Source organism: Gardnerella sp. KA00718, from assembly GCF_049244285.1.
Lineage (GTDB): Bacteria > Actinomycetota > Actinomycetes > Actinomycetales > Bifidobacteriaceae > Bifidobacterium > Bifidobacterium vaginale.
Genome location: NZ_CP058370.1, coordinates 749,729 through 865,071, shown reverse-complemented (window position 1 = coordinate 865,071; position 115,343 = coordinate 749,729). Strand labels below are relative to the sequence as shown.

The window sequence follows — 115,343 nt, the reverse complement described above, 5'->3', positions numbered from 1 at the left end:
TAACCACTATTGGTTCTCCGCCACTGAACATTCTGCAATAGCATACAGACTAAAATATGGAGTTGCTTTAACTCTAACTGGTCCTTTTGGAGATAAAACAGAATATAAACAAGATTTGAAAGCGTTTATTCAACTTTGCGAACAAAATTCATGGTCTCCAGCATTCTACGCTGTTCACGATGAAGAACGAAAAGCCTTGGAATCTATTGGTTTTTCTTCTATAAAAGTTGGAAGCGATATGCTAGTCTACCCTAAAGAGTGGCAAACTAGGGGTAAAAAGTGGCAGGATATTCGCACTGCCATAAACAAGGCAAAACGTGATGGAATAACAGATGTTCTTAGCACTTACAACGATGCTCCTTGGGAAGTTCAGCAACAAATTATTGAGATTTCGGAAGAATGGGCGGAACTTAAAGCCCTTCCAGAAATGAAGTTTACTCTTGGCGGTTTGGAAGAATTGCATGATCCTAGAGTAAAGATTTTGTATGCGATTGACGAGAACAATCGCGTTCTTGGGGTTACAAGTTGGATGCCGACTTATGACAATAATCGCGTAATCGGGTGGACTCTTGATTTTATGAGACATCGCACGGATAGCCCTAATGGAATTATGGAGTTGCTTATTGCTAGAATGGCGGAACGGTTAAGAGACGAAGGTCTTGAAAATCCAGAATCTGCTGTGGAGTTTATGAGTCTTTCTGCAGCTCCTCTTGCTGGAATAACAGATATTTGTGAAAATTCTACATTAAGCAATGAGGATTCTAGTAAAGATATCCAGGCAAGCCAAAAGCCTACAATTCATGGAGATTCTCAATCTTCAAATCATCATGAATCAAATGATATTATTGTTCATACGCTTGAAATGATGTCCGATATTTTGGAGCCAGCATACGGATTTAAGTCGCTTTATTTCTTTAAAAAGAAGTTCCAGCCTACTAATAGACCTGTATACATATGCTATTTGGATTCTGCAAAACTAGCACAAATATCGTTAGCTGTTACAAGCTCTTATTTGCCAGAGACTAATCCTAAGCAGATTTTAGAAATGCTAAAAACTCTTAAAAAATAGTTCATGTAATGAAAAATCAGCCTAAATTCTAAATCTAGGCTGATTTTTAACTGTAATTAATTAGATTGATTAATGAGTTTGCAATCAATCTACACTCTGATTACAGTCTGGGCATAATCCAAACACTTCCAAAGTGTGATCTATAACCGTATACCCATGAGATTCGGCGATCTTGTGAATCCAACCCTCATCATCAGGAGGCTCTATATCCACGGTTTTACCACACTTTTCACACACAAGATGGTGATGATGAGTATTCTCATCGCAAATGCGAAATAGTTGCTGTCCATTAAAACGAACAGTATCAACATCGCCACTTTGTGCAAGCATATTAAGCTGACGATACACTGTGGCTAAACCAATGATTTCACCATCTTCCACAAGCAGGCGATGCAGATTCTGTGCAGAAACAAAATTACGCGAAGCTCTTAAATGTTCAAGAACAGTTTCTTTTTGCTTAGTGTTTCTGCGTACTGGCTCACCAACCATTATTTAACCTTTTACCTTTCAAACTATTAAAAAATCTAATACTAGTCCAACAAACTATAACTATTTAAATTTTAAGACTAATACTAAATCTTTTAATCAAGCTCGTCATCCCAACAGCCAGTAGCATCTAATTCTGCAGCTTCTTTAACTGTGTCATCACACAAAACAGTAATATGACCCATTTTGCGATTTTTACGAACCTCAGCCTTTCCATAGTCATGAACATGCCATTCTGGATGCTCTAATATAAGAGAACGAGTAGGAGCAACATGTTGACCAAGAACATTAACCATCACTGCAGGAGAAAGCAGCTTAGGCTTTTTTAAAGGCCATCCAACAATACCGCGAATATGTGCTTCAAACTGATCCATATCGCAAGCTTCAATCGTGTAATGCCCAGAATTGTGAGGGCGAGGAGCAAGCTCGTTTACTACTACACGATTATCTTTAGTAATAAATAACTCAATGCCAAGCGTGCCAGCAAGCTCAAAACCTTTAGCCAGTTGAAGCGCTAAATCGTGTGCGGTCTCTTCTACTATAGAATCCACCGCTGCAGGTGCGAGAGTCATATGAAGAATGCTATTGTGATGAACGTTTTTTACAAGAGGATAAGTCACAAAATCATTACCATTGCCGGAAACAAGAATTGAAGCTTCAAAAGCAAAGTCAACGAAACCTTCAAGAATAGACGGAGGGAATTTTCCTCCCCTATCGGAACGGTGGTGAATATTAGCAACATCTTCTTCAGTGCGAAGAACATCCTGACCATGACCATCATAGCCACCACGACGAGTCTTAAGAATAGCAGGCAAACCAATTTCTTCGATTGCTGCGTCTAAATCGTCAAGATTATTGACTTCACGCCATTTAGCTGTTTCAATGCCATGTTTATTAATAAACTCTTTTTCACAAACACGATCTTGTGTAACACGCAATAAATCTGTGCCCTGAGGAATAGCTGTTAAATGACGAACCTTATCTAACGCATCTGCGTTAACATTTTCAAACTCGTATGTAAGAACATCACAACGTTCAGCAAGCTCGCGCAAGCCTTCAGGATCATCATAATTTGCCTCAACCTGCAAATCTGCAACCTGAAATACTGGGCAATCAAGCGTTGGATCTAAAACTCCTATGCGGAATCCCATATGTCTAGCTGCAATAGCCATCATGCGTCCCAATTGACCGCCGCCAATAATTCCAATAGTGGCTCCTGGCATCAAACGCTCTACAGCACCATTAGTGACTTCAGATAAGCTCGGCATTAGATTCCTCAACCTTCTCTTTTAATTCTTGACGGTAATCTTCAAGTTCGTCTGCAAGACGATTATCTGTTGTGCTCAACATGCTTACTGCAAGCAAACCAGCATTTGTAGCTCCCGAGTTGCCCACAGCTGTTGTAGCAACAGGAATACCACCAGGCATTTGCACTATAGAAAGCAAAGAATCCCAGCCCGAAAGAGCATGGGATTTTACAGGAACACCAACAACTGGAAGAGTTGTTTGAGCAGCAATCATACCTGGTAAGTGGGCCGCTCCACCAGCGCCAGCAATAATTACGCGAAAACCATTTTTTCTAGCACTGTGAGCAAAATCTGCCATAAGTTCTGGAGTGCGATGTGCAGAAATAACTTTTTTCATATACGGCACTCTGAATCTTTCTAGGATTTCGCAGGCATGACGCATGGTTTCCCAATCACTTGAAGACCCCATAACAACTGCCACAATAGGCTTAGAATCTGACACTTCAGCCACAACAACCTCCCCGTGTATGCACTGATACGCAACTTCTGCGCAAAGGTTACGCACAGGTTTTACTTTACGCAGAAGCACGGAAAAATTGTTGATAATTAGTCTTTTATATTATTTTTTTGTTAACTGTTTGTTTTTGAGAACATATTTTATGTCTGCAGCAGCCGCCACATCGCTCGAATGTGTTACAACAATTACACATTTTCCGTGTTTATGAGCTGCGTCTTTTAAGATTGATATAACTTCTTGTGTTGTATTTGGATCCAAGCTACCTGTTGGCTCGTCTGCAAGAATAACAGGAGCAGAAGATACAAGCGCTCGCGCAATAGCCACTCGCTGCTGCTGCCCGCCAGAAAGCTTTGTTATATTTCTAGTTGATTCGTCTTCACTAAGTCCCAGTTCTTTAAGAATCTTGGAATCAGCATTTGAATTAACAAGACGCAAGTTTTCTACAGGAGTCAAGTAGTCGATTAGATTGAAATTCTGAAAAACTAAAGACACATGATTCTTGCGATGATTAGAATATCCACCATTCTTTGAAATATCTTGTCCATCAAACAATACTGTTCCTTTTGTTGGAGTATCTAATCCTGCTAGAAGAGATAACATAGTGGATTTTCCAGCTCCAGATTGACCTGTAATACTGTATATTTTCCCTGATTCAAAATCCGCATTAACGTTTTTAAGAACAGGAATATTAGTTGCACCATAAGAATAATCAACGTTGTTAAGTTTTAATAAAGTTGTCATAATAAAACTCCAATATTTTCTAAATTTAATATTTCATACTTAATATTTAATACTTGTAAATTTTTAATTTTCTATCAGAATCCGAATCTTATTCTTAATAAAATCCAGTTAAATCCAATCTTCTAATTGATTCATATTAATTATCTAAGAAAATCACCTCAGCTCATTGAATTCAATACAAAGCGAGGCTTTTTAAACATTATTGGCGCAAGAGCAATGCATAGAGATACAAACGCTATAGCAAATCCTATAAGAATAGCAAAAAATGTTTGTTTATTTGGAATCCAAGAAATGCTTAAGCCAGAAATTGTACTATTTGAGACATTAGCCAATAGCATTGATCCTACACTTGAAGATATTGCAGACCCAATTAGAATTGATGCAACTGAGCAGAATGATGTTATTATAAAAACTTCTATAATCATTTGCAAAGCTATTACAGACTTGTTCATACCAATTGCCATTAGAACTCCAACTTCGTGAATCCTTCCTCGAACCCAAAAAACAAGAACTAAACCAAGCACTATAATTCCGACTAATGCAAGACACATTAAAATCATTGTTACTAGTTGCTTAACTGTTTTTACAGATTGAAGAACAGAGGCAAATCTTTGCGCATTGTTTTCTACAGAAAGCATGCCATCGCCATCGTTTTTAGCGATTTTATTAGCTTCTTCTAAAGCTTTAGTTAGATTATTTGAATTTTGCATAACGCACTTTATAGAACTGCGATTTTTACTTCCAGACAAGTAAAGAGCGGATTCTAAATCAGTTATTACGCGATTTTCGGAAGAATCGGAAGGAAGCGCACCTTTTGTTTGCATCTTGCCAGAAAAAATACCAACAACCTTAAGATTAATGCTTTTGCTGCCTTGTTTTAGCTTTAAAACAGAGCCGAGTTTAAGATTATTTTGCTTAGCAAAAGACTTGTGAATTATTGCAGATTTTGCGCGCTTAAAGTCGCCAGGTGCCGAAGAATCAATATGATTACCTTCCTCAAGCTTATATAATCCTTCTTGAAATCCTTGTGATAACTGTGATCTAGTTGTTCCCGTTATTGAAACAAGCGAAAACATCTCATCATTGTCTAAACGCGGACCATGTATTGGCGCTACAATTTTAACGTTAACAGGATTTGCTAAAACATCTTTTTCTTCTGCAATAGTTTTTATTCCACTAATCTTTTTAAATTTTGCAATAAGATTTTCTGGAATTCCTTCGTTTTTTTGCAAATCTTGAGGAATATCTTGCTGCGATTGATTAGCGGAATCACTAGAAGAATCAGACTCTGGCAAAGTCTCTCCCTGCGTTTTTGCATAAACGCTAAAACCTAAACCAATATTGGAAGTTAATTGATTCTCTAGATTTTTTACAGAAGCAATAACTCCACTCTGGCAAATAAGCGCACTAAGAACAACCGTAATAATCAAAGCTAAAATAGCACTGCGCCTTGGTTTTCTAACTATAGCTAGCCAAGCTCTTTTTATAATTTGAGTCATTTTACCACCTACTTTTGCAGCCACCTACTTTTGCATGCCAAGCAAATCTCTAGGAGACTTTCGCAAAATAGGCAGATAAGATAATGCAACTGCCACAACAATAACCATTAGAACCATTAATGACGATTGAATTAAGCAATCTAAGCTAACATGAACAGCAATCTTATCTAATGTTCTTGTTGCCATGCTCGACTCTAGGTTTCCTCCAGCTTGACCCATCGAACTAAGCTGCTGCGCAGCGGAATTTTTTACTGAACCTAATGCGCAATCACTAATCCAAGGAGATATTGCGCTTGCAAAACCATAACCTATTGCAATGGCTGGAATCGCAAGTAGCACAAGCTCAAAAAGCTGCTGCAACACAAGGGACGCCTTTCCTACACCAATTGAGGTTAGAACACCAATTTCTTTTCTACGCTCATTAATCCAAAGAATAAGAACTAATCCTAAAGCAATTACAGCAAACGCGCTTACTGCAATAACTGTTATGTTCATCATGGATTTTACGCCTTTTGCTGCGCCAATCATGCCTTGCACAAACTGATCATCTCTAGTGATCTGATAGTTTTGCAAATCAATCGGAAGCTTAGACGCTTCTTCAATCACAGAATCTGCGTCCACTCCTTTTTTAACCTTAAAACTTGCATCCTGATATATCTCTTTTCCAGGCTTATATTTGTAAAGCTCTCTGGTTGTTTTCAAATCTGTATACACAGTATTTGCAGTTAATTCCGCACGTGTTGCAACTGGGCGATTATTAGCTCCGCCATAAATTCCAACTATGCGTGTTTTTACTTGCTCCGTAGAATGGTTAAGATTATCGGCGTCAAACGGGTTTGCTTTAAGCGTTAACGAATCGCCTAATTTTAAGCCATTTAGTTTTGCTAAATCTTCGTGGATTAAGGAAGCATGCTCATCTGATTCTTGCAAAGCTCTTCCTTTAACCATGTGAATTGATTTTGTTTTGAAAGCATTTAAGCCCTTAGAAGAGTTTGTTCCCTCTAAGTTTACAGCGTTTCCAAATTGCTTTTCTCTACGAGCATCGTAGTCTTGAACACCTTTGATTCTAGCTGCTTTTGCACCAACTAAATCGGCAGTAACATTTTGACGCAAAACATACGAATCAACATTTTTTAGTGACGCTATTTTTTTAACATCACTTGGTTTAACGGTTCCTGCTCCCCTAGGAGTTCCAGGATTTACTTGCGGATTATTTGCTAAAACAAAACTAGATTCTGCTTGTTCTTCTACTTTTTTGCCTTCTTTTTCTGCAGCAATCACAACTGCAGAAGATGCTAGCAAAAGCGTTGAAATTAATGCTAATATTACAAACACTATTGCTGTTTTTACTCTTTTTCTCAAAACGTAGCGTATTGCGCGAGAAATAAATGTCATCGACTACCTTCCTCATTGAACACTTGTCATTGAAATTGTCTGTTACAAAATAGGTACAATAAGTACAATCTCGTAGCTTATATGATTTACCCTTATAAAAAGCTAAGAAAGAACTGTTGATTTTCTTTAAATATCTTAGAAAATTTTATGAAAATTACTGATTTAATCTAAAAAATATGCGCAATATTGTTATAATCATTTTAAATATTTTTAGTTGTCAAATGATTATAGAAGAAAATTACGCAAACAAACTATAAGTTTTACAAATTAAAACTTACTAGTCAAAAAAATTTATTTTGCATGATTTAACTAGAATTTGCATGATCATTTTGCAGGATTTGCATGGATAAAGGCGTATAAAACAAATAAGGCGCGCACATTGTATTACCAAAGCGCCCGCCTTAATTATTAAAAATAGTTTTTATTTATTTATAAACAAACCTAAATCGACCCAAATCTAACTAAAGCGCGGTACCGTGCTGATCGAGTCGCGGATTTTGCTTAGAGTTGCTAAAGCTAAAGAACAGTCCAAACACGCCCAAAGCAAACAACACTGCAACAGTTATAACAAGCACCATTGGCTGACTTGGCAGCCACATAATTACCAAGAACGCGAATGCAGAAAGCAAGAGAACAGCCCAAGAACACACGCCAATAACTTTGCGAACAGTATTCCAAGTATCATCTCCAGCCTTAGCTCGCTTAATATTACGAGTTAACTGTTCCTCTTGTTCTGTAACGCTAGAAGATGGCTTCCAACCGTCAACGCCGTTTTCTTGGAGCCTTCTTGAATGTTCTTGCAGATTGTATTCGTCAATCATTCCACCGCGACCGCGGCCATTCGTTTGATCGTATTGAGACGGGATTCCCCTACGACTCTGCCTGGCTTTTGCTCTACGCTCTTTGCGGTTTGCCATGATTGATTCCTTTCTGCATTGAATTTTCACACAATACGAATCATTTTAACGCATAACTAAGCCATTTTGGCACGCGTCAACAATTTTTTCGATTAATAAATCGTTTAATAAACGCCCTTTTCGAGTGGCAGCAATACGATTTTTGTTCAACACTGCCAAATCTTCTTTACACACTTCGATTAGCACTTTTTGCAAATAAGAATCGTCAAATTCGCAATTGGCTTTACGCATCTTTGTACACAATTCATCAATACTAAGCCCATCTCTAATGCGCAACCCAAGCATTACCTCTTCTATCAACGCATCCTCACTGTTTATACACTCGTAGTTTTGCCAAGGCACGTTTCCTGCATTAATCGCATGCGCCCAACGTTTTGGATGCAAAATATCCCAAGATCTAAGATTGTAAAACTTGCTTGAATCCGCCAAAAGAGCACAATCATCCATGCTTTGCTTGCTAATGCCGCTAACAGAATTGTAGTGAGAATGAGCCCCTGGGCCAATTCCTGCCCAATCAATGTTCTTCCAATATCCAAGATTATGTTGAGACTCAAAACCAGTGCGCGCCCAGTTAGAAATCTCATACCACTTTAAGCCAGCAGAATTAAAAAGACTATCTGCCAACTCGTATTTTGCAGCTTCATCATCGTCATCTGGCGCGTGAATTGTGCCAGCAGCAATTTGGCGACCCATTTTTGTGCGCGGCTCTACTGTTAGCGCATACGCGGAAACGTGGTTAACGCCCAGGCTCAAAGCCATTTCTACCGACTTTCGCCAATCGTCTAGACTCTCCCCTGGAGCTCCATAAATCAAATCAACGCTTGAGCGCAAACCACAAGCATTCGCTGCTTTAACTCCGCGCTCTACGTTTTCTGGAGTATGCGTGCGGTCAAGCGTTTTTAGCACATGCGGCACAGCCGATTGCATTCCAAAAGATATTCGTGTAAATCCGCCTTCTGCAAGCGTCTCAATATAAGACTCATCTGCAGTGTCTGGATTTGCTTCTGTAGTTATTTCCGCGCCAGGCATAATGCCCCATAAGTTACGTATTTCTTGCAAAATTCGCACTAAATCTTGCGCTTTAAGAACAGTCGGAGTGCCGCCGCCAAAGAAAACAGATTGCGCTTTAGGCTCAAAAATCCCGTGAAATTCCTGCCACTTTTTTACAAGACGCATCTCTAGAATCGCAACATCCGCGTACCCTTCACGACTCGCACCTTCGCCCAAATCACGAGCAGTATACGTATTAAAATCGCAATAACCGCAGCGTCGCAAGCAAAACGGCACGTGCACGTAAACTTCAAAAGGCATGCTTTTAGTTTGCATAGCTGATTTATTTAATTCAGCATCCAACTCTAAACTCATCCTTCAGACTTTTGCGCTGCACGAATCTTATCTTTAGTGTCTCTATCGTTTGCGCCATCATCCGTAGCCAAAGCCGCAACAAACGCTTCTTGAGGAACTTCAACGTGTCCAAGCATCTTCATGCGCTTCTTACCAGCCTTTTGCTTTTCAAGAAGCTTGCGCTTACGAGTAATATCGCCGCCGTAGCATTTAGCGAGCACGTCTTTTCTAAGCGCACTAATCGTTTCGCGCGCAATAATACGCGAGCCAATTGCAGCCTGAATTGGAATCTCAAACTGTTGGCGAGGAATAAGTCCGCGAAGTTTCTTCGTCATCATAACGCCGTAAGAATAAGCCTTATCGCGATGCACGATGGCGCTAAAAGCGTCAACCTTATCTCCCTGAATAAGAATATCTACCTTAACAAGATCTGCAGCTTGCTCGCCATCTTCGTGGTAGTCAAGAGAAGCGTAGCCCTTTGTGCGGCTTTTAAGCTGATCGAAGAAGTCAAAAACGATTTCTGCAAGAGGAATCCTGTAGTGCATTTCCACGCGATCGGCACTAATGTATTCCATTGTGCCCATTTCCCCACGATGATCTTGGCACAAGTCCATAATCGCGCCAATAAAATCTTTTGGAGCAATAATGTCGGCAGCAACCATTGGCTCAATAATGCGCTTGATTTTGCCTTCTGGGAACTCGCTAGGATTAGTCACATGATGCTCGGTGCCGTCTTCGCTAGTAACATCGTAAGTTACGTTTGGAGCAGTTGAAATAAGATCTAATCCAAATTCTCGACTTAAGCGCTCGGAAACAATCTCCATGTGCAACAAACCTAAGAATCCGCAACGGAAACCAAATCCCAACGCAACCGACGTTTCTGGCTCGTAAATAAGAGCAGCATCGTTAAGTTTTAGCTTATCGAGAGCATCTCTTAGCTCTGGGAATTGCGCGTTATCGATTGGGAATAAGCCAGCGTAAACCATAGGCTTAGGGTCTCTGTAGCCTTCCAAAGGCTCGGATGCTGGATTTACGGCGCTAGTAATAGTGTCGCCAACTTTAGATTGGCTCACGTCTTTTGCGCCAGTAATTACGTAGCCGACTTCTCCCGCTCCAAGCGCCTTTGTTGGAGTCATATCTGGGCTAATAACGCCGATTTCAATAGGATCATGCGTCATGCCAATGCCCATCATATGCAATTTTTCACGCGATTTAAGCTCGCCATCAACCATACGAATATATGTGACGATTCCGCGATACGAATCGTAGACTGAATCAAAAATAAGCGCACGAGCAGCGCCATTAGGATTTCCACTAGGAGCTGGCACTTCCAGCACGATTTGGTCGAGAAGATCTTTTACACCTTCGCCAGTTTTCCCAGAAACACGCAAAACTTCATTAGGCTTGCAACCAATTAATCCAGCTATTTCTTCCGCATGCTTGTCTGGCTCCGCACTAGGCAAATCGATTTTGTTTAATACAGGAATAATCGTTAAATCATGTTCGATTGCCATATAAAGGTTGGAAAGCGTCTGCGCTTCAATACCTTGAGTGGCATCCACAAGCAAAACCGCACCCTCGCATGCTGCAAGCGCACGCGAAACTTCGTAAGTAAAATCAACGTGACCAGGAGTATCAATCATGCCAAGCGAGTACTCTTTACCGTCAAAAACCCAAGGAACTCGAACAGCTTGCGATTTAATAGTGATTCCGCGCTCTTGCTCAATATCCATGCGATCCAAGAAACGGTCTCGCATCTCACGTTCTGGCACAATTCCAGAAAGCTGCAAAATGCGATCCGCTACAGTAGACTTGCCGTGATCTATATGCGCAATAATGCAGAAGTTGCGTATCAACGATTGATCCGTAAATCCTGGCTGGTTATGCGGTGTAATCAAAGCAAATATCTCCTTTTAAGACACAATGAATATATAGTATAATGTGCATCAAGCACTGTAACTCATTAATGGTAGCAACTTGACTACCCTAGTCCAAGAAGATAAGAACAGCAAGTTATGCACTTAATTACATTTAATGCATGCAGTAAGCATTATGGTGATTAATATTCGTGAAAATTAGTGGTTTTATCCAAGAATCATGCTATGCTTACCCTTTGTATGTCCTTGATATAGCAAACGTCGTTTGGAGTAATAGTGGCAAACATTAAGTCGCAGAAAAAGCGCGTGCTCACCAATGAGAAGGCACACAAGCGTAACGTGGCAGTGAAGTCTGCTTTGAAGACTGCTATCCGCGCTACTCGTGAAGCCATCGCTGCTGGTGACAAGGCTGCAGCTGAAGCTGCATTCGCAGTGGCTGCTAAGAAGCTTGACAAGGCTGCAGGCCGTGGTGTGATTCATAAGAATCAGGCTGCAAACCGTAAGTCTGGTCTTGCTTTGGCAATCAACGCTCTTTAAAATAGTCGCATTAGATTGCGATCTTAATTAGAGTTTGAAAAATCTCCGTTATCATTTGTTTACATTTGGTAACGGAGATTTTCTGTATACTAGAACATTTTTATATAGAAAAACAAGAATCGTTCAAGAATAAATAAAGTAATATCAAACAGTAATATGCATTTTGAATTGAATATCACAATACTTTGGTGTATAAACAGCAGCACCAAAGGCTATTATTGAACCAAAAGAGTCCTTAACAATGGATTCAACTGCAAGAGATGGAGTTTTATCTTCAACCTGTAAAACTTTTGCCATGGTTCCACATAGTTGCTCAACATGAACAGACAAATCATTTTCACAAAGCTTTACAGCGTAATCGCTTTCTAGAAACTCTGCTAAAGATTTTTTCGTAAAATCATGAGTCAAAACTTTTGGAAATCTTGAAGCTTCAAGATAAACTACACTGTAATTAGACAAAACGTCATCAACGTACTTTAATCGTTTAACACAAATAAGATCAATTGACTCATCTAAACCAAGCTTATAAGCAGCAGATTCATCTTTAACTACATCATTTTGAATAACTTTGATTCGTATATGTTCTTTGCTTTCAGAATAATTCTGGTAAAAGCCTTGAACCTGGTCTGATATAACTTCACGGTTAACACTGTGAATAACATCTCTTGCTCTAAAAGTTCCTTTGCCTTGTATTCTTACAAGCAGACCTTCCAATATCAGATTATCAACTGCATGTCTAAGAGTAATTCGGCTAACGTTGTATTGCTTACACAATTCTACTTCTGGAGGAAGTTGTTCGTCTGGCTCCATTAAGTCAATGCGTTTCCTAAGATTGTCTCGCACGGCAATATATTTAGGTACACCTTCGGTCACAATCCACTCTCCAAATAGTAATTTTCTTTTAAAAGCTATTAAAAAAAAAATCTTAAAAAATGAAGCTTTTAAGAAAATTTTTACAAATTTGCTTTCAAAACACACAACAGTTACATAGTATCAGTATATTATGCCAATATACGATTAAGGCGTGCCTATACTACAAAAGGCTACAATCTTAAATTATTGATTAAAGTTGCTATTTAATCGCAAATTCAAGATCATAACCTTTTAGACTTATCGTTTCTATTTTTAATTGTGATTTAAGTTTAATTTCTACAATAACTCTTCACAATTGTATTAGTTTTCAATTGCATATTTGACTTTACTATTTTCTCTGCGCGTCAACAATATTGAAGACGCGTAGAAAAGAACATAAGATATTACAACTGCAATAATACTTACGATTTTGCCTCCTGCAACATTCGTGTAACCAAGAAAAACTCCAGTTACACCAAAATCAGCGTCTGAATAAGTGGAGTTTGCAGAACCAAGATTACCCAAAACAGGCAAAAGAAGTAACGGCAAGAATGTAATAACAATACCATTAACAAAACCGCCTACAACGCAGCCTCTTCTACCAGCTTGGCCGTTGCTAAATACGCCAGTAACACCACCAGCCATAAAGTGCGCAACAATTCCTGGAATAACAACTGTTGTGCCAGCCAAAGCCATAATAACCATTCCAACAATTCCGCCAGCAAAGCTTGCCAAGAATCCAATAAGAACAGCGTTTGGAGCAAAACCAAAAGTCATAGGAGCATCCAATGCTGGTTTAGCGTTTTTAACGAGTTTTTCGGATATTCCCTTAAATGCTGGAACAATCTCATCTAAAACAACCTGTACGCCTGCAAGAATAATGAAAACGCCTGCAGAGAACATTGCAGCCTTAAGAATAACAAACACAATAAAGTTTTGCCCATTAGATAAATGCGATTCAATATATTGCGGCCCCGCAAAAAGTGCTACAACAGCGTAGATAATTGCCATTGAAAGTGCAATGAGAACAGTTGTATCTTTTAAGAATCCAAGAGCAGCTGGGAACTTAATATCTTCAGTAGACTTAGACGGATGCTTTTTAGAAGCTGTAAGTTTTGCAATCAAAGTTCCAATAAGAACTCCACTACTCGTAGGATGTCCAAGTGCAACATCATCTTTGCCGGAGGCAGTGCGCATAAATGACTGAACCAATGCTGGAGAAATCGTAATAAGTAAACCTTGAGCGAATGATCCGAGAATAATAACGGTTAGAGTATTAAAACCTGCGACATTGAAGATTACTGCGAGCATACTTGCCATATAGAATGCAACGTGACCAGTTAAGTAAATGAACTTAAATCTAGATGTTATTGATAAAACAATGTTAACAATCATTCCAAAGAAGAAGATTAATGCTGCTTCTGATCCATACTTCATAAGAACTGTACCGATTATAGCTTCATTATTTGGTACTACGCCTTGAACATGGAACGCATATTGGAACATGCTCCCAAAAGGATTTAGTGCTTCAGTGACTACTCCAGATCCGGCTGCCAATACTAAGAAACCAATCATTGTACGAATAGAGCCTTGTACTATGTCGGAAATCTTTTTGCCTTGTACTGCAAGACCAATTAGAGAAATCATTGCAACTATTACAGATGGTTGTCTAAAAACATCTAGCAGTATAGACAGAACACCGTTCATAGTTCTCTCCTTATATATTTTTATTAATATGTGAGCTGATTTTGGCATGCATAATTTACAAAATTACAAGAGAGAAAATGTAATTAATGCCAAAAGTCTTTTGCCCAAACTTAACTTAGTGCAAGAAGCCATAATAATGGATAAGCCAAGACATAAATTTGTTATAATGTTATATTCAATTTTTGATGATTTTCGTATATATTTTAAATAAAATGAAAATTATTAAGCATAATTGCGATTTAATAGAAAATAATACAACAAAATCGCAAATAATCTGAAATTTACTAGCATTTCATTGCAGAATAACGTAAAAATATGTGAAAATAATCACAATAATTGCAATAAAAGACACACCCACAATGCAAAAATCACGCAAAAAGCCAGAAAAACACTACTCAATAATCCAAGCTAAACCAATCAAAACAGCCAAGAAAAGAAGATTCACAATTGTGTACATAAGCAAATAGCGACCCTTATTATGAGGATACTTATGCGTAATACTCTTGTATGAAATCAAAGATGCCATAGACGCAATAAGCGTTCCCATACCGCCAAGATTAGTACCAATAATAAGCATCTTCCACTGGTCGCAGAAGCCTGAAAGTAAGATAGTAGTTGGAACATTACTAATCATTTGACTAGAAACAACCGAAACTTCCATAGGATGAGAGCCAACCCACATTTGTGCAATCTCGGTAAATCCTGGGACCCTACGCATGTTTCCAATAAAAATAAAGAACATTATAAATGTAAGAGGCAAAGCCCAGTCTAGAGCGCGGAACACATGCGAATCGCAAATAATAAAGGCAATAACAACTGCCAAAACCATAATCCAGTCTGGAATCCAGCCAGCTACTCCACACAAGCACAAAACAAATAAAAGACTATAAACAATAACTCGCCATTGAGTAAAACCAACACCGTAACCCATAACGCGAATCTCATCTGGTTTAGGTGATTTAGAGTGCGGAGCCAAGACACTTTGTTCAATGTCATCTCCATGCAAGCCCTCAAATTGATCGACTTTTCTAGAGCTAAAGAACACAAACGCAAACGCAATCATAAGAATCGCAGCAGTAAGCGTGTACGGAGCCATAATGGAAAGAAATCCACCAGTAGACATTCTAGTAAGCGCTTTAAGATACAAATTGTGCGCATTGCCAATAGGAGTTAGCATACTTCCAACGTTTGCACCAATCGTCATTAAAGTCACAACAAGAATTGCGTGCTTTTCTGCATTCGCCATCATCAAAACAGAAATCGCAAAAGGAACAAAAGTTACAAGTGCAACATCATTAGTTATAAGCATCGCTGAGAAAAACGTTAGAGACATAAGAACCAGAACTAATCCGCGCTCAGTCCTAACTCTTCTAAGAAGATTCGCGCCAATGCTTCTAAAAACGCCTATTCGTTGGAATCCGCAAACAACCATCATTAAGCAAACAAGTTGAGAAATAGTGTTTACGTGAATGTAGCTAAAATATTGCGCATCTGGTGGAACGAAAAAGCAAGAAATAACAGCTAAAACGGCGGCCACAATAAGGATGGTTTCACACTTGACCAAATTCAGAAGCCAGCGCCTCATCGTTCCTCCGTGACAAAAATACACAACTCGTTCAATTGTATAAGAAACCCAATCCAAAGGGGCAAAAATTCCCGACAAAATCGTTGAAATAACAAGGCATATTGTCTTAAAAGAGCTTTAGTTTTGCCACAAAGCGAATAGGCAAAAATCCGCCCATTTTTATGACACGCGCAAAATGGGCGCATGTCGTAGAAGACTATATTATAAATGGAAAAGAAGTCTTGAAGTTTAAGCTTAAAGGCTGAAACAACTTAAAGCAAAAGCGAGAAGCGCAATTATGGCAAACGAAGAATTGCAGAAAACAAAACAAAACAATCATAAAAGAAACACAGCGGATTTGGTTGTAGAATGCCTTGTAAATGAAGGCGTTGAAGTTGTTTTTGGAATCCCAGGCGAAGAAAATATTCCGCTTTTAGAAGCAATTGAACGAAATGGAAACATACGCTTTGTGCTTACTCGCCACGAGCAAGGTGCAGGTTTTATGGCCGCAACTTATGCTCATATTACGGGAAAGCCAGGCGTGTGCTTAGCAACGCTTGGACCTGGAGCATTAAATCTTACTCTTCCAGTGGCTCAGGCAAACGCAAGCACGACCCCGCTTGTTGCAATATGCGCTCAAGGAAACGTATCTCGTCTTTATAAAGAATCCCACCAAATCATTGATTTGGTGTCATTGTTCCAACCGATTACTCAGTGGTCTTCGATGATGTTAGCTCCAAGCACTGCTCCAGAAATGGTTCGTAAAGCTTTCTCAATCGCTCAAAGAAAGCGTCCAGGAGCAACCTGCCTTGTAATCCCAGAAGACATTAGCGAAATGAGCGTTCCAGAAAACGCAAAGCCACTTCCACTTCCAAGACCTCTGCACATCCTTCCCGCTCCAGATACTATTGACGAAGCTGCTAAAATCATTAGCCAAGCAAAAACGCCGATTATTCTTGCAGGAAACGGAGTTGCACGAAGCCATGCTCAAGATCAGCTACGCGCTTTTGCAGAACAGCTTAATGTTCCAGTTGCAACAACATTTGAAGGCAAAGGCGTGTTCCCAGATAATCACCCTAATGCTCTTGGCGTAGTCGGATTCATGCATAGGGATTATGAGAATTTTGCTTTCGATACAGCAGATTTGATTATTGCTGTTGGATTCTCTATACAACAGTTTGACCCTAAGAAGATTAATCCAAATATTGACAAGACTATTATTCACATAAACACATTTGTTGAAGACACAGACGCACACTACCCTACTGCCCTAAACATTATGGCAGATATTGGTCAGACTCTTAAAACTCTTACAAATGTTCTTAAGGATAGAAACATTACTTTTGATGTAACTCACCCAAAGATTCGTCAAATGATTACAGACGAGCTACGTTCGTTTGAAAACGATAACAGTATTCCTATGAAACCACAGCGTGTTGTATACGACACTAGGCGCGCTGTTCCAGAAGGAACCAAGGTTCTTGTAGATACGGGCGCTTTAAAAATGTGGATGGCAAGGCTTTACCCAACAATGCATCCAAATACGTGCATTATAGACAACAGCCTTTCTACAATGGCTTGGACTTTGCCTGGAGCTGTTGGAGCATCGTTTATTAAAGATAATAGTGGAAAAATCAACACAAAGCCTGTTCTTGCTGTTATGGGCGACGGCAGCTTTATGATGAATGTTCAAGAGATTGAAACCGCTGTTCGCGTGGGTTCTAGAATGGTTGTTCTAGTTTGGGAAGACAACGCTTACGGATTGATTAAGTGGAAGATGGACTTACACGCTGGAGAACACGAATACGTTGATTTTACTAATCCAAATGTTCCAAAATTGGCAGAAAGCTTTGGAGCTAGAGGCCATGTTGTACAAAAGCCAGAAGACTTATACAACATGCTTAAAGAAGCTTTGGAACAAGAAAGCGGCGTTGACGTTATAGCTTGCCCAGTGGATTATAGCGAAAACATGAAGCTTATTGAAAAGCTTGGAGACATTGATTTTGGCAACTAGGTTGATTGTGACAACTAGAGTGCTAATTGCATAAGAAGAATCTCCGCACTTGCATTAATTCAGTTATCATCTGCCAATTTAAAGATAGTTAAAGGTAGTTTTCTGAAGAATAAATGCAATGCGGAGATTTTTATAATACTTTTACGACACGGTTTAAATATTTAATTTTCCTCCTTTGCTTTATCATCGTAGCGTCTGCCAATAAGAGCTGCTCCTAACGCACCAAAGAACACTTCTTGATTTGCAATCACTACACGATCTGGTATTTTTAGTGAGGACAAAAATGACGATTTTTGTTCAAGTCTACAAATGTATTCTTTTACGCCTTGTAATAAAATTGCTCCTGTTTTACTCACTCCTCCACCAATAACAATAATCTCTGGATCAAAAGTAACTGTAATAATCTGTAGTGCACTAACTAAGGTGGAAATGAACTTATTCCATACTTTTTCAGCTTCTTTATTTTTAGCAGAAACATTGCGCAGCAAAGACGCAATAGGATACTCATTCTTTGCTGGCCAAAGTTTAGATAAACCAGTTCCAGAGATTATTGTTTCTACACATCCACGCTGTCCACATGGGCAATCCCTGCCCTGCGTATCAGCAACTATATGACCTATTTCTCCAGCCACACCAGTGGAGCCGTGGAAAATAGAGCCATTAATGATAATTCCCGCAGAAACTCCAGTACCTAAATTCAAAAACACTAAACTACTAGAATCAGAACCATAATAATTATATGCACCGAATGCTGCAGCATTAACATCATTATCTATTACAGAATTCAATCCAAAACGTTTACGTATTTCAGTCTTAAAATCTATACTATGAGATCCCAAATTTACTGATTCAGATACTTGCCCAGTATGTTGATTAACTAAACCAGGCACACCAATTCCTATAGTGAATTTAGTATCATTGCCATATTTTAGGATAATTTGATTAATCACTTCAGAAATAAGCTTGCACACTTCATCGACAATCTCTACTTCACCTTGCTTGGTAGAAACTTGAGAATGCGCAATCAGTTCATTATTAGTATTGAAAGCTGCACATAATACTTTTGTTCCACCTACATCTACCCCTATGCTTATACGCGACGGTGTGCTGTGCGTCATAATAAACTCCTTAGAAAAATACTTCTGCTTTGAAGTTGAACCCTATTAAACCAATTAAGTACAATTATTGCACTAAAAGATAAAAATGCAAGACTATCTAATATATTTAATAAAAACATTGAAAAATAAAGGAATCTATAGCCCTAATATTTCATATATAAAAAATAAAATTAGAAAATATTTTACAAAAACATGTTTTAGTATATATTCCAAACTATATATTTATCTGATAGAATATCATGTATAAAACAATGGGCATTAAAAGTGGAACGACGACATGAGCATAAAAACAATAGCGAAGCCAATGATTAATCAATTAATGACAGTGTCTCAAAAAACCATACCTGCCGACGCAAGAATAAATAACAGAATGCTAATATTCAACTATTTATTCCCAAAACAAATACTTTCTAGAGCTATGCTCGTAAGAAAAACAAAATTATCAAAAGCATCTATTTCAACCGTCGTGTACGAAATGCTTGAAGACCACATATTAGTAGAAAGTGGTCAAGAGTCAAAAATAGAAAGAGGTAAAAAAGGTACACTACTCGAAGTAGACGCAAACTATTGGAACATTATAACTATAGATCTTTCACAACCTTGTCTCATACAAGGCGCTGTTGTTAATCTGTGCGGAGATATATTAAAAAGATCGGAAATATCGTTATATAAAAGCACAGATGCGAACTGTGAAAAAATCATAGAAGTTTGCAAAACTCTAATAAATAATTCAAATAATCACATACTAGGAATAGGAATTGCTGTACCTGGGATCGTAGACGATGAAGGAAGAGTAGTTCGCTCATCGAATCTTCAGTGGGAAAATATAAACATTAAAGAAGAGTTGATTAAGCATTTTAATTGTCCAATTATCGTTGATCATGACACGAATAGCGCATTACTAGCCGAAAGATTCTTCGGCAACGGCGTACCAAATACAATATTTATACAGTTATCGTTAGGTGTTGGCGCATCAATATTAATAAATGATGCTATTATCACTGGAATAAATAATTCTGCAGGAGAAATTGGTCATATTACAGTAGATCCGCAAGGACCAGATTGTTCATGCGGCAAAAAAGGATGTTTAGAAACATATATTTCCGCGGAAACACTGCATAGAAAAATGTTTACATCAAATAGAAAACCAGAAGATATATTAGCAGAGGCAGGTAATTATTTAGGAAAAGCTCTCACAACAACAATTAATCTTTTAGACCTAACAGACGTGGTAATTTATGGACCATCCGACATTGTAAATAAGGTATTTATAAGCTCTACAGAAAAAGCAATACAAGAATATGGTCCATACAGTCCAAAACATCCTTGTACAGTAAGAAGATGCACTTGCAACAATGACATAACTCTTATAGGAGAATGTATATCAGTAATTCAAAATAGAATCATGAATCTCTAAGATATAAAAAGCAAAGAAGCAATCAACAAAAAATTAATGTAAAAACTAGTAGCAAAGAAGCACAAAATGAAAATCGACAATTCAAATACCGAAATAATACCTTCACCACAAAACATATCAATATACGCAAAAGATACTATTACGCTTCCACAATCAAGTCATATTAGTTTCATAAATATTAAACCAGACTTAAGAATAACTACAGCAGCAAAACAGCTATGTGAAGATTTGAAAAACAATCACAATTGCAACTGGAGCATTAGCTACTCAGAAGGATATAAAAGCGCTATATCGGCAGCTATTAACAAAAATCTACGTATTCAAGAATATAAAATTTCATCTAAAATCTCGACCAATCAAACACTTATAAGCATAGAAGCTGGGAGCATAGCGAGTATATGCTTTGCAATACAAACTATAAGACAACTAATTATGCAATATGGTCTAATACTGCCATCATTACAAATTCAAGACTTTCCAGAAATACCTGTAAGAGCATATTCTTATGATGTTTCAAGAGGAAGAGTGCCAAAACTTTCATGGTTAAAAACTTTAGTAGACCAGTTAAGTCTATACAAATATAATCAACTTCAACTATACGTAGAACATGTTATCGATTTAGATGACACAATTGAATCCTGGATTGGACATTCACCATTAACTTGTAGTGAGATTATCGATCTAGATGAATACTGCTATGCAAGAGGAATAGAACTCGTTCCAACACTTGCAACTTTTGGACACATGTATGAAATACTAAGAAGTAACTCATATAAACAGCTTGGTGAATTCCCAGAACAATCAGAAAGACCCTTCAGTTTTGTTGAAAGAATGATGCATCATACTCTAAATCCCACTAATCCTAACACTATACCGTTTATATCTAAAAGGATTAAAGATTATGCATCACTATTTAAATCTAATAAGTTTAATATTGGCGCCGATGAGACCTTTGACCTTGGATGCGGTGAAAGTAAAAATGTTGCTGAAAAAATAGGAGTGGCAAATCTTTATTTGTCCTATATTAAAAAGCTATGTGAAAAATTACACGAATTAGATTTGCAGCCAATAATGTATGCTGATATTGCAATAAAACACCCAGAGTTATTAGCTGATATTCCAAAAAATGTTATTTTTGCAAATTGGGATTACTCGGCAAACGTGAATGAAAACAATATAAAACTAATAAAAAGTCAGAATCGCGATCAATACGTATGCCCTGGCACACAATCTTGGAATAGGCTTATACCAGATTTTGACTCTGCTATAAGTAACATATCCAAAACATGTGAATATGGGCACAAAAATCATGTATTAGGATTTTTGTTAACTGATTGGGGAGATTATGGACATATAAACGATCCAATACTCTCACTTCCGTATGTAATAATATCATCGGAATATGCTTGGAAATCTAATAATATTGCAAAAAAAGATTTAATAAACAAGGTAAGTAATGTATTTGCTAACAGAACAAACTCAAACTTACTTAACATTATTAAACAAGCGTCTCATGCACAAGCATTCAGCTGGTCTGACGCTGTACAATTCAAAGAACTTGAATACAATAACGAAAATATAGCAAACGAGGATGTACTATTTTCATTAGGATATCCAAAAAACACTTCCCTAGAACAAGCAAGAAGACGATTCTTAAATGAAAGAGAAGCACAAATATTAAATGCTAAAGAATATAATCGCACTCTATCAGAATGCTCAAAGAGCATCTACGATATAAATGCTTGCAGCGAAAATATAAACTGTGAAAATATAAACAAAGATTTTATAAGCACTAGCATTTTAAACATTCAAGGTCAACAACTGCTCAACCAATTAGGGTTGTACATACTAAACCAGAGATTTACTCTAGCTGAAGCAAAATCTTTTAAAACAAATTTGAACGAATGGTTCACACAATATCAAAATCGTTGGGAATCAATAGGTAAAACGGCAGACTTGTACAGGATACGAGAAGTATTGGATTGGTATATAAAAATACTAGGGATGTGAGAAAAGTATATATTTAGAAAGAATATTGAAACAATAGTTACTTTACTCTGTAGATTACGAAATTGTTCCAAAATCAACGTGTTGTAGAATTATCTTTTGTACAACAACGTACTGTCTCGCAAAACTAAACGTGGTGTGAGAATCTTTCTATCACCTTTAACATTCTCACCATCTATAACTTTTAACAACAAATTTGCCACTTTTGAACCATATTCGCTAGCATCTCGTTGAACAGAAGTTATAGAAGGATATGAAGATTCGCATATAAAACTATCCTCAAAGCTTACTATAGCAGGCAATTTATATGGATAATATCTATGATCGTACAGAGTGTTCTCTTCATAATCTCGCTTTATTAAATACTCCGTCATAGCTTTCAAACTTGCTATGGCTAAAATCTCAGTCTCATAAATAAACGCAGTAGGAGGATCTTCTTGATTCAATAAATCCATAGTTATCCTAGCAGCATTTTCTGGCTTAAACCCAGTATATTCAACGCATATCTTATCAAGATTTTTTTCTGCAGCAAACATTTGGAACGACTTCTGCCTATCTTTACTGTACATAAGCGAGGAGTCTCCAGATATATAAGCTATACGTTTATGTCCTGACTCTAATAAATTATCGAGAATACACCCCATAACTTGCGAATCATCAATCGAAAGCGACAACAACCAATCACTGTCTACTGGACCTCCAGCAAGCACTGCAAAAAGACCAAGTTCTTTCAATCTAGCTGGACGAGGATCATTATCTTGCAGATTTACAAGAATAACACCATCCACACGTTTTCTAGATGCCCAATCCTCATATGTTGCCAATTCTTCCTTCATAGAAGAGCATGGCTGATACAATAATCCATACCGTCTTTTACTTAATGAGGCTTGTGCCCCTGCCATAAAATGAAGCATAAAAGATTCATCTTTTAACTCATCATAAGATCTAGTCGGAGCAAATCCAATAGTCATTGTGCGAGAAGAACCCAAAGCTTGAGCAGCATAGACTGGTCTCCAACCCAACTTCATTGCAGCTTCATTAACTTTCTTTTTAGTCTCAGCAGACACACCAGGCTTGTCATTAATAGCAAAAGACACAGCCGTCTGCGAAATGCCAAGCTCAGAAGCAATGTCTTTCAAACTAATGCGAAGCTGTTTCTGCTTTGAATGCTCACAACAACAGTTGGAATCAGAGTCCATAACTTATCTCCAATTATTTAACTACAATGATGCAGTAAGACATAAATCACATACACGCAAAGTATACAAAAATAAGCAGAACCGAAATTTTATGGGCTCTAGCCTTATTCTATAGTATTTGCACTAAAGGACAGTAATATACTAGTCAAAATGCAACTGAAATAAATAAAGCTTACAAATTTTCTTCAATAGATGAATCTGATACAGCAGTATAGAATCTACAAGAATATGTTTTATCCTCTTTAAGTAACGTATCTATACCTAGAGCAGACAGCTTATCTTTATCCTCAGAAATCTTTGACGTAATAATCGTTGGTCTTAAACCTTGCATCTGAGATTTCATCCACAAATCGCATATTGAACCTCCTGGACCACAAGAACTACGATTCGTTGGATTACCATCACAATCAACTGGAACAACAATGGCAACATTCTTATTCTTAACATTGTCGATACAAGAATAATTCTTATATTCAGCAGCAAATTCCGAAATTATATTTCCAGCTGGTTTTATCTTCCCGCTTTCATCAAAGAGACCGAGAGAGTGTTCAAACTCAGGAAAATCAGACATACTCTTAGGAACATCATGCGAACACCACCATGTTATTCCCCACATACTTCGGCAATCTAAAGCATATTCTATACTCTTTCTGCAAAAATCAGGTACAGAATCATGGTCTAACACGTTTTCTGGAGCTCCTATTTCTTGCAACCAAACCCTTCTATTCGCGTTCATCGCAAAAGCTTGTGCAAGCTCCGACAAATATAGACCATAAGATGCACATTCTTCGCTAGTAGATCCATAACCCTGCGCCATTCCATTAAAAATCCATGAATGAACAACAGTCATATCTCCCTTATTAGCTAACTGCATAGGAGTAAATGGATGATTATTAATGAACCAAGTACCATCATTAACACTGCATAATGATATTCTTCCATTTTGCTTAGCCGAAAAAAGCAATGTATCAAGCCAAGTATCAATCTGAGCAGAAGTTGCATTCATTTTTGTAGGATGAGGATCATCAGATAACTGATTAACTTCATTGCCAAGCGTCAAACCTTTAAACGCACTCTCCTCTGCAAGCTCATCATTTACTGCGCGAATAAGGTTACATTCAGCATTTACTGCCTCGGGATCTACAAACATATTTCCAGAATGCCAAGTAACTATCCAAGAAGGCAAAAAATCAAAGCTAGATAAATGACCTTGCAAAATATCAACATAAACATCTAAACCATTATCGCCAGCTATATGCACCATTTTGCGTAAATCGTCAAGAGCTTTACGATTAATCCACGTTCGATTAGGCTGCATATATGGCCATATTGGAAAAATTCTCACATGATCTAAGCCGAGAGAACTAATTTGCTTAAAATCACTACTAATAGATTCCCAATTCGGATTAAGCCAAGCATGAAACCAATCATGTGAAGGCGTGTAATTTACTCCAAATCTCATTGCCAATTATCCTTTTTTACTAACAACAACATTGTTGTAAGTCATTACTGACTTAAACTGATGTTATAAATTGATTCAATAACGAACAAATTATCCTTTAATTCCACCCTGTTCAAGACCACGGAAGAAGTACTTCTGGAAGCAGCAGAACATTATTATTATTGGAATAAGTGAAACTAATGCACCAGCTGCAATAAGTCTTGGATCTTGAATAAACATACCTTTTAATCTATTCATTCCCAAAGTAAGTGTGTACTGCTTCTCATCCGAAATCACTATTAACGGCCACAAGAAGTCATTCCAAGATCCAACGAATGCAAAAATACCAATAACTGTCATAGTTCCTTTAACTTGAGGAACACAAATATATAAGAATCTCTGCCACAAATTAGCACCGTCTACCATAGCTGATTCTTCTAATTCTTTAGGAATTGATTTAAATGCATTAGTCATCAACAGAATATTTATTGCACCACACAACCCTGGTAGAGCAACAGCAAGCAACGTATTCTGCAAATTCATATTACGTATAATGATGAACTGCGAAATCATAACACCTTCAAGAGGTATAACCATAGTCCCAATAAATATGGAATATACCAGACTACGCCCTTTCCACTTAAGACGTCCAAGTGCATATCCTGCCATTGTGGAAAAAATTACGTTACCTGCGATAGATATAACAGCAACAATCAAAGTGTTAATAATATACCTAAAAACTGGTACTTGCTTAAACACAGACCGATAATTATCCAATGTTGGTGTCTTTGGTATTAAATACGGAGGAACAGCATAAACGTTATCTCCCCTTCCTTTAAAGGAAAGAGATAATTCCCAAACAAATGGACCAACAAGAAGCAAGAACATCAAAATCAATACGACGTATTGAAACGTTTTAACAATAGTTACCCTTGTAGAATGTCGTTGTTTCATTAACGTTCGCCTCGCTTTTCAATAAACCTTTGAATAATTATGAAGGTACTAACAATTACAAGAACAACTAAAGATATAGCGCTTGCATAACCAGTACGAGCATATATTCCAGTACCTTCGCGCTTAATTAACATGGACATTGTTATATCCATTCCACCAGGACCAGCTGTTCCATTGGTCAACACATAGACTTCATTGAACACGCGAAATGCGGAAATCGTTGAAAGCATAGTAATTAACCACATCGTTCCGCGTACCCCTGGCATAGTAACTGAAATAAATTTACGTATTGCTCCAGCACCATCAAGATCTGCAGCTTCATACAAAGATTTATTAATATTTGCCAGCGCAGTCAAATAAATTACCATGTAATAGCCTAAACCTAACCATATAGTAACAAACATTGAGCTAAATAAAATTCCCCAACGATCAGTCAAAAATGGTATTGAGCTATCTATTATATGTGCTGCTTTCAAAACCGAGTTCACTAATCCACTAGAATCTAAGAGATTCGTCCAAATCATACCAACTACTACGGCAGACATTACAACTGGCATGTAGAATGATGTTCTGAAAAATCCCATAATACGTGAATTTCCTTTTACCAGATTCGCAAGAATCAAAGGAAGAATAACCATAAAAGGAACCACGCATACTACATACAACGATGAGTTAATTAATGCAGTTACGAAATATTCGTCCTTAAATAATCTGACAAAATTATCTAAACCCACAAAATGCCCATCGCTTAATAAAGTAGCATTAGTAAAAGCAAGCTTAAAAGTATGCAACGCCGCAATTATTATGAATACAAAAACAATACAAAATGCTGGGAGAACAAACAAATATGGAGCTAAAATCTTAAAAATACTTCTCTTTCTACCAGCATTGCTAGTTTTATCTATTTTATGACATTGCTTTTTTACCAATTCGCCTAATTTCTGCAATGTCCTAGGTGAGTCAGAGTTGAAATTCGACTCTGACTCACCATTGGCGAAGAGTTTCTTATTACTCAACGCTGTAGCCTTTCGGTAGCAAACTTAGCAGCCTTGTCAAGCGCTTCTTTTGCGGTTTGCTTGCCTTGCATAGCTAAAGCTGCCTGAGCTTGAAGGTTGCCATAACCATTAGCATCTGTAAATTCTGCTGGTCGAGAAGAATATCCTCTCCTAACCTGATCAAGAGTAATCTTAAGAGCTTTACCTTCAAGAGTGTGGTCATCTAAGCTACTGAAGTATGGATCATCAAGCCCGCCCTTTGCAGATGGGAACACAGCAGCCTTCTTATCAAAATCAACCTGATTCTTAACGTTGGTAACGAAACGTGCAAAATCAATAGCCTCATCTGGATACTTAGACTTTGAACTAATTCCAAGGAGTTCGAAAGAAAGCGAAGCAGAAATACCATCGTTAGTGATACGAGGACCAACGTCCAACTTAGGATACAAGTCAGGAGCATTCTTCTTAAATCCATCAGCAGAGTATGCAGAACCACCCATAGTAACTAAGTTACCTCTCTGGAAGAAATCAGCTTGCTGACTCCAAGAAGAGTTCAAAGCCTCAGGCGGGATAGCACCTTCTTTGTACAAATCAACAAAGTTCTGCAATTGCTTTACCCCAGCTTTACTGTTGAAAATATACTTGGTGTGATCTTTATTCAAAATTTGTGCACCAGCAGTGACATAATCTTCAGTATTGCTGCCCATTGTTGTACCAAGGTAAACACCTTTGCAAGTGGCTGCAACTTTCTTTCCTGCAGCAAAGTATTCATCCCAAGTAGTAGGAATCTTCTTAGAATCTAGACCACATTTTTGCATTAACTCAGTATTCCAATATGTTGGACCATCGTTAACGTACCATGGAACTCCGTAAGAACCTTCTTCAATACCATTTCCTTTAAGTACTGAGGATTTCCATGCACCTTCATAATACTTTTTCTTCAATTCAGGTGCTTTCTTGGAAAGATTAATTAAAGCACCAGCTTTTGCTAAGCCATAAAGAATAGAGCTTGGACCATCAACAATATCTGGAAGTTCCCCGGCTGCAGCCTGAGTTGAGAGTTTATCCTCATAACCATCAGATGGCTGATCAGCCCATTTAATCTTTACATTAGGATGGGATTTCTCATACTCGGAAATAAGAGAGGTAAAGTATGGAGTATACTTTTCGTTTTTAAGATTCCATGTTTGGAAAGTAATCTCTTTTACTCCATTGGCATTATTCGCGCTTCCACATGCTGTTGCAGCAAGGGCCATGGAGACACAGCCTACAATGGCAGCGATTTTCTTCATTGAAAACATACATTTTTCCTTTCTATGAATAAACTCAATCTTCAAGTAAAAGACACTAAGATACACCTTAAAAAAGGGATATCCACACCTCAGCTTCGAGATTTTAATTAGAAGTACTCTATTCAAGACTTAGCGTAAATCAAATTATCACCAGCTTAACTAAAGCGCTTTAGTTATTAAAGTAACACACCTCCTTTAACAATTCAATATTTTTATAAAAGATTTATATATTAATCAGAATCATATGATTGTGTGACAAACAGAATCCACCATTTGCCACACAATCATAATCACAAAATAATTACATAGACATGTAATTATCCACCTATACCACCAATCCCAATAAATACGAACTACTATAAGTACTAATCACAATGAATACGAATAGTACACAGCTGGAACGGCTTAAGCGACACATGCCATGAATTGTCCTCAAAATACAAACCATGATTCATGCCATGCATTTTAGGCTCTTCCATAAGGTCAACCTCCTGCAATTGGCAGTTAGAAATATCTTTCGAGAGACTTATATCACCATATGCACATCCACCAGATGCTTCATAAAACCGAGCAATAATATCTCCAGAACAATCATCAGCCAGCTTAATCCAATCGATTACAATAGAGCCACTGACATTCAACAACGAAATAATAGATGAAATATCAGGCAACTCATGTATAACAGGCGAATTAAGTCTAGAAGATTGCTCAAGAACACTATCAACATCAGCATCTGCAACCACAGACCAAGCAAATTCATGTGAACCCTGATCAGTATGCGGATCTGGATACAAAGGAGACGAGAGCAAAGATAGACGAACCATAGTTCCATTGGACGATAGCATATCATCTTTGCAGATTGGACTCACATCAGAACCATAAGTTGACGAATTCACAACAGCCAAAGAATAGGACGAGTCAGAAACACGTACGAAACGGTGAGTGCAACTTTCAAATTTCGCATCATCGCTACGAGTATTTTTTGCTATTGGTCGTTCAACCAAGCCATACTGGCACTCATACTGGGCTTTCATACTACACACAGATAATGGGAGATCAACTTTCAGGAACTGCTCAGACGTACGCCATTCAACATTTGCCTTAAAATCAACATTCTTCGAATCTGGTTGCAAAGTAATAGCGGTATGAATCACAACAGAACCATGACGAGCAACAGTTTGTACAATAGCTCCACCAGTTTCCAGATGACTTACAGATTCAATTGACGAGTCATCAATAGGAGAACTAGTCAAAAATGCATCACGCTGAATATCCCACGCATCCCAATGGAATGGTTGATCCTTCAAAAGCTCATAACGCCCCATTCTAGAGCCGCTAGGAATAAGTTCGCGGTTTAACGCAATATCCTTAATAGAAGTTATAGTCCCATCAGTCTGAACAGTAATATGCAATCTGTTATTAACTAATTCTACAATCCCATCATCACCCTGATGAATTTCCGTCTCTTTCGCTTTTAATTGTTCATGCGATTCAGCACTAGAAAGTGACCATAAACCTTTTCTAGAACTATCATACGTAAGTATTTTCGCATTTCGAAGCAACTTCATCGTAGGGTTAACATCATGTATTGCATTGACTAAACCATCTATAAGCTCATGTAACCTAGCAATATCTCTCTGATATTCCTCTCTAGCTTGACGACAAACCCATGCAATAGCAGAACCTGGAAGAATATCATGGAACTGGTTCAATAATAAAGTCTTCCAAATTCTAGTAAGCTCATCGTTATTGAAACGATATTCTGGCGCATACACTCGAGCTAAAACAACAAGATATTCAGCCACACGCAACAATGATTCCTCCATGCGGCAATAACGCTTCATATCTTGCTGAGAAGTAAGAGTTTTCCTGTGCAACTCTAAATACAGCTCACCCTTGAATACTGGTGTATCACCATTTGAATCATCAACAATATCTTCGCGTATTTTTTCAAACAACTCATCAGGAGTGCCGAAATCAATTCTAGGAGCACCCTCTAGATTACGATCGCGCCTAATACGAGCAGTCATTTCACGAGTAGGTCCGCCACCACCGTCACCAAAACCGTACAACAATATTGCATGATCAGATAAATCTTTATCCAAGAAATTGCGCTGAGAATAAATCAACTCATGCATGCTCACAGGAGAACAATATGTATCAGATGGCGGGAAATGAGTTAAAATCCTAGACCCGTCCACTCCCTCCCAAAGGAAGGAATGATGAGGGAATTTAGTGGTATCATTCCAGGAAATCTTTTGAGTTAAAAACCAATCAAAACCAGCGCGACGAGCGAGTTGAGGCCATGCACCAGTATAACCAAAACTGTCTGGAAGCCAAATTCCATGCGGCTCAACACCAAGATGCTCTTTAAAATAACGCTTACCAAAAGTCATTTGGCGAATCAAAGATTCACCGCACGGCATCATACCATCGGACTCAACCCACATACCTCCAACAGGTATAAAACGTCCTTCCTTAATCCTATTTTTCATACTCTCAAACAAATCAGGATGTTCGTTTTCCAGCCACTCATATTGTTGAGCAGAACTCATAGCATAAGTGAAATCAGGATCCTCATCCATAAGAGCTAAAACGTTAGATACTGTGCGTGCAACTTTCCTGTGCGTCTCGCGCACAGGCCACAACCATGCTGAGTCAATATGAGCATGTCCAACAGCAATATGCCTTAGAGAACTTGCCGCCGCGGGCTGACTTAATACATTAGACAACATATTACGAGCATTTTGAACAGTAGAAGAATCATGTTCATCATATGCATTTAAGGAGCGCTGTAAAGCTTTAGCTAGTTTCCAGTAACGCGGATTATCATCATTCAATTCTCGCATCAAAGAACTTACAGTCTCAAGATCCATATAATAATCAAAAATATTACGATTAAAAACGGTAACGTCAACATATTTCAACATATATTGGCATTCTGTATTTCCAGTCGCACACTCACCTAAATCAGTAGGAGAAAATGGAGTAGGTCCTTCAACATATGGATTTGATGCCGCTTCCATGTATAGAATAAAATTACCATCGTCATCCAGATCGATATTACTAGTCCCATCTGAATCAATTAATGGAATCCAAGAATTACGAGGATTAGCAGTCTTTATAGCGGTACCGTCTGCACGATACACCAATCCTTCTGATTGAAAACCAGGGCCACGCGAAGAAAGCCATCCAAGATCAACATTTAGCTCAACTTTGCGACCCTTTACCTTTGAAAGATCAATCGACCCTGATATCTCAAACCACGTTGTGCCCCAAGTTGTTCCCCAAACACCAGGAACGTTAAATGGAGTAAAATCGATCAATCCAGACTTCACTTGTTTAATAAAAGAGTCAGCAGGAATAGGCTCTCCTGGAATATCATAAGAACGCAAATTACAATGCGATACAACAGAATGAATGTATGGCTTTACTCGCTGCTGCATTACACGATTACAACGATCCAGCTGCTGCTTTGGCAATAAGAACATTGGCAACCTCTCCTTCGAAGTTTACGACAATTAGTGCGTTTATTGATTATTATGTTTTATTTATAAATCATAATAATCTAAAGCGCTTTAGTTTGTTCACATTGCATCATTGTACACCTTTGGACTTATCGGCGTGTCTTCAAACATACCAATGAATTTTAGAAATTAACTACTATTTTCTTTTCTATTTTCCAACAATGAACTAAACTGGTTTAGTACACCAATGAAGGTAGACATAATTGAAGAGATAATACAAAGAAAATAAGCATATGTAATTACAAAAAATACAGGTTACATCTCGATTTTTAAACTGAAGGGCTGAACATGGAACTTATTCAAAACAGCTGCACACCTAAGAACATGCTTCCCATATCAATAAAAGGATTGATAGGCAAAATATACGAATGCTGTGGGATTAAAAATAAAAAATGGGCGGAAACATTTGAATGTGCAATAACTAATACATGGATTCGCACATTGAACACTCACGAAAACAACACCACATTTGTTATAACAGGAGATATACCAGCAATGTGGCTACGTGATTCAAGCGCACAAATACGCCCCTACCTTCTTTTAGCGAAAAACGACCCCAACATTGCAAACACAATAGCAGGCGTTTTAAAACAACAATTCATTTATATAAACATAGACCCATATGCCAATGCTTTCAACGAAGAACCGAACGGCGCACATTGGGACACTAGCGACAAATCCAACTTTTCATCAGCATGGGTTTGGGAAAGAAAATTTGAGTTGGACTCTTTATGCTACCCAATACAATTAGCATGGCTTTTTTACCTTAATACAAACCGTACAGATCATTTTGATTCATCATTCATTCAAGCAGCAAAAACGATCTTGAACACACTTCAAACTGAACAAGACCACGCAAATTCGCAATATTTCTTTACACGAAATTGCGACATACCTACAGAATCCTTAATCAACAATGGACGCGGAACAGCAATAAAAAATACTGGAATGGTGTGGTCTGGATTCCGTCCAAGCGATGATGCATGCACATACCACTATCTAGTACCAGCAAACATGTTTGCAACAGTAATACTCGACTATTTACAAAAGATTTTTACCTATGTAATACCAAGTAAAGATCTCAAGCAGAAGGCAGAAAAATTATGTAACGATATTCAAAAAGGATTAATAGAATACGGAAAATGCACCAATATAGAAGGGAAAGAAATCTGGGCCTACGAAGTAGACGGACTAGGAAATAGATTAATAATGGATGATAGCAATGTTCCTAGTTTATTATCGGCGCCATATCTTGGATATTGTGCTATTGACGATCCAACCTATTTGGCTACTCGAGAAACAATTCTAAGCGAAGAAAATCCATACTACTACCGAGGATCTTTAGCACAAGGAATAGGATCCAACCATACACCTAAAAACTACATATGGCCAATCGCATTATGTATACAGGGATTAACAACAAACAACAAACAAGAAAAAGAACAAATCCTCAATACGCTTGTAAACATAGATGCTGGCACTCATATGATGCATGAGGGAATAAATGTGGACGATTCTACACAATTCACAAGACCATGGTTCTCTTGGGCAAATATGATGTTCTGCGAGCTTCTGCTTAATTATTACGGATTCAACATAAAAATCTAAAAATTTTAAACTCTCGTCAACAGATTTAAATAACAAATGACTCTGTTGATTCAATTTTAAAATTACAATCTACGAAAGGACAATAATGCAAGATTTTGAAACAACTAAATATACGTTTGGCACACAAGCCAACAGAATATTCATGGCAGAACAAACAAAACAATTACTTGATTTCGCAAAAAACTTCCCAGCACCAATAGGAGGGTCAGGATGGCTCAACACAGACGGAACACTAGATAAAACACGCGGAGTACAAACATGGATTACAGCACGAATGACTCATGTTTACTCAATAGGAGAAATGTTAGGATACAAAAAAGCGAATCAACTTGTTGAACGAGGACTCGACGGACTATTAGGTCCTTTACACGATAACGAACACGGAGGATGGTATCCACAAGTAAGTTGGAACAAAGAACCTGAAAAAGACAAAATTTGTTACACTCACGCATTCGTCATACTAGCCGCATCAAGCGCACTACTAGCAGGACATGAACGAGCAAAACAACTATTAGAAGATGCATTAAAAGTATTCGATAAGTACTTCTGGAATAATGAAATAGGTTTAACAGTAGACACATGGGATACAAGCTTCAATAAGCTTGATTCTTATCGCGGGCTTAATGCAAACATGCATACAACAGAAGCATTTCTTGCAGTAGCTGATAGCACAGGAGATGAAAAATATAGAGAACGCGCAAAGCGCATAATCAGCCACGTAATCAATTGGGCATCTAACAACAATTGGCGAATACCAGAACATTTCAACGATCAATGGCAAGCAGACTTAGAATATAATAAAGACAAAAAAGATGACCAATTTAAACCATACGGTGCAACACCAGGTCATGGAATCGAATGGTCAAGATTAATACTCCAATGGGCATACAGTTACTATAAGGAAGATTGCAAACAGCGAAGAGAAGCATTAAACGCTGCAGAAAATTTGTTTAACCAAGCATTAAAAGATGGATGGAATGCCGATGGGCAACCAGGTATCGTATACACAACAGATTGGAATGGAAAGCCTATAGTCCACGACCGTATGCATTGGACACTAGCAGAAGCCATTAATACATCATCAACGCTTTACAGAATCACTAAAAATAAGCAATATGCTACTTGGTATAAAGAATTCTGCAAATATCTAGACTACTCAGTCATTGATCATTCTAACGGTTCGTGGTTCCATCAACTCGATGATAAAAACAATGTTTTAAATACTGTATGGCCAGGAAAATCAGACGCTTATCATGCTTTCCAATCCACTCTGATTCCATTTATAGATCCGACGTGTTCTATAGCAAGTGCTATATACAGAGAGCAACTTGATTAATAATAAAATATTGTTAATTTATTAATTTAATAATCCACATTGCAATTAAATCTGCAGTGTGGATTATTTCATCACATACACTCCAAATATTCCACAAATACGTATGAAAATATGAAAATAAGAAACGTTAAAAAGTAAAGTAAACAGCATTAGGACGTAAATACAATATTGATACACATTATAGAATTTGCGACTGAAGGTCTTTTCGAGCGCTTTCCATTTTAGTGATTTGACCTAAAAGAGTAAGCTTTTCTTGACAATCAGGAAGCTTACTCATACGAACTTTAAAAGCTCCGATTTTTCGCATAAAACCAACGTCTAAAAGCTTAATAAGCAACTCGTTTGCGTACTTTTGCTCTTCTTCACTAGGAACGCGCAAAAGATCAGATGGTCCGCCTTTAGTGCCTTCGCCGCCATAGTCGTAAGCAACCGACGAGTTAAGCGAAGAAGCGCTACTTAAGCCCTTGCTTAAAGACAATGGAAGAGGCATTACAGAAAGCTCGTTAATAACACCTTCTAACATAGGGCCAGCAGCTTTAGTTATAATATGAAGCCATAATCCTTGACTTACATTTGAAGTAGGCAATCCCCCAGCTGCCACAAAAGCCTGAAAAAGCGTTCTAAAAACTGGCGTAATAAAATTATTCAAAGTAAGCTGCGCAAAAAGCTGACTGTTAAACGCTAAAGGAGATTGCATAAGAACAGCCATAAATTGCTGCTCACACATAAACACGGAATCGTCAACCTTATAGTAACTTTGATTTTTGTACGCGCTTCTAAGCATAGCTGTTTTTATAGCAGCTTCATTCATGCTTTGAGAACGCTGATCAAATACGCGAGAATCCGCGGAAACGATAGAAGAATAGCTTTTAGAATAAGCGTCATCGTCTATAACATGCAATCGCCTTCTATTAGACTCCACTTCCCTACGCATAACGTCTAAATCAACACCAATATTTCTAACAGCTTTCCTAGTGTACAAGTCCAACAAAGACCTATCTCGAATTTGCGCAACAAGAGGAGCAACCGCCTTAACAGCACCCATCTGCCCTGTTGCAAAAGACGTGTCAAACTTACGAATAACAGTGTCGATTACAAAATCGTAAAGAGGATTAGCGCGCGCAATCAAAGATCGAACAGCCTCATCTCCCCTTTGAATACGCAAATCACAAGGGTCTAAATTGTTATCTGCAACAGCAACAAAAGTCTGTGTTAAAAACGCTGAATCTAAGCCAAAAGCATGTAACGCAGCTTTCTGACCTGCAGCATCTCCATCGAAAGTAAAAACAATACGCGAACTAACTTTTTGACCTTCTACTTTTACAGGCCCCACAAGCTGAATCGCTCCCAAAGAATCGTCTGCAATAAGACGGCGAATAATCTTCGCATGCTCCGCACCAAAAGCCGTTCCACAAGTTGCAACAGCAGTATCTACACCAGCTAAATGGCAAGCCATAACATCCGTATAGCCTTCCACAATCACAACTTGACGCTTTTTAACAATATTCGACTTAGCAATATCAATTCCATAAAGAACCTGCGTTTTTCTATACAACACAGTATCTGGAGTGTTAATGTACTTTGCACTAATAGAATCGTCGTCATAAAGCTTTCTAGCACCAAAACCCAAAGTTCTGCCTGTAGAATCGCGAATAGGCCACGTTAATCTGCCTCGAAAATAATCGTAAATTCCGCGCTGACCTTGGCGCGCTAAACCTGCGTCCAATAATTCTTGACGAGTAAAACCCTTATTAGACAAATATCTAACTAGAGTATCCCAACTATTCGGCGCATATCCGCAACCAAAACGTTCACATTGCGCTTGAGTAAAATTACGGCCAGCAAGCAAACTACGAGCTGGAGCTGCTTCTTTAGAGTTGATTTGGGACACGAAAAAACGCTGAGCTTCCTCATTTGCTTCTATAAGACGAGCACGCTTAGAACCTGCGTGAGCACTATCTTTACCAGCTTGCGATTGGTCATAATGAACTTCAACGTGGTATCGATCTGCCAACAGTTCTACTGCCTCGCGAAAATCAATGTTTTCTTTTTGCTCAACATACTTAAAAACATCTCCACCAGCACCGCAACCAAAGCAATGCCAGACACCTAAGCCTGGACGAACGCTAAAACTAGGCGTTTTTTCATCGTGAAACGGGCAAAGCCCCACAAAAGTACCCGTCCCAGAAGGCTTAAGCGTAACAGTTGCAGATACAATATCGTACAAATCTGCAGCAGCGCGCACACGCTCAACGTCTTCTTTTACAATCATTCCAGCCATAATCTCTAGCTTATCGCAAGCCGAAGGCTATAGACACTCTATTCATAAAAGCGTAAAAGCGTTGATTTAGCACAAAGCGGCATGAAGAGCTGTAGCCGATCCATCTGTAAGACTTGCAACTTGATCAATCGCAACTCTTAAACGCTCGCCTTCGCTAGAGCAAGTATTCCAATCACTTATAAACACAGCTTCCATAGCATCGTGCGCTCTTGGAGACTTGCTCATAAAAACTTCAACCAAATCTGTTAGAATCTTTTGCTCACGCTTATAAAACTCGCGCTCTCTAGGTTGGATTATAAAATGCACAGCCAAGCTTTTAAGAACGATTATCTCGTAAGATGTTTCTGGCGGAATAACAACATTTGCGCGGTAGCGAATCAAAGCACCGCTCCCATATTTTTCTCGAGTTGCTCTCTCAACTGAGCTTGCAAACCTGCCGATTAAAGCACTAGTAATATTCTTTAAGTGAGCGAGAGACCTTCTAGAACCGTCATAAGAATCGGGGAACATGTTAAGAGCGCGCAAACGCTTAAAAGCCGCCAAAAGACTATCCGCATCCCACTGGCTGCCATACCAATTATGAGCTTCTTGAACAACTTGATCCGCAACGCTTGAATCCCAAACAAGCTCCGTATTAAAAGCGCCAGTCACAATCGCGTCTTCAATATCGTGAACACTGTACGCAATATCATCGGAAAGATCCATAATCTGGCATTCCATAGGTTTTAATTCGCGAGGAGAGCCAGACTTTAGCCAATCAAAAACTTCCCTATCGTCTGGGTAAACGCAGAATTTTAGGTCACGCTCGCCTTTATCGTGCGCTTTTGCTTCATCAAAACCCCAAGGATATTTAACAGCAGCATCCAAGCTTGCACGCGTAAGATTTACTCCTGCACTAGCGCCATTTTCTCTAAAAACTTTAGGCTCTAAACGCGTTAAAAGTCTAAGAGTTTGAGCATTTCCTTCAAAACCACCAATATTGCTGGCGATTTGAGCAAGCGCGCGCTCGCCATTGTGACCAAAAGGCGGATGACCTAAGTCATGAGCTAAGCAAGCACAATCTACAACATCTGGATCCGCGCCAAGCATCGAAGCAATCTGGCGACCAATTTGCGCAACTTCCAACGTGTGCGTTAAGCGCGTTCGAGCAAAATCGTCGGAACCTGCTACAAGCACTTGGCTTTTAGCGCCGAGTCTTCTAAGCGCTGAAGAGTGGATTATTCTGGCTCTGTCTCGTTCAAACGGAGTGCGAGCGCGCGTGTGGTGAGGCTCGCTAGCCCATCTCTCAGTATCGTGCAAGCTGTATTCGCCAACAACTTCGTTATCGGAAGTAATCACATCGTTACACATTAAAAACCTCTTCAACTAATCGCAAGCCGCAAATCGAAAAATACTTAGATTAAGCTTTTTTCATCCAACATTTTTATGTCTTTTTTAGGCAAAACTTCGTAAGCATTCTTATACAATCGAGGAACTCTAGGGCCAATCCCAGTCATAATCTCGTAGCTTATTGTTCCTGCAGCAGACGCCCAATCGTCTGCCGTCGGCTCCGCATATTCTAAGCCTCTTCCTGGCCCAAAAAGCCTGACTGTATCTCCTTCTTTAATCCCAAGCTCTTTAGCACTGCCTTTTAAGTCAACAATAAATTGATCCATGCAAACGCGCCCCGAAACATGCAAAATCCTAGCACCGTTATTAGTTTCTACGCGCACTGGTCCTCCAGGCTTATTAACATGCCGAGATCCTTGCATATCGTATCCGCTAGCGGCGCGCAAAATGCCATCCGCATAGCCGAGTGGAACGATTGCCGTGCTTGTATTGTCTGGCGTTAAATACGTGCGGCCGTACGAAATGCCGTGACCTGCTTCTACAGATTTAACTGTTCCTAATTGCGCTTGTAAAGTCATAGCTGGACGCAAGTCGTAAGTTTGAGGCGCTCCCATAACAGGGTCTGGCTCGTATCCGTACAATCCAATTCCTGGGCGAACAAGCTCAAATCGTATCTCTGGTCTGTTAAGAGTTGCAGCCGTATTAGCTAAATGTCGGATTTTAGGCTCCAACCCAGCTTCGCGCATTCTGCGAGTAAAATCGTGGAATTGCTCAATTTGCCTATCTGTAGATGCCACAAACTCTGGAACGTCTGGGCAATCAGCAACAGCCAAGTGACTCCATTGCCCAATAACTTCGATTAATCCCTGGCTAGAATATTCACTAAGTTTTTCTAAAGCATCACTAAAGCCTGCAGGCGTAAAACCGTTTCTGCCAAATCCTGTATCTACCTTAACGTGTACGCGCGCGGTAGTGCAAACCGATTTAGCAGCGAGCGCAACAGCATCAATTGAATCAAGCGAGCCAACAGAAATATCAATATCCGCGTTTATTAAATCAGCAAAAAGAGACGTTGGAGCGCTGGTGAGCCACGTAAGAATACGGCATCTGCTTGAATCAATTCCACACGCGCGAAGTCGCAAAGCCTCGTAAGGCTGAGCTGTGCCAAGCCAAGTTGCTCCTCCTGCTAGAGCTGCAAGCGCACTAGGAATAAGCCCGTGACCATAAGCGTCTGCTTTAACAACTCCCATAACTGCTGGCGACTTTTGCCCAGGCTGCAAATCTTTAGAAACACGCTCAATCAGCGTTCGCATATTATCCCTGAGCGCTTTTAAATCAACGATTACCTGACCCGGGTATGTACTTAAGGCGCGAGCGTAGTTTTCTTGCAAAATCGCTTGTATACTCGAATTTTTACACATATCTCACGCCTTTACTTTTAGTTTTTAGCTTTATGTTTAATTTTTACTTTTATATTTATTTTTTGTCTACTATATCTGCAACTAATTTTGACTTACATTTTAATACTGCAAATACAGCAAATACCGCTAATACCGTATTACATGATTATGCGAGCGCAACCATTGATACGCGATTCTAGTTGCACTATGCGCGCGATCTGGAATCACAACAAGACCACACTTGCTAAAGCCTTCTCGCAAAATAACTTTTTGCATAATCAAGTTGTCGGGATGAGTGTCGATTCTAACATTAGAGTAGTTGAGCTTAGCCCATTTTAAACACTCTCTTGCCATTTTTGGCTTGACTCCCGAAGATGCAAGTCGATGGATTGTAACGTATGGCAAAACGTCATCTAGCCACGCTCCGTCAATCTTTGCGTAGACTTCATCAAGGCCCTCGCACAGTGCAAATTGCGCCAAAATGCGCTCATTGCCAAAATCTGGGTCCGTGTCTACAAGAAGATTAAAACGGTTCAAACGAATATCTTCTATAACACTAGATGTTAGAGGAAAACGATCTCCCCATTGATGAGGATTGCCATTATTTGCCATAAATACTCTTGCTCTCTCATAAATATTTTCAATATCTTTTAGATCGCTAAGAGATGCTTTCCTCAATCTTATTTCACACATACACCCCCCTATGCTTAGAATATGGCGATTCTACAGTATTACACAAACGAACGCAACAAGTCACACAATCTTACGCTCAAAAGGATCGGAGCTAATGCCCTTGTCTAAAATATCTTTGCACCATTGACGCGCTCCAAACAAACTATGATCGCGGTAGTTTCCGCAAGACTCAATAGTTGTAGCTGGAACATCTTCCCAAGTAGCTTTGTACGCAATAAATTCAAGCGATTCCTTCAACGCGCGCGCAACATCTTCCGTGCTATGAGTGCCCCAAGTTAAAAGGTGGAATCCTGTACGGCAACCAAATGGAGAGCAATCAATGTAACCTTCAATGCGCTGACGCAAAAGAACAGCAATCGTATGCTCAATCGTATGCAAAGCGCCCGTAGGAATAGCCTCTTGGTTAGGCTGAGTTAAGCGAATATCGTAATTAGAAATAACGTCTCCATTCGGGCCTTTTTGCGTGTCAATATAGCGAACATATGGAGCTTTAACTTTAGTGTGATCAAGCTCAAAGCTTTCTGGACGAGGAGTCGGCTGATTGTTTTGATTTTCGCTCATTTTATCTTTCCTAACTTGTAATACATGCGCAAAATGTATGCGTAAATATGCATAAATAACGATTACTAAATAATATTAGACGCTATTCTTGCCAAACACACATAAACGCGAATTTAAAAAATATTTTTTATTGACTTACAAAGCTTATTACTTACAAACTTGCAAGACTTACAGATACAGACTTACAAAGTAGCAGCATCAATAAGTTCACGCGTGTAGCTATGTTTTGGATTAGTTAAAATTTGACTTACATTCCCAGATTCAACAACAACGCCATCTTTTAGAACAACAACACTAGACGCCAAATGCTGAATCATACCAAGATCGTGGCTAACGAATATGCACGCCATATTAGGGCGATTTGCACGAATCACATTAAAAGCATCTAAAATTCTTGTGCGCTCAGCAACATCGATTGCGCTCATTGGCTCATCTGCAACCAAAACTCTAGGATTATTGATTAGCGCGCGCGCAATCGCAACGCATTGAGCTTGTCCGCCAGAAAGCTCGCAAGGGTATCTTTTGCTAAAAACATTAGGATTTAATCCAACTAAATTCAAAACATCATCTACTTTAGAATCAATAACATGTGAATCAATAACATGTGAATCAACAGTATTTGAATCAACAGTATTTGAATCAGAACTCATGTTTTTACGCCATATTTCAAGCGGCTCAGAAACACTTTTTCTAACTGTCCAACGCGGGTCTAAAGCTGCAAAAGGATGCTGAAATACAAGCGAACATTGTCTTCTCATATTTACGTAAGCAGAATCTTTTAAACTTGATTTTTTAGCATTTTTAGCAGTTTCAACAACTTTGCCGCAATACTCTATTCTTCCTTCGCTTATTTCTTGCAATCCAAGCAAAGAACGAATCAAAGTTGTTTTACCACTTCCAGATCCGCCAATTAGCGCTAAAGATTCGCCAACTCTAAGATTAAAATCAACTCCTTTTAATGCTTCAACGCGCGTCTTTGAACTTCCTAAAACAACGTGAACGTTTTTAGCTTTAAAAATGCAATCATCTTTAGAAGAATCATTCTTATTTAAATCGCTTTTACAGTCAAGGCTTAGATCATTATTATCTAAACTTAAATCATTTTTACTAAGACTTAAAGCGCGCGCCGCAAGAACAAGCTGTTTAGTAGAGCGCACCTTAGGATTTTCTAGCAATTCACCAACACGCGCACTATCGACTAATCGCCCAGAATCCAAAACATAGCAACGAGTAGCAGCGCGAGAAAGTACCGAAAAATCGTGAGTAACAAAAAGCATTGAAGCGCCCATATTATCAACTAAAGAAGTGAGCATATTTACAACATCTTTTTGCGTAACAGAATCAAGAGCAGTAGTCGGCTCGTCTGCAAGAATCAACTTAGGGCAAGTTATAAGCGCTGTAGCAATTCCAACTCGTTGCATTTGCCCGCCCGAAAGCTCAAAAGTGCGCTTATTCAAAATATTCGCGCCTAAACCAACTTTTTCAAGCATAACTTTAACGCGATTTTGAATATCGTCTTCGTCTAAATTGTAATGAAGCCTAAGAGGTAATGCGATTTGCTCGCTAACACTCATAACGGGGTTAAGAGCACGATCCGCCTGCTGAAAAACAACGCCAACATACTTGCCACGAATGTTTGCAAGCGCAGAATCGTTAGCGCCAACAGTTTGGGCATTGCCAACATGGCAAGAGCCAGTGATTTTGCAATTAGACGGAACTAGGCCAATCGCAGCTCTTAAAAGCATTGATTTACCAGAGCCAGAAGATCCAACTAACCCAACGCGCTCACCATCTTTAACGTTAAGTGAAACATCACTTAAAATGCGCGAAGATCCAATGCTAAGAGATAATCCTTTTATATCAAGACTCATTCTTAGACTCCCTATTTGCTGGATTTGTAACACTTCTTAAAACATCGCCAAAAAGATTAAGAGCCAAAACTGTTAAAGTAACAACAAGACCAGGCCAGAGAGCCGCAAGCGGATAAACGTGAATCAAAGTAACCGAAGTAGAAAGAACACGACCCCAGCTCGGCACTCCCGAAGGAACACCAACACCTAGATAAGTCAATCCGCTTTCCGCTAAAATAACAGTTCCTGCAGAAAGCGAAAGCTGAACGGAAGCAATTGGCAAAATATTAGGAAGAACATGCTTTAGTAGAACGTAACTTCTGCTAGCGCCATTAGAAATCGCGCAATCAACATAGTTAGACTTAAGAACAAGAACAGCACTTGGACGTAAAATACGCGCGAGATTTAAGCCGTAGCCGAATCCGCATGCAAGCATGATTACAAGAACGGACGCTCCAAGAGGCACAGCAAGCATAAGCGCAATCAAAACCGTTGGAATAGAAATTAAAGCATCTACTGCCATAATGCTTACGGAACGAATTTTTTGAACACGGCAAATCGTAAAGCTTAAAATCACAAACCCAACAACGCTTGCAATCACAATTGTTGAAATAACAAGCAAAATCTCTACTCTAGAACCAGCCATAAGCCAACTAAGCATATCTGCACCCGTGCCATCTGTGCCAAGCCAATGCTTTAGCGAAGGCTTTTGCCATACCTGGTATCCGTTTGTTTCTAGAAGAGAATAAGGCGTCCACACAAAAGAAAGCGCAGCTACAAAAATCCACAAGCACAAAACAATACAAACAAATTTTCCAATAATTCCGCACCAAATGCGGCTTAAAAACTTAATCATTGCTTGAATCACTCCCCACTTGAATCTTGGCTAAGTCTTGAATCCAACAAACGATGCAACACGTCAATCGCAAACCCAACAAGCAAGAACAATGCAGAAAGCATAAAAAGATTGCCTTGAACAGATATAAGATCTCGCAAACCAACATCGCGCACAAGACCCATACCCATTCCAGGAAGCGAAAACAGATTTTCAATAACCATTACGCCCATAATCATGTGCGCAAAAGTCAAGCCGATTACAGACACAAGCTGCGGCAACGCTAATCGCAAGCCGACTCTCCAAATCATTTGCTTTTTAGTCATTCCACAAGCCATAGTCTGCAAAGCAATATCGCTATTAGAAATCTGTTCTAATGATGCTGCAGTGTAACGCATAAAACCAGATCCAACAATAATGCCAACTGTTAGCGCTGGAAGAATCAAAGACAAAAACGCACTACCAAAATCACGCCAACCATCTGTTGGAAAACCTTGAGTAGGGAAAAGCTCCACCAAACCAATACCCTTGCCAAAAATCATGATTAAAATCATTCCACCCCAAAGAGCTGGAACAGCTCCTGCTGTAATAGCACAAAACCTTGCGACTACTTGCGAAGCCTTGCCAGAATGCAAAACTTGCAAACATCCAAGAGGAATACCAATTGCGAGCGCAATTAAAAGTCCAAGGAAAATAAGTGGAAAAGTTATACTAGCACGCATAGCAATAGTGGATGCAACGGAGCGACCAGTGAGCATTGAAACACCAAAGTCGCCTCTAAAAACGCCAAAAATCCACTCTAAATATTGAACAAAAAGGGGCTTGTTTAATCCTAAATCGCGTCTTAATTGCTCAACTTTTCCATCTGGCGCGTTTAAGCCAGCCATAACTTGAGCAACGTCTCCAGGTAAAACTCTAAGAGCAAGAAATACGATTGCAGAAATAAATAGCAGCGCTACAAAAAACAACGTGATGCGTCGAAGAATCATGCGCTTCATACAAACCCCTTACTTAATCTAGTGTTCCGAGAATTTCCGCATTAACTCCGCTTTTTGTAGCTCTATGCACCATCTTGAGCTACAAAACCCGTCAACTATCTCCGCACTTTGTAGTCCAACACGCCGTAAATCAGCAACATTCTCGGGAGAATTTAGAGCAAATCAGCTAAGTCGCAAGTTGTATAGCGGCAAAAGAACTTGATTAATATCAAAAGGCATGCCTTCAAGATTCTTTACCTTAGCTGTAACAACCTTATAATTAAGCAACCAATCTGCAGGAGCATCCTTGCTAACAATTCTCGCAGCCTTGGCAAGAAGCTTATTAGACTCCTTAGTATTCGCGCAAAGCATTGCCTTAGCATACAAATCCTGAACCTGCTTATTGTTGTAACCGTAGTAATATTTAGGATCTGCCCACTGGCCAAAATCATGGCTTTCATTGTGATCTACCATAGACAAATCGTAGTTTTTATTGTTATAAACGTCGTGAAGCCAAGTAGTAAATTCTACAATGTTTACCTTCAGATCAATGCCAATCTTCTTTAGCTGAGATCTCAACTGATCACCAAGTTGCGTTCCATAAATATTCGGGTACGTAAGTGAAAGATGCAAAGGATTTGATTCACTAAAACCAGCTTCCTTCATCAATGACTTAGCGCGCTTAACATCATGAGTGTAAATATTAGTCAAATCCTCATATCCCGGGTCAAGAGAAGGAATTGGACCACCCAACAAAGCATCCGTGCCTCCGCGTGAAGCAATAATTTGCTTATGGTCAATCGCATATCGAATCGCTTGGCGCACGCGCTTATCTTTAGTTCGTTCACCATTCATGTTCATAGCAAGCACAAATTTATCGGTACTGTTTCCAGCTTTAACAACATAGCGCTTTGTATCTGCTTTAAAAGTCTTAGCAAGCTGACCTGAAATAGGAGCCAAAGCTTGAACAGCTCCAGAAGAAAGCGCATCTACAGCAGCAACATCATCCACAAAATAGCGAACAACAACTTTTGATGTTCTAGGCTTATTAATACCCTTGTAGCATGGATTTGCCTTTAACACAACACGGTCATTCGGCACAAACTTTTCTACCAAATACGGGCCAGATCCAACAGCTTGAGTTTTAGCATCATAATTCGCAAGCTTATCGAAGACTAAGCCAGCTCTAGAGCACAATGCCCACAAAAGTTTTGCGTTTGGCTCTTTAAGCTTGATTTCAAACGTGTAATCATCTTTAGCTTTAGCGGATTCAACTTTTCCAACCATGTTTGATCCGCGATATTTCTTTGCAACAAGCTCGTTAAAAGACCACTCAGCATCTTTAGCAGTAAGCCTGTGCTTGTTAGAAAACACGACTCCCTTACGCATGTGGAACGTGTACTTTAAGCCATCTTTGCTTATTTCCCAACTCTTTGCAAGGGATGGAACAACCTGATTTTTAGTATTTCTAGCTACAAGACCTTCATACACGTTTCCAATCAATAACTGTTCCAAGGAAGAGCCAGATTGATTGCGAATATCGAGATTTGTAGGAGCAAGTTTTAATCCAATTGACACAGTTTTATTTGACACTTGTGTAGAGGATGTTTGACTTGCAGGATTTTTTTGCGGACCTGTAAACGTTGCAATAATAGCGCTAACCACTGCAATTACTACGATTGCTACAGAAACAAGCCAGAATTTTCCTAAACCACGCTTATTAGTTTTATATCCCCTTTTAGACGCAGCATTAAGCGAAGCATCTGTACTAGAACTAAATTGCGATTGTTCTGCGTTTTCTTGCCCATAGAATTTATCGGTCGCGTCGTTATTGTACGCGCCATCTTTGGGTTCTTTGTTATCCATTCAACAAACCTTTCTGGATTGTAATTAGATACATTATTTATATTTAATTTATATTTATTCTGTTTTACAGCTCGTCGCTTTATCTAGCTGCAACTTTCGCAACCATAAAGTCAACGGCAAACACAATCGTATCCGATTCACAAGTCAAACGAAGATGCGGTGAGTCTAAACAACACATTGCATATTTGCATGATTTTTCATATATTTTAAGCCTATTTTATTACCATATATCCTACGAATGTGGTTAAATGCCAACAGACGTAAACTTGCAAACGTGCGCAAAATCCTAAAAAGATTAGAATCACGCTAGCTTGCATATTAACAAAATACATACGTTTAATAGATGCATGAAAATGTGTAGTATAACAATGTACAACATAAAAATGCGTTTAATAGGTTTAGTAAAAAGCGAGGAATAATGGCAGAGAACTTGAATACTACGGTAACAGTAAACGAATCCTCGGATCCGCAAAATAACGGCAGCCAAGACCGCACTGCTCTAAATCGCCAGCTTGCACAAATGCTTAAGGGCGGCGTGATTATGGATGTTACTACTCCGGAGCAGGCGCGAATTGCTGAAGATTCTGGAGCTTGCGCTGTAATGGCGTTGGAGCGTATTCCTGCCGATATTCGCGCGGCTGGCGGAGTTTCTAGAATGAGCGACCCAGCTATGATTCACGGCATTCAAGAAGCTGTGTCTATTCCTGTTATGGCAAAATGCCGTATTGGTCACTTTGTTGAAGCGCAGGTGCTTGAGGCTATTGAGATTGATTACATTGACGAAAGCGAAGTGCTTAGCCCAGCAGACGACGTTTACCACATTAACAAGCGCGATTTTGCAGTTCCATTTGTTTGCGGTGCAAAAGATTTGGGAGAAGCTTTGCGCAGGATTAACGAGGGTGCTTCCATGATTCGCACAAAGGGCGAGCCTGGAACTGGAGATGTTATTCAAGCTGTGCGCCACATGCGCATGATGAATTCCGCAATACGCAAGCTTACAAGCATGCGCGAAGATGAGCTTTTTGAGGAAGCTAAGACTTTGCGCGTGCCTTTCGATCTTGTAAAGTACGTTGCACAAAACGGCAAACTTCCTGTTGTAAACTTTGCAGCTGGCGGTGTTGCAACCCCTGCAGACGCTGCTTTAATGATGCAGCTTGGTGCAGAAGGCGTGTTTGTCGGCTCTGGCATCTTTAAGTCTGGCGACCCAGCAAAGCGCGCTGCTGCAATAGTTAAGGCCGTGACTAACTACAAGGACGCTAAGATGATTGCTAAGCTTTCCGAGAATTTGGGCGAAGCAATGGTTGGTATTAACGAGCAAGAAATCAAGCTTTTAATGGCAAATCGCGGCGAGTAATTGAGGCGAATTATTTTGGCAAACTCACCTATCAATACAAATAATTGCTCGCATACTGTAGCTGTCTTAGCTGTTCAAGGTGCTTTTCTTGAACATCGCTTAATGCTTGAAAAATTAGGCGCACACGTTATCGAGCTTCGTCAAGCGCGCGACTTGGAGCAGTCTTTTGACCGCTTAGTACTTCCGGGCGGCGAAAGCACTGTGCAATCGAAGCTTCTCAAAGAGCAAAATATGCTCGAGCCTTTGCGCGAGAGGATTGCAAGCGGAATGCCAGTTCTTGGCACTTGTGCAGGCTTGATTTTGCTTGCAAAAAACGTGGAAGGTAACGAAGTTAGCGGATTTGGCACGCTAGACGTTACAGTTAAGCGCAACGCTTACGGCCGCCAGCTTGGAAGCTTCCACTACGAATCTGAGTTTGGAAATCTTGGCAAAGTGCCGATGACATTTATTCGCGCGCCTTATATTGTGCAAGTCGGGTCGAATGCCGAAACTCTTGCAACTGTAGATGGCAACGTTGTTGCCGCGCGCCAAGGAAATCAAATCGGAACAGCTTTCCACCCAGAGCTTGATGAAGACACTAGAATACACCAGCTTTTCTTAAACTTATAGATATCTTGCGTTTGTAAATTAAAGTGGCACTTAAATAACTTGATTAAGTGCCACTTTTATTGATTAAATCGCCAGTAAAATCGCTAATAAATCGCTATTTTACTTCAAAAATCGCGTATCCAAAAGCTCCAAGAGATTGATTTTGAGCATCATAATTGTAGCTAATAATCGGCTTACAATCAGGCAAAGCACTAAACGAATCGTTAGATTCATTAAACGCATTTAAAGCCACTACAACACGCTTAGAGTCAGTTTCTCGCGCAAACACAAACTTTCCTCGCTCATCATAGTCAAGAACTCTAAAATTGCCATGAATAAAGCAATCGTTATTTTTACGCAATTTTATAAGTTCGCGGAACAAATCACGATTATCTTTTACAGGATTTTCCCAAGGCATAGGCGCTCGATAATCACACTCTTCAAAACCAATTACACCAAGCTCATCACCATAGAACACGCTTGGGGCTCCAACAGATGTAAGCAAACAAAGCTCAGCCAAGCGGAATCGCTTATCTGCCGTAGAAAAGTCGCAAGCTTCCGAAGAGCTTTGAGTACACAAGCTTCTAAAGCGACTAACGTCATGGCTATCAAGCAAATTCAATTGACCTTGAACAATCGGGAATGGGTATCTTAAAAGCATATCTACAAATCGACTATTAAACTCGCGTGCATTAATCTTGCCAAAAGCAAAGAAATCGCGGCAAACTTTGCGGAATTCGTAGTTCATAGTGGAGTCAAACATGTCTCCTTGCAGCCAACGCTCAGAATTCTCCCAAATTTCCGCAATTAGCACACTATCTTTTTTAGTCTTTTTAGCAACAGCGCGGAAGGCACGCCAAAAGTCTTTATCAACTTCATTCGCAACATCCAAACGCCAACCGTCAACATCAAAATCTTCAAGCCAATAGCGGCAAACGTCCATAAAATAGTCGCGAACTTCGGGATTAGAAGTATTGAGCTTTGGCATTTTACGCTCATACGCAAAACACGTGTAGCTTGGGCGCTTACCATCTTCGGGGCGCTTAACAGGGAACTTTAATCCATAGAACCAATCCTTGTATCTCGAATTTTCGCCATTTTTAACAACATCGTCAAACGCGAAGAAATACCAACTAGAATGATTAAAAACGCCGTCAATAATTATGTGCATGCCGCGATTATGAACCTCGCTAACAAGCTCCCTAAAATCGTCGTCCGTTCCTAAATTAGGGCAAACATGGTAATAGTCAAGAAGATCGTAACGATGGTATTCTGCAGCTTTAAAAATAGGATTTAAATACAAGCAATTAAAGCCCAAATCCTCAATATAATCAAGATTTTCGATTATTCCTCTAATTGTTCCACCCAAACGAGTGTGTAAAGTTTGGCCAGTTTTTTCATCAAAATAATCTTTTGCCTCGCAACTTATGCCACGTTTAGAATCTGCAAAACTATCTGGGAAAATGTTATAAACAACAGCCTCTTTAAGCCAATTAGGAACGTCGCTAATCTCCTCGCGGCGAATAAATGGGAACTGGTAGACTTCTGTACGATCTTCTGGAAAATCAGTCGCAATAGTATCGGCGTACAAATACAAGCGCTCATCCGCATCTTGCATCTCAAAGTAATAACAAACTCTATCTAAATCGCTGTTTATGTTTGCTTCATAGTAGTCAAAGTAATCGTCGCTTGCAATCTTTTCCATTTTCAACGTGCGGAATTTATCTAACGGAGTCAAATCAACGCGATTTCCGTAATGCAAAACGCATGAACAAAGATTATTCTTTGCTGCACGCAAGCGAATTGTTAAACAATATTCTGCCGTAGAATACGCATATTGTGAAAGTGGTCGGTGCAATATTGCTTGACGATTTATCATTTACATTTCCTTTCTAGCCTCGCTGCCATTGTTTTCGACTTTATCACCTACTCTTCTACACCGCTACACTTTTATGCGATTTTCTAAAGCAGCAAGCACAAACAATCAAATTGAACGCAACGGACTTAGCATTAATGTAGTATTGCTCTAAAGATGCGCATACTTAAGTTTGGCAACACACAACAAACACAACGGAGGCGAATATGCTTTTAGCAGTAGACATTGGCAACACGAATATTGTGCTTGGATTCTTGGAGAACGGCAAGATTGTTGGCACGTATAGAATGACTACAAAAGCAAATCACACTTCCGACGAATACGGCATTATGATTACGCAATTCTTAAATCTTAGCGGTTTTAGCGTAAACGATGTTGAAGATGTTATTGTTGCTTCGGTTGTCCCAAAAGTTATGCACTCGTTCCGCGCAAGCATTGTTAAGTTTTTGCAAATCGACCCTATGATTGTAGGCCCTGGAGTAAAAACTGGCGTAAATATTCGCATTGACGAGCCACGCTCTTTGGGAGCAGACTGCTTAGCGGATTGTGTTGGCGCGTTTTACGAATACGGTGGCCCCGTATTAGTTATAGATTTTGGCACAGCTACCACTTATAACTACGTTGATAAAAGCGGAGCAATTACTTGCGGACTTATTTGCACGGGAATTAGTGCGGCGGCTGCAGCTCTATGGGATAATACTGCTCAGCTTCCAGAAGTTGAGATTTCGCGCCCTAAATCCGTTCTTGCAAAATCAACTCGTCCTGCTATGCAAGCTGGATTGTATTACAGCTTCTTGGGTGGAATTGAGCGCACGATTGAGCAATTCAAAATAGAAATAAATGAGCCTTTTAAGGTTGTTGCTACAGGCGGCTTGGGACGACTTTTTGAAAAAGACGTTGAAACTATTGATTATTACGATCCAAATTTGATTTTTAAAGGAATGTACGAGATTTATAGACGAACGATCGGCTGCTAGCGACTTTTCCTTTGGATTACAGACCTAAAGTGCATAAGTCTAGCGCACAACAAAACCCTGATTATACCCGTATTCTTTCAAGTCTTTTTTCCAAAGATTAATACCATCTTTAAGACTAATTTTAGGACCAGGGTCGTCTGGAAGTTGAAAATCCTTACCATCGTCTTGTTTAATGCCTGCATCAATCATCGACTGCACTGTTAAACGTGCTCTTGATTTTCTGTTCCAATCATAGGCCAAACCGACTGTGAAACGAAAATCGCTACGAGAATATACTTCAAACGGCAAATATTTGTAGCCTGTATCTACATGATTTGCTGCATCTGCAAAAATACGGTTGAATTGTTGTCCTCCGAAATATGGCACATCGATTCCGCGAGAATCACGAACCATTGTTTTGTTTAGGAACGCTTTGTCTCTAAGAGTCACAACGTCTGCTGGGAATGCTCCAGATAAAACTCTTTCTTTAATACCAGTCTGATCATGGCATACAAAATTCACAAAACGCATCGCGGCTTCAGGCTTGCGACTAGACTGAAGGACGCTTAGAGCAGATCCTCCCATTTGCGCATTGTCATTGTTTCCATTCATAGTCGGAACTCTCGCTACACGCCACAACCCTGCTCCGCCTGGAATATCATGCATTAAAAGCGATGTCATCCATGCTCCAGCAAAAACAGATGCAACACTGCCAGAACCGACTGCACTTTTCCAAGCTGGAGTCCAAGTTGCAAGTCTTGTATCAACCAAATCTTCGTCAATCATGGACTGCCAAAATTTAGTAAAGTCTTTTGTTCCTTTGTCTTTACTTAAGCGAACTGTAACGGTTTTACCATCGTGAGAAGTTATAAAAGGTCTTCCTCCTGCAAGCCAAATCATAGCGTTGTAAAAACTTGCATCTCCAGAATCTGCAGCAATATAAACGCCAATATTTTTTAATTTTCTTGCAGCATGTAGATAATCCTTCCAGGTGTGAATTTGCGTAACATCCACACCTGCTTGGTTGAATACGTCTTGATTATAAAACCATGCTAAAGGACCTGAATCCATTGGCAATCCATAAACTCGTCCTCCTAATTGAACAGAAGACCATGTGCCTGGCGTATAGAATGTTTGAGTTCCTTGAACGCGATTTGTAATATCCAAAAGTTGTCCGCTAACCGCGTATTGTGGCAAAGCGTGGTATTCAAGCTGAGCAACATCTGGCATACCGTAACCGTCTTGAATAGCACTGTTAAGATTGTTGTATCCGCTTGTATCTTTAACGCTAACTCGAATATCTGGATTTTGTTTCTCAAAATCTGCCGCAATCCGCTTCATGCTTGGTTCCCAAGACCATACTGTTATTTTTGTTCTAGAATCAACAGATCCGCATGACGCACAAAAAGCAACAATAAAAACGCATGTAATCGCAGAAATTACGCGCTTTATATTACGAACAAAAACGCGGTTTATATGACGATTTATATTACGCATAACAAAACAACCAAAATTCTGCTTGCGACTTTTCTGCGGGCTTCTTGCACACATAATATTCACTGCTATTCTACAGTTACAGATTTTGCAAGATTCCTAGGCTTGTCAACATCGTAGCCCTTAAGCTTTGCCATATTCATAGCAAAAAGTTGTAATGCTACGACATCTACAAGTGGGCTTAGCAACGTTGGGCATTTAGGGCGCCAGAACACAATATCTGCGTAACGCTCAGCGTCTGGATCACCATCTTCTGCAACCGCAATCGTAAACGCTCCGCGAGCCTTAACTTCTTCAATTCCCGAGATTACTTTAGCGTGTAAAACGTCTCTGCCTCTAGAAGATGGCACTATAACAACAACTGGCTCGCCTTTGTCTACTAGAGCTATCGGGCCATGTTTAAGCTCTCCTGCCGCAAAACCTTCTGTAAACGTGTACGCAATCTCTTTTAGCTTTAATGCGCCTTCTAAAGCAACTGGGTAGCCAACATGCCTGCCAAGGAACAAGAACGATTTTGCATCTATTGTTTTCTTTGCGGCTTGCATAATCGAATCAGCTTGCGTATCTAAAACGTTTTGTATTTTATCTGGCATTTCTTTAAGCTGGGACACGATTTGCTGTATTTCATCTCTGTACATTGTTCCCTTGACTTGAGCCAAATAAAGCCCAAGCATGTATGCTGCTACGATTTGCGCAACAAATGCTTTTGTAGAAGCAACTGCGATTTCTGGGCCAGCATGAGTGTAAAGTACAGCATCCGATTCTCGCGGAATACTCGAGCCTTGAGTGTTGCATATTGCAAGCACGCGGCTGCCCTGCTCGCGCGCGTGCCTTAACGCCATTAACGTGTCCATTGTTTCGCCAGATTGAGATATTGCAACAACAAGCGTTCTATGCGTTAAAATTGGGTCTCTGTACCTAAATTCGTGAGCCAACTCCACTTCTACTGGCACGCGCACCCAATGTTCAATCGCATATTTTGCAACTAATCCAGCGTAGCTTGCTGTTCCACAAGCTACAACTATTATCTTGTCGATTGATCGCAAAATATCTTGACTAATCCTAACTTCGTCAAGAATAATATTCCCTTTTGCGTCGAATCGTCCTCGTAAAGTATCAGCTACGGCATGCGGATCTTCGTGGATTTCCTTATCCATAAAGGAATCCCATCCGCCTTTTTCTACTGCAGAAGCATCCCAGTCTACTGTAAAACAACTAGGGTTTTCAATCTCGTTGCCGTCAAAATCAGTAAGACGAAGCTGTGCTTTTTTGTTTCCTTCTATATCTCCGATTAAAACAGCTTGATCTTGACCAACTTCAAGCACTTTATCTGTGTATTGAACAAAAGCAGCAACATCGGAGCCTAGAAAATACTCGTTATTTGAAACACCTACTACAAGCGGCGAATCGTGACGAACAGCAGCAACAATATTAGGCTGTCTAACGTCTACTGCAAGTAGAGTAAAAGCTCCTTTAAGAATTTTTGCAACTCGTCTTATTGCTTCAAAAAGATCTGGCTTACCAGTTTCTTCAATTATTTGATTCGCGATTTTTCCAAGCGCTTTTGCTGCAACTTCCGTATCTGTTTGAGACGAAAACTCTATGCCTTCTTTTTGCATTTGTTCTTTAAGACTAATAGCATTTTCAATAATACCGTTGTGAATAAGTGCGATTTTTCCGTCGGCACTAACATGCGGATGCGCATTTAAATCACAAGGAGCGCCATTCGTAGCCCATCGAGTGTGACCTATTGCCACACTCGCTTCTGGCATTGGATCAGCTTCTATATCTTTTCTTAAAACAGCTAAGCGACCAGCTTTTTTACGTACGCATATAGAATCCATTCCTGGAGCAGCAAGAGCTACTCCAGATGAATCATATCCGCGATACTCTAAGCGTTCTAACCCATTTAAGCAAACTTCTAGAGGCTTTGAGCAAACTGTGCCAAAACCTGCATATCCTACAATGCCACACATAATTTTCTATTGTACGTTATAAAGCGTGCGTGTTTCTACACATGTCGAAAATATGCAAAAATCTTATTAAAATACGCGAAAAACACTTGCAAAATACTTGCAAAACACTTATAAAACGTGATGTAGAAAATCTTTAAATCTTTCTGTTTGTGGGCAATCTATGATTCCTGAAGTACCACATTCAACAACTTTCCCGCCATCCATGAACACAACTTGATCTGCAACTTCTCGTGCAAAGCCAATCTCGTGAGTTACAACAATCATTGTCATTCCATCATTAGCTAAATCACGCATAACGTTAAGCACTTCACCAACTAGTTCTGGGTCTAATGCAGACGTAGGCTCGTCAAAAAGCATTATTTCTGGTTTCATCGCAAGCGCACGCGCAATGGCAACTCGCTGCTGCTGACCACCCGAAAGCTGAGAAGGATAATGGTCTACGCGGTCTGCCATTCCAACACGTTCAAGTTCTTTAATTGCTAAATCGCGTGCAGCGGTTTTGTCCATGTGTAAAACATGAACTGGCGCTTCCATAACGTTTTCAATAGCCGTCATATGTGGGAACAAATTAAAACGTTGGAACACCATTCCAAGCTTTGCGCGTTGCGCTGCAATTTCTTTGTCGTTTAACGCTTGCAATGCTTCTTTACCTTTATGTATAACGGTTTTTACGCCAATGCGCTCGCCATAAATTGTGATTTTACCAGACGTAATTTTTTCTAGTTGATTTATCAATCGCAATAGGGTTGATTTTCCACTTCCAGAAGGACCGAGTATGACTGTTACACTTCCTGGATTAACAGTCATGTCAACTCCCTTAAGGACTTGAAGATTACCGAAGGACTTGTGTAAATCCTTTATGACTACTGCTGGAGTATCACTTTTAGTAACATTTTGGCTTTGTGTATCAACCGTTAAAATATCAGTCATTTTTCCTCAAATCTAATTACGATTATATAAAATTTGTAATTTTGACGCGGTTTATGCGTTATATGTTTATGCGTTAAAACCTAACATTGTTGCATTATTGCGACCCTTTACAGCGTCACTATTCGCTTTAATCGCATTATCTCCACGTTTTGCAGCATTAGAGTTAATTTGAGCATTGTTTACAATGTCTTTTGCTTCGAATCCTTTACCAAAATGCTTTTCTAACATAACTTGAAAAACCATCAAAATAGACGTAATAATTAAATACCAAATGCTAGCAACTATAAGCAACGGAATCGGCTTATAAATACGATTTGCTACAGCATTTGTTGCAAACTGAAGTTCTAAGGTAAAAGGCACAGCTAAAACCAGAGACGTAGTTTTAAGCATACCGATAGTCTCATTGCCCAAAGGTGGAACGATAATACGCATAGCCTGAGGCAAAACAACCCTGCGCATAGTCAAAGACCTGCCCATGCCAAGAGCTTGAGCTGCCTCAACCTGACCAGCATCCACAGCTTCTAAACCAGCACGAACAATCTCCGACAAATACGCAGCCTCATTAAGGGACAATCCAATAACTGCAGCGTTTAAAGAGGTCATAACAACGTTGGAATCAATGGAGAAAAACTCAACGGATGTAAATGGAATGCCCATACTCAACTTAGGAACAAGTACAGCAAACATTCCCCAAAATACTAGCTGCGTATAAACTGGAGTACCCCTAAAGAACCAAATAAAGAACCAGCTTACGGCTCGAAGAACAGGGTTTACAGACTTACGCATCATTGCTAATCCTATAGCAAGAACGATTGCAATAATCATAGACAAGAATGTGAGTATTAGAGTCCAAGCAATGCCTGTAAGAACATTGTCGCTTATTAGATATATGCCTACAACATTCCACTCAAATCGCGGATTTGTAACTATAGAATAAAGCAGCGAGCACGCAATTATAGCTACGATTATGCCAGCTATGATTGGTCCAGGTTTTTTGACTGGTAGAATTCGATCACCATCAGAATTTTGCGAAAGCTTCTTACTCGCATTGTTAAACATATTTTCTCCATTAACATTTTAAATTGTCACATATGTGAATAATAACTAGCGGATTATTAACTAGTAATTAACGCACTTGCGATGTACAAATATATTAAATACAAATAAAGCGTGCGGTTTTCACTATACTAATAGCTACAAACGCACGCCAAATTTAAGATCAGACTTCTGGATTTACTTGTGCTTCCTTAATGGCAACGTTTTCAACACCCCACTTCTTTAGAATGTCGTTATAAACGCCATTCTTCATAAGCTTATCGATTGCAGCCTTAATGAGCTTTAGCATCTTAGCATCGCCCTTCTTAACGGCTGCACCCATTGGCTCCGCGTCGTTGCTGCTTTCTAGAATCTCTAGCTTTCCATTGTTCTTTATTGCAGCATAACCAGCTACAGGAGTGTCAGCATACATAACGTCTGCACGACCAGAAAGCAATGCTGTAGTGGCGTCGGTCTGCTCCTTAAAGCTCATGATTTCTAGTGGCTTATCGTTATTTGCCTTGCACTGCTTTTTAGCTTCTTCCATGATTGGCTCGCCAACAGTGCCAGTTTCTAATGTAACTTTTTTGCCGCAAAGATTCTTTGGATCTACTTTAGTTGGGTTTCCTTTACGAACTTCAAAAGATAAGCCAGCGTTTGCGTACGTTACAAAATCAACGGACTTCATACGTTCAGCGTTTACAGTAAAGCCCGAGATTCCAACGTTATATTTGCTTCCGATTGCTGGAATAATGGAATCAAACTGAGCATGCATAATCTTCGCTTTTAAGCCCATCAATTTTGCTAAAGCTTTAGAAAAGTCGATTTCGTAGCCGACTGGTGTTTTGCCATCTGCAGCGAAGAACTCTGCTGGAGCATAGCTAACGTTTACACCAACTGTTAATTCGCCAGTTTTTGCAACGCTTTCTGGAACAAGCTTTGCAATCTCATCGTCTTTTTGAACTTTGCTTACATCGTAGCTGCGTGCCACATCTGGATCTGCTGCCTTAGAATCAGCTGGACCGCACGCGCAAGTGCATCCAATCAATGCAAGAGTTGCAATTGCTGCAATAGGCTTAATTGACTTAAAAATCTTATCCGACTTAAGCATTTCCTTCTCCTATTCAATATTTAAAGAATAAATAACTTATAATTTACAATGATATGCATAACTATACACGATATCGCTACTAAATTGCGATTATTAAAATGCAAAAACTGAATATTCATAAATTGCCATACATGAATATGCTAAAAATCAGCAAAAAATAGCGAATTACAAAATCGAAAGCCGCATATTATTCACAAAAATGAATAATATACGGCGTGTCGCAATACAATCACAAACAGCAAATCACCTAGATTGCATATTCTTGTATCGCATAGCGCGCAATGCTTCGCGCTTATCTTGTTCTTCGCGCAACGCTTGACGCTTATCGTACTCTTTTTTGCCTCGCGCCAAAGCAATCTCAACTTTAGCGTAGCTGCCTTTAAAATAAATCCTCAAAGGCACAATGGTATAACCTTTAGCTTCAATCTGCCTAGAAAGCTTAGCAATTTGAATCGCATGAAGAAGCAACTTGCGCTTGCGCTTAGGAGCATGATTATTCCAAGTGCCATTTAAGTACTCTGGAATATTTGCGCCTTCTAGCCAAATCTCACCACGTCTATCAATATTCACAAACGCTTCAGCTAAAGAAGCTCTGCCTTCGCGCAAAGACTTAACCTCTGTGCCAGTAAGAGCAATACCTGCTTCATAGCAATCTTCAATCGCATAGTCGTGATTTGCTTTTTTATTTCTTGCAACAGTTAAAGTACCATCTGAACCAGGTTTTTTATCCAAATTACACCAGCCTAAATCGAATCATAAAAATTAATAGTGAACATACTCATAATTGCCAGCATTACGAATAGTCCTATAAGACGGGAACGTAGCAAATCCAACGCCACCTTCAGAAATCAGTACCGAACCGTCCGAATTAACGCGTTCAACAACAGCAACATGTCCATATGTAGGATCTGATCCAGCAGCTCCTCTAGCAAATACCATAACAGCACCAACATGCGGTGTGCGATTTACAAGATACCCAAGTCTACGCCCAGAATTCGCCCAATCAGCACCGTTGCCCATAAAGGATCCTACTGGAAGACCAAGCTGTGATCTGCGCAAATACGCCCAAAGTGTGCATTGGCGAGCTGGATAGGCAGAACCTCCAGCTGTGTTACCAGTATTATGACCATAGCAATTGCCAGAACCAGCAGGACAATTCCCAGGAACCGCGTAATTCATACCATTTGCAGCACCATTAGAAAGCGGCAGCGAAGGCAAAGAAGGAGTATTCCAACTGCCGCCGCCTCTAAGCTGTTGACGATTACCATTATTAGGATTCATGCGAGCTGCAGCCGTAGCAGCTAAAGCCCTAGCTTGAGCGTCAATTTGTGACTTCAAAGCAATTATTTCCGCAGCTTCGCGAGCATCTTGAGAAGTAAGACTATTCTTTTGACTCTCTAACTGCTTTCTTAGAATAGTTCCCTGATCTCTTAAAGACTGAAGAGAACGCTGCTTTTCACTGGCAGCCTTAGCCGCAGCCTGAGCACTCTGCGCCTCAGAATCAGCTTTTGCTTTTAATTTTTGAATCTCTGTTTCAATAGCAGCTAAGCGCTGACGTCTATTCATAGAATTACTCAAAGTAACAGCAGCATCATTTGCAGCATTTGCTTCGCTACGTGCAACAGCAGCTTCTGACTGAAGTTTTCCAACAAACTGCTCGGTAGTAGTGGAGTTAGTCACCATTGCCATTACGTTAGAGGCATTGGAGCCATGGAAACTTTTTCGAGCAAGTTGAGCTACAGCAGCCTTTGCATCATCAAAATCTTCGCCAGTCTGCTTGATTTTTTCTTCTAAATCGAGTTTGTCTTTTTGCGCAGACTGCAAACGCTGATTTGTTGATTCAACAAGGCTCATAGCTTGTTGCGCTTGCTCCTGAGCTTGCTGAGCAGCACGGACTTGATTAGGGATTTGATGTTCGTTTAAATCATTGAGCTCTAGAATCTTATCAGCAAGCTGTTTATTGACTCCAGCAAGACGCTTTTTAAGAGCAGCATTACTTTGAACTTTCCTGTTGTAATCTTGCATGGTAACTGCATCAGCGCGTAGTGGCTGGCAAGCATATAAGGTAATACCGGCAGAAAGCATAAGAAAGCTGCTTGCAATCACGCTTGCAACAGTGCGCTTACAATATTTTGCATGGCATTTCTTGCTTTCCATATTTACTTCCCTTTCAAGTAGAATAATTCAAACACAACTAATGCGAATTATACATTGAAAATTCTATTATCGATAAAATTTTTTTATTTATGATTTTTTATTTATGATCTATTAATGTTCATAATTTATTGATAATTTAAATTTTTCTTTTATGTTTACGCTTGCAGATATCTTCTGAGTGCAACCGCGGAGGCGACTATTGAAAGTAGCACGGCTCCAAGAACCAGCACTGGAACTGTCATCCAAACAGTTGTTTGATTTACAAATGGCATCCAACGAACGTTTTGTGCAAGCCAATCTGTAATAAACACTTTAACAACAACGCTTAGCGCGCACCCAGATAGCAGAGAGCCCATAAGGGACGCAAAAGCACCTTCTAAAATAAATGGCATGCGAATTGTCCAATTAGACGCGCCCACAAGTCGCATAATCTCCGTCTCTTGTTTTCTAGATGCTGCAGACATACGAATAGTTGTACCGGTTAGCATAATCGCAACAACAACCATAACTGCAGCAAGCACGATTGTAACAGCCGTGGCATGATTCAAAACGCTAAACACTGGGTCAAAAATTTGTCTTTGGTCTACTACTTCCTCAACACCATTTCTGCCAGAAAGAACTTCTGAAACAACCTGGTATTTAGTTGGATTTGTGAGCTTTAGTCGCAAAGAATCTTGCATATCAGCAGCTGTTAAAGTACGCCCCTGATATAAGCCATTAGGATATTGCTTAAGAAAAGTATTCTTGTAAAATTCGCTTCTACTAACATAAGTGATATTCGAAACATCATCACCTAACTCTTGGTTAATAATGTTTTCCAATTTTACAATTTCTTCTTTAGTAGGAGCTTTTCCAGAAGCACAGGATGCTGACTGACTTGTACCGTCTGGGCAAAGCCATGCTACAACTTCTACCTTGTCATACCAATCGCCTTTGGCTTTTGTGATTTGCGCTTGCATAAGAACAGATGCGCCTATAAACAAGAACGATATGAAGGTAACGAGCATTACCGAAACAATCATAGAAACGTTTCTGCGCAAGCTAATCCACGTTTCTGAGAATATGAACTGCAATCGCATTACTCGTCTCCTTCGTTCTTAAGATTTTCGCTTTTACTGGCTTCAGATTTACTTTTTTCATTGGATTCTTTAGATTCAATATAATCGCCAGTTTCGCTTGGATTCTCGCTTGTATTGCCGACGTTTTCGCCAGAATTTTCGCTAGAATTTTCGCTAGAATTTTCAATATCGTTTTCGACAATATTTTCTGTATTATTCTTATCTTTTTGATTCTCACTTAAATCAAGAGAATCGCCAGAATCCGAAGAGTTGCTAGAATCTGCAAAATCTGAATTCTTCATATCTTCAGCATCATTCGACTTTTGCACGGGAGGAGCTGGTGGAATTGAAAGACCACGCCCCCAAGTCATAGTTGTTTCTAAAGGCTGAAAAACTTCACCATATCTACCCGTTCTGCCTGAATGAACAGATTGCGCAAGTCGAGCAATACCCTCATTATCTTCAGAACCATTTTGCAAAGTTTGCGCAACAGCATCCATAGCCTGCTTTGCTTGAGCTGCACGCTTTGCGCGTTTAGACATGAATCTGTAATTTTTAGGATCTTCAGAAGACGAGTTAAAACTAGTGTGATCAGAGCCTGAATCTGCCACAGTACGAACACCTGAATCGCCTTCAACTGCCTGCTGAGCTTTCGACTTTTGCTCAACATCTGCGTCTGGGAAGTAAAGCGCAGAATCATAAGAGCCTTCGCGTTCGTCTCGCACAATTTTTCCAGCATGAAGCTCCACAACTCGCTTGCGCATTGAGTTAACAATTTCTTCATTATGCGTAGCCATAACAATTGTAGTGCCCGTACGATTAATGGCGTCCAAAACTTCCATAATGCCAAGCGAAGTAGTTGGATCCAAATTACCAGTAGGCTCGTCAGCGAGAAGAATTTGCGGATGATTCACGTACGCGCGCGCAATTGCAACACGCTGAGCTTCACCACCCGAAAGCTCATGCGGATAATTATTTTCCTTACCAGTTAAGCCAACCGTTTCAAGCACACGCGGAACAAGCGACTTAATAGTAGAACGACTCGTGCCAATAACTTCTAGTGCAAAAGCCACGTTCTGATACACGGTTTTATTATTCAACAGTTTATAATCCTGGAAAATAAAGCCGAGAGTACGTCTATACTGCGGAACCTGACGATTCACTAAGCGTCGCAAGTCATTACCAGCAACGTGAATCTCGCCCTTAGTGGCCTCCTCTTCGCGCAGCAGCAAGCTTAGAAGAGTTGTTTTACCAGATCCAGACGCTCCAACAAGAAACACGAAGTCGCCACGATTAACGTCTAAAGAAATATCGTCCAAAGCAGGGCGCGTACCCTTAGGATAGATCTTCGACACATGTTCTAGTGAAATCAGAGACATATTCTGCAGTTTCCTTTACGAACTATTGAACGATATACTTTAATTTTGTTTTTAACTATTTTATATTTTATTTTTGATTTTTATTCTGACTTTTATCTTGAATTTTATCTTGAATTTTATCTAATGCAGACTAAGCTTGCGACTTTTCCTCAGCCTCTTTTTTAGCTGCAACTCTCTGTTCGTGACGCCAACGAATTCCAGCTTCAATAAAACCGTCAATATCGCCGTCAAAAACAGCCTGAGTTTGCGAAGTTTCGTAGCCAGTGCGCAAATCCTTCACCATCTGGTATGGGTGAAGCACGTATGAGCGCATTTGGTCTCCCCAACTTGCCTTAATATCTCCAGCAAGCTCCTTCTTTTTCGCTGCTTCCTCAGCATGCTTAAGCACAAGTAAACGCGATTGCAAAACCGCCATTGCAGCAGCTCGGTTCTGAATCTGGCTGCGCTCATCTTGCATTGAAACAACCAAACCAGTTGGCAAATGCGTGATGCGCACAGCGGAATACGTAGTGTTTACGCCTTGTCCGCCAGGGCCAGACGCCTGGAAAGTATCCACACGAATGTCAGAATCTGGAATGTCAATATGATCCGTAGCTTCAACAAGTGGGATTACTTCTACGGCACTAAAGCCAGTTTGACGCCTGCCTTGATTGTCGAATGGAGAAATACGAACCATTCTGTGAGTGCCGCCTTCTACGGAAAGACGACCATACGCATATGGGGCATCAACTTGGAAAGTGGCGGATTTAATACCAGCTTCTTCTGCGTAAGACGTATCCATCATCTTAGTTTTGTAGCCGTTTCGTTCCGCCCAACGCAAGTACATTCTAAGAAGCATTTGCGCAAAATCGGCAGCATCCACACCACCCGCACCAGAGCGTATTGTCACCACCGCTGCACGAGCATCATATTCGCCGTCAAGAAGAGTTTGAACTTCCATATCGTCCAACTCGTGAGCAATAGAGCCAAGCTCCTCTTGAGCCTCGCTCATAGAATCAGCATCCTCTTCTTCCTGACCAAGTTCAATCAAAGTCTTAGTATCTTCAATGCGTTGCTCAACGGCTTGTAAACGCTTTAATTGAGACTGAGCTGCCGAAAGCTTACTCGTAACTTGCTGAGCGTGATCAGAATCATCCCAAAGTCCAGGCTCCGAAGCCTGCTTTTCTAAATCTGCAATAGCAGTCTTCAACGAATTAACGTCTAAAGCCTTAGAAATCAAAGAATACTTTGCTTCAACATCATTTAACGCTTGGGCAAAATCAAATTCCGCCATTTACTTAAAGTACCTCTTTATATTTTATATTATTCGTTTTACGCACTTACTATTCGAAGTTTAGCGTACGGTCAAAATCTCTGGACCATTCTCTGTAATTGCAATCGTATGCTCGCTATGAGCGCCACGCGAACCGTCAGCAGATCGAAGAGTCCAACCGTCTTTTGGATCTTGATAAATCTCGTCAGTAGTCTTTAAGAACCACGGCTCAATAGCAATAACCAAGCCTGGGCGAAGCTTGTAGCCGTGATGCGCAGTGCCATCGTTAGGAACGTGCGGATCGCCATGCATAATATGGCCAACTCCGTGACCGCCAAACTCAAGGTTTACGCTGTAACCATACTCGTGAGCAACGCATCCAACAGCTGCAGAAATGTCTCCAAGGCGGTTTCCAGGCTGAGCCATGTTAATTCCAGCCTCAAGTGCTTCCTCAGTGCACTTAATTAAGCGCAAATCTTCAGGATCCGCATGCTTTCCAACCACGAAACTAATAGCAGAATCTCCAACCCATCCGTCAACGTTAACCGCTAAGTCAAGAGTCAACAAATCGCCGTCTTTAAGGTTGTAATCAAAAGGAACTCCGTGAAGAACAGCATCGTTTACAGAAGTGCAAATGTAGTGCGCAAAAGGACCAGTTCCAAAATCAGGAGCGTAGTCAACATAGCAAGAAGACGCACCTTTACGGCTCATAATGCGTTGACGAACAAAGTCATCAATCTCAAGAAGATTTGTTCCAACTTTTGTCATTGCTTGTAAATCTTTAAGAATACTACCAACGAAGCGACCCGCAGGCTTCATAGCTTCAATCTCGGATGGAGTTTTAAGTTCAATCATGATTTAAGACTAACGCGCAGGCACGAAAATAGCGCAAAATATAGCGAAAATACTAGCTAATGATGTCGCTTAATACTTGTAATCTAGGCACATGCCTAATAACAATGATAATAATAATAAAGAATCGCAGAAGGAAATTTCTGCTGTAAATTTTGACCCAGCTTCCTTCTCATCGGTTACTCGACCACAAGACGATTTATTCCGTTACGTAAACGGTCCTTGGATTGACACTTACACTCTTCCAGAAGACAAGCCAATGTATGGTGCTTTCTACAAGCTCGCAGAAGATGCAGAGACGCAAATTCGAGATATTTTAGAAAGCGAAGATTGCCCAGCCAAAAAGTCGCGAATCTTATACCGCAACTATTTGGATACTGCATCTATTGAAAAAGCTGGAATTACGCCAATTAAGAGCGATTTAGACGCTGTTGATGCGGCAAACAGCAAGGAAGACCTGGTTCGCACTATTGCTTCTCTTACTCCATACGGTGGTCCAAATGCAATGTTTGCTTTTGGCGTCTGCGGAGACCCTAAAGACCCTAAGACGAATATTATGCACATTGAGCAGGCTGGATTGGGCTTGCCAGACGAAGCATACTATCGCGAAGATAATTACGCTCCGATTCGCGCTGAATACGTAAAAATGGTGGCTTCATTGTTGCGCTTAGCTGGATACGGTGATGCCACTACTACAAGAGAGCAATCGGAACGTTTCTTGAAGGTTGAAACACAAATCGCAAGCAACCACTGGGATAACGTAGCAACACGCGATTCTCAAAAAACTTATAATCCTTACGATTATGCGGATTTGGCAAAAACGCTTGAAGCGCTGAATCTTGACGCATTCTTGGATGCTGCTCAAAAATCTTACGACGATTCCGAAGAAGCAAAGAATCAGCCAATAGATTTTCGTAAAGCTTTTAGCAAAGTAGTAGTTCACGAGCCAAGCTTTATAGAAGGATTGAATAAGATTTGGCAAGAAGCCGACTTAGAAGATCTAAAGCTTTGGGCACGCGTGCACGTGATTTTGTGCTGGGCAAGCATGTTAAGCGAGGATTTTGCACAAGCGCGATTCGACTTCTACGGCAAAGTGCTTTCTGGCGCCACCAAGCCGCGCGATCGCTGGAAGCGCGCAATCGGAGTTGTTGACGATGCTTGCGGCGAGGAAGTCGGTAAAGAATACGTGCGCTTGCACTTCCCTGAGTCTTCTAAAAAGTATATGCAAGGCTTAGTTGACAATCTTATTAACGCTTACCGCGAGTCGATTTCTCACAGCAGCTGGCTTGGCGAGGAAACTAAAGCAAAGGCTTTGGAAAAGCTTAGCAAGTTTGAGCCAAATATTGGTTATACTAATCATTGGATTGACTACTCTGCGCTAAATATTAAGGAAGACGCTGGCTTAATTGAGAATATGCGCGAAGTTTCTCGATTTGTGTTTGGTAGGTATACTGCAAAAGCTGGAGAACCTGTGGATCGCGAAGAGTGGCAGATGACTCCGCAAACTGTAAACGCTTACTACGATCCGCTGCTTAACGTAATCGTGTTCCCAGCTGCGATTTTGCAGCCGCCATTCTTTAGCCCGAGTGCTCCAGACGCAGCAAACTACGGCGCTATTGGTGCCGTAATCGGTCACGAAATCGGCCACGGTTTTGACGATCAAGGTTGCGAATATGATGGCGACGGCGTGCTTAACAATTGGTGGACTGAAGAAGACAAAACCAACTTCACTGAGCGCACTAAAACGCTTATTGAGCAATACAATGCTTTTACACCAACGCAGCTTATTGTTAAATACTCTCACTTAAAGAGCAAAGAAGAGCGCGATGCAATGCCTCACGTAAATGGCGCTTTAACAATCGGCGAAAACATTGGTGATTTAAGCGGCGTAACTATTGCTCTTAAAGCCTACGCTTTTGCTTTGCAAAAGAGCAAGGGACAAGAAGTCGACGGAAGTGATGATGCGATTCGCGAAACTTTGCTGAACGCTCCTAAGATTGATGGTTTCACTGCTTTGCAACGATTCTTCTTAAGCTACGCACTTGTGTGGCGTTCAAAGGCTCGTAACGAGATTGCGGAGCAATACCTTCAAATCGACCCACACTCCCCTGCAGAGTGCCGCACTAATGGCATTGCGCGCAACGTTGACTTGTTCTACGATGCTTTCGACGTTAAAGACGGCGACGAGATGTGGCTTGCTCCAAGCGAGCGCGTACACATTTGGTAAGTTGCAAATAAAACACAAATAAAGTAAATAAGTAAACAAAAGCCTGCAAGCGTTTAAAACGTTTGCAGGCTTTTTAAATGATACTAATCAGATTTACTAATCAGATTCACACGCCAAAGGCGTAGGTCTTAACATCCGACAAATTACCATTCTCATCGTAAGCTTCGAAATGAGTCCAGTAAATGCCTGGGCGTGGGCTCCACAAAGCCCAAGGGCCATCGTATCCTTCAACCCACTGCTTAGCATTGTAATCATAAATCTTAATCTTGGTAGAGCCATTAGGATTATTAGTGGATGCACCAAGAAGAACACTATTGCCTTGCCAACCAGCATAAGTTCCAGTAATAACTGTTTGGCTTGGAACTGTGTAGTGGAAAGCAATTGTCTTTTCTAAAATAACTTTCTTAGTAGAAGGATCACGAGCTTCACAATGCAGCCAATAGTCACCTGGCTTTGTAACCCAAGAAGCCCAGTTTCCAGTACCCCAATCAGCAATAGTAGCCCACTGCTGAGTATTCAAATTGTAAGAAAGCCAACGATACTCAAGCTGCTTGTCGGTGTAAGCATTTGCACCAACAGCAATATCGTTATTACGGATAATCCAAGCAAAATCAAGGTGAGGAGCAACACCTAACTTGCCTTGTGGGTAGTCAGTGTCTCCAACCTGAGTTGAAAGAGTTAAAACAGATACTCTTCCGTATGAGGTACCAGCTACTTCACCATATCCGAAGGAAATGTTTTCTGGATTCAAAATCTGGTAAAGATGAGCATTGTAAGTAGTTTCAGCACCATTAGATTGGTGTAACGCAGACTCCTCTCCAGCGGTCCAATCCGACATAGATTCTTCTGAGCTTTCACCCCAAGCAATGTTTTCGCCCCAAGCCTTACGACCATCGTAGTTTGGAAGGCTCACACCATCCGCAGCAAAATGTCCAAGTTTTCCATGCTGAACAGTCTCATTTGCACGACGATAAGCATCCTCTTCATTAGCACGATCGTAGCGAATATCATTAATATACTGTTCTTTTGTAAGACCCTTAGAAGTAACATAATCTGCAAGAGTCATACCGTTCATAAGGGTAACGCCATCGTCATAATACTTTGAACGCACATCACGAATTGCACCTAAAATGTAGCTTGCAGCCGACTGATTCTTAACTTGCCAATTAGTATTAACATTAGCAACACTGTGATTTTGCACTATAACCAAAGCACTAGCAGATACGGCAGTAGATCCAATCATTGCTACGCAAGCAACAGCTGATGCCGCAGCAGCTAAACATTTCTTTGCAGAAAATACGTGCGACTTATGCCACATAAATGTAGACCTCTCTCCACGTGATTAATAACTACTTTTCAGTAATCCCTGATTCAAATAACACAAACAAGTAGGCAAAAAACTCAAGCTTCACCTTCCAATGCTAATGAAAAACAAAAACTACTTTCGCTAAGTATATCAATCTACATATATTTTACACATTTTAGACTCGCCTACTCAATTTTACATATTTTGTCAAGAGTTTTTAAACGATGTGCATAAAGCATAGGCTTTAACCACATTGATAAAAATAACTTGCAAAACTATTTTTGATACTTCATAGTTGATTCTACTGCGGCGAATTTATTGAAAATCACAATAATCAACACGTGTTGCGTGATGAATTTTGAGATTTAAATTAGTCGCAGTCCAAACTTTTGAAAGGTTAAGAATATGGCACAACAACAAGCAACACTAACAATCAGCGGCTATGTAGGTAGTGACCCTGTGAACTTTAGTCGCAACGAAAACTCACCAGCATGCTCACTTAGAATAGGAAGCACAACGTCTTACTACCATAGCGAGGAAAGACAGTGGAAAGATAGACCGACAACTTGGATGACAGTAAAAGCATACAAGTCTTTAGCTGCAAATGTGCTAAAAAGCGTGCATAAGGGAGATGCGATAGTCGTGTGCGGAAATTTAAACACGGAATCCTGGCACAAAGATGGAGAAGACCGGTCTCGAGTTGTACTAGAAGCCACCGCAATTGGACACGACCTAAATCGAGGAATTAGTGCTTTTACTAAATACTCTTATAATCGTGGAAGAACCGATCAGAGTAACAATAGTAAATATCACACTAATCAAATAAACCAAGAAAATCGGGCAAATCAAGATACTTATTCCAATCAAGATTTGAGCTTGGCGATGAAAAACCCTATGGCTAATACTTATTCTATGGATTCTTCGCAAGAAAACGACAGCCAAGAATACCATTATGATGCTGAATCTTCAGCAAAAGAAACAATAGATTTCGGCTCACAAGTCGAAGAAAACCACTATGACGATATTGAAGGAGGTGTAAATGATTTTTAGAAAGTTTTAATAGAATTAAACATTAAAACTCATTAACATTCTATTCTAATAATTTATATAATTTTTTACTATTCATAGCAATATTGCCGCTGAAAATAATGCGTATAATATGCAAAGCATTACACCAACGGCAATATTGCTTAGTCGTTTAATTGTTTAATAGTTTAATTGCTTAATCGCTGATTCGTTGTTAACAGTTATTGCGATTACAACTGTTCGCGAACGCGCTCTACAATTCGAGCAGCAGCCTCATCCACTGGAACTGCCTCAACGTTTGAACCGTTGCGATCGCGGATTTCAATCGTTCCATTGTTCACAGTATCGCGGCCGGCTACAGCAATCAGCGGAACGCCAACGAGCTCAGCATCCTTAAACTTCACACCTGGAGAAACCTTTGGACGGTCGTCGAAGATTACTTCAATTCCCTGCTTACTAAGCTCTTCAACAACTTTTTCAGCAGCATCGAAAGCAACTTGATCCTTGCCTGTAGCAACGACGTGAACTTGAGCTGGAGCAATCGCCATAGGCCATGCAAGACCAGCATCATCGTGATGCGTTTCTGCCAAGCATGCAATCACGCGGCTAACGCCAATACCATAGCAGCCCATCCAAACTGGTACAGCTTTACCGTTTTCGTTAAGAACGCTTAAGCCCAAAGCCTTAGAATACTTTAAACCAAGCTGGAACACCTGACCAATCTCAACACCGCGTTCGAAGCTCAATGGACCGGAACCATCTGGGCTCATATCGCCATCGCGAACCTGGGCTGCTTCAACAACACCATCATCCTCAAAATCGCGGCCGTAAACAGCGTTATAAACATGCTTTCCGTCTTCGTCAGCTCCTGTAATCCAAGCGCTACCCTTTGCAACGTGAGCATCCATCAAGTAGCGGACAGGATTTTCAATTCCACTACCCTCTTTGCGAGCTTGAGGACCTAATACGCTAAAGCCAATGTATCCCTTAACAAACTCAGGATGAGCCTTCAAATCATCCTCAGTTGCTTCTTCAATTTCTGCAGGAGCAAACTGAGCTTCAAGACGCTTCATATCTACCTGGCGATCACCTGGAATACCAATAGCAACGATTTCGCGCCATGGCTCCTCGTGTTCGCCGCCCTCAGCATCAGCCGGGTGCTTAACAGCAATGATCAGATTCTTCAAAGTATCGCTTGCTTGCCATTCGCGGCCGTCTTTGCGTGTATGCAAATCGTTAGAAACCTTAACCAAAGCCTCAATCGTCTTAGCATCTGGAGTATCAAGAGTCTCCATTTTAGGAGTTGCCGAGCAGTCAACATCTTGCATTTCTGGTGTGGTCAAAGCCTCAACATTCCAAGCTTTTCCAGAAGGAGCGAGCGCAAAAGTATCTTCACCAATTGGCATTGGAGCCAAGAATTCCTCAGAATCCGATCCGCCCATAGGGCCAGAAACAGCGTGAACAATCACGTATTTAATGCCCAAACGGTCGAAAATTCGAGCGTAAGCAGCGCGCTCTTCAACATAAGCAGACTTCAAACCATCTTCGTCAATCGAGAACGAGTAAGCGTCTTGCATAATAAACTCGCGTCCGCGAATAAGACCTGCACGAGGACGGAATTCATCGCGATACTTCGTTTGAATCTGATACAAAGTAACTGGCAAATCCTTGTAAGAAGAATACATATCCTTAACAAGCAATGTGAAAACTTCTTCGTGCGTTGGAGCAAGAAGATAGTCAGCCTCATGACGATCCTTAAGGCGGAAAATGTTATCGCCGTATTCTTCCCAACGGTTTGTAGCCTCGTATGGCTCGCGTGGAAGAAGCGCTGGGAAGTGGACCTCCTGCGCACCGATACCGTTGATTTCTTCACGAATAATCGCTTGAACCTTGTTTAAAACCTTGAGTCCAAGCGGCAACCAAGTCCACACACCTGGGGCAGATTTACGAATATAGCCTGCGCGCTGCATAAGTTTTGCGGAAGTTACGTCCGCGTCTGCTGGATCCTCGCGCAGCGTACGAAGGAACAGCTGAGACATACGAAGTACATTGGAATTCATGCGTTCCAATCTATTTGCGCATGAGGACATAAACACTTGTTTACACTATTAAACAATAGCAATAACACTTTCCCGACTTTGTAGCTTAAAACGACGATTAGAGCTACAAAAAGCGGAAGATTTTCCCGACTTTGTAGCTAAAAACAACGATTAAAGCTACAAAAAGCTAGAACTCATCGTCGAAGGAAAATTCGTCATTATACGCGTAATTGACAGCGCCAAAAATGTCAAACTCTTGCTGATTTGCAGAATCATCTTCCGCATTATTTGTTACGAAAGAAGCAGCACCGTCGCTAGCAAGCAACTCACTCGCGCGTTTAGAAGCCTCACGCAAGAATCCGTCTAACAGTACAGCATCCGCCGAAACACTAAACGCGCGATCGTTAATACCTTCCAAATAAAGCCCGCCCAGATTTTCCACGCGAGAAAGCGCCACATATCCCATTCCGGGAGCAAAAGTTCTACGCAAATCCATTACCGCACTGTCAAGCGTCATACCTTGCGATTTATGAATCGTAATTCCCCACGCGCATCTAAGTGGCACTTGATTTACGCTAGCAAGAACAGTCTCACCATCCGTCATTTCCCAAGCAGCCGGCTTAAGAGTGACAATATTGCCGTTTTCAAACTCAACAATCGGCCATCCACCTTTAGATTCAGGTGCGAATCTCAAAACTCGCCCAACCGAGCCGTTCACATACTGCTTATCTTGATCATTTCGCAACGCCATCACTGCAGCTCCAACCTTTAATACAAGCCGTTCTGGAGCGAGCATATTCTTTTTTAAACGCTCGACGAGATTTTTAGGGCCGGCTTCTGTTGCCACGAATTCGTGAGGCTCAGCATCAATTGCCGCAAGCTGCACATTATTTAAACCATCTGCTTGTGAGTTCGTAGGGAAAAGATGAACCGAAACTTCATCGTCTTGCGGATACTCACCAAGGCGACTGGCAAGCACTTGCTTATCTTCGTCGCTTACAAGACCGCCACGAATATCCGTCAAAACTTCAAGCAATTTGCCGTCATCCTGACGATGTTGCTCAGTTAAATAGCACACAACAGGCTTTAAAGCATCCCAGGCGAAAGATTCCGTAATATAGCCTTCTGGATTTTTGCCAGCAGCAGCATACTTTTCGCGCGACTCAATAAACTCTGGACTTGGCTCGAACACATCGCGATTTCGCATAGAAGTACTCACAGGAGGCAGCTGGAAGAAATCTCCCGAAATAACTACTTGAAGTCCGCCGAAGGGAGCAGAGTTTTTGCGCACTTTGCGGCATACTTCATCAACCATGTCGAAAAGCCACGCGTGAATCATTGAAACTTCGTCCAACACGAGCACTTCCGTGGCTTTTATGCGTTTCCCTCGCCTAGCTCTAATGGTTTTAAGAAGCGAATCGCTAAGCGCGTTTGAAACTCCAACTCCACTCCACGAGTGAATGGTTTGACCGTTTAAATGCGTTGCTGCGATTCCTGTAGAAGCCGTTACAGCCACGCTTAAACCGTTTTTTCGCATTTCGCGAATAGCCGCGTTTAATACGTAGGTTTTACCTGCACCCGGAGCGCCGGTAATGAAAACGCTTGCACCAGCGTTGATTATGGTTAGGGCTTCGGATTGCTTCATTGGCAGTACCTTTTATTGCGTTTAATAGTCGCGCTTTATTTAATAATCGCGCTTTTCTGCGGAATTTACGTCTTCTAGCGCGTCTCCGCGGCGCTCGTAGTCGCGAAGCAAGCTCGTGCTCTCAATGTGCTGTGCGCCAGCTTTTGCCTGTGCTTCGCTTGGGCCTGGAGCTGGAACAAACATCATGTCACGGTAATATCTCAACTCGTCAATCGACTCAATAATATCCGCGAGCGCACGGTGACCGCCGTGTTTTGCCGGCTTATTGCGGTAAACGTCTGGGTAAAGTCTGCGCGAAATCTCCTTCAACGTGCTTACGTCTATTACGCGATAGTGCAGATTTGCCATTAAATCTGGCATGTAACGGTCGAGGAACTTTTTATCGGAGCCAACAGAGTTGCCAGCAAGATGTGCTTTTCCGTGCTCTGGCAAAAAGCGCTTTACATACTCAACAACCTGCTTTTGTGCTTCTTCTAGAGGCAAACCGTTTTTATTCCACTCGTCAACAAGACCAGAAGATGTGTGCATATTGCGTACGAAATCGTTCATATGAGCCACAGCAGCATCGCTCGGCTTAATCACTAAATCAATACCGTCGTCTAGAACTTTCAAATTAAAATCAGTTGGAACTACAGATACTTCGCATAATTCGTCGTGGAAAATATCGAGTCCCGTCATCTCGCAATCAATCCAAATTAAGCGCGATTCTTCCGGCGTAAACGTAAGATCTTCCTTAGCTTCAGCCATTTTCGTTCCTTTCCTAATATTTTTTCGAACCCATCAGCCTACATCTTCCCAGCGACGACTAACAGCTAAAATCACATCTCTGGCATATCAGAAAGTGAAATTCTAGAATATGATCCATTTTTCTTATCTTCAGGGTGAGGCTCTAAACCGATAATAGTTATTGACATATGATCTGGACCATAAACCCAATACATTCTCATTGCACTACTTGTTTTATTCTCCAAGTAGGATTGCCAAACTCTAACACCATATCTATTTGTCAATTCTTCAATATCATGAGTATGCAATCCTGGATGCCTTGGATTTTCAGATAAAAGTTTCATAGATTTTCCCCATTTCTTATAAAGAGAAAGATCTTTTTTACTTATACTGCCTTCTAGAAACTCTTTCTTCAATCTCTCCCAAATATTAGACATCTCTGGAATACCCATTCTAATATTGAAGTTCATTCACTTACTCCTAGAAGTCAGAGAGATCAACAGGTTCAGAGACTTTGCCAATCTTAAAATTGCGGATTGCTTCATCCATACTTTTAAGAGTTTTAGAAGAGATACTCTTAGGAATAGTAAGCTCACGTGGCTCTAATAAAATACAACCATTATCACATTCTTTAACATTGTAATAAGGGTATTTAGCTCCGCGCAGAGTTACACGCTTTTTACTATCAAGACGAACGTCATAATCTTTCACTACTTCCACAAAACACCTCATTTTTAGTGGGATATCCCACTAACTATACAATAATTTTATACGAATTGTCAAAACAAAAACGACGAAAAGTTAGAAAGTAGCAAAAAAGACTTAGCTAACTCTTCGCCGTTTAATGCAAAATTACTTGCGATTTATACGCGACTTATACGCGCAACTCACGCAACTTACGATTTAGTTGTGGAAACCGCTGTAGTTTGGCGCTTCTGCAGTCATCACAATATCGTGAGGATGCGATTCGCGAAGACCAGCATCCGTAATGCGAATAAAGCGACCGCGCTCTTGCATTTCCTTAATATTGTGCGCACCAACGTAGAACATAGACTGATGCAATCCGCCAAGCAACTGGTAAAGCACAGCGTTAAGTGGACCGCGATATGGAACTTCGCCTTCCACGCCTTCTGGAACCACCTTGTCGGAGCTAGTAACGTCTGCCTGGAAGTAACGATCCTTAGAATAAGACTTCTTACCGCGAGGAGCCATTGCGCCAAGCGAGCCCATGCCACGATAAAGCTTATACTGCTTGCCGTGAAGCAAAACCTTTTCACCTGGAGCTTCCTCGCAACCAGCCAAAGTGCCGCCGAGCATAACGGTGTCAGCGCCAGCAACCAAAGCCTTAGCAATATCGCCAGAATAGTGAATACCACCATCAGCAATGCATGGAACGCCAGCAGCCTTGCAAGCCTGAGCCGCATCATAAACAGCAGTAAGCTGAGGCACACCAACGCCTGCAACAACGCGCGTAGTGCAAATAGAGCCTGGTCCAACGCCAACCTTTACAGCGTCGACGCCGGCATCAATCATAGCCTGAGCGCCTTGGCGAGTAGCAATATTTCCGCCAATAATTTGTACTCCGTCAAACGCCTTATCTGCCTTAATTCTGCGAATCATATCGAGAGCCAATCGAGCCTCTCCGTTTGCGGTATCAACCACAAGCACGTCAACTCCAGCTTCCATAAGCGCGCACGCACGCTGCCAAGCATCTCCAAGGAAGCCAATTCCAGCAGCCACGCGCAAGCGACCCTGATCATCCTTAGTAGCATCTGGATACTGCTCAGTCTTCACAAAATCCTTAACAGTAATCAAACCAGTAAGCTTGCCTTCTGCATCAACCAAAGGCAATTTTTCAACTTTGTTGTCTGCAAGCAAACGATGCGCGTCTTCTTTAGAAATATTAGAAGGACCAGTGACGAGATTTTCGCGAGTCATCACGTCTTTGACTTTCAAACGATCATAGTCTTCGGAAGCAATGAAACGCATATCGCGATTGGTAATAATACCAACTAGACGATTTTCGCTATCTACCACTGGCAAACCAGAAATATGAAAACGCCCGCACAATTTATCTAAATCTGCGAGCGTTGCATCTGGGTGAACAGTGAGTGGGTCGGTAATCATACCAGACTCGCTGCGCTTAACAATATCGACTTGCGCAGCCTGATCATCTATAGAAAGATTGCGATGAAGAACACCAATTCCACCATTTCGAGCCATTGCAATAGCCATATCGGACTCGGTTACTGTGTCCATTGCTGCAGAAATTGCAGGAACTTTCATAGTGATTTCGCGAGTTAGATGAGTAGTTGTATCCACTTCGGAAGGAATAACATCAGTCTCATTTGGAAGCAACAGCACATCATCATAAGCAAGGCCGAGCTTCTCGAAAATTGGTGGAACAGGAGCATACACGGATTCCGTGTTCATATCAGTTGTAGCCATAGGGTTACTATACGTTTTTGCTATGACGTTTGTAAAAATCGCGTTTCATGAACTATGATTCGCGAGTATTCGAGTATTATTTTACGAATTTCGTAGCTCTGGCAGGCGCCTGCGCAAATATGGCATCATTGTAAGAACTGTAAGCAGCGCTGCCGCAATAATCATGCCAACAAGCACGTAAATTGCTTTAAAGAACAGAATCATTATTGACCCGAAAGATATAAGCGCCGCCCAACCCCATAAAATAAGCACCGCTCCTTGCACAGAATGCCCAATGCGCAACATTCTGTGATGCAAATGCATGCGGTCTGGATGCATTGGCGACTGCCCTTTTGCAAGCCTTCTGCATATTGCTAAACACATGTCTAACACTGGCAAAAACAGCACTAAAATCGGAAGCAAAATCGGCATAAATACTGGCAAATATATGCTTGTGTGCACTGCAGATGGATCTAAGTGACCCGTCATTATAATAGACGCGCAAGTTATTAAATACCCGATTAGCATGGAGCCAGAATCACCCATAAAAAGCTTTGCAGGATGCCAATTGTGCAAAATAAACCCTAAGCACATTCCAACCATTGCAACGTCTATAAGAGTTGCCATTGAAGCGTAGCTTGGAGATGTGCGCGCAAGAATATAAGAGTATGTCGCGAAGGCGATTCCGCCAATTGCCACAATTCCAGAAGCCAGTCCATCTAGTCCGTCTACAAAGTTGACTGCATTAATTGAAGCCACGATTAGTATTGCGGTTATTGCGATTGAAAGACTTGGAGACGCTGTAACTAGAGAGCCGAGCGGCAATGTTACGATTTGAAGCCCTCCCCATGCTACAAAAACAGCTATTAGCAATTGACCTGCAAGTTTTAGCATCCAATCTAAGTCCCAAATGTCGTCACAAACACCCAAAAGGCATACGAGTACAGCTCCAGCTAAAACTACCCACGGCTGGTGTGTTCCTGTAAAAAGCCCTGAAATAAAAGGCATGGAGCTTGCAAACGCCATTGATACAGCAAAGCCGAATAGCATTCCCACTCCACCCATACGTGGCGTAGGTATTGTGTGCACGTCGCGAGCGCGCACTTTTCCTACGGCTCCTATGCGAATCGCAAGATGACGTACAAGCGGCATTATTAGCCAAGTTGCGCCTCCTGCGATTGCTGCTATAAACAGGTATACCCTCATTTCTTGCGACTTTCTGCTCTTATCTGTTCTTCACTTATTACGCCTTCGCGCAAAATCACAATTCCGTCTTTATCGCTTGCATCCGCGCCAACTACTGTGCTTGCTACGTGTGAGCGAGTTGGACCAGCATTTAAATACAGCGGAATTTCGTCTCCAAAAGCTGCTACTGCCTCTTCTACGCTGTCTGCGCTCTCGTTTCCGCTGCGATTTGCGCTAGATGCAGCCAAAGGGCCCGTAACTCTTAAAATTTGCATTAATTCTGGGCAATCTGGAACGCGCACGCCTTGCGTTGCTTCAGCTTGGATTTTGTTTTGCTCACTGCTCTCATCTGCTTTACAAAGCGTAGCAAGCCTTGTAGCTACCGAATCTTTTTTTGCGCGCGCGATTGGTGAGTATCCGCCTGGCAGGAATTTTTCCGCAAGTACGTCTAGTGGGCTTGGCAAGTAAAGCCCAAGTTTTTCTAAGTCACTTACGCTACTCATAAGTATTTGCAAGGCTTTTGTGCGCGGTCTGCGCTTTAGTTGGTAGATTTTCGCTACTGCATCCTCGTTAAATGGGTCGCATGCTACTCCGTAAACTGTGTCTGTTGGCACTACGATTACGCCGCCTGCGTTGATTATTTGCGCTGCAAGTTGCAATGATTCTTCGTTAATCGTGCAAATTTTACTCATTTTTAGCCTCTTTTTTGCATACTACAAATCTTGCTCTGTTTGTTAAGTCGTTTTTGACTTTTGCGCTGCTAAATCCTACGTTTTTTGCATAATCTGCAAGCGCTTCTCCTTGCGTAATATCGTGTTCCATAATCATTATTCCACCCCTACGCAAATATACAAAACTCGCTTTTACAATTTTTTGCGGTATTAGTAGCCCATCTTGAGATCCACCATATAACGCTATTTTTGGGTCGTAGTCACGAGCTTCAATCTGCTCTAATGGCTTGCTTTCTGGCACATACGGCGGATTTGTGATTACTACGTCTACTTTCTCTTTAATCGCAGCTGTTTCAGGCAGATTAACGTTTGTAGCATCGCCTAATATTGCGTGATATCTGTTTAAAATATCATATTTTTCCGCGATTTTGTTGTAGTTTTTTTGCAAATATTCAAAAGCTTCTGGCGACTTTTCCACAGCCCACACTTGCGAATCTGCAACTTCGCTTGCAACCGATAATCCAATCGCTCCCGAGCCTGCACACAAGTCTAAAACAATAGGATTTTTTAGATTATTTGCGCGAATCCAATCTATTCCCTCTTGAACTACCACTTCTGTTTCGGACCTCGGCACAAAAACGCCTTTGCCAACTATTAGGTCTATGTAGCGAAAAGTAGCGCATCCAATAATATGTTGCAATGGCTCGCGCGAAGCACGTCTAGATATAAAATCGCTATATTTGCTAGCGTAATCGTGCGAAAAATTCTTAAAATCGCCAAGTATTAGCGCTTTGTTTAAGTCTGCCAAACTTACGCCACAAGCGTGTGCTAAAAGTACACGCGCATCATATTGTGGAGAATCTACGCCTGCTTTACAAAGACACGCAATAGCATTTTGCAAGAGTTCGCGCATAATACAAGCAATTCCTAGAAGCTAATTCCTACAAGCCAACACAAGCAACGAGTTTAAAGATATTACTACTTACTTGGCTTTAGCTAAGCGATCGGCTTCATCCGCCTGAATATCGCTGTCTATAACAGGCTGCAAGTCTCCGTTAAGCACCTGGTCAAGATTGTATGCCTTGTAGTTTGTGCGATGGTCCACAATACGATTTTCTGGGAAGTTGTATGTGCGGATTCGCTCAGAACGGTCCAACGAGCGCACCTGCGAGTGGCGCATATCTGCCGCCTCCGCTGCCTCCTGCTCGTGCTTCATGGCAAGCAAACGCGACTTTAGCACGCGAAGAGCCGCCGCACGGTTTTGAATCTGCGACTTTTCATCTTGCATGCTAACAACAATTCCCGTTGGAATATGTGTCATACGAACAGCGGAATAAGTAGTGTTCACGGACTGTCCGCCAGGACCAGAGCTCATGAAGATGTCGATTTTCAGGTCTTTTGGATCGATTTCGATTTCGTCGTCGTCTTCGTCTGCTTCTGGGAACACGATTACACCAGCCGCGGAAGTTTGAATACGACCTTGCGATTCAGTTACTGGGATTCGCTGCACGCGATGCACGCCGCCCTCGTATTTCATGCTTGCCCACACGCCGTCTTCTGGAGCAGGCGTACCTTTTGCGCGAATCGCAAGCTGCACGTCTTTTACGCCGCCAAGTTCCGTCGAATTTTCGCTTTGGATTACGGTAGTCCAGCCGCGCTTTTCCGCGTAACGCATATACATGCGCAACAAATCTCCAGCAAACAGAGCCGCTTCTTCGCCGCCCGTACCAGCTTTGATTTCCATAATCATGTCTCGCGCATCGTCTGGATCTCTAGGAATCAGCGCTGTGCGCAACTTTTCTTTTGCTGCTGGAATTTGTTCTTCTAATTGTTTTGCTTCTTTTGCTAAGTCTTCGTCTTCGCTTGCCATTTCGCTAGCTACTTCGTAGTCTTCGCAAAGCTGCTTGTAATTTAGGTACGCGCTTACGATTGACCCGAGTTCTGCGTGTCTACGACCGAGCTTGCGAATTGCGTCTGGATTAGACGCTACCTCTGGCTCTCCCATGCGATTTTCAATATCGCGGTATTCGTTTAGAGCTGTAACCGCTGCTGGGAACTGTTCCTCTACTGACTCAGCCATCATATTCCTTTGTAGTCGCGCATAACGCGGATTTTGAATCGAAAATATTAAATTTAAATATTGTAAGACGCATGTATGTTGCACATAAAACGCCAGCCCCGATTCCGCGAGTTACACGAAAGCAGGGCTGGCGTTTAAAAAGCTACTTAGTCTTCTTACCGTAGCGCTTCTCGAAGCGAGCCACACGGCCGCCGGTATCGAGAATCTTCTGCTTGCCGGTATAGAATGGGTGGCACTTTGAGCACACGTCAACCGTCATATGATCGCCATTTGCGGTGGAACGAGTTACAAAAGTGTCTCCGCAGGAGCAGGTAACCTGCACTGCGTGATAGTCGGGATGAATACCCTGCTTCATAATGTCTCCTATGGAATTCGGGCGACCCGGGTCGCAAAGCCCCAATAGCTGAGCGTGAACCGGAACCTTCGCTATTTTAGTCACCACCCTCGACTCAACAAATCAACTTTCGTTATCTTCGTTCTTACGTCTGCGATGCTTAGCAGCAAATACAGCTAAACCAACAGATGCCAACAAGCTGGCGATTAACGCGGACTGTGTAACGTCACTACCCGTTTGAGGCAGAGCTTCTGACGGCTGTTTTGCAGTATCCTTCACAGCTTCTGGCTCTGTTTTTTGCTTCGGTTCCGTAGCCTGTTCAGGTACGACTTCAGTCAAAGGAGATTCAGGCATTAGAATATACGGATATGATTCTGGCATCGGATATTCTTCTTGTCTTGGCTCTTCTTCTGGCTTTGACGGAGCTGGTGTAGGAGCTGGCAGCACAGGCGTTGGAGCAGGTTTGCTCTCAGAAATCACATCAATTTCAACAGTAATTTCCGCTTCGCGACCATACTTATCGGTAGTAGTAAACGTTAGCTCAACTTTCGGCTTGCCGTCAACAATCTTAGGCGTGCCAGAAATCTTGCATTCAGTACCAGCGCAATTTGCGTTAATGCCGTTTACAGAAGTCAAGCCTTGAGCAACTAACTCGTTAATAGTTAATGTCTTGCCATCTACTGTAACCGTTGTGTTATTAACATCTCCTTCAGTCATGTTTTGCAATCTGAAGTTCGTTAGAATACCCTCGCGAGCAGAACCACTAAACTTAAACTTCATAGGAGCCATCTTCTCGAAGTTTGCAGTAATAATGGTTTCGCTTTCTGGGAATACCATTGCAATATCAGCGTCAGTAATACCAGCTTGTACAAGTAAATTCTTCAAAGCTTCAATAGTTGAGTGTTGTGAATTACGAATTATTTTTGCCGTATATGACTTTCCTAATGTTTCAGCAACAATAGCCAATCTATTACGACTTGCTTCATAACTCATATTCTCGTTATTTATAGCTTCAGCAAGAATATTCTTTATAGCCGCAAATGTAGAATTCTTAGATTTGCGGATTACATTAGCTGTAAACGACATGCCATAGCGTTCAGCAATCTTAGCTAATGTTTCACGCTCAATATCAGTTGATTTGTGGTTATCAGCACTGTTATAGATGGTATCAATATGTTTAGAGTAAGATACTTCATCCCAATTCTTGAATATGTAACCTTTGTTAGCAAGAACGTCTGGAATATAATTATTTATTTCAGATATTCTATCTTTACGCACCCAGTATGTATGTACTCGTGACTGCATAGTTCCGCCATTGCCAGCTACATACGTTACCTTTGTGTAGTTTTCTAAAATAAACTTTCCTGCTTGACTGTTACTTGAAGGTAAATCTCTCTCTGCAATCACATTCGGAAGCACTTGAATAGGTACATTTTCATAACGTACTATCTTTGCACCCTTCTTATTTGGATCAGATGTTTCAACCCTCACTCTAACAGTAGTAATGCCCGGCTTTGCAATACGAACGGAATTGGCACCGGAAGAATAAGCTACACCCGCACCATGCATGCCCGCAATCTCTAGGTTATTAGGATCAACACCAGACACAAGCTCATCAGGAGCAGGAACTTCGTCTCCAACACTCTTAACAAACTGAGATACATTCACAGGCATATCAGCAATCTGATTTGCAACATATACGCGAATTTGTCTATTCTTATTTGTGTCAGTTAACGGAACAGGTTTGTTGCCTGCATCATAAACTTCCCACTTGCTAAAGCCCTTAAGCTGTTGCTTTAACTCATTAGTTTTATTATTAACGTCATTTTCATATGTAGTACTATCGGACTTAAAGTAGATAACTTTCGGTTTGTATGAGCCATCATCCCACTTCCTTCCGAAAGCTGGTAAGAACACATACGGCACGTAGTTATCTGGAATTTTCTCATTACTCTTCGCGTCGATGATGTTCATCACCTTTTCATACACTGCTTGGTATGTAGTATTTTCAGAGTACTTTAATTTGCGAATCTCATCATTCGTTAACAACTTTTCACCATTCGCGTTTTGCACATCAACGCTAGTTGCAGATGCTGGTTCACTTACCATCAAAGTAGTGACAGGAATTTCAGGTTGATTTGCTAAGCTTCTTCTTGCACGCGAACGAGCATCAGAATTATCATTATCAACAAAATTCTCAAGCTTCCTCCAGCCTTTGAACACGTAATGGTATCCATCAGCGTCATAATCCTTGCCAACAGCTTGCGGAGCTTTTACGCCCGTAACATCGTCTTTAAGAACGTAGTACAGCTTAGTAGTATCTTTATCAAGGCTGCCCTGATCTTTATGATCAACTTGATTGGCATTTATAAAGTTGACCTTAACATACTTATCCTTATTGAGAACAAGATCACGCTCTGCAGCAACACCCGTAAGAGGATTAGTATCGCCAGGCTGATGTGAAGGCTGAGTACTATCTGGTTTCGGTAGGCTCTTATCGTACATCAACTGGTAAATCACCTTTAAGCGTCCTACAAGTCTATAAGTCTTGTAATCTGCTGCATCCTTATACTTAACTGTAACTTTCAAAGGAACAGTGTACAAAGCAGGTTTCTTAAGCATCTTCTGCTTTAATGTATTTTGTTCAGCTTCAGTTGGTAAATCATATTCGACTTTTATGTCTTCTACGCCATTATTCGTAGCAGCATCTGCTTTGAGTTGAGGCATATTAGTTATAAAATCGGTTAACTTTGGAAGCGTGTCAGGCTTATCTTGCACAGCGACCAAGTAATCAGTCTGCACTGTTGGTTCTGTCCAAGGGGTTTGATCTGCCACGAACTCTTGGAATGGTTCATTGACTTTCCACTTGTCAGTAGAGTCAGCGACATTTGGAATTGAATCAACCTTCTTACCGTCGTTAAGCATGCTGCTTCGAGACCAAGTTCCCTTAGCGCCAGTTAGCTGATTATTAAGCCAAGCTAATGCGCCACTTCCTTCTTTTGTAATCTTCTCAAGATCAGTACCCTTCTTTACGTAGAACACTTTAGGGCCGCTTGTGCCATCCTTCCACAATCGCCCTGGAGCAGGCTTGAAGATTGCGACTACAGCATCCTTAGGAACTTCACCACCGTCAGAAGTGCTAGAGAAGTATTCAATCTTCTTGTAAACAGCGGTGTAAGTTTTGCCAGAATTATCGTCAACAGTAACATCTTTATAACGACCTTCAGGATCGATATCGTACTTCTGCTCTGGATTTGGATTCTCAGCAGTCGGTTCTACAACCTTCGTCGCCCAGCCCTTGAACACATAGTAGTAATTATCTTGACCGTGATCCTTACCGAAGGCTTGCGGCACGCGGATTCTAACTTCCTTACCCTTATAAACGTACGCAGTAAGAGTAGTTTCTCCGCCAGCAGGATGATTAGCATTATCTCCATCGTGACCAACAATAGTGCCTTCATCATTCTTGCCGGTAAAAGTAATCGGCGCATACTCGTCAATATGCGCTTTGCCGTAGTCGGTAGCTTTGAACTTATCCCAATCGCTTGCGTACACCAAATCTGGCAGCACGCGGTACAGCACTTCAGCTTCAGCACTGTTATCACCAAGCTTCACTTGCACTTTAATCTTGTGCAAGCCTGGAGTGTTGTCAAACTTTTCACCATCAGCAAAGCTGAACTTAGCACCATCTGGATAATCACCAGCATTCGTTATAAGCTTCTTAGCATCATCACTATTTGCAATACTAATATTCTCAGTTGGCTTAAGCACTTGCGGAGCTGCAGCAACAGGAGCTTTTAGCTTGAATTGAGCAGTGTAAATTACCTCAGGACTGTTCTGCTCTTCAGAGCGAATCGGCAAGCGACTTACGCCATCAGCATACTGAAGCTTCGTAGAGCCAGCATCATACGAACCGATTTGCGAAGTCCAGCCATCAAACTCATAGCCTTGCTTTGCTTTCACTGTTGGAAGTGGCATCTGGTATGCCTTCGTGCCCTTAATTGCGTCGTACACAAGAGCAGAGCCGTCAGCTACATTATTATTTTGCCAGTCAACAACGCTACCCATAGAGCCTTGCTTATCATCCACTTTGAACACGTAGCGCGTGTAGTTGGTTGGGCGATACTGATTATCGTCCTGGCGCTTAAGCACGCGAACGTCTTTATACTTGAAGGTGATTGTAGGGATACCGTTAGTCTGCTTATCTTCGCTATCAGTAGTATAAGTAATATTCTGCTGTGTGCTTTCCGGCATAAAGCCTTCAATCGGCTTGTAGAATACTACGTCGTACTTTCTGTTTACAGAGCTGACTTCGCTTTCTGGAAGAAGCTCCTTACCGTTTTGATCAATATACTTTACCTTATACTTGCGCGTATTGTACGTTTGGTAAATGAACTCGCCAGTATTCTCAGATTCAGTACTCGAGGCTTCAAAGCTCGTGAAATGCTTATCTGGGAAGTGTGTTTCATCACTGTAGACTGCTTCAGCATTGTAGCGCAAATGCTCGCGCAAGCCGGAAACCGTTTGAGTAGAAACGTGGTCTACCATCGCGGCTTTTTCTGCGTCTGAAAGACCCTCTTTCTTATAGTCAGCAAACGTGTACCCTGGCTTTAAGAATATGTGCTTAAAAGTACCGTTGTAGCGAGTATCCCTAACCCACACTGCATCAAGCTTTATATCTTCTACTACTTTATTGCCAAAAGCGTACGGCAAAGTTTTGCCGTTCTTAGTAATTTCCCAACCGTAGAAGTCGTAGCCCTTACGCGTTGGAACCTTTATATCATTCTTTTCGTCAATAACATTGTAGCGAGCGAACTCTTTTTTCTTAACTACATCTTGGATAGTATTGCCGTTTTCGTCAGTTCCAGGCATATGGTAGTCAAGCGTCACAGTGTGCTTAATATTAGTTGGCTTACCCCAGGCAGCGTAAAGCTTAATGCCGTTGACTGGCATTGTAATATCTTTGTTTTCGCCATTTATAAACTGAGTACCAGCCTGATCAACAGCCCAGCCTTTAAACACATAGTCTTCTGGCAAATCAGCAGGGCGAACGATGGAGTAAGTCTTGCCGTTAAGTGTGAATGTGTACTTGCCATCGAACTGAGTTGCGGTGTTATCACCACCATCTTTAGTTACAGAAGCATCATAAGATGTATCGTTTCCGTATAAATCTTTGTCTTCGCCCGTCAAATCTTTTTTGCCGCGCTTAGTCAAGCTATATTCAAACGGCAAGCTTTCTGTAGCAGCGCCACTGCCGTCCTTTATAGCCTTGCCATCCGCGTTATAAAACTGCACATCGTACGACTTGCGGTTGTACCTAAATTCAAGTAGTTTGTTAGTTTCAAATTCAGTTACATCACCAGAATAATCTTCTTGTTCATCTACTGGAACGCCCCTATACTTTCGAAATGCTAAATGATACTTTTTAGCAAAAGCATTCTTCTCATCATCACTTAAATCATCCCAATTCCCATGACCATGAGATTCGTTATACCACTCTTCCCGTTTATCTTCAAAGTCGTCTGAATCTAACGAATCACTAACTTTTGTCTTATCATAACCATTAGCAGGATTAAAACCTGCAATAGATGGAGCTGTATATTTATAGCTATCGTTGGAAGTATCATCTTTGCTATATGAATCAGTTGAAAGCTCATAATCATTGTCGTCTATATCATCGCCACCGTTTTTAGCAGACGCAATACTTTGCTTCCTAATAATCACCTGTATAGGCGCACTTGTACTACTGGTATCAGCAGTAAGCAGACGCTGATTATCTTTTAGCTCGTACGCAGTTTGGGTATTACTCTCAGGGTCATCGCTAATTTTAGGCACTGTTCCAGCACCATTCTTAAGAGCAACACGCAAACTAGGGTCAGCAAATTCTTTTATAGTAAAACGATACGGAGGAGTGTCACGATACTCTACTTTCCCTGAATATCCAAGCTGCCATCCTAAAGAGCCTATATCTTCTTTATTAAAATCTAATTCATTTATATCAGGCCAAATATCAGTAAGCTTTTGACCGTAACGAACATTTACGCGGTAACCTTTATGGTTAATTGCATTACCGCTGTCATCTTCGTTTTTGTCATCATACTCATCTGAGCAATTTCCGCCGCCAGCATAGCAATAAATAGTTTTATTTCCATGCTCATCTTCTCTTTTTATAGCAGCATTGTTTAAGCTATCATTTTTTATACCAGCAGGCTTAGCAAAAATAAGCTCGTAAGTATTGCGGTCGTAAACTAAGTTAAGAGTGTTGTTTAAGTCGTCAGCGCAAAGCTGCGATTTACTACGTTTGCCTAAATCTGGGCGACCCGGCACAAAATCATGTTGCTCAGTATTAAGCTTTTTAGTAAGCTCCTTATTCACATGGAAGTAGCGCGTAAATAAATCCTTGCCTTTATTTTCAGCGGCACCAGGATTCGCGGTATTGTACCCATCTAAGCTTGTTACAGGCGTATCGTTCATCCAGTTGAACTTTGAAATTAAGCCAGTCTTATGGTCAGAATCTTTTCCCTGCAGCTCTTCTTTAGTTAAGCCAAGCTCTGGGTTTTCTACATAATTATCTTCGTTTTCACCATTAAGCTTATTAGTATCATTAGCAACGCCGGCATCATCCATTTTATCAAGCGCAACGTCGCTATCTGTCTTCACATTCTTGCGCTCAACAAGACCAACAAAGTCGTAGTTTTTAAGCGAATTTGGATTATCTTTGTCAACTAAATCCGCTTTTTGCACCCACACGTTCACGCGGTAGCTAGTAGTATTGTTCGCTTCCCAATTAGCGCGGAATTGCACATTGTGATCCGGCATCTTGTAGTCATCAAGAGAAACAATAGTATTCTCAGCATAAAGCGGATCACTCTCTTTGCTAGGATCTACTAAAGACCATCCTTTAAAAGTGTAACCGCGCCTAGTTGGGTTCGTAACTTGTGGCACATCTTGCTGGTAATACACTTTTTGAGCAGTAACATCCGTGCCGCCATCAGAATCGTACGTAACTTCATACGCTTTACGGTAGTAGCGAAGGTTCAAAACTAGCTTGTCTTTTTCATCTTCAGAATCCGAAAGCGGCGAGCTAATAAGATTATGCTCCGGTTCGTAGCCTGGGATGTACGTTGAAACAGCTGTTACATCCGAGCCAACTGTGCCAGTAATCTCTGTAACGTGTATTTTCTCAGTAGTGCCATCCTTATGCGTTACAGTAATTACTTTACCTATACCCAAATTAGGAGCATCGATAAACTTATCCTTATTATCGAGATCTTGCACCAAGTGACGCACATAGTACTTAGCTGTTTTAGGAGCGTAGTTGATGTTCAACTCGCCGTAGTACTGAATGCCGTCTTCTGCTGGCATCTGCGTAGAGGATGAAGATTGCGGATTTGTAGTTGTTTGAGATGATGAGGTTTGCGGAGCTTGAGCGACGTTATTTCCCCCAACAGCCTGCCTTTTCTTTACAGCGTATTCTTTAATAAGATTTTTGTCTAGACGCAAGTAGCGAACAGCGTCCGCATTCGTACCGTCGTCAATAACGAACTCGTTTTTATCGTTTTTAATGTAGTACTGGTATGTGCCTGAATGATATACAGATGGGCGGTATCCAGCAGACTTTGGAAGCTCAATATATTCGTACTTGCCATCTTTGCCAAGATTATCGAAGCCGGCTTTGTCAATCGTAAGCTCGTACGGCTGCACAAGCTGCTTATTCGCAGCGCCACCAATCGTATAGCGAATTTGCAAATTGTACGTAGCTTTTGGCTTTTTGTCAGTTTGTACCTGTTCGTTGGCTTGCTCTGTGCTCTTCGCCTCTGGATTATCTGTATTCGGCTTAATTACCTGGCTATTTGGATCAGTTGCTGCGTTATTAGTTGTTGTGCCAGTGTTCTGTGTGCCAGCGGTCGGTGTAGAAGCAGGTGAAGCAGGTGAAGGCGTAGCGCTTTTATCTTTGCCAGTGACGCCTGTACCTGTAACTGCACCTTGCGTATTATCATGCGAACCTTGTGCAGTGCCTTGTACAGTTGGATTTTCTGCACTTTGCCCTTGCGCACCTTGTCCCCCTTGAGCATTGCCATTGCCTTCTGCACTTGGGCTCGCTGTATTTCCAGCACCAGCGCTAGATTCTGTACCTGCTGAAGGTGCAGAAGCAGACGGAGTTTCAGGCGCATTACTTGCAGGAGTTACACTACTCCCCTTGTTAGAACCGTTTGCACTTTCATCAACACTCCTACGAGAACGCACTTTTGGCTTATTTGCATCGTTTACTGTATTCGCATTTTCTTCGTGAGTGCTTGAAGGTTGTGCGTTTGTATTCTGCTCTGTAGCAGGCTGCTGATTTTCAGCGTGTTCAGTCTGCGCTGTATTCTGATTTGGTTCAGCCTTTGCCTCTGGTTCCGTCTTCGCAACAGTCTTTGCACTTGCAGGCTGTGAAGTTTCTGGTTGTGCAGATTGCTTCGCTGCAGGAGCAGCAGCCGGCTTTACAGCATCAGGATTTGTCGCAGCCGGCTTTGTGTATGAAGCCTTTGTATCTGCTGGCTTTACAGAATTTTCAACTTTAGGTTTTGCAGCAGTTGGCTTTTCAGTCGTTTTATGTGCATGTACAGACGCGTTCGACTTTGGCTTCTCCGCAACCTTACCAGTTTCAGCTGGATTGGTTTGCTCAGCATTAGTATGCTTTGCATCAGACTTCTTCGCAGATTTTACATGTTTTGCAATCTCAGAACTTGCTGTATCTTGCTCACTCTTAGTCGCAGTCTTAGTAGCACTATTATCTGCACTACTAGTAGCAGATCTATCCTCAAAATTATTAGTATCAAAAGAACGATTTGAAGGCGAAGACGAATCGCCATTTGTAACAAAATATTCGCCAGAATCCTTAACACCTACGGAAGAATCGCCAGCAACCGTTTCCTGATTCTCAACGCCTTCAGCGATAGAATTAGAATCAGTATTTTTAGCTAAATATTTAACAGAATCAAACATATGGCGCGTAGTGCGATCAGAAGGAGCACCCGTGTTAAGCAATCCATTCTTATATAAGCCGTTTCCATCGCCCTTGCCATTACCAGAGCCTTTGCCGGCGCCATTCCCAGCACCTTTGCCAGAAGTCTTAGCAACACTATTTACATAAGACGGATCAAAAGAATCAGGGTTAAAAGAAGTCCTAGCTAAAGCCGCTGCGCCAGGCAACACCATAGACAATGTAGACGCTAAAGCTACAGCTGCAACGCCAAGGCGATGACCAGAAGCACTAGTAGCAGTAGACGAGGAAGAACGCTTAGCAGTCTTAGCATTTTTCTTAACGCTCTTAACACTCTTAGCGTTACTAGCGTCGCCAGAAACGCTCTTATGCTTAGCGGATTTAATGCTTAAAACGTCACTACCACTATTTTTAGTTCTAGCCAATTCGACTCCCAAACTCCGTTACATCTAGTACATAGAATCAACATGCACGTTTAGTATTTAACAATCAAAATACACAACATACGGCAATGTTTAGCAACCAGTGCACTCCAAAAAAAATACTTAACCTTTATTATTTAAGCACAAGCTATGGATACCCCCCCCCCCATAAGCATTGCAATTTCTGTGTTTTTGGTGTTTCTTGTACTAAGTGAAATACCATGCTTGGTAGAGATTCTCGATTTTTCAAAAAAAAACCGCGCAAACCAAGAAAATCTTGACTATGCGCGGCTTATAAAATCTTAGAAAATCCTAAGCAAAACCTTACTCGGCTGCAGGAGCTTCTGCAGCAGGAGCGGCAGCATCGGCAGCAGGAGCGGCAGCTGTCTCTTCTGTAGCAGCATCTTCTGGAACAGTAACGCTAACAACAGACTCTTCGCCATCCATGTCGAGCACAACGCCCTCAGGAAGCTTAACATCTTTAGCAAACACCTTGGTGCCATCGGTCAAGCCGTCAACATTAACCACCAAGCGCTCTGGCAAGTTGGCAACGTCTGCGCGAACCTTAAGCTCCTGAACGTCTACGAATGCAACAGCAGCACCCTTTGGAGTGCCTTCAACAAACACTGGCACCTCAACGTCAATCTTTTCGCCAGCCTTAACTTCGTAGAAGTCAATGTGCTCAACGATGCGCTTAACAGGGTTGCGCTGAACGTCCTTAACAACTGCGATTCGTGACTCATTGCCGAACTTAATAGTGAACAAAGCGTTTGCGTGACGAAGAGAAAGAGTAGTCTCCCTCATTGGAAGAGTCACGTGTACAGGTTCAGCACCACCAGCGTAAATGCTGGCTGGAATCAAATTGGCAACACGCAAACGGCGAGCAACGCCCTTACCGAATTCATTGCGAACTTCGCCTTCAAGTGTAATCTTTGTAGCCATATCGGTCTCCTTATGGTCTGGATTATGCGGATAATCTTATTTAAATCCAGCTTCAGGCGCACCGACGCGCCGAAAACCACCATAAGTTGGCTATCAGCCCAGTCGATAACGGAACTTACACAACAATCGCAAGCAACCAACGAATCGCAAAGCGCCTATCGCAAGTATCGCAGTGTTATTCCCTCGCCAAAGCAACTTATCTAGTCTATAAAAACACTTAGACAGATAAAGTCTAAAGTCAAATCCAACACCAAAAGGTGACTTGAATCACACCAACGATTATCATGTATATATAGTCAAAGGCGCATAACAAATATGTGCTCGAAACAAGCTGATTTAACCAAAATAAATTAGCAAATTTAAGCATTTAGCAAAATTAAGGAGCAGATGTGTCCGTCCTAAATACACTCCAGCAGCAAGCTTTCAATCTTGCTCGTAAGGCATTGCAAATTGGCAGCAACTTCGCGCACCCAGTAAGCGACGACATCGCAGGAGAACCAGACTATTCTATTCCACAAGATCAGCAAGACGGATCACAGAATAAACAGAATAATCTGCTTCAGCAAAATCAGTATCTTCCACGAGTAGACGAATGGGGTTCTCAACTACAAACCACCACTTTCCTAGACCCACAAACTGGCTTGCTAACCACAAAAACGGACGGAAATCCGCCATTAGACGAAGGCACAAGCATCTACGACTTGTATGCAGACAGGGCAGCAAGAATGGGAGATGATCCACTTTACACATACAAAGAAAACGATGAATGGGTTACAAAAACAGCCAACCAGTTCCTTACAGAAGTTAGAAAAGCCGCAAAAGGCTTGATTCACTATGGATTGCGCAAAGGCGACGCTGTTGCGTTAATGTGCAAAACCTCGTATGAGTGGGATGTTGTTGATGCTGCAGTTATGGCTTGCGGAGGCGTGTTGGCTACAATTTACGATACGGATTCTGCCGAGCAAATTCGCAACATTGTAAACAACTCCGACTCGCGCTTTTTGATTGTTGGCACAACTGAAATGAAAGACAAGGCAGATGGAGCTATTGAAGAATGCCCAAGCCTTGAGCGCATTATTTGCATAGAAACAGGCGGATTGGCGGAACTACAAGCCTTTGAATACTCCGTTAGCGACGAAGAACTAGACGAGCGAATTGACTCGGTTAAAAAAACCGACTTGTGCTCTATTGTGTACACTTCTGGATCTACAGCTGCGCCAAAAGGCGTGGAAATGACGCATGAGCATTACTGCACAACCGCGTTAAACTTGCCAACCTACTTACCAGACTTGCTTAGCGAGCCTAATGGTTCTGTGCTTCTATTCTTACCTCAAGCCCATTCGTTTGCGCGCGCAATCAACTATATTGTTGTTGCTAGCACGCTTAGAATCTACATTGCGCAAGGCATTACAACGCTTATATCCGACCTTCAAGTCGCAAAACCAACAGTTATGATTGTTGTTCCGCGCGTTCTCGAAAAAGTGTATAACGCAGCTTCGCAAAAGGCAGGTCATGGAGCTAAGGGACTTGCTTTCCAGGGGGCTGTTGTTACGGCTCAGCAATACATGAAGGAAGTTCAGGATTCTGGAGATGCTAAGGCGCTAACAAAGGCTCGCCGCGCTGCTTACGACCCACTCGTTTACCGCCCGATTCGCCAAGCGCTTGGTGGGCGTGCGCGCTGGATTGTTGCTGGCGGTGCACCACTGGATCCAGAGCTGCTAGCGTTCTTCCGCGGCGCAGGTGTGCCAGTTTACGAGGGCTATGGTCTTACAGAAACCACCGCCCCATGCGCGTTTACTCCTATTGGCGTTCCATTCCGCGAAGGCTCCGTTGGCATTGCTTTCCCAGCTTTCACTTTGCGAATTGCTAAAGATGGCGAAGTGCAAATTAAGGGCACTTGCGTGTTTAAGAAGTATCACAAGAATGAAGAGGCGACCGAAACTTCGTTTACAGAAGACGGATGGTATGCTACTGGCGATTTGGGCAGAATTGACGACGATGGCATGCTTTACATTACTGGTCGCAAGAAGGACTTGATCATTACTGCTGGCGGCAAGAATGTGGCTCCTGGTCCTATTGAAGAAGTGATTAAGCGTTGCGAGCTTGTGTCTCAAGCTCTTGTTCTTGGAGATAAGAGGCCATTTATATCTGCTCTTGTGACTTTAGACGAGGAGATTTTGCGCAATTGGCTTAAAACCAAGGGCTTGGACGAGACTATGAGCATGGAAGACGCAGCAAATAACGCGGTTGTGCGTGCGGAAGTTCAAAAGTTTGTGGATCTTGCAAACGAGGGCGTATCGCGCGCGGAGTCTGTGCGAAAGTTCATTATTTTGCCAGAAGAGTTTACTCAAGAAAACGGCTTAATGACGGCTTCTATGAAGATTATTCGCCCTCGAGTTATTAACAGATACGCCAATTTGCTTAACACGCAAATGTACACGATTCGCAAGAAGTAGCGCCTAAAGCGTAACTCGCAAATCGCCCAAAACCGCGGTTGACTGGTCTTATAACTGACTAGTCTTCCGCGGTTTTTTGTATCTACACACGATCCCGCTTTTTGTAGCTCTACACACGAAAATCAGCAACAAAATGCGGAAAAAACGACGCTTCATGTAGTGCGTTTGTATGACGACACGCCGTATTTTAGGTACAAACACACTACAAGGCAGGTCCTCGTTCGCACGGATTAGCCGTGCGAACGTCTTCGCTTGCGTTGAAAGCACACCGTGCTTTCAACCTTAAGCAAGCTCAGCGCTCCGAATTGCCTTTTCGCGCTACGCTCTAAGCGAAAAGGCAGGTCGTCGCGCTAGAAACCCAAGCGCTCAAGCTTCTTAGGATCGCTCTGCCACCCCTTTGCAACCTTCACATGCAAATCGAGCACAGCTTTAGCGCCCGTAATACGATTCACTGCAGTGCGCAAACGCTTCTTAACGCGCACAAGATGCTCCGCACCGCGCCCAATAATAATCGGCTTTTGCGAATCGCGCTCAACATACACCGACACAATCACATGCGCTTTATTATCGTCATATTGTGCATAGTCCTCATCTCCTGGTTGCACAATGCTATCTACAACAACCGCAAGCGAATGTGGCAACTCGTCGTCAAGTTCCTCAAGAAAAGCCCCACGAATCAGCTCCGCAATCATGCTAGAAGGACTCTCCTCGCTAAGCTGATCGTCTGGATACATCTTCGGGCCTTCTGGAAGATTGTCAATCAAAACCTTCTTAACTTCGTCAACATTGTCGCGTTCCAAAGCGCTAACTGGCACAATATCAGTAAAATCAGCAAACTGTTGAATCTCAATCAAATGAGACACCAACTCATCGCGGCTTAGCGTATCAATTTTAGTTACGATTCCAATAAGCGGAACCTTCCACACCCAGTTTCCAGACGCGTCTTTTTTGGCAAAGTCGGAGCGAAGTCGGCTCAAGATTCTTCTATCTCCAGGCCCAATCTCTTGATCCGCTGGAAGCAAGAAAGCGATAGCATCCACATCCGCAAGCGACTCGTCTACAATATCGTTCAAACGTTGGCCTAGCAAAGTGCGCGGCCGGTGGATTCCTGGCGTATCAACTAACACCATTTGCGCGTTTGGAGTTGTTAAGATTCCGCGAATCGCCTTGCGCGTTGTTTCTGGGCGAGAAGACGTGATTGCGATTTGCGTTCCGATTAGCGCGTTCATAAGCGTTGATTTTCCAACGTTTGGTCTGCCTACTACAGCAACAAATCCCGATTTATAGCCGTTAAAATCAGGCACTTCTACGCTCGCTTTTAGAGAAGGATCTAAATTAGCAAACATTTCGTCATTCATATCTTCCATATCTTCCATATCGTCACTCATATCATTAACATCTTTCATATCATTCATAATTCAACACTATTTATCGCCATCAACTTGCGATGATTCGCTATCTTTACTACTATCTTTATCGCCATTCTTGCCATTATTCTTGGCATCAGCCTTGCTGTCACTCTTTCCGCCGCTCTTTCCAGCGCTATCGTCTTCTTTAAGACCTTGAATATCTTTAAATCCTTGAATATCTCGCTCAACAAGAATCGTGGAGACTTTCTTGCGTCGCCCAGCAGAATCAACCGCGGTTAGCTTAAGACCTCTCGTCACAGCACTCGACCCAACAATCGGCACGTTTCCAAGCAACTTGGTAAGCAACCCAAACACAGTGTCTACATCGTCTTCGTCTATATGCACTTCAAAAATATCTTCCAAATCGGCGATAGGCGTGCGCGCAGGCATTTTCCACACACCCTTACTCACCTCTTGCGGATCCGCGTGCTGAGTGCGATCGTGCTCGTCTTCTAGCTCTCCAACAATTTGCTCAATCGCGTCTTCAATCGTAACAAGCCCTGCAATTCCGCCATATTCGTCTACAACAACGGCAACATGTTGTCGGATTCGCTGCATTTCGTGGAATAAATCATCCACTGGCTTGGACTCTGGTACAAGCATTGGGCTTCGACTAATCGTAGAAACTGCGCGCTCAGATGCTGCTGGATTAAACACGGTTGCGCGCACAGCATCCTTTAAATACGCGATTCCTTCCAAATCGTCAACCGACTCGCCAATTATAGGCACGCGAGAAAATCCAGATCTTGAGCACAATTTTAGGAAATTTTCCAGCGTTTCGTCGTTTTTAACACAAATCATATCGGTTCGCGGAACCATGATTTCGCGCGTTAACGTGTCGGAAAGCGTAAGCACGTTGCGCATCATCTCTGAAACTTCTGGGTCAAAATCGTTTGCTTCCACAAGCCTATCGATACTCGCTTTAGCTTGATCTAATTGAATATTTTCCAACTCTTCATCGTCGGAAAGAGCAGCATTCTTCTTATGATTTTGGCTTTGATTTTGCGAATCTCCACGACTTGCGATTTTTGCAAACGGATTCATAAAAACAGCAATCGAAATTATTCTAGACAAGCGCATCAGCTTAAAAACTGGCTGAGCCGCTCCCACTGCTCTTGGCCGCACAAGAACAGAAACAATTGCAACAATCATTGCAACTATTAGCCCGATTAATAGCGTTAACCAAAGAGGCGCACCAAGAGTCGCCGCGATTGCAGAAAAAGCCACGCCGTCCAACACGTTACACACGATTCGCACAAATGCGCACGCTCCGCTCGTAGCATACCTATCTGCTATAAGCTTTTTTGCTCTGCGAATTCTAGCAAGCTTCCTCAAGCGAACGACTTGACTTTCGTTATCGTTCGTTTGCTCTTCAATCATAAGATTATTAAGACTAGACCTTGTAACTCTTGGCACAGCCCCTTCCGCCGCCGCCATTGCAAGCGAAAGCCACACAAGCAAAACTGCGACTATTGCAATCGCACACAAGCAAGCCCACATATGTGCAGGCAAACCGGGAATCGGCGGAATTGTAATGTTATTTAGCATGATTTTTCTCGTATTCTTCCAGCTCATTTACGGCACCAGCTGGCAAAGTGGCATCGTAAAGCTCGCCAGATCTAGCCGCAAAGAACGTTAGCAAAAGCTGCCTTTGCAAGCCAAACATTTGCTTTTCTTCTTGAGGCGTAGTGTGATCGTATCCAAGCAAATGCAACATTCCGTGAATCGTGAGCAATAGCATCTCTTCCATTGTGCTATGCCCTGCCGCTGCTGCCTGTTGAGCCGCCACCCACGGGCAAATCACAAGGTCTCCAAGCATTCCTTCACTCACTTTGTCGTCGCTTCCAGGAGTCAGCTCGTCCATTGGAAAGCTCATAACGTCTGTAGGACCTTCTAAGTCCATCCACTTTTCGTGAAGACTAGCGATTGGCTCTGGGTCCACAAAAGTAATTGACAAATCGGATTGAACGCTTACTCGCATTTGTTGCAAAACCCACATTCCAAGGTCGGAGAATATTTTTGGGTCGATTTGCCAAACGGTTTCGTTCATCACTTCAACACTCATTATTACTTGATATTCCTCTCAAGATTTTGCGATTCGTTGGCTGCTTGCGACTCAAGACTTTTCCTATTTCTAGCCTTCTCGCGCCTAAAATCAGCCTCGCGATTTTCCCACGCTTCATACGCTTCTACGATTCGCCCAACAAGCTCGGCCCTAACAACGTCTTGCGCATTTAAGTGAACAAACGCAATACTCTTAACGTCTTTCAGCACGTTCTCAATCGAAGCTAATCCAGATTTTGGAACCGCTAAATCAACTTGCGTTCTATCCCCTGTAATCACCATTGTGGTGTTAAATCCAAGACGCGTCAAAAACATCTTAAGCTGCTGAACAGTAGCATTTTGCGCTTCGTCTAAAATAACAAAAGCGTCATTAAGCGTGCGACCTCTCATGTATGCAAGCGGCGCCACTTCCACAACGTTCTCGTCCATATACCTCTTAAGTTGCGGCGCTCCCAACATGTCGGAAAGCGCGTCATAAAGCGGCCTTAAATATGGGTCTACTTTGTCGTTTAGCGTTCCAGGCAAGAATCCAAGATTTTCCCCAGCTTCTACAGCAGGGCGCGTCAACACTATTCTTCGCACTCGCCCATCTTCTAAAGCTCTAACCGCCTTAGCAACCGCTAAATACGTTTTTCCAGTACCAGCAGGCCCAATTCCAAACGTTACAGTATTTGATTCCATTGCTTGAACATAAGCTGTTTGACCCGCTGTTTTTGCGCGAACAGGATTTCCACCCGCAAACGTTATAACACCTTTAGCCATTCGCGCTTTTCTGCTCATTGCACGCCTTTTAGCATCTTCACTAGATGGCATTAAATCGGCAGAACCGCGCGCAAAATCGCTTTCCATTGCGCCAGTTCCAAAGCCAGATTCAGCTCCAGTACCAAAAGACTTTAATCCGCTAAACGCTCCGCCTAAAACTCCGCCATTGTGCCCAATTCTATCGATTCGCACATTATGCTCGCTACCTTTAAGCACATCTCTTTCTAGCATGCGTTTTACAGCATAAGAATCAACAGGAGCTTCGTAAGCGCAATCAACTATTTTGCGCAACGCGTGTTCGGCTTTGCAAGCGTCTTCTTCACTTCTTGCGCTTCTAGATACGATTCTCACACAATCCGCGTGAACGGAAATATCTATGCTTGGAAAAGCCTTCTCCAACTCTCTTAAGTTTGAATCTGCTGCTCCCAAAACAGCAACTGGGCTTAATTCGCTTGGAATTTGAACAATACGCGTTGTACTATTTGCCACGATTTATAAACTACCTTCTTCAAGTTTTTCGCCTGTTAAAACATGAGCATGAACATGGAACACGGTTTGACCAGCTCCCAAACCAGTGTTGAAAACAAGACGATAATCGCCATTATAAAAGTCGTTTGCAATTTTTTGCGCAACGCATGCAATATGAGCCAAAACATCAGAATCATTTTGAGCAAGATCTGCAACATTCTTGTAATGATTGCGCGGAACAATCAAAACATGCACCTTGGCTTGCGGATTAATATCTTTAAAAGCCACTACTTCATCGTCTTCATACACTTTGCTGCTTGGGATTTGCCCATCAATTATCTTGCAAAAAATGCAATCGTCGTCAGTTTTGTATGTTTTGCATGCTTTATCCATTATTTTGCCCACTTTTCAATAATTCTTATTGCAATTCTTGTTGCAATTCTTATTGCCGAACACCATTTACTATTTTACACAAAACACGCACAAAGCTTGCAAAGATTGCTTACTACTCATACCTGCCAAGTGCTCTAGAAAGCAACGATAAACATACTGGCCCTGCTGTAGATGCGCGTAAAATATTGCTTCCTAAAACGCAACTTTTGGCGCCAGCGTCTATAAAACTTTGCACTTCTTCTTCGCTAATTCCGCCTTCTGGCCCCACAACTACATAAACAGTGCGCGTTTTGCCATCTTTTAAGCATTTTTCCGTTAAGTCGTTTACGTAGTTTTCGATTTGACTAAAAGAATCCGTTGCGTCTTGATGCAAAACAACTACAAGGCTTCCATAAACGCATGCACGCCTACAAATCGCTAGAATCTGCTTGCTTGTAACTGGTTCTAAAAGCTGTGGAATCCACGCTCTGCGCGATTGCTCCGTTGCAGCCTCAAGCACTTGATTCCATCGCTTATCTGTGCGCCCTGGCTTCCATTTTGAAATCGACCTATTTGCGCACCAAGGAATTACTTCGTCTACACCAATTTGGGTAGCCATGTCTATTGCTTGCTCGTCGTGACCCGTTTTTGCGAGAGCCTGAATAAGCGTTAATCGGGTTGTTGGCGCTGGTTCTTTTATGAACGAATCTACTCTAACTAAGCCGTTTTCGCTGTCTGTAATCGTTGCGTGAATTCGCACTCCTTTGCCGTCCGAAAGGTCTAGCGAATCGCCATCCGAAAGTCGCATTGCGCTTATTGCGTGCCTTTTAACGTGTTGAGGCAAGCTAAGAGTCCACCCTTCTTCAATCCCATTTGCAAGAACGGGCGCATCGTCTTTATTCGTATCCAGCAAAAACAAAGCATCTGTCATAATTTAAGCCTAACGTTAGGCGCAGCCAACATTTTTGCTACTTCTGTGATTCGCTCAAGTATTTCTGCTTCTGCATTTTCGCTCAAGTATTTCTGTGCAAGTATTATGGCAAACTAGAATTATATGAATTGGAGGTATGCGCAAATGGTTGACGATTTTAGACGCAACTTTGCGCATTCTAATAATCAAGATTGCACTACAAGCGATGAAGCTTTTGTGACTTTTCGCGTATCTCGTTTTACGCCAAATGACGATTCTTGCGATTCGTCGGTTACTTGCGACTCCGCGGTTGCTGGCGATTCATCCACCGATTCAGCACCAATCGCCTCCACTAACTCCCCTGGTTTAGTTAGAAGGCACAGAGAAAGCCCTTTTGCAAAAAAGCGCAAAAGTAGCCCATTTTCAACGCAAAATTCTGGCGATTTACCAGCTAAACCATTAAGAGGAAAACATTGGATTCAAGATTATACGATTCGCGCGCGCAAAAATGACACGATTTTAGACTGCTTGCTTAAAATTAAGCGCACAATAGACCCCACTTTGGCATTTAGATACTCTTGCGGTCACGGCGTTTGCGGATCTGATGCTGCAAACGTAAACGGCATGCCCACTTTACTTTGCACAGCTACAATCGCCCAAAACGCTAGGCAAAATACACAAACTCAAGGTGTTAGATCAAGCGGTTTTAGAAAAACTGGTAGCGTAAAGTCGCAAGCAACCGCAACACCAACTACAACATCATCAGTCGATGAAAATCACAATCTGCAAGTGAAATCTCAAGAAATATCTTCACTAATCCAAAATGGAAGCTTTGGCATTATTGAGATTGCGCCACTTTCAGGCTTTGCTATTCAAAGAGATCTTATTTGCGATCTTTCCCCAATGATTGCACAGCTTAAAAGACTCGAGCCATATTTGCAAGCGCAAGATGTTCAAACAAGAAACAGCAGCGGAAAACTTGCGATTATTGAGTTTTTGCAGCACCCAGAGCAGCTTGCAAAGTTTGAGCTTTTAAGCAATTGCATAATGTGCGGAGTGTGTGAAGGAATTTGCCCAGTCTATGCAGGCGGAGAAGCGTTTATTGGGCCTGCAGCGCTTATAAATGCTGCGCGATTTATTAACGATTCTAGAGATAACGCCACTAATCGAAGATTAGACTTGGCGGATTCTAGCGACGGCATAAGCGCGTGCCAATCCGTGCGAGCATGCTCCAGGCAATGCCCACGCGGAATCGACGTTGGAGAAGAAATTTGGCAACTTACAACGCTTATAAATGAGCGAAAAATGAAGGAAAACTAGCCAAAACTAATTAATAAACTTGTCTCCAGTTGCGATTCGCACAGCTTCTAGAGGGTCGTCTGTAATCGCAAGCAAACTAGGGTCAAAAGACGATATAAGTCCTCTTTCTTTAACTGTAGTTTCAATCCAATTCATAAGGCCTTTCCAATATTCGCTGCCGAAAAGAACAACAGGAATTTTAGAAACCTTATGCGTTTGAACAAGCGTAAGCGACTCAAAAAGCTCGTCCATTGTGCCAAAACCGCCTGGGCACACAATAATTCCCGAAGAATATTTTAGGAACATTGTTTTGCGAACAAAAAAGTAACGAAATTGCATTCCAAGATTCACCCATTGGTTTAAGCCCTGCTCGTGAGGCAATTCGATTCCTAGCCCCACGCTTGTTCCGCCAGCTTCTGCCGCTCCGCGATTTGCCGCTTCCATAATTCCAGGTCCGCCGCCCGTAATCACCGCAAAACCGCGTTTTACAAGCTCTTTGCCCATTATGCGAGCGCTACTGTATTCTGGCGCATCTGGCTTTATTCGTGCAGAGCCAAACACGCTAACAGCTAATCCAAGTTTTGCCAAAGCGTCGAAACCATCAATAAATTCGGCTTGTATTCTAAGAACTCTCCAAGGGTCAAGTCCTTGCCACGCATGATTATCTTGCAAATCTCCGTTAGGCAAATCGTGTTGCAATAGCGTTTCCGTTGTGCTTTCCTTAGGAATCATTGGTCCGCGCATCATTACGGCGCCGCTGTAATAAGTGTCTTTCCAAGGTGAATTCTGTTCGCTTTGCGCGCGCAAGTCGCAAGCATTATCTGGATTATCAGATTTACCAGAATTATCTAAACTATCTAAATTACCTAAATTATCTAAATTATTATTAGAAACCATAAGTCACCTTTAGAACTTTCTAGTCACTTTCTAGTCGTCTTGTAATCGCGTTAAATAAACGCATTAAAGTCACTCTTCAATATCGTCTAATTCTTCTTCCATATGATTCGATTGCTTTGCAAGCATAAATCCCGAAACAGCAGCCGCAATAATAGACGCCACTAGCACGCCGAATCGCGCTTCTCCCGAAAGATCCGCATCGCTGTATGCAAGCGAAGCGATTAGCAAAGACACAGTAAAACCAATTCCGCACGCGCATGCTGTAGGCAAAAGGTCGCGAACGCGCAAATCGTCTGGAACGCGCAAGCCAATAACTTTCTTAGCAAACCAAGCAGTAATCATAATTCCAAGTGGCTTTCCAACAACTAGCGCAATCGTAATCGCAATTAGTATTGGAGACAAGAACAGCTGCCAAGTCAATGTTTCAAAATGAACTCCAGTTGCAAAAAGCGCAAAAACTGGCAGCGCAAACAAAGAAGACAAAGGCTGAATTTTCTGTCGATACCTTTCGGCTCTAAGCGACTTTTCGCCGTGAACAAGATGCGCAGGAGTTAGCAAACCAACCATTACGCCTGCAAGAGTTGGGTGAACGCCAGCTTGATACATCATAACCCACGCAAGCAAGCCAACAAGAGCCACAACAGGCCATGGAACGCGCTTTAATCGCACAAGCATAGTCCATACTAATCCGCATAAAACAACGCCCACAAACCAATACCATGCGTTAAGCGAAGAGAAGAACAATGCGATTAATGCGATTCCAAGAAGATCGTCTACTGTAGCCAGAGTCATTAAAAATGCGCGCAAGGCTTTAGGAAGCGTTTTAGCAAAAAGCGCAAGAACAGCCAGCGAGAATGCTATATCTGTTGCCGTAGGAATAGCCCAGCCAGCGCGAACCATGTCTAAAGACGGAAGCGCTCCAGAAGTAAGTCGCATAATCTCTTGACCAGCGTGCAACTCCGAGAATATTGTAACAGTTCCCGCAAAAAGAATAGGAGGAACAACCATACCTCCAATCGCGCAAATCATTGGCATTGCTGCCGCGCGAGGGTCTCTAAGCGATCCTGCAATAAGCTCGTGTTTTAAGTCTAAACCAACTGTAAGAAAGAAAATAGTTAACAAGCCGTCTTGAACCCAGTGGCTAATCGACATGTGAATATTTGTGTACGGAATTCCTATTTGAGTGTGAGAAACAGCTTCAAAAATCGGAGACGTAAATGGCAAATTTGCAAGCATTAATCCAGCTAAAGCAAATCCGAGCATAATTAACCCAGATGTACGCTCATTATTGGCTATTTTGCATACTGTTTTCCAAGAGCGTCTTAGCATGATGTAAATCTTCCCTCCGATTTTCTATCTTTTATTTTCTATTTTCTATTTTTGACTTTTAGTTTTTAGTTTCGACTTTTTACTTTCGACTTTTGTTTAACAATTTACGGCATATAAATTTTATGCGATAAAGTTTATGCACCTAGGACTTATAAGTATATAGGATACGTATCGAAATATAACAAAAAACGCCACCTCGCTTAGAAGTGACGTTTCAAATTGTGGAGCTAGGGGGATTCGAACCCCCGACCCCCTCCATGCCATGGAGATGCGCTACCAGCTGCGCCATAGCCCCGTTTTTAATTGTGCGGCTCAAACGAACCTTTGATAGAATACAACAGATTTTGCTACCAACCAAACTCGGCGTGTCGTAAACTCCTCAATTTTTGTTGTAAAAATATGGATTTCTTGCCGCATAAAACTATTATTCGCCACTACCCGATGATTGTTGCGATCCAGATTCTCCCTGCTGTACAGAAGTACCACCATCTGCACCATTAGGTGAAGAATAAGAAGGAGATGAAGGAGACGAAGCCGATCCAGAATCTGTGTTTTGTGAAGAATCACCCTTAGATCCGCTAGATTTTGAGTCAGATCCAGAATTGTTTAATCCATCCGCACCCTTTGAATCACCACTATTCGAAGAGTTTTTATCATCTAAAGAGTTTCCTTCATGATTATTCGCATCTTTTTTATCAGACGGTTTTTTATCCGAACCATTCTCATCATTCTTATTGTCTTCATTAGATTTAGAATAGTTGCCTGAATCTTGATTCTGATTTTGAATACGATTATTCTCACCATTTTCAGGAGTCTGATTTCCCCTATTAGTCTGATTGTTATTTTGCGCAGGATTCTGCGGTAAATTGTTTAAATTATCAGTGCCTTTTCCTTGCGTAAACAACAGAACCATGCCAGCAGTAATAATCACCGCAGCAAGGGCGCTAAGAACAGCAACTAAAATAGTAAGTCGTTTGTACCTTGACTCATCATCCACGTATTTTTTCTGCTTTGCATAGTCATAATCACTATTGTTGCCTAATCTACGCTTTGCGTCGGTTAGCGTAAGCAGAGAATCCGAATCTCCTTCCGAAAGCGAATTATCTTCTTCTTTCATCTTTCTTAATGAAGACAATTCCATAATGCTTGTGTTATCAACGCTATTATCAGTATTTTGCCCAGAGGCAGTAGCCATAACTTTTCTAACTGTTTTTATTCTGCGAGGTTCGTTCGCTTCATGAACCTCATATTCTTCTGGCATATCATCCTCTAATGCAATAAATCGTGCATTATTTACAACTTTAGTGTCATCATCTGCATAATGGCTTGAAACTGATTTTAATGCAGAAGAAGACTGGATCTTTTTTGAAGACGCGTGAATAACATTTTGATAAAGTTGCGATGCTACAGCAGACACAATCGAACCTATTGCAACACCAATTACTGATCCTGCTATACCGATTTTTGACGATAGAAGGAATGCTGTAACAGCTGCTAAAGAACCAGCCAGCACTTGCGTAAACGATATTCCTTTGAAGAAGTTCTTCACAAGTACCACCTTACAAAATTATTATTTACTACTATTCAAATTGACAATTATTGACAACTATTTAAATTGACAACTATTTAAATTGTAGATGCTGCTGCAGATGCAACTTTAGACTCTGTTTCAGAAATTTTCTGCTTATTTTTGATTTTTATAAGCTCAATATGCTCTGCCAAACTTGCAAGCAGAATCGCAGCAAAAATCAATGCAAAGCCAATAAAAGCAACGCTTGTTACGCGCTCGTTGTATAGAATGCTAGAAAATAGCAATGTAAACAAGCATTCTGTGCACATAATCACGGAAGCGTTAGCTGTTGAAAGATAAATCAGAGTATAGTTTTGAATAATTTGCGCAAGAACAGTTACTATCACTATAAGATAGAACATGTTTGTAAACGTAATCCAATTATCTTCAGCATTAAAATTAGGCAAAGGCTCACTTATTGCAGCTCCGCACAAAAATAGAACTCCAGAAACACTAAACTGGCCGAATGTTAAAGCAACGGGATTGTATTGTCTAGAATAATACGCTAAGTATGTTAAGTTAAACGCAAAAACAGCCGCGCAAATAAGAGTTAAAACATCTCCGTGAGAAAGTGTAAGAACAAGAGATCCTGGCTTTAATGCAACGAATCCAACGCCCACAACGCATGTTAAAGCAGCAATAATTCCTAAAAGCGTTGGCTTTTTTCTAATAATCATCCAAGCTGAAAATGGCGCTATAACACAGTAGGCGGCTGTAAGAAAAGCACTTCTACCTGGGTCTATCCACCTTAATCCTTCTGTTTGAGTAACTAAAGATGCGTAGTATGTAACACCTGTTAAAAGCGAAGGAATTATTAGCTTTTTAGTAAAATTTTTGCGGATTGTTTTAAAGAAGACTGCGCCCATTATTATGCACGCTCCAAGCATGCGAACTCCCATAAGCCATTGAGGTGGGAATACCTCTAGAGCGTATTTAGATGAGACGTAGCTTCCGCCCCAAATTGCAGCGCATAAGAGCAACATGATTCGCGCGAAGTTTACGTTAATTCGATTATTCTGTCTTGGTTGAACCGCGCTATTTATTTCACTCATGTCACTCCCCTCAATTTCTTGCAAATCACAAGTCTATAACATTAAATTTTTCTTTAAGGTAGCTAAATTGCCTTATAAACTTTATAGAATAGCCACAAAAACAAGAAAAGTACAACCTATCGGCGTTCCTTCGGAAAATTTCCTAATTGACAACTGAATTGGTTGTACACACTGCGACTTTACCTTAATATTTACGATTAATGATTGATGCGCGACGACCTGCCTTTTCGCTTAAAGCGTAGCGCGTTAGCGATTTTCCGCTTTTTGTACGTGATTTAGGTCAAATATGGTACAAAGTGCGGAAAATTACGTTTGCACTTTGTACAATTGGTGATTTATGTCACAAGTTTAGGCGTTTTTGCAAAAACTTGTCGAATTTTAAGCCTTTATATGCAGGATTGCGCGTAATCTTAGATGTGATTGAATCATAATCATATGATTGCGCGATTGAAAAAATAATCAGTTGAAGAAAGGACTCAACATGGCAACTCTTAGTGAAGATATGAAGACTTTTATTGAGAACAATTTGGCTTGGATTGCAACGATTAGCAAAGATGGAGAGCTTGATCTTGGACCAAAGATGTCAATGTTTGTTCTAGACGATAATCACCTTGCTTACCACGAGCGCACTGCAGGTCAGCATTTTAAGAACTTGCAAGACGGCAGCCAGCTTGTTGTTGCCGTTGCAAATTTGGCCGAAAAGAAGGGATATCGCTTCCGCGGGACCGTTACTCTTCACACAGATGACGCGATTTACGAAGAGCAGGTACGAGTTGCAGAAGAAAAAGGCACAAAGAAGCCTGCTGCCGTTCCTGTTATGGAGATTAATGAGATTCAGGATTTGACTTCTGGAGCTAATGCTGGAAAGACAATTGCTAAAGATTAATCAAAATACTAATTTTTAGCAAAAATCTAACAAAACGCCGAATTTTTAGGTCTCTAATACGAGGCATACAATAGCGAGTGGCGTTCTTCTTCAAAGGCGAAGATGAACACCACTCAATTTTTATTTGATTATTTTATTTACTTAAATTTTTACTTAAATTATTTAATTGTCACTAATTTACTTGCTTTCTTTACGCAATGCTTGCAACCTAGCGTTCATTTCTTCCGCTTTCTTCTTCTCGAAGTAATAAATTATTGCAGCAAGTGCAATCGGGAAAATAACAGTGAATACAATCCATCCGCAAATCACAGCTGGCCCATCTTTGAATGAAATCCACCCAACAATCACAGATACAATAAATTGAATAGCAATTGGTGGAACTAGCGCAAAAACGAATTTTGCGAGATTTGACATACGCTCATTCGACCAAAAAATAGCGAACACTCCATAGCCTATGCCTATAACAAACGATGCTACAGCATAAGATGCAATTCTGTTTCCAACTGCGCTATGCGCTAACAGGCTAGATACAAAACTGATTGCAGTAAAAATAGTGCACCCTATGCCAATGCCTTTAACAATGTTTTTTACCATTGTTTTACCAAAAGTTGTAACTTGCTTTTCCATAATAATCATTTCCTTTTTAAGTATTAAAAAATTAGTATTAAAATTTTTGATAGTTTTATATTTGACTACGCTTAAAACTACATTCCTAAGCGCTTTTTGAACCCAGCTAAGCATCTGCGACTAATCCACTCAACGCTTCCGTCGTCCATTTTTACGCTCATACTTCCGCCGAATCCTGGATCAACTCGAACAATGCGATTCAAGTTCACGATTGCGGATTTAGATATGCGCACAAACGACGCGAATTGCGGATTGTCGAAATCCATTAGGCGCTTGTAAGACACGCACTCGCCTTTATCACTGTGAATAATTACGCGCGAATTTTCTACGCAAATCATAATCACATCTGGCTCATGCATAACAATAATCGAATCGTTAATATAACCGTATATGAATGAATTATTGTTGCTATTTGCCGCACTCGCAGTACTATTTTCGACAATCTCAGTATTATTTTCGGCATTGCTTGATTTTGCATCTTTAGAATCAATGCTTTGCAAGCTGGCTATAATGCGTTTAAGATTATCGTCAATATTGTGAACTGACAATTGAGCGTTCTGCTCTTCTTCTGGCGGCACAATAGCAATTGTTACTTTCATCAAGCCTCCCTTCCGTATACTACCGTTAGCTTTTGCTAGCTTTGCTAACTTTTCTTAGCGTTTGCTAGCTTTTTGTTTTGTAATTTTGACTATACGGCACTGTAAATAGTCTGTCTTTACAAAATCGCTAAACGGTAGTTTTCGAAATATAAGCGGTAAAAAGGAGAGATTACGCAGATTAAGCTGCTCCCCAAATGCGAATAAGACGCTGACTTGTAGGGTCGGCTGCAGGACCTTGATCGTAAGCATCCAAACGCCAATGAATCGAGCCATCTGAGTTTTGGCTTGGAATTAAGCGCGCCCAACGACCGTTTCCCATTCCACCAATCGTCTTATAAGAAGGATCTACCTTGTCTAATCCAAGAAGCTTATGAACAGTTTGAGAAAGGCAAGATCCGTGCGAGAACACTAGTAAATCGCGGTCCGATCCAGTTTTGCGCGCCCAATCTTCAACAGCTTTCGCCGCGCGATTGCCAACTTCTTGCTTAGTTTCTGCACCGTGGTTGAGTTCCCCACCTTTGCCATCAACCCATGACTTAAAATCTTCAGGCCATTTTTCGCTAATTTGCTGGCGATTAAGACCTTCCCACTCGCCAAAAAAGCGCTCACGCACACCATTTTCAACGTGAACATTAAGCTCAATCTTATCTGCAAAAGCATGAGCTGTCTGTTGTGCGCGAATAAGCGGAGAAGCAATTGCAACAAAACTCGCATCTGCTTCTTCTGGAGTAATGCGCACGTGCTCCTCGCTATTTGGATTCTTTGGGTCTTCTAAGTCGGAAGCTCCAAAAAGAACACGCAAAGCCTTACCAGAGCGAGTCACCTGGTCTATTCCAGACTCATCTAAAGCAATATCAATCATGCCTTGAAGTCTAAATTGTGCATTATAAGGCGTCTGGCCATGGCGAACAAGCATTACAGAACGCGCAATACCTTCGTGAGCGCTGTTTTTATTGGCATTATGCGCAATTTGCGTTGCGCTTTCAACAAAATCAACCATTATCTTGCGCTACCTTTCAGACTCTTGATCGCCATTTTGCGCATCATAGACATAATCGCCATCCGCATCGCTCTCATCATGCTCTGGAAGTTGCAAATCAATTGCAGGGCAATCATTCCACAAACGCTCAAGGCGATAAAACTCGCGCGCTTCCTCGTGCATAATATGAATCACAAAGTCGCCAAAATCAAGCAAAATCCACTGTGCTAGTTCTAAACCTTCTCGAGATAAAGCTTTACGCTTATTGTCTTTTAAGTACAAGTCTTTTTCGATTTCTTCGCTAACAGCTAAGACTTGACGCTCGTTAGATGCAGAAACAACCAGCATGGCGTCTGTAATTCCAAGCAGATTGCTAACGTCAAAAGCCTGGATATTAGTGGCTTTTAACCTATCAGCTGCAGCCGCAGCAATCCTAATCGCGTTAACAGAGCTTTCTAAAGCTGCCATTGTTTCTCCTTAACTATTGAACTATCGAACTAGCGCTCCCAAACTGGCTTCCAGCCTTCTACAACATGCTGCGTATTTTCCGAATACACCATGGAATCCGCTGGAACATCGTGACGCACAACAGATCCTGCACCCGTTGTAACTCCATCTCCAACAGTAACGGGAGCTACAAACAGGTTTCCTGCACCAACATGCGCGTTAGAGCCAATAGTCGTGTGATTCTTATGCACACCGTCGTAGTTTGCTGTAATTGTGCCACCGCCGATATTCGTGTGCTCACCCAAATCAGCGTCGCCCATGTAGCTTAAGTGTGGAACCTTAGTGCCGTTTCCAATATGCGCTTTCTTCATCTCCACAAACGCGCCCGCTTTGCTCTCCTCGCCAAGCACATTTCCTGGTCGCAAATACGTCCACGGACCAATGTTTGCAGCGCGGCAAATATGTGATTCTTGCACACGCGAGCGCTCCACAACCGCGTCTTCATCTACTTGCGCATCGATAAGCGTAGTGTATGGTCCTACAACCGCACCGCTTTTAACAATCGTTTGCCCTTGCAAGAAGCACCCTGGAAGTACCGTAACGTCTTCTTGCAAAACAACATCGTCTTCGATCCACGTGTTTTCTGGGTCTAGAATCGTTACGCCTTCAAGCATCCACTTTTCGCAAACGCGCTTGTTGTATGCTTTTGCAAGCGCAGCTAATTGAACGCGTGTATTTACGCCTTCTACTCTCAACGAATCAGCTGCCGCCATTGCTCCAACACGCCCCATTGTGCGAGCGTGCTCTAGCGCATCTGTTAAATAGAATTCGCCTTGAGCGTTCTTGGAATTAAGGTTAGATATTGCGTCTGTAAGCACTTCCGCATCGAACACGTACACAGATGTGTTCACTTCCTTAATTGCAAGCTCTCCTGCATTAGCATCTTTGTGTTCAACAATTCTTAGCACATCACCATTTGCTTCTCGCACAATTCGCCCGTAGCCAGTGGCATTGTCTAAAACAGCGGTTAAAACAGTTGCTACATTGCCTTGATTATTGTGAAAATCAATTAATGATTGCAATGTTTGCGTGTCTAAAAGTGGCATATCACTTGCCGCAATTACCACAGAACCTTTAAGCGCACTACCACATTCTTGTTTTGAAGCTTCATTAAGATCTCGCATTGCGCACTGCACTGCCCTGCCCGTTCCAGGCTTATCATCCTGGTTCACAATCCGCACGGCGTTATTGTAGCTTTGCGCAGCTGCCGACACTCGTTGCGCTTGAGCGTGCACTACAACAGCAAGCTCCTTAGGGTTTACGCCTGCCATTGCGTTCATTACGCGATTTAAGAACGTTTTTCCAGCGAACGGATGCAATACTTTCGGCGTTGTTGAACGCATGCGCGTCCCATCACCTGCTGCCAGAATTATCGCTGCGGCTACATTATCATTATGCTTTTCCACGCGCGCTCCTTGTTTTTATGAGATATTGTCGAAATGCTTTCGAAATAATACAAGAGCAGAAAATCAAACAAGTGCCCCCGACGCGATTCGAACGCGCAACCAACGGATTAGAAGGCCGTTGCTCTATCCATTGAGCTACAGAGGCGCAAGTTGCAATTATACCAAAATTCTTACATCAACACACCCAGTCTTAAATAATTTGCAAATTAATATTTCTGTTTTGACTCTGTTTTGATTTATATTTATTTATTTTGATTTTACTTTGGGTTTTTAGTGCTCGGTTGCTAGCGACTTTTCCGCACGCGCAACACGCGGTATATTTGATTACTCTACAAAATGTGGTATAGTCATCAAGTCGCGTTAAAACGCGGATAATTTAAGATGCCCCTGTATCCCAATTGGTAGAGGAAACAGCCTCAAAATCTGTGCAGTGTGAGTTCGAGTCTCACCGGGGGCACGTGCACAACGCCGCTTACATGCTAAGCGGCGTTTTTGTTATCTTCTCTCTCACGCGATTTTGCACGATACACAAACGACACATCTAATCCTTGTAGTGCGTTTGTATAGCGACACGCCGTAAAACACGTACAAAAACACTACACATTTATGTAGTGCGTTTGTACAAACAAAAACGCGCACCCAAAAGGATGCGCGTTTAAAAAAACTAACGATTAACTAGCAATCAACTAGAGATTAATCGCAAGCACCAACGGTGTGAACGTAAATAGAGTCGGTACGACCAGCCTGGCGCTCACCCTGAGCAGTGCTCAAAACAACAATCTTGTCGCCGTCTTCAACCTTACCAGCTTCACGAAGAACCTTGTCGGTGAAGATCATAAGATCGTGACGGTTCATATCGTGGTAGTCCTCGCTAATCAAGAAGCCTTCAGTGCCCCAGCTCAAAGCCAACCAGTGATAAGTGTGCTCATTGTTGGTCAAGCCGTAGATTGGAGCAGCTGGGCGTTCGCGAGAAATGCGATGAACGGTACGACCAGTTTGAGTGTAAGCAACAATCGCCTTAGCGTTAAGCTTGTCTGCCAAGTCTACAGCTGCAGAAGAAACTGCACCAGTGCTAGACATGTCAAGCTCCACAGATGGAATGCGATCGTAACCGTTTTCAGTCGCGTATTGAGAAATACGAGACATGGTCTGAACGGTAACTGCTGGATACTTGCCGACTGCGGTCTCGTTAGATGTCATAGTTGCATCGGCGCCGTCAAGAACAGCGTTAGCGCAATCAGAAGCCTCTGCACGAGTTGGAACTGGAGAGTTAACCATTGATCCAAGAACTTCGGTAGCAACGATTACTGGCTTTGCGTATTGGCGAGAAAGCTCAATGCAGCGCTTGGTAACGAGTGGAACCTGCTCAAGTGGCATCTCCACTGCCATATCTCCACGAGCAACCATAATGCCATCAAAGGTCTTAACAATCTCTTCCAAGTTTGCAACAGCCTGTGGCTTCTCAATCTTTGCAACGATTGGAATGCGGCGGCCTTCTTCATCCATGATTTCGTGAGCGCGATCAATATCGGTAGCAAAACGCACGAACGACATTGCAATAATGTCTGCACCCGTGCGAATAGCCCAACGAAGATCAGACTCATCCTTTTCGGTCAATGCTGGAAGAGAAACGGCAACGCCTGGAAGGTTAATGCCCTTGTGGCTAGAAACTGGGCCAGCAACAACAACCTTAGTGTGTACGTCGTTGCCTTCTACCTTGGTAACCTCAAGACGAACCTTGCCGTCATCAATCAAAATTGGATCGCCTGCGTGGCAATCTCCTGGCAAACCCTTGAAGGTTGTGGAAGTGCGATGCTCATCACCCTCAATATCGTCTGTGGTAATAACGAACTCTTGGCCCTCTTCCAAATAAACCTTGTCTTCGCCGTCAGCGTTCTTCTTGAACCAGCCGCAACGAATCTTTGGACCTTGCAAATCAACAAGAGCAGCAACATTACGACCAGTGGTCTTTGAAGCTTCGCGCACATTGTTGTAAACGCGCAAATGATCTTCAGGAGTGCCATGCGAACGGTTTAAGCGAGCAACATCCATGCCAGCTTCAACAAGCTTGGTAATACCCTCTAACGATTCGGTAGCTGGTCCAATAGTATCAACAATTTTGGCTTTTCTCATAATGCCTGCCTGTTTCCTTTGTTTATTTTTAAATGGGAAAATACCCACTTTCCGAGTAATAGTGTACCAGCAAATTGTGACCTATAGACAAAACTCGCGCTTATTTATTTATCGCGTCTATTTATTAGGCACACTTATCACTTAGCAACACTCATTTATTAAAGCACGATTACCTTGCGACTAGTCACGATTAATCACTACTAGCTTATTTATACGCGATTAACTCACGATTAATCATACTCACTTATTAGCCTCATCCATTTGACGCAATTCTTTCTTTAGATCGCGTATTTCGTCACGCAATCGCGCTGCAAGCTCGAATTGCAACTGTTCTGCCGCTGTATGCATTTGCTCACTCAGATTCTTAATCAAAGACATAATATCGTCTTGCGGCAACTCAGAAATATTCGCCATACGCTTTTCTTTACTTTGCTGCCCAAGATTTGGCTCTTTTGGCACGCCATAATGCGAGTTCCCAGCCTTATTAGCATTCCTGTAACCGCCTGCTAGCAAAGTTTGAGTATCAACATCCTCTTTAGCAAGCATGTCGTTCACGTCACTAATCTTCTTTCGCAAAGGCTTAGGGTCAATTCCGTGAGCCTTGTTGTACGCGATTTGCTTTTCGCGGCGGCGCTCTGTCTCGCTAATCGCCTTGCTCATAGCATCCGTAACAGAATCCGCATACATAAGCACAGTTCCAGAAACGTTACGAGCAGCGCGGCCAATCGTCTGAATAAGCGAGCGGTAAGATCTTAAGAAGCCTTCTTTATCTGCATCTAAAATCGCAACCAGCGAAACTTCCGGCAAATCCAAACCCTCACGAAGCAAATTAATGCCAACAATCACATCAATTTTTCCTTCGCGAAGCTCGCGCAAAAGCTCCACTCTGCGCAAAGTATCAACATCCGAATGCAAGTACTCAACTTTAATACCAAGCTCCAAAAAGTAATCAGTTAAGTCTTCCGCCATTTTCTTTGTAAGCGTAGTAACAAGCACGCGCTCATCTTTTGCAACACGCGCCTTAATCTCCGCAAGCAAATCATCAACCTGCCCTTCCACAGGTCGAACCTCAATCTTAGGGTCAAGCAAGCCAGTTGGGCGAATAATCTGTTCAACTACGCCATCCGAAAGTCCCAACTCGTAATCTCCAGGTGTTGCCGAAAGATACACAGTTTGACCAACGTGCTCCAAAAATTCCTTCCACTTTAACGGGCGATTATCCATTGCAGAAGGAAGCCTAAAACCATGCTCTACAAGCGTTCTTTTGCGCGAAGCATCTCCCTCATACATGGCTCCGATTTGCGGCACTGTTACATGCGATTCGTCCAAAACTAGCAAAAAATCGTCTGGGAAAAAGTCAAGCAAAGTATGCGGAGGCGTGCCTGCATCGCGTCCGTCAAAATGCCTCGAATAATTTTCCACTCCTGGACACACTCCAACCTGTCGAAGCATTTCCAAATCGTACGTAGTTCGCATTTCCAAACGCTGAGCTTCCAGCAATTTATTCTGCTTTTTAAGCTGCGCAACTCTTTCGTCACGCTCTTTTTCAATCGCCTCAAGCGCGCGCTCCATGCGCTCCGGCCCCGCAATATAGTGAGATGCTGGGAAAATATGAACACTACTCTCTTGGCGAATCACTTCCCCAGTAAGCGGATGCAACATTGTAATTCTGTCGATTTCGTCACCAAAGAACTCAATTCGCACAGCTAATTCTTCGTAAACTGGAATAATCTCAACCGTATCTCCACGCACTCTAAAAGTTCCGCGCGTAAACGCAATGTCATTGCGCTTGTATTGCATGCTAACAAATTGACGTAATAAATCGTCTCGCTCAAGCTGCTCCCCAACGCTTAACATAAGCATTCGCTCGGCATACTCCTCTGGGGTACCGAGTCCATAAATGCAAGAAACAGTAGCTACAACAACGCAATCCCTGCGCGTAAGCAAATTCGCTGTAGCTGCGTGACGAAGACGCTCAACATCGTCGTTAATATTCGAGTCTTTTTCAATATACGTGTCTGTTTGCGGAATATACGCTTCCGGCTGATAGTAGTCGTAGTAAGACACAAAATAGCTCACAGCATTATCTGGCATAAGCTCGCGAAACTCCGCGCAAAGCTGAGCTGCCAAAGTTTTATTCGGCTCAATAATAAGTGTAGGCCTTTGCAAACGCTCAATTAGCCAAGCGGTTGTAGCAGTTTTACCAGTACCAGTTGCGCCCATTAAAACAACGTCGTTTTCGCCGTTTTCAATGCGATTAGCCAGCTCTTCGATTGCTTGCGGCTGGTCGCCCGAAGGCGCATACGGAGCTTTTACTACAAACGGCTTGTTTGTGCGCTGAATTTTATTCGACATTATTTTTTCTCCAAGAGCATCAAGAGCATTTTATTTATTTTATTAAAGCCTAACAATCGCGCGGTTGCTTGCGACTTATCCATGGGTCTCTAATACTCCTTACCCATCCACGTTTTAATTTTTGAATCAACGCTTTTAAGCATAACTTCCATAGGCTTTGTAGAATCAACCACAAAATCCGCGATTTTTTTGCGCTCAATCTCTTCAACTTGATTATTTATGCGCTGCTCCGCCTGATTCTTACTCATTTTGCGCTCGCTTATCATTCGCGCAATGCGAACATCTTTAGGCGCTTCAACCGTAATAATATAGTCAAAACTAAATGGAATGCTGTCAATTACTTGCGCAAGCAGCGGAATATCGTGCACAATAACAGATCTTAAAGATGCGCGTTCACAGCAATCTTCGTTAGTAATTTTCCTATCACACTCGTTTCTATACTCGTTTCTATACTCGCTTCTATAATCGCTTTCTAAAGTCTTTGCGCAATCATAAATAGCAGGATGAATAAGCGACTCAAGCTTCTTACGATTTTCACAACTCTCGTCGGAGTTCCCAAAAACATGCTTTGCAATAAACTCGCGATTTAAAGAGCCATCATTCAAAACAGCATTTTCCCCAAAAATGCTTACGATTTTCTGCAAGACTGCGCTTCCCGGTTCCACTACTTTACGCGCTAAAACATCGTAATCTATAACAAACGCGCCAAGCGAACGCAAATGGTTTACTACTGTAGATTTTCCAGCAGCGATTCCGCCCGTTACAGCAATCCGCATC

Annotated in this window: 87 protein-coding genes and 3 tRNA genes (2 of these 90 running past the window's edge); 16 read left to right on the top strand and 74 right to left on the bottom strand. The window is 41.6% G+C overall.

What is annotated here, in order from left to right:
* On the top strand, positions 1 to 1,069 hold the 3' end of the coding sequence (locus HXT55_RS03455; RefSeq protein WP_421792488.1) for a bifunctional lysylphosphatidylglycerol flippase/synthetase MprF. The gene continues 1,640 nt to the left of window position 1, outside the view; only the last 1,069 of its 2,709 coding nucleotides appear in the window; its start codon lies off the left edge, out of view; it ends in the stop codon at positions 1,067 to 1,069.
* Between the two features lie 84 nt (positions 1,070 to 1,153).
* Here the strand turns inward: HXT55_RS03455 and HXT55_RS03450 are convergent, their stop codons facing one another.
* The 9 genes from HXT55_RS03450 to lepA all read right to left on the bottom strand — a co-directional run bounded on the left by HXT55_RS03450 (position 1,154) and on the right by lepA (position 11,113).
* Positions 1,154 to 1,558 carry a Fur family transcriptional regulator gene (locus HXT55_RS03450; RefSeq protein WP_004113597.1) on the bottom strand — a complete coding sequence of 135 codons (405 nt, stop codon included), beginning with the start codon at positions 1,556 to 1,558 and terminating at the stop codon, positions 1,154 to 1,156.
* 92 nt (positions 1,559 to 1,650) lie between these two features.
* A complete protein-coding gene (gene purK, locus HXT55_RS03445) occupies positions 1,651 to 2,823 on the bottom strand; it encodes a 5-(carboxyamino)imidazole ribonucleotide synthase (RefSeq protein ID WP_075038728.1) in 1,173 nt (390 codons plus the stop codon).
* On the bottom strand, positions 2,807 to 3,271 hold the full coding sequence (gene purE / locus HXT55_RS03440; RefSeq protein ID WP_217430555.1) for a 5-(carboxyamino)imidazole ribonucleotide mutase: 465 nt from the start codon (positions 3,269 to 3,271) through the stop codon (positions 2,807 to 2,809). The genes purK and purE overlap by 17 nt, the downstream gene beginning before the upstream one ends.
* Positions 3,272 to 3,421: 150 nt before the next feature.
* A complete protein-coding gene (locus tag HXT55_RS03435; protein ID WP_004113588.1) occupies positions 3,422 to 4,060 on the bottom strand; it encodes an ABC transporter ATP-binding protein in 639 nt (212 codons plus the stop codon).
* Positions 4,061 to 4,218: 158 nt separating this feature from the next.
* The gene (locus HXT55_RS03430; protein WP_421792485.1) at positions 4,219 to 5,559 is read right to left on the bottom strand and encodes an ABC transporter permease; all 1,341 of its coding nucleotides are present in this window, start codon (positions 5,557 to 5,559) and stop codon (positions 4,219 to 4,221) included.
* Positions 5,560 to 5,583: 24 nt separating this feature from the next.
* Entirely contained in the window at positions 5,584 to 6,954 is a 1,371-nt protein-coding gene (locus tag HXT55_RS03425; protein WP_119675660.1) for an ABC transporter permease, read from the bottom strand.
* 461 nt (positions 6,955 to 7,415) lie between these two features.
* Entirely contained in the window at positions 7,416 to 7,871 is a 456-nt protein-coding gene (locus tag HXT55_RS03420) for a tripartite tricarboxylate transporter TctB family protein (protein WP_004117747.1), read from the bottom strand.
* A 45-nt stretch (positions 7,872 to 7,916) separates the two neighbouring features.
* Entirely contained in the window at positions 7,917 to 9,236 is a 1,320-nt protein-coding gene (hemW, locus tag HXT55_RS03415; protein ID WP_004117745.1) for a radical SAM family heme chaperone HemW, read from the bottom strand.
* Positions 9,233 to 11,113: a translation elongation factor 4 gene (lepA, locus tag HXT55_RS03410; RefSeq protein WP_004120758.1), complete on the bottom strand. Its 1,881-nt coding sequence runs from the start codon at positions 11,111 to 11,113 to the stop codon at positions 9,233 to 9,235. The genes hemW and lepA overlap by 4 nt, the downstream gene beginning before the upstream one ends.
* 255 nt (positions 11,114 to 11,368) lie before the next feature.
* On the opposite strand from lepA, the gene rpsT reads away from it, so the two are divergent.
* Positions 11,369 to 11,629: a 30S ribosomal protein S20 gene (gene rpsT, locus HXT55_RS03405; RefSeq protein ID WP_004113577.1), complete on the top strand. Its 261-nt coding sequence runs from the start codon at positions 11,369 to 11,371 to the stop codon at positions 11,627 to 11,629.
* A 144-nt stretch (positions 11,630 to 11,773) separates the two neighbouring features.
* Here rpsT and HXT55_RS03400 read toward each other — a convergent pair whose 3' ends face one another.
* The 3 genes from HXT55_RS03400 to HXT55_RS03390 form a co-directional block, all read right to left on the bottom strand.
* Positions 11,774 to 12,502 carry a GntR family transcriptional regulator gene (locus tag HXT55_RS03400; RefSeq protein ID WP_004114987.1) on the bottom strand — a complete coding sequence of 243 codons (729 nt, stop codon included), beginning with the start codon at positions 12,500 to 12,502 and terminating at the stop codon, positions 11,774 to 11,776.
* Positions 12,503 to 12,802: 300 nt separating this feature from the next.
* Positions 12,803 to 14,188 (bottom strand): PTS ascorbate transporter subunit IIC, encoded by a 1,386-nt coding sequence (locus HXT55_RS03395; protein ID WP_004113572.1) that lies wholly within the window; start codon positions 14,186 to 14,188, stop codon positions 12,803 to 12,805.
* 391 nt (positions 14,189 to 14,579) lie between these two features.
* Positions 14,580 to 15,773 carry an SLC13 family permease gene (locus HXT55_RS03390; protein WP_004113569.1) on the bottom strand — a complete coding sequence of 398 codons (1,194 nt, stop codon included), beginning with the start codon at positions 15,771 to 15,773 and terminating at the stop codon, positions 14,580 to 14,582.
* Positions 15,774 to 16,050: 277 nt separating this feature from the next.
* Between HXT55_RS03390 and HXT55_RS03385 the strand changes: the two genes are divergently transcribed.
* Entirely contained in the window at positions 16,051 to 17,766 is a 1,716-nt protein-coding gene (locus tag HXT55_RS03385; protein ID WP_004117736.1) for an acetolactate synthase large subunit, read from the top strand.
* Between the two features lie 161 nt (positions 17,767 to 17,927).
* Here the strand turns inward: HXT55_RS03385 and HXT55_RS03380 are convergent, their stop codons facing one another.
* Entirely contained in the window at positions 17,928 to 18,884 is a 957-nt protein-coding gene (locus HXT55_RS03380; RefSeq protein ID WP_004113565.1) for an ROK family protein, read from the bottom strand.
* Between the two features lie 277 nt (positions 18,885 to 19,161).
* On the opposite strand from HXT55_RS03380, the gene HXT55_RS03375 reads away from it, so the two are divergent.
* Both HXT55_RS03375 and HXT55_RS03370 read left to right on the top strand, forming a co-directional pair.
* Positions 19,162 to 20,301: an ROK family protein gene (locus HXT55_RS03375; RefSeq protein WP_004114978.1), complete on the top strand. Its 1,140-nt coding sequence runs from the start codon at positions 19,162 to 19,164 to the stop codon at positions 20,299 to 20,301.
* 66 nt (positions 20,302 to 20,367) lie between these two features.
* The gene (locus HXT55_RS03370; RefSeq protein WP_421792482.1) at positions 20,368 to 22,311 is read left to right on the top strand and encodes a beta-N-acetylhexosaminidase; all 1,944 of its coding nucleotides are present in this window, start codon (positions 20,368 to 20,370) and stop codon (positions 22,309 to 22,311) included.
* 89 nt (positions 22,312 to 22,400) lie between these two features.
* On the opposite strand, the gene HXT55_RS03365 is transcribed toward HXT55_RS03370, so the two are convergent.
* The 6 genes from HXT55_RS03365 to HXT55_RS03340 all read right to left on the bottom strand — a co-directional run bounded on the left by HXT55_RS03365 (position 22,401) and on the right by HXT55_RS03340 (position 31,680).
* Entirely contained in the window at positions 22,401 to 23,507 is a 1,107-nt protein-coding gene (locus HXT55_RS03365; protein ID WP_004138026.1) for a LacI family DNA-binding transcriptional regulator, read from the bottom strand.
* Positions 23,508 to 23,679: 172 nt separating this feature from the next.
* Complete coding sequence (locus HXT55_RS03360; RefSeq protein ID WP_004114973.1) at positions 23,680 to 24,969, bottom strand: glycoside hydrolase 5 family protein; 1,290 nt, start codon at positions 24,967 to 24,969, stop codon at positions 23,680 to 23,682.
* 90 nt (positions 24,970 to 25,059) lie between these two features.
* Positions 25,060 to 25,902, bottom strand: coding sequence for a carbohydrate ABC transporter permease (locus HXT55_RS03355; RefSeq protein ID WP_004114971.1), 843 nt, complete (start codon positions 25,900 to 25,902; stop codon positions 25,060 to 25,062).
* Positions 25,902 to 26,918: a carbohydrate ABC transporter permease gene (locus HXT55_RS03350; protein WP_004114968.1), complete on the bottom strand. Its 1,017-nt coding sequence runs from the start codon at positions 26,916 to 26,918 to the stop codon at positions 25,902 to 25,904. The genes HXT55_RS03355 and HXT55_RS03350 overlap by 1 nt, the downstream gene beginning before the upstream one ends.
* Positions 26,915 to 28,198 (bottom strand): ABC transporter substrate-binding protein, encoded by a 1,284-nt coding sequence (locus tag HXT55_RS03345; protein WP_004120793.1) that lies wholly within the window; start codon positions 28,196 to 28,198, stop codon positions 26,915 to 26,917. The genes HXT55_RS03350 and HXT55_RS03345 overlap by 4 nt, the downstream gene beginning before the upstream one ends.
* 356 nt (positions 28,199 to 28,554) lie before the next feature.
* Positions 28,555 to 31,680 (bottom strand): alpha-mannosidase, encoded by a 3,126-nt coding sequence (locus HXT55_RS03340; RefSeq protein WP_004138074.1) that lies wholly within the window; start codon positions 31,678 to 31,680, stop codon positions 28,555 to 28,557.
* Positions 31,681 to 32,004: 324 nt separating this feature from the next.
* Here HXT55_RS03340 and HXT55_RS03335 point away from each other — a divergent pair, with 324 nt between their 5' ends.
* Entirely contained in the window at positions 32,005 to 33,324 is a 1,320-nt protein-coding gene (locus HXT55_RS03335; protein WP_004137984.1) for a glycoside hydrolase family 125 protein, read from the top strand.
* An 85-nt stretch (positions 33,325 to 33,409) separates the two neighbouring features.
* On the top strand, positions 33,410 to 34,660 hold the full coding sequence (locus tag HXT55_RS03330) for an AGE family epimerase/isomerase (protein WP_004117729.1): 1,251 nt from the start codon (positions 33,410 to 33,412) through the stop codon (positions 34,658 to 34,660).
* A 178-nt stretch (positions 34,661 to 34,838) separates the two neighbouring features.
* On the opposite strand, the gene dnaG is transcribed toward HXT55_RS03330, so the two are convergent.
* From dnaG to HXT55_RS03285, 9 genes are all read right to left on the bottom strand, one after another.
* Positions 34,839 to 36,941, bottom strand: a complete 2,103-nt coding sequence (gene dnaG / locus HXT55_RS03325) for a DNA primase (protein WP_004117727.1) — start codon at positions 36,939 to 36,941, stop codon at positions 34,839 to 34,841.
* Between the two features lie 66 nt (positions 36,942 to 37,007).
* The gene (locus HXT55_RS03320) at positions 37,008 to 38,291 is read right to left on the bottom strand and encodes a deoxyguanosinetriphosphate triphosphohydrolase (protein ID WP_004117726.1); all 1,284 of its coding nucleotides are present in this window, start codon (positions 38,289 to 38,291) and stop codon (positions 37,008 to 37,010) included.
* Between the two features lie 44 nt (positions 38,292 to 38,335).
* Complete coding sequence (alr, locus tag HXT55_RS03315; protein ID WP_004117725.1) at positions 38,336 to 39,691, bottom strand: alanine racemase; 1,356 nt, start codon at positions 39,689 to 39,691, stop codon at positions 38,336 to 38,338.
* Positions 39,692 to 39,817: 126 nt separating this feature from the next.
* Positions 39,818 to 40,363, bottom strand: coding sequence for a histone acetyltransferase (locus HXT55_RS03310; RefSeq protein ID WP_004113529.1), 546 nt, complete (start codon positions 40,361 to 40,363; stop codon positions 39,818 to 39,820).
* Between the two features lie 60 nt (positions 40,364 to 40,423).
* Positions 40,424 to 40,924, bottom strand: coding sequence for an S-ribosylhomocysteine lyase (locus HXT55_RS03305; RefSeq protein WP_004113527.1), 501 nt, complete (start codon positions 40,922 to 40,924; stop codon positions 40,424 to 40,426).
* A 182-nt stretch (positions 40,925 to 41,106) separates the two neighbouring features.
* The gene (locus tag HXT55_RS03300; RefSeq protein WP_004113525.1) at positions 41,107 to 42,795 is read right to left on the bottom strand and encodes an ABC transporter ATP-binding protein; all 1,689 of its coding nucleotides are present in this window, start codon (positions 42,793 to 42,795) and stop codon (positions 41,107 to 41,109) included.
* Positions 42,785 to 43,630 (bottom strand): ABC transporter permease, encoded by an 846-nt coding sequence (locus HXT55_RS03295; protein ID WP_004113523.1) that lies wholly within the window; start codon positions 43,628 to 43,630, stop codon positions 42,785 to 42,787. The genes HXT55_RS03300 and HXT55_RS03295 overlap by 11 nt, the downstream gene beginning before the upstream one ends.
* Positions 43,631 to 43,638: 8 nt before the next feature.
* On the bottom strand, positions 43,639 to 44,607 hold the full coding sequence (locus HXT55_RS03290; protein ID WP_004113522.1) for an ABC transporter permease: 969 nt from the start codon (positions 44,605 to 44,607) through the stop codon (positions 43,639 to 43,641).
* A gap of 162 nt (positions 44,608 to 44,769) precedes the next feature.
* A complete protein-coding gene (locus HXT55_RS03285) occupies positions 44,770 to 46,452 on the bottom strand; it encodes an ABC transporter substrate-binding protein (RefSeq protein WP_004138049.1) in 1,683 nt (560 codons plus the stop codon).
* 418 nt (positions 46,453 to 46,870) lie between these two features.
* Here HXT55_RS03285 and pdxS point away from each other — a divergent pair, with 418 nt between their 5' ends.
* On the top strand, positions 46,871 to 47,806 hold the full coding sequence (pdxS, locus tag HXT55_RS03280) for a pyridoxal 5'-phosphate synthase lyase subunit PdxS (protein WP_004113518.1): 936 nt from the start codon (positions 46,871 to 46,873) through the stop codon (positions 47,804 to 47,806).
* 15 nt (positions 47,807 to 47,821) lie between these two features.
* Positions 47,822 to 48,415, top strand: a complete 594-nt coding sequence (gene pdxT / locus HXT55_RS03275) for a pyridoxal 5'-phosphate synthase glutaminase subunit PdxT (protein WP_004138182.1) — start codon at positions 47,822 to 47,824, stop codon at positions 48,413 to 48,415.
* 94 nt (positions 48,416 to 48,509) lie between these two features.
* Here the strand turns inward: pdxT and HXT55_RS03270 are convergent, their stop codons facing one another.
* Positions 48,510 to 50,273, bottom strand: a complete 1,764-nt coding sequence (locus tag HXT55_RS03270) for a glycoside hydrolase family 13 protein (protein WP_064622899.1) — start codon at positions 50,271 to 50,273, stop codon at positions 48,510 to 48,512.
* A gap of 203 nt (positions 50,274 to 50,476) precedes the next feature.
* Between HXT55_RS03270 and HXT55_RS03265 the strand changes: the two genes are divergently transcribed.
* Positions 50,477 to 51,247, top strand: coding sequence for a type III pantothenate kinase (locus HXT55_RS03265; RefSeq protein ID WP_004114938.1), 771 nt, complete (start codon positions 50,477 to 50,479; stop codon positions 51,245 to 51,247).
* Between the two features lie 39 nt (positions 51,248 to 51,286).
* On the opposite strand, the gene HXT55_RS03260 is transcribed toward HXT55_RS03265, so the two are convergent.
* The 11 genes from HXT55_RS03260 to map all read right to left on the bottom strand — a co-directional run bounded on the left by HXT55_RS03260 (position 51,287) and on the right by map (position 64,473).
* Positions 51,287 to 52,777 (bottom strand): ABC transporter substrate-binding protein, encoded by a 1,491-nt coding sequence (locus tag HXT55_RS03260; protein ID WP_048730195.1) that lies wholly within the window; start codon positions 52,775 to 52,777, stop codon positions 51,287 to 51,289.
* 11 nt (positions 52,778 to 52,788) lie between these two features.
* Positions 52,789 to 54,696, bottom strand: coding sequence for a glutamine--fructose-6-phosphate transaminase (isomerizing) (gene glmS, locus HXT55_RS03255; protein WP_004114934.1), 1,908 nt, complete (start codon positions 54,694 to 54,696; stop codon positions 52,789 to 52,791).
* Positions 54,697 to 54,804: 108 nt separating this feature from the next.
* Positions 54,805 to 55,626, bottom strand: a complete 822-nt coding sequence (locus HXT55_RS03250; RefSeq protein WP_014554542.1) for an amino acid ABC transporter ATP-binding protein — start codon at positions 55,624 to 55,626, stop codon at positions 54,805 to 54,807.
* 66 nt (positions 55,627 to 55,692) lie between these two features.
* Positions 55,693 to 56,685, bottom strand: coding sequence for an amino acid ABC transporter permease (locus HXT55_RS03245; RefSeq protein ID WP_004113501.1), 993 nt, complete (start codon positions 56,683 to 56,685; stop codon positions 55,693 to 55,695).
* Positions 56,686 to 56,845: 160 nt separating this feature from the next.
* Positions 56,846 to 57,772 (bottom strand): ABC transporter substrate-binding protein, encoded by a 927-nt coding sequence (locus HXT55_RS03240; RefSeq protein ID WP_016816805.1) that lies wholly within the window; start codon positions 57,770 to 57,772, stop codon positions 56,846 to 56,848.
* A 243-nt stretch (positions 57,773 to 58,015) separates the two neighbouring features.
* Positions 58,016 to 58,504, bottom strand: coding sequence for an SsrA-binding protein SmpB (gene smpB, locus HXT55_RS03235; protein ID WP_004113499.1), 489 nt, complete (start codon positions 58,502 to 58,504; stop codon positions 58,016 to 58,018).
* Between the two features lie 30 nt (positions 58,505 to 58,534).
* Positions 58,535 to 59,929 carry a CHAP domain-containing protein gene (locus HXT55_RS03230; protein WP_421792474.1) on the bottom strand — a complete coding sequence of 465 codons (1,395 nt, stop codon included), beginning with the start codon at positions 59,927 to 59,929 and terminating at the stop codon, positions 58,535 to 58,537.
* 155 nt (positions 59,930 to 60,084) lie between these two features.
* Positions 60,085 to 61,008: a permease-like cell division protein FtsX gene (gene ftsX, locus HXT55_RS03225; RefSeq protein WP_004114923.1), complete on the bottom strand. Its 924-nt coding sequence runs from the start codon at positions 61,006 to 61,008 to the stop codon at positions 60,085 to 60,087.
* Positions 61,008 to 62,366 (bottom strand): cell division ATP-binding protein FtsE, encoded by a 1,359-nt coding sequence (gene ftsE / locus HXT55_RS03220; protein WP_421792472.1) that lies wholly within the window; start codon positions 62,364 to 62,366, stop codon positions 61,008 to 61,010. The genes ftsX and ftsE overlap by 1 nt, the downstream gene beginning before the upstream one ends.
* A gap of 130 nt (positions 62,367 to 62,496) precedes the next feature.
* Positions 62,497 to 63,639 carry a peptide chain release factor 2 gene (gene prfB / locus HXT55_RS03215; RefSeq protein ID WP_004120869.1) on the bottom strand — a complete coding sequence of 381 codons (1,143 nt, stop codon included), beginning with the start codon at positions 63,637 to 63,639 and terminating at the stop codon, positions 62,497 to 62,499.
* A 60-nt stretch (positions 63,640 to 63,699) separates the two neighbouring features.
* The gene (gene map / locus HXT55_RS03210; protein ID WP_004138346.1) at positions 63,700 to 64,473 is read right to left on the bottom strand and encodes a type I methionyl aminopeptidase; all 774 of its coding nucleotides are present in this window, start codon (positions 64,471 to 64,473) and stop codon (positions 63,700 to 63,702) included.
* A 91-nt stretch (positions 64,474 to 64,564) separates the two neighbouring features.
* Here map and HXT55_RS03205 point away from each other — a divergent pair, with 91 nt between their 5' ends.
* Positions 64,565 to 66,697 carry a M13 family metallopeptidase gene (locus HXT55_RS03205; protein ID WP_421792470.1) on the top strand — a complete coding sequence of 711 codons (2,133 nt, stop codon included), beginning with the start codon at positions 64,565 to 64,567 and terminating at the stop codon, positions 66,695 to 66,697.
* A 106-nt stretch (positions 66,698 to 66,803) separates the two neighbouring features.
* On the opposite strand, the gene HXT55_RS03200 is transcribed toward HXT55_RS03205, so the two are convergent.
* Complete coding sequence (locus tag HXT55_RS03200; protein ID WP_004120048.1) at positions 66,804 to 68,015, bottom strand: hypothetical protein; 1,212 nt, start codon at positions 68,013 to 68,015, stop codon at positions 66,804 to 66,806.
* Between the two features lie 393 nt (positions 68,016 to 68,408).
* Here HXT55_RS03200 and HXT55_RS03195 point away from each other — a divergent pair, with 393 nt between their 5' ends.
* On the top strand, positions 68,409 to 69,053 hold the full coding sequence (locus HXT55_RS03195; protein ID WP_020760050.1) for a single-stranded DNA-binding protein: 645 nt from the start codon (positions 68,409 to 68,411) through the stop codon (positions 69,051 to 69,053).
* Between the two features lie 206 nt (positions 69,054 to 69,259).
* Here HXT55_RS03195 and HXT55_RS03190 read toward each other — a convergent pair whose 3' ends face one another.
* The 13 genes from HXT55_RS03190 to HXT55_RS03130 form a co-directional block, all read right to left on the bottom strand.
* A complete protein-coding gene (locus HXT55_RS03190) occupies positions 69,260 to 71,089 on the bottom strand; it encodes a proline--tRNA ligase (protein ID WP_421792468.1) in 1,830 nt (609 codons plus the stop codon).
* Positions 71,090 to 71,255: 166 nt separating this feature from the next.
* Complete coding sequence (locus tag HXT55_RS03185) at positions 71,256 to 72,713, bottom strand: PIF1 family DEAD/DEAH box helicase (protein ID WP_064622886.1); 1,458 nt, start codon at positions 72,711 to 72,713, stop codon at positions 71,256 to 71,258.
* Between the two features lie 39 nt (positions 72,714 to 72,752).
* Positions 72,753 to 73,460, bottom strand: coding sequence for an oligoribonuclease (gene orn / locus HXT55_RS03180; RefSeq protein ID WP_014554534.1), 708 nt, complete (start codon positions 73,458 to 73,460; stop codon positions 72,753 to 72,755).
* A 71-nt stretch (positions 73,461 to 73,531) separates the two neighbouring features.
* The gene (locus tag HXT55_RS03175; protein WP_004130611.1) at positions 73,532 to 73,783 is read right to left on the bottom strand and encodes a hypothetical protein; all 252 of its coding nucleotides are present in this window, start codon (positions 73,781 to 73,783) and stop codon (positions 73,532 to 73,534) included.
* Positions 73,784 to 73,919: 136 nt separating this feature from the next.
* Complete coding sequence (locus tag HXT55_RS03170; protein WP_004120033.1) at positions 73,920 to 74,159, bottom strand: hypothetical protein; 240 nt, start codon at positions 74,157 to 74,159, stop codon at positions 73,920 to 73,922.
* A gap of 183 nt (positions 74,160 to 74,342) precedes the next feature.
* Complete coding sequence (gene guaB / locus HXT55_RS03165; RefSeq protein ID WP_004114891.1) at positions 74,343 to 75,887, bottom strand: IMP dehydrogenase; 1,545 nt, start codon at positions 75,885 to 75,887, stop codon at positions 74,343 to 74,345.
* Positions 75,888 to 75,968: 81 nt separating this feature from the next.
* Entirely contained in the window at positions 75,969 to 77,072 is a 1,104-nt protein-coding gene (locus HXT55_RS03160; protein WP_004113078.1) for an MraY family glycosyltransferase, read from the bottom strand.
* Complete coding sequence (locus tag HXT55_RS03155) at positions 77,069 to 77,743, bottom strand: L-threonylcarbamoyladenylate synthase (RefSeq protein WP_004113080.1); 675 nt, start codon at positions 77,741 to 77,743, stop codon at positions 77,069 to 77,071. The genes HXT55_RS03160 and HXT55_RS03155 overlap by 4 nt, the downstream gene beginning before the upstream one ends.
* Positions 77,736 to 78,635 (bottom strand): peptide chain release factor N(5)-glutamine methyltransferase, encoded by a 900-nt coding sequence (gene prmC, locus HXT55_RS03150; RefSeq protein WP_421792465.1) that lies wholly within the window; start codon positions 78,633 to 78,635, stop codon positions 77,736 to 77,738. The genes HXT55_RS03155 and prmC overlap by 8 nt, the downstream gene beginning before the upstream one ends.
* Positions 78,636 to 78,704: 69 nt before the next feature.
* Positions 78,705 to 79,802, bottom strand: a complete 1,098-nt coding sequence (gene prfA / locus HXT55_RS03145; RefSeq protein WP_004114886.1) for a peptide chain release factor 1 — start codon at positions 79,800 to 79,802, stop codon at positions 78,705 to 78,707.
* 142 nt (positions 79,803 to 79,944) lie between these two features.
* Positions 79,945 to 80,157, bottom strand: coding sequence for a 50S ribosomal protein L31 (gene rpmE, locus HXT55_RS03140; protein WP_004114884.1), 213 nt, complete (start codon positions 80,155 to 80,157; stop codon positions 79,945 to 79,947).
* A gap of 102 nt (positions 80,158 to 80,259) precedes the next feature.
* Positions 80,260 to 89,547 (bottom strand): InlB B-repeat-containing protein, encoded by a 9,288-nt coding sequence (locus HXT55_RS03135; protein ID WP_421792463.1) that lies wholly within the window; start codon positions 89,545 to 89,547, stop codon positions 80,260 to 80,262.
* A 321-nt stretch (positions 89,548 to 89,868) separates the two neighbouring features.
* Positions 89,869 to 90,486, bottom strand: coding sequence for a 50S ribosomal protein L25/general stress protein Ctc (locus HXT55_RS03130; RefSeq protein WP_004114880.1), 618 nt, complete (start codon positions 90,484 to 90,486; stop codon positions 89,869 to 89,871).
* Between the two features lie 389 nt (positions 90,487 to 90,875).
* On the opposite strand from HXT55_RS03130, the gene HXT55_RS03125 reads away from it, so the two are divergent.
* Complete coding sequence (locus HXT55_RS03125; protein ID WP_285067296.1) at positions 90,876 to 92,942, top strand: AMP-dependent synthetase/ligase; 2,067 nt, start codon at positions 90,876 to 90,878, stop codon at positions 92,940 to 92,942.
* Positions 92,943 to 93,292: 350 nt separating this feature from the next.
* On the opposite strand, the gene era is transcribed toward HXT55_RS03125, so the two are convergent.
* The 6 genes from era to HXT55_RS03095 form a co-directional block, all read right to left on the bottom strand.
* Positions 93,293 to 94,357, bottom strand: coding sequence for a GTPase Era (gene era, locus HXT55_RS03120; RefSeq protein WP_421792460.1), 1,065 nt, complete (start codon positions 94,355 to 94,357; stop codon positions 93,293 to 93,295).
* Positions 94,358 to 94,366: 9 nt separating this feature from the next.
* Complete coding sequence (locus HXT55_RS03115) at positions 94,367 to 95,899, bottom strand: hemolysin family protein (RefSeq protein WP_415705103.1); 1,533 nt, start codon at positions 95,897 to 95,899, stop codon at positions 94,367 to 94,369.
* Entirely contained in the window at positions 95,889 to 96,416 is a 528-nt protein-coding gene (gene ybeY, locus HXT55_RS03110) for an rRNA maturation RNase YbeY (RefSeq protein WP_004114866.1), read from the bottom strand. Before ybeY ends, HXT55_RS03115 begins: the two co-directional genes overlap by 11 nt.
* Positions 96,417 to 96,418: 2 nt before the next feature.
* Complete coding sequence (locus HXT55_RS03105) at positions 96,419 to 97,666, bottom strand: PhoH family protein (protein WP_064622875.1); 1,248 nt, start codon at positions 97,664 to 97,666, stop codon at positions 96,419 to 96,421.
* 3 nt (positions 97,667 to 97,669) lie between these two features.
* Complete coding sequence (locus HXT55_RS03100) at positions 97,670 to 98,038, bottom strand: histidine triad nucleotide-binding protein (protein WP_004114864.1); 369 nt, start codon at positions 98,036 to 98,038, stop codon at positions 97,670 to 97,672.
* 112 nt (positions 98,039 to 98,150) lie between these two features.
* Positions 98,151 to 98,948, bottom strand: coding sequence for a 16S rRNA (uracil(1498)-N(3))-methyltransferase (locus HXT55_RS03095; RefSeq protein ID WP_004114863.1), 798 nt, complete (start codon positions 98,946 to 98,948; stop codon positions 98,151 to 98,153).
* A 144-nt stretch (positions 98,949 to 99,092) separates the two neighbouring features.
* On the opposite strand from HXT55_RS03095, the gene HXT55_RS03090 reads away from it, so the two are divergent.
* A complete protein-coding gene (locus tag HXT55_RS03090) occupies positions 99,093 to 100,247 on the top strand; it encodes a succinate dehydrogenase/fumarate reductase iron-sulfur subunit (protein ID WP_421792794.1) in 1,155 nt (384 codons plus the stop codon).
* 6 nt (positions 100,248 to 100,253) lie between these two features.
* On the opposite strand, the gene HXT55_RS03085 is transcribed toward HXT55_RS03090, so the two are convergent.
* From HXT55_RS03085 to HXT55_RS03065, 5 genes are all read right to left on the bottom strand, one after another.
* Positions 100,254 to 101,123 carry a TIGR00730 family Rossman fold protein gene (locus tag HXT55_RS03085; RefSeq protein ID WP_410311322.1) on the bottom strand — a complete coding sequence of 290 codons (870 nt, stop codon included), beginning with the start codon at positions 101,121 to 101,123 and terminating at the stop codon, positions 100,254 to 100,256.
* A 69-nt stretch (positions 101,124 to 101,192) separates the two neighbouring features.
* Entirely contained in the window at positions 101,193 to 102,452 is a 1,260-nt protein-coding gene (locus HXT55_RS03080; RefSeq protein WP_004114860.1) for a Na+/H+ antiporter NhaA, read from the bottom strand.
* A 222-nt stretch (positions 102,453 to 102,674) separates the two neighbouring features.
* Positions 102,675 to 102,747, bottom strand: a tRNA-Ala gene (locus HXT55_RS03075).
* Between the two features lie 129 nt (positions 102,748 to 102,876).
* On the bottom strand, positions 102,877 to 104,001 hold the full coding sequence (locus tag HXT55_RS03070; RefSeq protein WP_004117655.1) for a hypothetical protein: 1,125 nt from the start codon (positions 103,999 to 104,001) through the stop codon (positions 102,877 to 102,879).
* Positions 104,002 to 104,078: 77 nt separating this feature from the next.
* On the bottom strand, positions 104,079 to 105,074 hold the full coding sequence (locus HXT55_RS03065; RefSeq protein ID WP_004117654.1) for a DMT family transporter: 996 nt from the start codon (positions 105,072 to 105,074) through the stop codon (positions 104,079 to 104,081).
* Between the two features lie 481 nt (positions 105,075 to 105,555).
* On the opposite strand from HXT55_RS03065, the gene HXT55_RS03060 reads away from it, so the two are divergent.
* Positions 105,556 to 105,960: a pyridoxamine 5'-phosphate oxidase family protein gene (locus HXT55_RS03060; protein WP_048653143.1), complete on the top strand. Its 405-nt coding sequence runs from the start codon at positions 105,556 to 105,558 to the stop codon at positions 105,958 to 105,960.
* Between the two features lie 177 nt (positions 105,961 to 106,137).
* On the opposite strand, the gene HXT55_RS03055 is transcribed toward HXT55_RS03060, so the two are convergent.
* From HXT55_RS03055 to HXT55_RS03030, 6 genes are all read right to left on the bottom strand, one after another.
* A complete protein-coding gene (locus tag HXT55_RS03055; RefSeq protein WP_421792457.1) occupies positions 106,138 to 106,587 on the bottom strand; it encodes a DUF3021 family protein in 450 nt (149 codons plus the stop codon).
* A gap of 77 nt (positions 106,588 to 106,664) precedes the next feature.
* Positions 106,665 to 107,186: a LytTR family DNA-binding domain-containing protein gene (locus tag HXT55_RS03050; RefSeq protein ID WP_421792455.1), complete on the bottom strand. Its 522-nt coding sequence runs from the start codon at positions 107,184 to 107,186 to the stop codon at positions 106,665 to 106,667.
* A 178-nt stretch (positions 107,187 to 107,364) separates the two neighbouring features.
* Entirely contained in the window at positions 107,365 to 108,186 is an 822-nt protein-coding gene (locus HXT55_RS03045; RefSeq protein WP_415681898.1) for a histidine phosphatase family protein, read from the bottom strand.
* A 9-nt stretch (positions 108,187 to 108,195) separates the two neighbouring features.
* On the bottom strand, positions 108,196 to 108,633 hold the full coding sequence (rsfS, locus tag HXT55_RS03040) for a ribosome silencing factor (protein WP_009993484.1): 438 nt from the start codon (positions 108,631 to 108,633) through the stop codon (positions 108,196 to 108,198).
* Between the two features lie 29 nt (positions 108,634 to 108,662).
* Positions 108,663 to 110,078 carry a bifunctional UDP-N-acetylglucosamine diphosphorylase/glucosamine-1-phosphate N-acetyltransferase GlmU gene (gene glmU / locus HXT55_RS03035; RefSeq protein ID WP_421792452.1) on the bottom strand — a complete coding sequence of 472 codons (1,416 nt, stop codon included), beginning with the start codon at positions 110,076 to 110,078 and terminating at the stop codon, positions 108,663 to 108,665.
* A gap of 72 nt (positions 110,079 to 110,150) precedes the next feature.
* A tRNA-Arg gene (locus HXT55_RS03030) sits at positions 110,151 to 110,223 on the bottom strand.
* A gap of 238 nt (positions 110,224 to 110,461) precedes the next feature.
* Between HXT55_RS03030 and HXT55_RS03025 the strand changes: the two genes are divergently transcribed.
* A tRNA-Leu gene (locus tag HXT55_RS03025) sits at positions 110,462 to 110,535 on the top strand.
* A 236-nt stretch (positions 110,536 to 110,771) separates the two neighbouring features.
* Here the strand turns inward: HXT55_RS03025 and pyk are convergent.
* From pyk to coaE, 3 genes are all read right to left on the bottom strand, one after another.
* On the bottom strand, positions 110,772 to 112,211 hold the full coding sequence (gene pyk / locus HXT55_RS03020; RefSeq protein WP_004113139.1) for a pyruvate kinase: 1,440 nt from the start codon (positions 112,209 to 112,211) through the stop codon (positions 110,772 to 110,774).
* 240 nt (positions 112,212 to 112,451) lie between these two features.
* A complete protein-coding gene (uvrB, locus tag HXT55_RS03015; RefSeq protein ID WP_248912140.1) occupies positions 112,452 to 114,566 on the bottom strand; it encodes an excinuclease ABC subunit UvrB in 2,115 nt (704 codons plus the stop codon).
* 89 nt (positions 114,567 to 114,655) lie between these two features.
* Positions 114,656 to 115,343 carry the 3' portion of a dephospho-CoA kinase gene (coaE, locus tag HXT55_RS03010; protein ID WP_048729962.1) on the bottom strand. Its footprint extends 8 nt past the window's final position, so only the last 688 of its 696 coding nucleotides appear in the window; the start codon falls outside the window, past its right edge; its stop codon occupies positions 114,656 to 114,658.

Coding starts and splice junctions, on each gene's coding strand:
- uvrB (WP_248912140.1), bottom strand. CDS start 114,566: ATGTCGAATAAAATTCAGCGCACAAACAAGCCGTTTGTAGTAAAAGCT.
- HXT55_RS03390 (WP_004113569.1), bottom strand. CDS start 15,773: ATGAGGCGCTGGCTTCTGAATTTGGTCAAGTGTGAAACCATCCTTATT.
- orn (WP_014554534.1), bottom strand. CDS start 73,460: ATGGCTGAAGCTAAGGAAGATCTTACGTTTACGCCGGAAGAATCGCGC.
- ybeY (WP_004114866.1), bottom strand. CDS start 96,416: ATGAGTGTTGAAGTGATGAACGAAACCGTTTGGCAAATCGACCCAAAA.
- HXT55_RS03245 (WP_004113501.1), bottom strand. CDS start 56,685: ATGTTTAACAATGCGAGTAAGAAGCTTTCGCAAAATTCTGATGGTGAT.
- prfA (WP_004114886.1), bottom strand. CDS start 79,802: ATGGCTGAGTCAGTAGAGGAACAGTTCCCAGCAGCGGTTACAGCTCTA.
- alr (WP_004117725.1), bottom strand. CDS start 39,691: ATGTGTAAAAATTCGAGTATACAAGCGATTTTGCAAGAAAACTACGCT.
- HXT55_RS03450 (WP_004113597.1), bottom strand. CDS start 1,558: ATGGTTGGTGAGCCAGTACGCAGAAACACTAAGCAAAAAGAAACTGTT.
- HXT55_RS03365 (WP_004138026.1), bottom strand. CDS start 23,507: ATGGACTCTGATTCCAACTGTTGTTGTGAGCATTCAAAGCAGAAACAG.
- HXT55_RS03295 (WP_004113523.1), bottom strand. CDS start 43,630: ATGATTAAGTTTTTAAGCCGCATTTGGTGCGGAATTATTGGAAAATTT.
- HXT55_RS03100 (WP_004114864.1), bottom strand. CDS start 98,038: ATGGATAAAGCATGCAAAACATACAAAACTGACGACGATTGCATTTTT.
- HXT55_RS03320 (WP_004117726.1), bottom strand. CDS start 38,291: ATGTGTAACGATGTGATTACTTCCGATAACGAAGTTGTTGGCGAATAC.
- HXT55_RS03185 (WP_064622886.1), bottom strand. CDS start 72,713: ATGAAGCAATCCGAAGCCCTAACCATAATCAACGCTGGTGCAAGCGTT.
- HXT55_RS03300 (WP_004113525.1), bottom strand. CDS start 42,795: ATGAGTCTTGATATAAAAGGATTATCTCTTAGCATTGGATCTTCGCGC.
- HXT55_RS03045 (WP_415681898.1), bottom strand. CDS start 108,186: ATGGTTGATTTTGTTGAAAGCGCAACGCAAATTGCGCATAATGCCAAT.
- HXT55_RS03420 (WP_004117747.1), bottom strand. CDS start 7,871: ATGGCAAACCGCAAAGAGCGTAGAGCAAAAGCCAGGCAGAGTCGTAGG.
- HXT55_RS03435 (WP_004113588.1), bottom strand. CDS start 4,060: ATGACAACTTTATTAAAACTTAACAACGTTGATTATTCTTATGGTGCA.
- HXT55_RS03080 (WP_004114860.1), bottom strand. CDS start 102,452: ATGCTAAGACGCTCTTGGAAAACAGTATGCAAAATAGCCAATAATGAG.
- prmC (WP_421792465.1), bottom strand. CDS start 78,635: ATGCGCGAACTCTTGCAAAATGCTATTGCGTGTCTTTGTAAAGCAGGC.
- HXT55_RS03065 (WP_004117654.1), bottom strand. CDS start 105,074: ATGAGTGAAATAAATAGCGCGGTTCAACCAAGACAGAATAATCGAATT.
- guaB (WP_004114891.1), bottom strand. CDS start 75,887: ATGGCTACAACTGATATGAACACGGAATCCGTGTATGCTCCTGTTCCA.
- pyk (WP_004113139.1), bottom strand. CDS start 112,211: ATGAGAAAAGCCAAAATTGTTGATACTATTGGACCAGCTACCGAATCG.
- HXT55_RS03260 (WP_048730195.1), bottom strand. CDS start 52,777: ATGTGTGCAAGAAGCCCGCAGAAAAGTCGCAAGCAGAATTTTGGTTGT.
- HXT55_RS03310 (WP_004113529.1), bottom strand. CDS start 40,363: ATGTGTGAAATAAGATTGAGGAAAGCATCTCTTAGCGATCTAAAAGAT.
- HXT55_RS03060 (WP_048653143.1), top strand. CDS start 105,556: ATGGCAACTCTTAGTGAAGATATGAAGACTTTTATTGAGAACAATTTG.
- HXT55_RS03130 (WP_004114880.1), bottom strand. CDS start 90,486: ATGGCTACAAAGATTACACTTGAAGGCGAAGTTCGCAATGAATTCGGT.
- HXT55_RS03230 (WP_421792474.1), bottom strand. CDS start 59,929: ATGGAAAGCAAGAAATGCCATGCAAAATATTGTAAGCGCACTGTTGCA.
- ftsX (WP_004114923.1), bottom strand. CDS start 61,008: ATGCGATTGCAGTTCATATTCTCAGAAACGTGGATTAGCTTGCGCAGA.
- HXT55_RS03095 (WP_004114863.1), bottom strand. CDS start 98,948: ATGACAGATGCTTTGTTTTTGCTGGATACGAATAAAGACGATGCGCCC.
- HXT55_RS03200 (WP_004120048.1), bottom strand. CDS start 68,015: ATGTGGCATAAGTCGCACGTATTTTCTGCAAAGAAATGTTTAGCTGCT.
- HXT55_RS03090 (WP_421792794.1), top strand. CDS start 99,093: ATGGTTGACGATTTTAGACGCAACTTTGCGCATTCTAATAATCAAGAT.
- HXT55_RS03085 (WP_410311322.1), bottom strand. CDS start 101,123: ATGGTTTCTAATAATAATTTAGATAATTTAGGTAATTTAGATAGTTTA.
- HXT55_RS03395 (WP_004113572.1), bottom strand. CDS start 14,188: ATGAACGGTGTTCTGTCTATACTGCTAGATGTTTTTAGACAACCATCT.
- HXT55_RS03190 (WP_421792468.1), bottom strand. CDS start 71,089: ATGAATTCCAATGTACTTCGTATGTCTCAGCTGTTCCTTCGTACGCTG.
- HXT55_RS03250 (WP_014554542.1), bottom strand. CDS start 55,626: ATGACTGATATTTTAACGGTTGATACACAAAGCCAAAATGTTACTAAA.
- rsfS (WP_009993484.1), bottom strand. CDS start 108,633: ATGGCAGCTTTAGAAAGCTCTGTTAACGCGATTAGGATTGCTGCGGCT.
- HXT55_RS03360 (WP_004114973.1), bottom strand. CDS start 24,969: ATGAGATTTGGAGTAAATTACACGCCTTCACATGATTGGTTTCATGCT.
- HXT55_RS03205 (WP_421792470.1), top strand. CDS start 64,565: ATGCCTAATAACAATGATAATAATAATAAAGAATCGCAGAAGGAAATT.
- HXT55_RS03355 (WP_004114971.1), bottom strand. CDS start 25,902: ATGAAACAACGACATTCTACAAGGGTAACTATTGTTAAAACGTTTCAA.
- dnaG (WP_004117727.1), bottom strand. CDS start 36,941: ATGGCTGGAATGATTGTAAAAGAAGACGTTGAGCGTGTGCGCGCTGCT.
- HXT55_RS03195 (WP_020760050.1), top strand. CDS start 68,409: ATGGCACAACAACAAGCAACACTAACAATCAGCGGCTATGTAGGTAGT.
- HXT55_RS03265 (WP_004114938.1), top strand. CDS start 50,477: ATGCTTTTAGCAGTAGACATTGGCAACACGAATATTGTGCTTGGATTC.
- HXT55_RS03050 (WP_421792455.1), bottom strand. CDS start 107,186: ATGAAAGTAACAATTGCTATTGTGCCGCCAGAAGAAGAGCAGAACGCT.
- HXT55_RS03385 (WP_004117736.1), top strand. CDS start 16,051: ATGGCAAACGAAGAATTGCAGAAAACAAAACAAAACAATCATAAAAGA.
- HXT55_RS03285 (WP_004138049.1), bottom strand. CDS start 46,452: ATGGATAACAAAGAACCCAAAGATGGCGCGTACAATAACGACGCGACC.
- purK (WP_075038728.1), bottom strand. CDS start 2,823: ATGCCGAGCTTATCTGAAGTCACTAATGGTGCTGTAGAGCGTTTGATG.
- HXT55_RS03290 (WP_004113522.1), bottom strand. CDS start 44,607: ATGAAGCGCATGATTCTTCGACGCATCACGTTGTTTTTTGTAGCGCTG.
- prfB (WP_004120869.1), bottom strand. CDS start 63,639: ATGGCGGAATTTGATTTTGCCCAAGCGTTAAATGATGTTGAAGCAAAG.
- hemW (WP_004117745.1), bottom strand. CDS start 9,236: ATGAGTTTAGAGTTGGATGCTGAATTAAATAAATCAGCTATGCAAACT.
- glmS (WP_004114934.1), bottom strand. CDS start 54,696: ATGTGTGGCATTGTAGGATATGCAGGTTTTGGCACAGTTTGCTCAAAG.
- map (WP_004138346.1), bottom strand. CDS start 64,473: ATGATTGAACTTAAAACTCCATCCGAGATTGAAGCTATGAAGCCTGCG.
- HXT55_RS03335 (WP_004137984.1), top strand. CDS start 32,005: ATGGAACTTATTCAAAACAGCTGCACACCTAAGAACATGCTTCCCATA.
- HXT55_RS03330 (WP_004117729.1), top strand. CDS start 33,410: ATGCAAGATTTTGAAACAACTAAATATACGTTTGGCACACAAGCCAAC.
- HXT55_RS03240 (WP_016816805.1), bottom strand. CDS start 57,772: ATGCTTAAGTCGGATAAGATTTTTAAGTCAATTAAGCCTATTGCAGCA.
- HXT55_RS03160 (WP_004113078.1), bottom strand. CDS start 77,072: ATGAGGGTATACCTGTTTATAGCAGCAATCGCAGGAGGCGCAACTTGG.
- HXT55_RS03155 (WP_004113080.1), bottom strand. CDS start 77,743: ATGAGTAAAATTTGCACGATTAACGAAGAATCATTGCAACTTGCAGCG.
- HXT55_RS03380 (WP_004113565.1), bottom strand. CDS start 18,884: ATGACGCACAGCACACCGTCGCGTATAAGCATAGGGGTAGATGTAGGT.
- HXT55_RS03270 (WP_064622899.1), bottom strand. CDS start 50,273: ATGATAAATCGTCAAGCAATATTGCACCGACCACTTTCACAATATGCG.
- pdxS (WP_004113518.1), top strand. CDS start 46,871: ATGGCAGAGAACTTGAATACTACGGTAACAGTAAACGAATCCTCGGAT.
- HXT55_RS03340 (WP_004138074.1), bottom strand. CDS start 31,680: ATGTTCTTATTGCCAAAGCAGCAGCTGGATCGTTGTAATCGTGTAATG.
- ftsE (WP_421792472.1), bottom strand. CDS start 62,366: ATGTCTCTGATTTCACTAGAACATGTGTCGAAGATCTATCCTAAGGGT.
- purE (WP_217430555.1), bottom strand. CDS start 3,271: ATGGGGTCTTCAAGTGATTGGGAAACCATGCGTCATGCCTGCGAAATC.
- HXT55_RS03375 (WP_004114978.1), top strand. CDS start 19,162: ATGAGCATAAAAACAATAGCGAAGCCAATGATTAATCAATTAATGACA.
- era (WP_421792460.1), bottom strand. CDS start 94,357: ATGAATGATATGAAAGATGTTAATGATATGAGTGACGATATGGAAGAT.
- HXT55_RS03345 (WP_004120793.1), bottom strand. CDS start 28,198: ATGTTTTCAATGAAGAAAATCGCTGCCATTGTAGGCTGTGTCTCCATG.
- HXT55_RS03175 (WP_004130611.1), bottom strand. CDS start 73,783: ATGAAACTTTTATCTGAAAATCCAAGGCATCCAGGATTGCATACTCAT.
- rpmE (WP_004114884.1), bottom strand. CDS start 80,157: ATGAAGCAGGGTATTCATCCCGACTATCACGCAGTGCAGGTTACCTGC.
- HXT55_RS03055 (WP_421792457.1), bottom strand. CDS start 106,587: ATGGAAAAGCAAGTTACAACTTTTGGTAAAACAATGGTAAAAAACATT.
- HXT55_RS03425 (WP_119675660.1), bottom strand. CDS start 6,954: ATGACATTTATTTCTCGCGCAATACGCTACGTTTTGAGAAAAAGAGTA.
- HXT55_RS03370 (WP_421792482.1), top strand. CDS start 20,368: ATGAAAATCGACAATTCAAATACCGAAATAATACCTTCACCACAAAAC.
- HXT55_RS03430 (WP_421792485.1), bottom strand. CDS start 5,559: ATGACTCAAATTATAAAAAGAGCTTGGCTAGCTATAGTTAGAAAACCA.
- HXT55_RS03305 (WP_004113527.1), bottom strand. CDS start 40,924: ATGAGCGAAAATCAAAACAATCAGCCGACTCCTCGTCCAGAAAGCTTT.
- HXT55_RS03115 (WP_415705103.1), bottom strand. CDS start 95,899: ATGCTAAATAACATTACAATTCCGCCGATTCCCGGTTTGCCTGCACAT.